Origin of the sequence: Micromonospora profundi (assembly GCF_011927785.1) — a bacterium.
Classification (GTDB): domain Bacteria; phylum Actinomycetota; class Actinomycetes; order Mycobacteriales; family Micromonosporaceae; genus Micromonospora; species Micromonospora profundi.
The window spans coordinates 513,935-629,277 of record NZ_JAATJK010000001.1 but is presented as its reverse complement, the minus strand read 5'-3'; the positions used below and the strand labels follow the sequence as shown (position 1 = coordinate 629,277).

General features: G+C 70.4%; 104 protein-coding genes, 2 tRNA genes, 1 pseudogene and 1 riboswitch (2 of these 108 running past the window's edge). Of the genes and pseudogenes, 22 read left to right on the top strand and 85 right to left on the bottom strand.

Features of this window, described 5'->3' with window-relative positions:
* The 15 genes from F4558_RS02950 to F4558_RS02880 all read right to left on the bottom strand — a co-directional run.
* Positions 1-1,068, bottom strand: the 5' portion of a protein-coding gene (locus F4558_RS02950) for a dipeptide ABC transporter ATP-binding protein (protein WP_167943096.1). Its footprint begins 942 nt before the window's first position; 1,068 of the gene's 2,010 nt are visible here — the first part of the coding sequence; it begins with the start codon at positions 1,066-1,068; its stop codon lies off the left edge, out of view.
* On the bottom strand, positions 1,065-2,033 hold the full coding sequence (locus F4558_RS02945; RefSeq protein WP_167943094.1) for an ABC transporter permease: 969 nt from the start codon (positions 2,031-2,033) through the stop codon (positions 1,065-1,067). Before F4558_RS02945 ends, F4558_RS02950 begins: the two co-directional genes overlap by 4 nt.
* A gap of 2 nt (positions 2,034-2,035) precedes the next feature.
* Positions 2,036-3,070, bottom strand: a complete 1,035-nt coding sequence (locus F4558_RS02940) for an ABC transporter permease (protein WP_053653304.1) — start codon at positions 3,068-3,070, stop codon at positions 2,036-2,038.
* A gap of 19 nt (positions 3,071-3,089) precedes the next feature.
* The gene (locus F4558_RS02935; protein ID WP_167943092.1) at positions 3,090-3,833 is read right to left on the bottom strand and encodes an alpha/beta fold hydrolase; all 744 of its coding nucleotides are present in this window, start codon (positions 3,831-3,833) and stop codon (positions 3,090-3,092) included.
* 70 nt (positions 3,834-3,903) lie between these two features.
* A complete protein-coding gene (locus F4558_RS02930) occupies positions 3,904-4,614 on the bottom strand; it encodes an alpha/beta fold hydrolase (protein WP_167943091.1) in 711 nt (236 codons plus the stop codon).
* Between the two features lie 8 nt (positions 4,615-4,622).
* On the bottom strand, positions 4,623-5,117 hold the full coding sequence (locus F4558_RS02925) for a carboxymuconolactone decarboxylase family protein (protein ID WP_157552331.1): 495 nt from the start codon (positions 5,115-5,117) through the stop codon (positions 4,623-4,625).
* A gap of 71 nt (positions 5,118-5,188) precedes the next feature.
* Positions 5,189-6,865: an ABC transporter substrate-binding protein gene (locus F4558_RS02920; protein ID WP_157552333.1), complete on the bottom strand. Its 1,677-nt coding sequence runs from the start codon at positions 6,863-6,865 to the stop codon at positions 5,189-5,191.
* A 270-nt stretch (positions 6,866-7,135) separates the two neighbouring features.
* Positions 7,136-7,816, bottom strand: coding sequence for an aspartate/glutamate racemase family protein (locus F4558_RS02915; RefSeq protein ID WP_157552335.1), 681 nt, complete (start codon positions 7,814-7,816; stop codon positions 7,136-7,138).
* On the bottom strand, positions 7,816-9,378 hold the full coding sequence (locus F4558_RS02910) for a class I adenylate-forming enzyme family protein (RefSeq protein ID WP_053653310.1): 1,563 nt from the start codon (positions 9,376-9,378) through the stop codon (positions 7,816-7,818). The genes F4558_RS02915 and F4558_RS02910 overlap by 1 nt, the downstream gene beginning before the upstream one ends.
* 67 nt (positions 9,379-9,445) lie before the next feature.
* Complete coding sequence (locus F4558_RS02905; RefSeq protein ID WP_053653311.1) at positions 9,446-10,867, bottom strand: amidohydrolase family protein; 1,422 nt, start codon at positions 10,865-10,867, stop codon at positions 9,446-9,448.
* A gap of 93 nt (positions 10,868-10,960) precedes the next feature.
* Positions 10,961-11,332: a VOC family protein gene (locus F4558_RS02900; RefSeq protein ID WP_053653312.1), complete on the bottom strand. Its 372-nt coding sequence runs from the start codon at positions 11,330-11,332 to the stop codon at positions 10,961-10,963.
* Complete coding sequence (locus F4558_RS02895; RefSeq protein WP_369814768.1) at positions 11,329-12,315, bottom strand: NAD(P)-dependent oxidoreductase; 987 nt, start codon at positions 12,313-12,315, stop codon at positions 11,329-11,331. Before F4558_RS02895 ends, F4558_RS02900 begins: the two co-directional genes overlap by 4 nt.
* On the bottom strand, positions 12,276-13,070 hold the full coding sequence (locus tag F4558_RS02890) for an alpha/beta fold hydrolase (RefSeq protein WP_053653314.1): 795 nt from the start codon (positions 13,068-13,070) through the stop codon (positions 12,276-12,278). The genes F4558_RS02895 and F4558_RS02890 overlap by 40 nt, the downstream gene beginning before the upstream one ends.
* Complete coding sequence (locus F4558_RS02885) at positions 13,067-13,606, bottom strand: carboxymuconolactone decarboxylase family protein (protein WP_167943090.1); 540 nt, start codon at positions 13,604-13,606, stop codon at positions 13,067-13,069. The genes F4558_RS02890 and F4558_RS02885 overlap by 4 nt, the downstream gene beginning before the upstream one ends.
* 13 nt (positions 13,607-13,619) lie before the next feature.
* Positions 13,620-14,720, bottom strand: a complete 1,101-nt coding sequence (locus F4558_RS02880; RefSeq protein ID WP_053653316.1) for an LLM class flavin-dependent oxidoreductase — start codon at positions 14,718-14,720, stop codon at positions 13,620-13,622.
* Between the two features lie 118 nt (positions 14,721-14,838).
* On the opposite strand from F4558_RS02880, the gene F4558_RS02875 reads away from it, so the two are divergent.
* Positions 14,839-15,975 (top strand): flavin reductase, encoded by a 1,137-nt coding sequence (locus F4558_RS02875; protein ID WP_053653317.1) that lies wholly within the window; start codon positions 14,839-14,841, stop codon positions 15,973-15,975.
* Here the strand turns inward: F4558_RS02875 and F4558_RS32045 are convergent.
* The 11 genes from F4558_RS32045 to F4558_RS02820 form a co-directional block, all read right to left on the bottom strand.
* Positions 15,950-17,212 carry a PucR family transcriptional regulator gene (locus tag F4558_RS32045; RefSeq protein ID WP_053653318.1) on the bottom strand — a complete coding sequence of 421 codons (1,263 nt, stop codon included), beginning with the start codon at positions 17,210-17,212 and terminating at the stop codon, positions 15,950-15,952. The genes F4558_RS02875 and F4558_RS32045 overlap by 26 nt on opposite strands.
* A gap of 5 nt (positions 17,213-17,217) precedes the next feature.
* Complete coding sequence (locus F4558_RS02865) at positions 17,218-18,993, bottom strand: CocE/NonD family hydrolase (protein ID WP_209273161.1); 1,776 nt, start codon at positions 18,991-18,993, stop codon at positions 17,218-17,220.
* Positions 18,990-20,351 (bottom strand): RidA family protein, encoded by a 1,362-nt coding sequence (locus tag F4558_RS02860; RefSeq protein ID WP_053653319.1) that lies wholly within the window; start codon positions 20,349-20,351, stop codon positions 18,990-18,992. The genes F4558_RS02865 and F4558_RS02860 overlap by 4 nt, the downstream gene beginning before the upstream one ends.
* A 47-nt stretch (positions 20,352-20,398) precedes the next feature.
* Positions 20,399-21,178, bottom strand: a complete 780-nt coding sequence (locus tag F4558_RS02855; RefSeq protein ID WP_053653320.1) for an SDR family NAD(P)-dependent oxidoreductase — start codon at positions 21,176-21,178, stop codon at positions 20,399-20,401.
* A 1-nt stretch (position 21,179) separates the two neighbouring features.
* Complete coding sequence (locus F4558_RS02850; RefSeq protein ID WP_053653321.1) at positions 21,180-21,431, bottom strand: hypothetical protein; 252 nt, start codon at positions 21,429-21,431, stop codon at positions 21,180-21,182.
* 122 nt (positions 21,432-21,553) lie between these two features.
* The gene (locus tag F4558_RS32040; protein ID WP_053653322.1) at positions 21,554-22,618 is read right to left on the bottom strand and encodes a class I SAM-dependent methyltransferase; all 1,065 of its coding nucleotides are present in this window, start codon (positions 22,616-22,618) and stop codon (positions 21,554-21,556) included.
* A gap of 139 nt (positions 22,619-22,757) precedes the next feature.
* A complete protein-coding gene (locus tag F4558_RS02840) occupies positions 22,758-24,128 on the bottom strand; it encodes an FAD-dependent oxidoreductase (RefSeq protein ID WP_053653323.1) in 1,371 nt (456 codons plus the stop codon).
* A gap of 34 nt (positions 24,129-24,162) precedes the next feature.
* Positions 24,163-25,203 (bottom strand): glycoside hydrolase family protein, encoded by a 1,041-nt coding sequence (locus F4558_RS02835; RefSeq protein WP_157552337.1) that lies wholly within the window; start codon positions 25,201-25,203, stop codon positions 24,163-24,165.
* A gap of 39 nt (positions 25,204-25,242) precedes the next feature.
* Positions 25,243-26,709 carry a dihydroorotase gene (locus F4558_RS02830; RefSeq protein WP_053653325.1) on the bottom strand — a complete coding sequence of 489 codons (1,467 nt, stop codon included), beginning with the start codon at positions 26,707-26,709 and terminating at the stop codon, positions 25,243-25,245.
* Positions 26,706-28,160 carry an MmgE/PrpD family protein gene (locus F4558_RS32035; protein ID WP_053653326.1) on the bottom strand — a complete coding sequence of 485 codons (1,455 nt, stop codon included), beginning with the start codon at positions 28,158-28,160 and terminating at the stop codon, positions 26,706-26,708. The genes F4558_RS02830 and F4558_RS32035 overlap by 4 nt, the downstream gene beginning before the upstream one ends.
* Positions 28,153-28,902, bottom strand: coding sequence for a cyclase family protein (locus tag F4558_RS02820; RefSeq protein ID WP_082377325.1), 750 nt, complete (start codon positions 28,900-28,902; stop codon positions 28,153-28,155). The genes F4558_RS32035 and F4558_RS02820 overlap by 8 nt, the downstream gene beginning before the upstream one ends.
* Before the next feature lie 574 nt (positions 28,903-29,476).
* Between F4558_RS02820 and F4558_RS02815 the strand changes: the two genes are divergently transcribed.
* A complete protein-coding gene (locus tag F4558_RS02815) occupies positions 29,477-30,286 on the top strand; it encodes an aminopeptidase (protein ID WP_312877264.1) in 810 nt (269 codons plus the stop codon).
* A gap of 112 nt (positions 30,287-30,398) precedes the next feature.
* On the opposite strand, the gene F4558_RS02810 is transcribed toward F4558_RS02815, so the two are convergent.
* From F4558_RS02810 to F4558_RS02785, 6 genes are all read right to left on the bottom strand, one after another.
* Positions 30,399-30,785 (bottom strand): hypothetical protein, encoded by a 387-nt coding sequence (locus F4558_RS02810; RefSeq protein WP_167943088.1) that lies wholly within the window; start codon positions 30,783-30,785, stop codon positions 30,399-30,401.
* 75 nt (positions 30,786-30,860) lie between these two features.
* Complete coding sequence (locus tag F4558_RS02805) at positions 30,861-31,445, bottom strand: DinB family protein (protein ID WP_053653330.1); 585 nt, start codon at positions 31,443-31,445, stop codon at positions 30,861-30,863.
* 394 nt (positions 31,446-31,839) lie between these two features.
* Positions 31,840-32,931 carry a scyllo-inosamine-4-phosphate amidinotransferase gene (locus tag F4558_RS02800; protein WP_053653331.1) on the bottom strand — a complete coding sequence of 364 codons (1,092 nt, stop codon included), beginning with the start codon at positions 32,929-32,931 and terminating at the stop codon, positions 31,840-31,842.
* Complete coding sequence (locus F4558_RS02795; protein ID WP_167943087.1) at positions 32,928-34,259, bottom strand: preATP grasp domain-containing protein; 1,332 nt, start codon at positions 34,257-34,259, stop codon at positions 32,928-32,930. Before F4558_RS02795 ends, F4558_RS02800 begins: the two co-directional genes overlap by 4 nt.
* The gene (locus tag F4558_RS02790) at positions 34,256-35,536 is read right to left on the bottom strand and encodes an MFS transporter (protein WP_053653333.1); all 1,281 of its coding nucleotides are present in this window, start codon (positions 35,534-35,536) and stop codon (positions 34,256-34,258) included. The genes F4558_RS02795 and F4558_RS02790 overlap by 4 nt, the downstream gene beginning before the upstream one ends.
* A 627-nt stretch (positions 35,537-36,163) precedes the next feature.
* The gene (locus F4558_RS02785) at positions 36,164-36,646 is read right to left on the bottom strand and encodes a YxiG-like protein (RefSeq protein WP_167943086.1); all 483 of its coding nucleotides are present in this window, start codon (positions 36,644-36,646) and stop codon (positions 36,164-36,166) included.
* Positions 36,647-36,834: 188 nt separating this feature from the next.
* Here F4558_RS02785 and F4558_RS02780 point away from each other — a divergent pair, with 188 nt between their 5' ends.
* A complete protein-coding gene (locus tag F4558_RS02780; protein ID WP_167943085.1) occupies positions 36,835-37,164 on the top strand; it encodes an ATP-grasp domain-containing protein in 330 nt (109 codons plus the stop codon).
* A gap of 35 nt (positions 37,165-37,199) precedes the next feature.
* On the opposite strand, the gene F4558_RS02775 is transcribed toward F4558_RS02780, so the two are convergent.
* Positions 37,200-37,421 carry a hypothetical protein gene (locus F4558_RS02775; protein WP_053653335.1) on the bottom strand — a complete coding sequence of 74 codons (222 nt, stop codon included), beginning with the start codon at positions 37,419-37,421 and terminating at the stop codon, positions 37,200-37,202.
* Between the two features lie 354 nt (positions 37,422-37,775).
* On the opposite strand from F4558_RS02775, the gene F4558_RS31365 reads away from it, so the two are divergent.
* Positions 37,776-38,072 carry a tyrosine-type recombinase/integrase gene (locus tag F4558_RS31365; protein WP_053653336.1) on the top strand — a complete coding sequence of 99 codons (297 nt, stop codon included), beginning with the start codon at positions 37,776-37,778 and terminating at the stop codon, positions 38,070-38,072.
* A gap of 14 nt (positions 38,073-38,086) precedes the next feature.
* Here the strand turns inward: F4558_RS31365 and F4558_RS02765 are convergent.
* From F4558_RS02765 to F4558_RS02740, 6 genes are all read right to left on the bottom strand, one after another.
* Positions 38,087-38,163 (bottom strand) — tRNA-Ile (locus F4558_RS02765).
* A 66-nt stretch (positions 38,164-38,229) separates the two neighbouring features.
* The gene (locus F4558_RS02760) at positions 38,230-39,912 is read right to left on the bottom strand and encodes a M16 family metallopeptidase (protein ID WP_167943084.1); all 1,683 of its coding nucleotides are present in this window, start codon (positions 39,910-39,912) and stop codon (positions 38,230-38,232) included.
* Positions 39,909-40,856 carry a tetratricopeptide repeat protein gene (locus F4558_RS02755; protein WP_167943083.1) on the bottom strand — a complete coding sequence of 316 codons (948 nt, stop codon included), beginning with the start codon at positions 40,854-40,856 and terminating at the stop codon, positions 39,909-39,911. The genes F4558_RS02760 and F4558_RS02755 overlap by 4 nt, the downstream gene beginning before the upstream one ends.
* A gap of 66 nt (positions 40,857-40,922) precedes the next feature.
* Positions 40,923-42,161, bottom strand: a complete 1,239-nt coding sequence (locus F4558_RS02750; RefSeq protein WP_167943082.1) for an FAD-dependent oxidoreductase — start codon at positions 42,159-42,161, stop codon at positions 40,923-40,925.
* On the bottom strand, positions 42,151-44,274 hold the full coding sequence (locus tag F4558_RS02745; protein WP_167943081.1) for an MMPL family transporter: 2,124 nt from the start codon (positions 44,272-44,274) through the stop codon (positions 42,151-42,153). The genes F4558_RS02750 and F4558_RS02745 overlap by 11 nt, the downstream gene beginning before the upstream one ends.
* Before the next feature lie 202 nt (positions 44,275-44,476).
* A tRNA-Asn gene (locus F4558_RS02740) sits at positions 44,477-44,549 on the bottom strand.
* A gap of 290 nt (positions 44,550-44,839) precedes the next feature.
* Between F4558_RS02740 and F4558_RS02735 the strand changes: the two genes are divergently transcribed.
* On the top strand, positions 44,840-45,253 hold the full coding sequence (locus F4558_RS02735) for a hypothetical protein (protein ID WP_053653340.1): 414 nt from the start codon (positions 44,840-44,842) through the stop codon (positions 45,251-45,253).
* 100 nt (positions 45,254-45,353) lie between these two features.
* Here the strand turns inward: F4558_RS02735 and F4558_RS02730 are convergent, their stop codons facing one another.
* The 21 genes from F4558_RS02730 to F4558_RS02630 form a co-directional block, all read right to left on the bottom strand.
* The gene (locus tag F4558_RS02730; protein WP_053653341.1) at positions 45,354-46,361 is read right to left on the bottom strand and encodes a sugar phosphate isomerase/epimerase family protein; all 1,008 of its coding nucleotides are present in this window, start codon (positions 46,359-46,361) and stop codon (positions 45,354-45,356) included.
* Between the two features lie 218 nt (positions 46,362-46,579).
* The gene (locus F4558_RS02725; protein WP_167943080.1) at positions 46,580-47,074 is read right to left on the bottom strand and encodes a sensor histidine kinase; all 495 of its coding nucleotides are present in this window, start codon (positions 47,072-47,074) and stop codon (positions 46,580-46,582) included.
* A 158-nt stretch (positions 47,075-47,232) separates the two neighbouring features.
* Positions 47,233-49,350 carry a ThuA domain-containing protein gene (locus F4558_RS02720; RefSeq protein WP_167943079.1) on the bottom strand — a complete coding sequence of 706 codons (2,118 nt, stop codon included), beginning with the start codon at positions 49,348-49,350 and terminating at the stop codon, positions 47,233-47,235.
* A gap of 74 nt (positions 49,351-49,424) precedes the next feature.
* Positions 49,425-52,298, bottom strand: coding sequence for a PQQ-dependent sugar dehydrogenase (locus F4558_RS02715; RefSeq protein WP_167943078.1), 2,874 nt, complete (start codon positions 52,296-52,298; stop codon positions 49,425-49,427).
* A 218-nt stretch (positions 52,299-52,516) separates the two neighbouring features.
* Positions 52,517-53,584, bottom strand: a complete 1,068-nt coding sequence (locus F4558_RS02710) for a polyprenyl synthetase family protein (RefSeq protein ID WP_053653345.1) — start codon at positions 53,582-53,584, stop codon at positions 52,517-52,519.
* The gene (locus F4558_RS02705; protein WP_167943077.1) at positions 53,581-55,002 is read right to left on the bottom strand and encodes an alkaline phosphatase family protein; all 1,422 of its coding nucleotides are present in this window, start codon (positions 55,000-55,002) and stop codon (positions 53,581-53,583) included. Before F4558_RS02705 ends, F4558_RS02710 begins: the two co-directional genes overlap by 4 nt.
* Positions 54,999-56,198, bottom strand: a complete 1,200-nt coding sequence (gene eboE, locus F4558_RS02700) for a metabolite traffic protein EboE (protein WP_053653347.1) — start codon at positions 56,196-56,198, stop codon at positions 54,999-55,001. The genes F4558_RS02705 and eboE overlap by 4 nt, the downstream gene beginning before the upstream one ends.
* Positions 56,198-57,055 (bottom strand): TatD family hydrolase, encoded by an 858-nt coding sequence (locus F4558_RS02695; RefSeq protein WP_053653348.1) that lies wholly within the window; start codon positions 57,053-57,055, stop codon positions 56,198-56,200. Before F4558_RS02695 ends, eboE begins: the two co-directional genes overlap by 1 nt.
* Positions 57,056-57,664 carry an EboA domain-containing protein gene (locus tag F4558_RS02690; protein ID WP_053653349.1) on the bottom strand — a complete coding sequence of 203 codons (609 nt, stop codon included), beginning with the start codon at positions 57,662-57,664 and terminating at the stop codon, positions 57,056-57,058.
* 59 nt (positions 57,665-57,723) lie between these two features.
* The gene (locus tag F4558_RS02685; RefSeq protein ID WP_167943076.1) at positions 57,724-58,803 is read right to left on the bottom strand and encodes a sugar phosphate isomerase/epimerase family protein; all 1,080 of its coding nucleotides are present in this window, start codon (positions 58,801-58,803) and stop codon (positions 57,724-57,726) included.
* On the bottom strand, positions 58,800-59,723 hold the full coding sequence (locus tag F4558_RS02680; protein WP_167943075.1) for an SCO3242 family prenyltransferase: 924 nt from the start codon (positions 59,721-59,723) through the stop codon (positions 58,800-58,802). Before F4558_RS02680 ends, F4558_RS02685 begins: the two co-directional genes overlap by 4 nt.
* On the bottom strand, positions 59,707-60,873 hold the full coding sequence (locus tag F4558_RS02675) for an inositol-3-phosphate synthase (protein ID WP_167943074.1): 1,167 nt from the start codon (positions 60,871-60,873) through the stop codon (positions 59,707-59,709). The genes F4558_RS02680 and F4558_RS02675 overlap by 17 nt, the downstream gene beginning before the upstream one ends.
* 628 nt (positions 60,874-61,501) lie before the next feature.
* A complete protein-coding gene (locus F4558_RS02670; protein ID WP_369814769.1) occupies positions 61,502-62,689 on the bottom strand; it encodes a Gfo/Idh/MocA family protein in 1,188 nt (395 codons plus the stop codon).
* A gap of 53 nt (positions 62,690-62,742) precedes the next feature.
* On the bottom strand, positions 62,743-63,795 hold the full coding sequence (locus F4558_RS02665; RefSeq protein WP_053653352.1) for a substrate-binding domain-containing protein: 1,053 nt from the start codon (positions 63,793-63,795) through the stop codon (positions 62,743-62,745).
* Positions 63,796-63,891: 96 nt separating this feature from the next.
* Positions 63,892-65,019 (bottom strand): ABC transporter permease, encoded by a 1,128-nt coding sequence (locus F4558_RS02660; RefSeq protein ID WP_167943073.1) that lies wholly within the window; start codon positions 65,017-65,019, stop codon positions 63,892-63,894.
* Positions 65,016-66,524, bottom strand: a complete 1,509-nt coding sequence (locus F4558_RS02655) for a sugar ABC transporter ATP-binding protein (protein WP_312877426.1) — start codon at positions 66,522-66,524, stop codon at positions 65,016-65,018. The genes F4558_RS02660 and F4558_RS02655 overlap by 4 nt, the downstream gene beginning before the upstream one ends.
* Positions 66,525-66,708: 184 nt before the next feature.
* A complete protein-coding gene (locus F4558_RS02650) occupies positions 66,709-67,887 on the bottom strand; it encodes an ROK family protein (protein ID WP_053653354.1) in 1,179 nt (392 codons plus the stop codon).
* A gap of 259 nt (positions 67,888-68,146) precedes the next feature.
* Entirely contained in the window at positions 68,147-69,292 is a 1,146-nt protein-coding gene (locus F4558_RS02645) for a YihY/virulence factor BrkB family protein (RefSeq protein ID WP_167943072.1), read from the bottom strand.
* A 63-nt stretch (positions 69,293-69,355) separates the two neighbouring features.
* A complete protein-coding gene (locus tag F4558_RS02640; RefSeq protein ID WP_167943071.1) occupies positions 69,356-70,165 on the bottom strand; it encodes an ABC transporter permease in 810 nt (269 codons plus the stop codon).
* A 13-nt stretch (positions 70,166-70,178) separates the two neighbouring features.
* Positions 70,179-70,976, bottom strand: coding sequence for an ABC transporter permease (locus F4558_RS02635; RefSeq protein ID WP_167943070.1), 798 nt, complete (start codon positions 70,974-70,976; stop codon positions 70,179-70,181).
* A gap of 104 nt (positions 70,977-71,080) precedes the next feature.
* Positions 71,081-72,013, bottom strand: coding sequence for an ABC transporter ATP-binding protein (locus F4558_RS02630; protein WP_053653356.1), 933 nt, complete (start codon positions 72,011-72,013; stop codon positions 71,081-71,083).
* 167 nt (positions 72,014-72,180) lie between these two features.
* Here F4558_RS02630 and F4558_RS02625 point away from each other — a divergent pair, with 167 nt between their 5' ends.
* Positions 72,181-74,490, top strand: coding sequence for a TRAP transporter permease (locus F4558_RS02625; protein ID WP_312877263.1), 2,310 nt, complete (start codon positions 72,181-72,183; stop codon positions 74,488-74,490).
* Positions 74,487-75,506, top strand: coding sequence for a TAXI family TRAP transporter solute-binding subunit (locus tag F4558_RS02620; protein WP_053653357.1), 1,020 nt, complete (start codon positions 74,487-74,489; stop codon positions 75,504-75,506). Before F4558_RS02625 ends, F4558_RS02620 begins: the two co-directional genes overlap by 4 nt.
* Positions 75,507-75,515: 9 nt before the next feature.
* Here the strand turns inward: F4558_RS02620 and F4558_RS02615 are convergent, their stop codons facing one another.
* From F4558_RS02615 to ppdK, 6 genes and pseudogenes are all read right to left on the bottom strand, one after another.
* Positions 75,516-76,052: a hypothetical protein gene (locus F4558_RS02615; protein WP_053653358.1), complete on the bottom strand. Its 537-nt coding sequence runs from the start codon at positions 76,050-76,052 to the stop codon at positions 75,516-75,518.
* Positions 76,052-77,954: pseudogene (gene dnaG, locus F4558_RS02610) on the bottom strand (DNA primase). Before dnaG ends, F4558_RS02615 begins: the two are co-directional and overlap by 1 nt.
* A gap of 76 nt (positions 77,955-78,030) precedes the next feature.
* Positions 78,031-78,861, bottom strand: coding sequence for a siderophore-interacting protein (locus tag F4558_RS02605; RefSeq protein WP_167943069.1), 831 nt, complete (start codon positions 78,859-78,861; stop codon positions 78,031-78,033).
* 15 nt (positions 78,862-78,876) lie between these two features.
* Positions 78,877-80,130 carry a deoxyguanosinetriphosphate triphosphohydrolase gene (locus F4558_RS02600; protein ID WP_167943068.1) on the bottom strand — a complete coding sequence of 418 codons (1,254 nt, stop codon included), beginning with the start codon at positions 80,128-80,130 and terminating at the stop codon, positions 78,877-78,879.
* A gap of 6 nt (positions 80,131-80,136) precedes the next feature.
* The gene (locus F4558_RS02595; RefSeq protein WP_053653362.1) at positions 80,137-80,490 is read right to left on the bottom strand and encodes a VOC family protein; all 354 of its coding nucleotides are present in this window, start codon (positions 80,488-80,490) and stop codon (positions 80,137-80,139) included.
* A gap of 148 nt (positions 80,491-80,638) precedes the next feature.
* Positions 80,639-83,347, bottom strand: coding sequence for a pyruvate, phosphate dikinase (ppdK, locus tag F4558_RS02590; protein ID WP_053653363.1), 2,709 nt, complete (start codon positions 83,345-83,347; stop codon positions 80,639-80,641).
* 241 nt (positions 83,348-83,588) lie between these two features.
* Between ppdK and F4558_RS02585 the strand changes: the two genes are divergently transcribed.
* Both F4558_RS02585 and F4558_RS02580 read left to right on the top strand, forming a co-directional pair.
* On the top strand, positions 83,589-85,352 hold the full coding sequence (locus tag F4558_RS02585; protein ID WP_167943067.1) for a beta-N-acetylhexosaminidase: 1,764 nt from the start codon (positions 83,589-83,591) through the stop codon (positions 85,350-85,352).
* A 670-nt stretch (positions 85,353-86,022) separates the two neighbouring features.
* Positions 86,023-86,667 (top strand): C39 family peptidase, encoded by a 645-nt coding sequence (locus tag F4558_RS02580; RefSeq protein WP_167943066.1) that lies wholly within the window; start codon positions 86,023-86,025, stop codon positions 86,665-86,667.
* Positions 86,668-87,082: 415 nt separating this feature from the next.
* Here the strand turns inward: F4558_RS02580 and dusB are convergent, their stop codons facing one another.
* Positions 87,083-88,246, bottom strand: a complete 1,164-nt coding sequence (gene dusB / locus F4558_RS02575; RefSeq protein WP_053658685.1) for a tRNA dihydrouridine synthase DusB — start codon at positions 88,244-88,246, stop codon at positions 87,083-87,085.
* Between the two features lie 186 nt (positions 88,247-88,432).
* Between dusB and F4558_RS02570 the strand changes: the two genes are divergently transcribed.
* On the top strand, positions 88,433-89,407 hold the full coding sequence (locus F4558_RS02570; RefSeq protein ID WP_167943065.1) for a type IV toxin-antitoxin system AbiEi family antitoxin domain-containing protein: 975 nt from the start codon (positions 88,433-88,435) through the stop codon (positions 89,405-89,407).
* 95 nt (positions 89,408-89,502) lie between these two features.
* On the opposite strand, the gene F4558_RS02565 is transcribed toward F4558_RS02570, so the two are convergent.
* From F4558_RS02565 to F4558_RS02555, 3 genes are all read right to left on the bottom strand, one after another.
* Positions 89,503-90,882, bottom strand: a complete 1,380-nt coding sequence (locus F4558_RS02565; protein ID WP_053658681.1) for a glycine--tRNA ligase — start codon at positions 90,880-90,882, stop codon at positions 89,503-89,505.
* A 115-nt stretch (positions 90,883-90,997) separates the two neighbouring features.
* Positions 90,998-91,477 (bottom strand): hypothetical protein, encoded by a 480-nt coding sequence (locus F4558_RS02560; protein WP_167943064.1) that lies wholly within the window; start codon positions 91,475-91,477, stop codon positions 90,998-91,000.
* A gap of 24 nt (positions 91,478-91,501) precedes the next feature.
* Positions 91,502-91,843: an antibiotic biosynthesis monooxygenase family protein gene (locus F4558_RS02555; RefSeq protein WP_053658677.1), complete on the bottom strand. Its 342-nt coding sequence runs from the start codon at positions 91,841-91,843 to the stop codon at positions 91,502-91,504.
* A gap of 27 nt (positions 91,844-91,870) precedes the next feature.
* On the opposite strand from F4558_RS02555, the gene F4558_RS02550 reads away from it, so the two are divergent.
* From F4558_RS02550 to F4558_RS02520, 7 genes are all read left to right on the top strand, one after another.
* Positions 91,871-92,128, top strand: a complete 258-nt coding sequence (locus F4558_RS02550) for a hypothetical protein (protein ID WP_053658675.1) — start codon at positions 91,871-91,873, stop codon at positions 92,126-92,128.
* 54 nt (positions 92,129-92,182) lie between these two features.
* On the top strand, positions 92,183-93,136 hold the full coding sequence (locus F4558_RS02545; RefSeq protein ID WP_167943063.1) for a metal ABC transporter substrate-binding protein: 954 nt from the start codon (positions 92,183-92,185) through the stop codon (positions 93,134-93,136).
* Positions 93,133-93,894, top strand: a complete 762-nt coding sequence (locus F4558_RS02540) for a metal ABC transporter ATP-binding protein (protein ID WP_167943062.1) — start codon at positions 93,133-93,135, stop codon at positions 93,892-93,894. The genes F4558_RS02545 and F4558_RS02540 overlap by 4 nt, the downstream gene beginning before the upstream one ends.
* Positions 93,895-93,896: 2 nt before the next feature.
* On the top strand, positions 93,897-94,763 hold the full coding sequence (locus F4558_RS02535) for a metal ABC transporter permease (RefSeq protein ID WP_053658687.1): 867 nt from the start codon (positions 93,897-93,899) through the stop codon (positions 94,761-94,763).
* Between the two features lie 18 nt (positions 94,764-94,781).
* Entirely contained in the window at positions 94,782-95,081 is a 300-nt protein-coding gene (locus F4558_RS02530; RefSeq protein ID WP_053658669.1) for an ArsR/SmtB family transcription factor, read from the top strand.
* Positions 95,078-95,476 carry a Fur family transcriptional regulator gene (locus tag F4558_RS02525; RefSeq protein ID WP_053658667.1) on the top strand — a complete coding sequence of 133 codons (399 nt, stop codon included), beginning with the start codon at positions 95,078-95,080 and terminating at the stop codon, positions 95,474-95,476. Before F4558_RS02530 ends, F4558_RS02525 begins: the two co-directional genes overlap by 4 nt.
* Positions 95,477-95,551: 75 nt before the next feature.
* A complete protein-coding gene (locus F4558_RS02520; RefSeq protein ID WP_053658665.1) occupies positions 95,552-96,160 on the top strand; it encodes a hypothetical protein in 609 nt (202 codons plus the stop codon).
* 15 nt (positions 96,161-96,175) lie between these two features.
* On the opposite strand, the gene F4558_RS02515 is transcribed toward F4558_RS02520, so the two are convergent.
* The 5 genes from F4558_RS02515 to F4558_RS02495 all read right to left on the bottom strand — a co-directional run bounded on the left by F4558_RS02515 (position 96,176) and on the right by F4558_RS02495 (position 101,382).
* Positions 96,176-98,197: an acyl-CoA dehydrogenase family protein gene (locus tag F4558_RS02515; RefSeq protein WP_167943061.1), complete on the bottom strand. Its 2,022-nt coding sequence runs from the start codon at positions 98,195-98,197 to the stop codon at positions 96,176-96,178.
* Between the two features lie 108 nt (positions 98,198-98,305).
* Positions 98,306-98,809: a DUF6328 family protein gene (locus F4558_RS02510; RefSeq protein WP_053658661.1), complete on the bottom strand. Its 504-nt coding sequence runs from the start codon at positions 98,807-98,809 to the stop codon at positions 98,306-98,308.
* Between the two features lie 166 nt (positions 98,810-98,975).
* On the bottom strand, positions 98,976-99,725 hold the full coding sequence (locus F4558_RS02505; RefSeq protein ID WP_053658659.1) for a sugar isomerase domain-containing protein: 750 nt from the start codon (positions 99,723-99,725) through the stop codon (positions 98,976-98,978).
* Positions 99,722-100,528, bottom strand: a complete 807-nt coding sequence (locus F4558_RS02500; protein WP_167943060.1) for an AAC(3) family N-acetyltransferase — start codon at positions 100,526-100,528, stop codon at positions 99,722-99,724. Before F4558_RS02500 ends, F4558_RS02505 begins: the two co-directional genes overlap by 4 nt.
* Positions 100,529-100,551: 23 nt before the next feature.
* A complete protein-coding gene (locus tag F4558_RS02495; RefSeq protein WP_053658654.1) occupies positions 100,552-101,382 on the bottom strand; it encodes an alpha/beta fold hydrolase in 831 nt (276 codons plus the stop codon).
* A 98-nt stretch (positions 101,383-101,480) separates the two neighbouring features.
* Positions 101,481-101,585: riboswitch (TPP riboswitch) on the top strand.
* A 75-nt stretch (positions 101,586-101,660) separates the two neighbouring features.
* Here F4558_RS02495 and F4558_RS02490 point away from each other — a divergent pair.
* From F4558_RS02490 to F4558_RS02480, 3 genes are all read left to right on the top strand, one after another.
* The gene (locus F4558_RS02490; RefSeq protein WP_053658652.1) at positions 101,661-102,248 is read left to right on the top strand and encodes an ECF transporter S component; all 588 of its coding nucleotides are present in this window, start codon (positions 101,661-101,663) and stop codon (positions 102,246-102,248) included.
* A 205-nt stretch (positions 102,249-102,453) separates the two neighbouring features.
* Positions 102,454-103,869, top strand: a complete 1,416-nt coding sequence (locus tag F4558_RS02485; RefSeq protein ID WP_167943059.1) for an ABC transporter ATP-binding protein — start codon at positions 102,454-102,456, stop codon at positions 103,867-103,869.
* Between the two features lie 145 nt (positions 103,870-104,014).
* A complete protein-coding gene (locus F4558_RS02480) occupies positions 104,015-104,815 on the top strand; it encodes an energy-coupling factor transporter transmembrane component T family protein (RefSeq protein ID WP_167943058.1) in 801 nt (266 codons plus the stop codon).
* A 244-nt stretch (positions 104,816-105,059) separates the two neighbouring features.
* Here F4558_RS02480 and F4558_RS02475 read toward each other — a convergent pair whose 3' ends face one another.
* Positions 105,060-105,470, bottom strand: a complete 411-nt coding sequence (locus tag F4558_RS02475; RefSeq protein ID WP_167943057.1) for a hypothetical protein — start codon at positions 105,468-105,470, stop codon at positions 105,060-105,062.
* A gap of 515 nt (positions 105,471-105,985) precedes the next feature.
* Between F4558_RS02475 and gnd the strand changes: the two genes are divergently transcribed.
* Complete coding sequence (gene gnd / locus F4558_RS02470) at positions 105,986-107,428, top strand: NADP-dependent phosphogluconate dehydrogenase (protein WP_053656131.1); 1,443 nt, start codon at positions 105,986-105,988, stop codon at positions 107,426-107,428.
* Positions 107,429-107,572: 144 nt separating this feature from the next.
* Here the strand turns inward: gnd and F4558_RS02465 are convergent, their stop codons facing one another.
* The 5 genes from F4558_RS02465 to recO all read right to left on the bottom strand — a co-directional run bounded on the left by F4558_RS02465 (position 107,573) and on the right by recO (position 111,092).
* The gene (locus tag F4558_RS02465) at positions 107,573-108,334 is read right to left on the bottom strand and encodes a pirin family protein (RefSeq protein WP_053656130.1); all 762 of its coding nucleotides are present in this window, start codon (positions 108,332-108,334) and stop codon (positions 107,573-107,575) included.
* Positions 108,331-108,558 (bottom strand): hypothetical protein, encoded by a 228-nt coding sequence (locus F4558_RS02460; RefSeq protein WP_053656157.1) that lies wholly within the window; start codon positions 108,556-108,558, stop codon positions 108,331-108,333. Before F4558_RS02460 ends, F4558_RS02465 begins: the two co-directional genes overlap by 4 nt.
* A gap of 594 nt (positions 108,559-109,152) precedes the next feature.
* Positions 109,153-109,338: a hypothetical protein gene (locus F4558_RS02455; protein ID WP_053656128.1), complete on the bottom strand. Its 186-nt coding sequence runs from the start codon at positions 109,336-109,338 to the stop codon at positions 109,153-109,155.
* A gap of 66 nt (positions 109,339-109,404) precedes the next feature.
* On the bottom strand, positions 109,405-110,217 hold the full coding sequence (locus F4558_RS02450; RefSeq protein WP_053656126.1) for an isoprenyl transferase: 813 nt from the start codon (positions 110,215-110,217) through the stop codon (positions 109,405-109,407).
* Positions 110,214-111,092 carry a DNA repair protein RecO gene (gene recO / locus F4558_RS02445; protein ID WP_053656124.1) on the bottom strand — a complete coding sequence of 293 codons (879 nt, stop codon included), beginning with the start codon at positions 111,090-111,092 and terminating at the stop codon, positions 110,214-110,216. Before recO ends, F4558_RS02450 begins: the two co-directional genes overlap by 4 nt.
* 102 nt (positions 111,093-111,194) lie before the next feature.
* On the opposite strand from recO, the gene F4558_RS02440 reads away from it, so the two are divergent.
* On the top strand, positions 111,195-112,001 hold the full coding sequence (locus tag F4558_RS02440) for a DUF4097 family beta strand repeat-containing protein (protein ID WP_053656122.1): 807 nt from the start codon (positions 111,195-111,197) through the stop codon (positions 111,999-112,001).
* Here the strand turns inward: F4558_RS02440 and F4558_RS02435 are convergent.
* The 4 genes from F4558_RS02435 to F4558_RS02420 form a co-directional block, all read right to left on the bottom strand.
* Positions 111,988-113,157 (bottom strand): acyltransferase family protein, encoded by a 1,170-nt coding sequence (locus tag F4558_RS02435; RefSeq protein WP_167943056.1) that lies wholly within the window; start codon positions 113,155-113,157, stop codon positions 111,988-111,990. The two genes, F4558_RS02440 and F4558_RS02435, sit on opposite strands and share 14 nt — an antisense overlap.
* A gap of 185 nt (positions 113,158-113,342) precedes the next feature.
* Positions 113,343-114,239 carry a GTPase Era gene (gene era, locus F4558_RS02430; RefSeq protein ID WP_167947200.1) on the bottom strand — a complete coding sequence of 299 codons (897 nt, stop codon included), beginning with the start codon at positions 114,237-114,239 and terminating at the stop codon, positions 113,343-113,345.
* A gap of 5 nt (positions 114,240-114,244) precedes the next feature.
* Positions 114,245-114,631: a cytidine deaminase-like protein gene (locus F4558_RS02425; protein ID WP_053656116.1), complete on the bottom strand. Its 387-nt coding sequence runs from the start codon at positions 114,629-114,631 to the stop codon at positions 114,245-114,247.
* Positions 114,624-115,343, bottom strand: partial view of a hemolysin family protein gene (locus tag F4558_RS02420; RefSeq protein WP_053656114.1) — the 3' portion only. 702 nt of this gene lie beyond the right edge of the window; 720 of the gene's 1,422 nt are visible here — the last part of the coding sequence; the start codon falls outside the window, past its right edge; its stop codon occupies positions 114,624-114,626. Before F4558_RS02420 ends, F4558_RS02425 begins: the two co-directional genes overlap by 8 nt.

Genomic DNA, 115,343 nt, shown 5'->3' with positions numbered 1-115,343 from the left:
GGTGACGCCGGGTTCGGCGCGGACCGAGGGCGGTGCGATCGACACGCCTGGCGACCGGACCGGCTCGCTCGGAGCGGGCGACCCGTAGGGATGGATGCAGCGGACGAGCCGCCCCTCGGAGGCGTCCGGCGCGGGCAGGAGCGGGGGGTTCGCCGTGCCGCAGTCGGCGGTCGCCGTCGCACAGCGCGGCTGGAACCGGCAGCCGACGGGGAACTTGAACAGCTCCGGCGGCCCGCCGGAGATCGCGTTGAGTTTCGTGCCGGGTCTGCCGTTCTCCGGCCGCGCGTCGAGCAGCGCCCGCGTGTAGGGGTGGGCAGGCGCGGCCAGAACCTCCTCCGTGGGCCCGCTCTCGACGACGTTTCCGGCGTACATGACGACGACGCGGTCGCTGTAGCCGGCCACGACACCCAGGTCGTGGGTGATGAGCAGTACGCCCATTCCCCACGACACGGCGGCCTCGCGGACGAGGCGCAGGATCTGTGCCTGGACTGTCACGTCGAGGCCGGTCGTCGGCTCGTCCGCGATGAGCAGCTTGGGCTCGTTGGCCAGTGCCATCGCGATCATGACGCGCTGCTGGGTGCCGCCGGACAGCTCGTGGGGGTACTGGTCGATCCGCTGCTTGGGGTTGACGATGCCGACGTCGCCGAGCAGACGCAGGATCCTCTCGCGTACCGCGGCCTTCGGCAGTTTGCGGTGCAGCGTGATGGCCTCGCCGATCTGCTGCCCGACCGTGTGGAACGGGCTCAGCGCGGTCATCGGGTCCTGGAAGATCATCCCGATGTCGCCGCCACGCACTCGGCGCAGGTCGGCGGGTTCGAGCGTGGTGAGGTCCTTGCCCTCCAGCAGCACGCTGCCGCGGGTGAGCTGCACGGGGTGACGGATCAGCTGGAGCACGGAGAGGGCCGACAGGGACTTGCCCGACCCCGTCTCGCCGACGATGGCGACGATCTCCCCGGCGGCCAGGTCGAAGTCGATGCCCGTCACGGCCTCGGTCTCGCGCTTGCCCTTGGTGATGGACACGGTGACGTCGCGCACCGCGAGCAGGGGCGGGTTCGGAATGGTAGTCATCGGGTCCTCGGGTTCAGAGTCTTGCGGAGCGTCCGGCCCAGCACCGTCGCGCAGAGCACCGTGACGGTGATGGCGACGGCGGGCATGAACGCGTACCACGGGTTCTGGATGAGGAAGGCACGCCCGGAGGCGAACAGCTGGCCCCAGTCGGAGGCCGGGGGCTGCACGCCGAGGCCGAGGAAGCTGAGGCCACTGACGAGCAGGAGCACCGTCGCGACCGCGAACGTCCAGAGGACGAGCACTGACGACATCACGTTGGGCAGGATGTGCTGGAAGGTGATGCTGAGGGTCGACCCGCCACTGCCGCGCGCCGCGAGGACGAAATCGGCCTGCCGGAGGGTGAGCACCTCACTGCGCACGACACGGGCGAAGTGCACCCACCCGAAGATCGACAGTACGAACAGCAGCGAGCCGATGCTGTTGCCCTGCGACGTGATGACGACAAGGGCGAGGACGATGTTGGGGAAGGCGAGCTGCACGTCGCAGAGCCAGTCGACGACAGGCCCGATCCACCGACGGTTCATGCCGCCGACGAGGCCGAGCACGGTGCCGACGATGGCACTGATCGTGGCGGCGCCGAAGGCGAGGGCCAGGGCGGTCCGGGCGCCGAAGATGAGCCGGGAGAGCAGGTCGCGGCCGAGTTCGTCGGTGCCGAGCAGGTGGTCGCCGCTGCCGCCGGCCCACACGGGCTTGAGCAGCGCCTTGGCGGGGCTGGGCTCCTCCGGGTCGTAGGGCGCGACCTGGTCGGCCAGCAGCGTCACGACGATGATGGCCAGCAGCACGACGAGACTGATCACCCCGCCCTTGGACCGCAGGAACGAGCGCGCCAGGGTCCGCGACGGGTCGCGCTGGCCGGGTACGGGTGGACCGCCCGGCTTCGCCGCAGCCGCACGGACGTCGGCAGCCACCGTGTCGGCGTGGCCTGCCGGGCCCGGCGCGCTGGCCGGTGGCGATGTCTGAGCCATGGTCAGCGCCCCTTTCGAATCCGCGGGTCGAGCCTGCGGTAGGCGATGTCGATGATGAGGTTGACGAGCACCACGAGGACGGCCGCGACGAACGTCGCCGCCCCCACCAGGGGGTAGTCGCGGTTGGAGACGCCGGAGATGAGCACGTGGCCGAGGCCGGGCCAGACGAAGATGAACTCGACGACGACGCCACCGGAGAGCATTCCGGCGAAGTCGACGCCGATGACGGTGATGAGGCTGTTGAGCACCGGACGGATCGCGTGGCGCGTCACGAGCCGGGCGGGCGGCACGCCCTTCGACAGCGCGGTGCGGACGAAGTCCTCCTGCATGCTGTCGGCCAGGCCCGCCCGGGTCACTTCGAGGACGCGGGCGATGGGATGGATGGCGAGCACGAGGATCGGCAGGATGATCGCCCGGGGGTCCGAGGCGAAGCCCTCCGTCGCCATGGACGGCACCCAGCGCAGGTCGACGGCGAACAGGTAGACGAGCAGGACCGCGACGGCGAAGACCGGAATGGCCTGGCCGCCCACGACGATGACGTCCATCAGCTTGTTGTAGATCCGGCTGCGGGTGAGCGCGGCGATCATGCCCAGCGGTACGCCGATGAGCGGCGCGAGCAGGAGCGCGGCCAGGATGAGCCCGAGGGTGGCTGGCATGCGGTGCAGCACTTCGGCCATGGCGTCGGTCCCGAGCCGGTACGAGTCGCCGAAGTCGAACAGGAACGCCCGGGAGACGAACTCCAGGTACTGCGTCATGATCGGCCGGTTGAGCCCGAGATCCTCGCGGATGCGCTCCAGGTCGGCGGGCTCGGCGTCCTGCCCTGCGAGGGCCTCGGCCGGGTCACCGGCGACGCGGAGCAGGACGAACAGGAGCGTGAGTACGCCGATGATGACCAGGACGAGGCGCACGATGCTCCGCAACGCGAAGCTGACGACGCCGTGCGAGAGGAACCGGGACCAGATGGGGGCCCGGGGGCCTCCGTCACCGTCGCCGGTCGTCGCGGGGGCGGTGCCCGGGGGCGCGACGTTGAGAGTCATGCGTTCAGCCTTTCCGTCGCTACGGGCACGAGCGTCGGGAGTCGTCGTTGGGGTTGGCGCAGAGACCGACGAGCAACGTCGCGAGCCAGTCGGGTCGCGCGATCATCACGTCGTGCGGACTGTCGATCTGGTGGGTGGACCACCCGTCGCTGGCCCGGACCCGGGAGAGGTACGGCCGGTCCGGAAATGCCTCCGGCGGGCCGCACAGGACGTAGTCCTTGGGCAGGTCCCGTGGCCATCCGCCGGGCAGGCGGACCGGGTCGGTGACGCACCGCAGGGGTTGGGGGGTGACGCTGGCGGCGACCCAGGCGTTGTCCGCCGGGGAGAGCCGGTCGTCGGGCCGGCCGGAGATGGGAATGATGTCGGTGTCGGCGAGCCGCCGCGCTCGGGCCCGCATCGCGTCACCGGCCGGGTGGACGTCCGCTCCGCTCTCGCCGTCTTCGACGACGGGGCCGTCGATCAAGACGACCCGCGCGACGTTCTCGGGCCTGGTCCCGAGGACGCCGGCCACCACTACCGCGCCGTAGCTGTGGCCGACGAGGCACACAGGGGCCGGAGCGTGCCGGGCGACGACGGCGTTCACGTCGTCGATGTGGGTCTGCATGCCGACCTCGGGGGTGAGCAGGTGCGCGCGCTCTCCGAGCCCGGTCAGCGTCGGCGCCTCCCACTGCACCCCGACCGCGTCGAGCAGTGGGGTGAGGCGCCGCCAACACCAGGCACCACGGCCGGCGCCGTGGACAAGCACAACTTTCAGAAAGCTCACGGCACCTCCCGATTTTGGAACGGCGTTCCGCACAACGTAATTGAGTACTACCGGGCGGTCAATGCTCTTCTCACGCGGTCTCGGCAGCCGCCACCAGCTGGGCGACCTCGGCCGGACGTTCCACGTGCGGCCAGTGCCCGCACCCCGGCAACTGGACGACCCGAACGCCCTCCGCTGCGGTCCCCTGCGTCCCGGCCGCCTGCACCCCAGCCCAGCCGGGGTCACCGAAGACGCCCAGTCGATGCAGGGGCGAGCCTCGGTCGGGGTCCCGGGACCACGCGAGCACCGAGGACAGCGACTCCGCCATAGCAGCGGGGTCGAGCTGGCCGGCAACTGTGGCGAGGCCAAGCGCTTCCCGCTTGTTGTTCACACTGGTGATCCGCCGTTCCACTTCTGCGGGGTCGACGAGCCCGCCGGGTGCCGCCACCCAGGCCCACGACGTCTCCACCGTGACGACCCGGGTGACGAGTTCCGGGTCGAGCCGCGCCGCGGCGAGCGCGATGGCGCCACCGAGGCTGTGGCCGACGAGGAGAGCCGGCCCACGATCCACCGCCGCAACGAGGTCGAGAACGCACCGGGCCATCGCCTCGACCCCGTACGCCCTACCGAGCGTCGCCCCCGTGCCGGGATGGCCCGGCAGGCCGGGCACGAGCACGTCGTACCGGCCAGCGAGTTCAAGGGCCAGCGGACGCAGGTCCTCCCCGGCACAGGCCCACCCGTGCAACAGCACCGCGAGTGGCCCCGGACCGGGGTACCTGTCGTATTCGAGTACAGCAGCCATGGCGCCGATCAGTCCCCGGACGGTTGTGTCGGTGGCAGGTCGACGTAGACCTGCATCGAGGCGGTGACACGGCAGACCATGCAGTAGAACGACGTGACGATGATGAGCTCGGCGGTCTCCCTGACCCCGAAGCGCGACTGGCAGCGCCGCACGAGCGATTCCGGAGCCCCACCGCCGACGATCGCCGTGGCAAGCTCGCAGACCAGCCGCTCGTCGGCGTCGAGCCCGTCGGTCTCACCGGCGACAGCCGCGCGGAGCAGCCGTGTGTCCACCCCGGCTGCGGCCGCCAGCCGCTCGTGCGACGCGGCGATCCGTCCGTTGCCGTGCAACCGCGCCACCGTGATGATCGCCGGCTCCGTGAGCCGCGGTTCGACCGCCAGCTCACGGCGCAGGCGACGGAGCAGATCGACCCACCCCGACAGGGCCGTCGGCGCGTTCGCGAGGACGGAGAACAGCTCGGAGACGTGCCCGAACAACGCGTGGGCCTTCTCGTATGCCTCCATCGTCTCCGGATCCCGAGTGGACTCGGGAACCGGAGCGAACAACGCCGACGACCCGTCAGACGGAATCACCGTCATGCCGTCAGGTAGAGCCGGTCGTAGTACTGCTCGGTCTGGACGTCGCACTGGACCAGACCCTTGAGGTTCTTGGCCCCCGCGTCGATCCAGACGTCACCGCAGGCGAACAGGAAGCAGGACTCCTCGTGGAACAGCTCGGTCATCTTGGCGAGGATCGCCTGCCGCTTGGCCGGGTCCTGCTCACCGAGCTGCTGCTTGTACATCTCGTCGAACTCGGGGTTGGCCATGTGGTACGAGCCGCTCGTGGAGATGAACCGGCTGTAGGCCCGCGCGGCGTCCATGTACGGGCGCGTGAACAGACCGAAGTGGTAGATGTCGGGGCGCTGCTTGGTGTTGTAGAAGTACTCGAGCTGCAGCGCGGTGTCGGTGAGCGCCGTGAACTCGACCTTGATGCCGAGCTTGCTGATCGACGACTGCATCCACTCACCGATGAGACGGCGCACGGAGCCCGTACCCGCGAAGGCGGAGGCCATCGTGATGGTGAAGCGGGTGCCGTCGGCCTTGACGGGGTAGCCCGCCTCGTCGAGCAGGGACTTGGCCTTCTCGACGTCGTACGGGTAGTCCTTCACGGTGTCCGTGTAGCCCGGCAGGCCCTTGCCGATGAGCTGGCCGTCGTCGGCGACGGTGCGGCCCTGCAGGACGTCCTTGACGAGCTCCTGCTTGTTGAGCGCGTACTGGAGCGCCTGGCGGACCCGCTTGTCACCCATCGGCCCGGTCTTCGGCTTGCCCTTGTTGTCGACCGAGTCCATGAAGGCGCCGAGGTCGTTGCCCTTGGTCAGCTCGATGAGGGTCGCGCCGGCGTTCGTGAGGGTCGGCAGGTTGTTGAGCGGCTGGATGTTGATGTAGTGCACGTCCCCGGCGAGGAACGAGTTGAGCTGCGTGCCGGCGTCGGTGACGAGCAGGAAGGTGATCTCTTCCAGGGTGGGCTTACGCCACGTCGTGTCGCCGGCCTTCTTCACCACTGCCTTGTCCGAGGCGTACGACACGAACTTGTAGGGGCCGGTGCCGATCGGCGCCTTGGCGAAGGCGGCGTCGCGCGTCTTCTGGTCCGAGCCGAGGCCCTCGTAGTACTTCTTCGGCAGGATGGCGACCTGGGCCAGACGCTTGAGGATCAGCACGTCCGGGGTCTTGGTGACCAGCTCGATGGTCTTCTCGTCGACGATGCGCGAGCTCTCCATCGTCGAGAAGTGCGTCGCGATGCCGTAGCCCGGGGTCGACGCCCGCTGGAAGCTGAAGACGACGTCCTCGGCGGTCATCGGGGTGCCGTCGTGGAACTTGACGCCCTCGCGCAGCGTGAACTGCCAGGTGCGGTCGTCGACCTGCTTCCACTGCGTGGCGAGGAACGGCCGGGGCTCGCCGGTGCTCGGGTGGGTGTCGACGAGCGACTCGTACATGTCGAAGCGCCGAGCGCCGCCGCTGACGACGACCATCGGGTCGACCGACGAGGACAGGTTCGACACGGCGATGGTGGCCACCTGGGTGGCGGCCAGCTGCACGCCGGCGGGCGGCCCGTCGCCCGGCCCACCGTCACGGGACAGCGCGTCGATGTTGTCGCCGGTGCCGGTCGAGGTGTCGGCGCCGCGACACGAGGTCAAGGCGAGGGCCGCCGCGCTGGACAGCCCGAGGAATAGCGCACGCCTTCGGCTGAACGGGGTCGAGGAAATTTCTTTCACGATGTCCTCCGATGAGGAGAGGGCCCGGTCCAGCAAGCCGGGCAGGAGTGATCCAAGAGGGATTGCGAGAGCCGGCCGCACTGTGGTGCGGTCCCGAAGCCGTCGAAGGGATTAGCCGTTCGTGTTTCGTTCTGTGGAACGGGCTTTCTATATGCGAGGTTATGGAGCCGCCACAGTGATGTCAACGGCCAGATCGGCTGCGGTTTGGCAACATCGGCCGCACCTGCCGGGCGGTGGCGTCAACACCGCCCGGCGCGGCTCTCGCAGGCCCTAGCCGACCGGCTGCAAACCGTTCCGCAAACGAGCCCTGATCAGGTCAAAAGCGTATGTCGTTGGGTCAACTATCCAGCTGTCCGACCAGGAGGACGGGCCGGTCGCGACGGCGCTGCACCCGTTGAGAACGATGGCGACACCAGCCCTGGAACGCTCGCGCACGATCCGATCCAGAGCGCTCGTCCATTCCTCCTCGTGGACCACCTTTTCGATTCCAAGGTTGAGGATGTCGGTCCCCCGGAAACCGTCGGCAAGGCCGTAGCCGCGCAGTCGTGCCGCGAGTTCGTCAGCGATCGTCTCGTTTCGGGTGACAGCCGAGAATGGACCGCCGATCCCGTACAGGCCGCCGGCGATGAGGCGGAGCAGACCGAGGACCGGGATCTCCCCCTCACCGAGCGCCTCGACGCCGGGGTCGAGGACACAGTCCGGCATGACGACGTCGTAGCGCGCCGGATCCAGGCCCGCCGCCACGGCGGCGATGTGCGTCGCCGCCGCCTCGACGTCCTCCGGCCGGTCGAGGCCCGGCGGCGCCTCGGGCGGCAGGCGGACGAGGTCGACGTCGAGGTCCGATCCGCCGAGCGTGCGCAGACGCGCCGCCCGGGCAGCGGTGATCGACTCGGAGAGGTGGATCGGCGAAATCATGCAGATACGCAGTGGCTTCACGTCGACCCCTCCCATCACAGCTCCAACACCGACGGGACGCCGGCCACGACGAGGGCTGCGACCTCGGCGCGGTTGATCTTCGCGCTGGAGTTGCGGGGCATCTCGTCGACGAGCAACAGCCGCCTCAGGTCGGCCGGGAAATCGGCGACAGCCGCCCCGATCGCGGCCCGCTGCTCGGCCACGTCGCCCTCGAAGTGGACGACGACGGCCACGTAGTCCGCCGAGACCTCGCCGCCGACGGCCTGACCGTCGGCACGCAGGCCCAGCACCACGGAGTCCCGCACGCCGGGGATCTCACCGAGAATCCCCTCGATCTCGTACGGGTAGACGTACGTGCCGTTGAGGACGAAGGCGTCCTTCCACCGGCCGAGGATCTGCAGGTTGCCCCGCTCGTCCCAACGGCCGACGTCACCTGTGTAGAACCACTCGTCGGTCGACGTGCCCACGTTGGACGGGGTCGTCGAGTGCAGCTCGGACGCCAGGATGTAACCGGGCGAGATGCCCGGCCCGGTCGCCCGGACCTCGCCGGCACCGCGCGGGTCACCGTACGTGTCCTTGCGCGGGGCGATGTCGACGGTGCTCAGCGGCGCGGGCCGCCCGACCGAGGACGAGTCGCCGTACTCCGGCATCGACGACGTGAGGATCGTGAGGGTGCTCGTCTCGGTGAGGCCGTAGCTGTTGACGACCTCCCCCCGGTCGGTCATGAGCTCGCCGAGGCGGCGCAGCGTCGCCCGCGGCGTCCGCTGACCCGTCGCGACGCAGACCCGCAGGCCCCTGTCGAGCAGACGCTGGGCCGCGCCCGAGTCGAGAAGCTCACGCCAGGCGGGCGCCTGAAGCGGCAGGACTGTGACGCCGTCCTCGCTGTTGCGCTCGATCGAGGCGACGGAGACGTCGTCCAGGGCGATGGTCGTGCCGCCCAGGAGAGTCATGCACCGCAGGGCGCCGACGGAGACGTTGATGTTCGTCGGGCTCGCGGCGAGCCAACGCTCCGAGTGGCGCAACCGCATGCACAGCGAACGGTTCACCGCGTCCCAGAAGTCCGCCCCGACGGAGCGGACCATCCCCTTGGGTACGCCGGTCGTACCTGTCGAGTACTGGATCCCGGACACGGTGTCGGCGGCCCGGAGGCCGACCCACTCGATGTCGCCGTCGGGCCGGGCGACCTCGTCGTAGCTGTCGGCGCCGGGCTCGGTGAACCAGACGGGTGCCGACCCCATGGCGCGCCGCGCCTCCGTGAGCAACTCCGGTCCGGTGAACAGCTCCGCGAGGTCGAGAGCCCGTGCGGCGGCGTCGAGGTGCTTGTTGAGGGTGATGCCGAGCAGCACCGGTTGCAGACCCGCCGCCTGCGCGGCGAGATAGAGCTCGAGACCGAAGGTGCCCTGGTAGTGGGCGATGCCGATGCGGTCGCCGGGCTTGCGGCCCCGCTCCCGGAACCCTCCGACCAGACCGTCGATGCGGGTGCCGAGTTCGCCCCACGTCAGAGTACGGCGCGACACGGTCGTCACGTCGCCGACGATGGCGGGGCGGTCCGCCAGTAGCGTGGTGTTCTGCCTAGCCTTGAGGAGCAGATCGGTCATGACCGCCTCCTAGATGCCCTGGGTGTGATCGGTTGGGGTTCCGGGCGCGGGGCCCGGGCCGGCGGAGCTAGGCGAGCGCCTGCGACCGGTTGATGCTCGGGAGGACCTCGTTGACGACCCCCGCGTCGATGGCCGACTCCCAGATCGAGGTGAGGGCCGCCTCCGCGCGGGCGCGAACGCCGTTGATGTCGACGCCGACGAAGGTGCCGTCCTCCATGACGACAGCGCCGTCGACCATCTCGAACTGCACGTCGCGGCCGTTGCCGTAGTAGACGAGCGACTGGACGACGTCCAGGGCCGGTGCGATCGACGGGTCGGTGATGGCGACGCCGATGAGATCGGCCCGCGCGCCCTCCTTGATGACGCCGAGGTCCGGGCGGCGCAGGACCGAGGCGGCGTGGCTCGTCGCGAGGTCGACGACCTGGGCGGCGGTCGGCCGGTGCGACTGGGCGACGCCGATCTTGCCGAGCATCGCCGTGAACTTCAGTTCCTCGACCATGTCGCAGTTGAAGCCGTCGGTGCCGAGCGCGACGGAGATGCCCGAGTCCATGAAGGAGACCGAGGGCGAGATGACAGCTTCCTTCGCCTTGCGCGAGGCGCAGTGGACGATGGTGATGCCGGTGTCGGCGGCGAGCTGGCGGTCCTCGTCCGGCAGGTAGGTGCCGTGCGCGGCGATCAGCCGCTCGTTGGCCAGCTCGGCGCGCTGAAGGACCCGCAGCGGGGTCGTGCCGAACCGCTCCTGGGTGGTGGCGAGTTCGCTCGGCGCCTGACAAAGGTGCGTCGTGACGAGGCAGTCGAGTCGCTGCGCCGCCGCGCCCACCCCGGCGAGCACGCTGAACTCGTCGGTGTGCACAGCGGCCGGTCCGAGGATCATCGTGATCCGCCCGTCCGCGGCACCGTCCCACTCCCCGAAGAGCCGCTCCAGCTCTTCGAGCTCGGCCAACTGGGCCTGCTCCGAGGTGGTCTGCTTGCGGTCCTCCAGGCCACCGGAGAGCTGTCCGAGACGGTGGGTGACGTCGAGCGGGATCGTCGGGCCGGCGAAGGTGCGTACCCCGACGCGCTCGGCGATGTGCAGGTAGCCCTCGATGTCTGTCGACGCGTGGTTGAGGATCGTCGTCGTTCCGGTCCGCATCATGCCGAGGACGTCCCACTCGATGACAGCGCGGAACTGCTCCCGCAGCTCCTCGCGGTACGCGTGCCGCCACAGCCGCGACAGCGGCACGTAGAACGGCATGCCCGTCGGCAGCTCGTAGTCCTCGGAGATGGCCCTGCCGACCGGGCCGGCCCCCGCGTGCGTGTGCATGTTGATCAGCCCCGGCAGCAGGACCTTGTCGGCCAGCTCGATGCGCCGGCCGTCGATTCCCTCGGCCTGCTCGGCCGGCAGGATCTGAACGATCCGATCACCCTCGACGACCACCGCCGCGCCCGTGCGTACCTCACCGGCGCCGAGGTACACCCAGCGAGGAAGAATCACCGTGCGTTCCACCATCGTCAACCACCTTCCAGCCCCGTCGTGTGATGTCGTCCCCGCTGATGCCCGCGCCCGCCGGAGAACCGGCGGGCGCGGGACCTTAAACGCCGCTCAGCCCTTTTCCTGCCGTACGACGAACACGTTGCCGTCGGGGTCCTTGAACGACGCCCACCAGCCGAAGTTGGCCAGGACCGGCTCGGAGACGAACTCGACGCCCTTGGCGGTCAGCTCCTCGTAGGTCGCGTGGATGTCATCGCAGGTGAAGGTGATGCCCGAGTAGAACTCCACCTCGTCGAAGACCGGCCAGTGCAGGACCATCAGCGCGTTGCGCGACGAGGCGGCGGTCTCGAGCCAGCGACGCGGAGCGAAGTCGGGCATGACGACGTCGCTGACGACCTCCAGGCCGACCTGCTCGGTCCAGAAGCTCGCCGACCTGTCCTGGTCACGGACCTTGATGTTCACACCGCGGATTCCGGTGATCATGGCTGTTCCTTTCTGTCGGTGATCGACGTGGATTCCCGTCGCCCGCTGGGCGCCGGTTCGTTTGGGCGTGGCTGCCGTCGGAGGACCTCGAACACGACGGCGGTGTCACTGGCCACGAGGCCGTCGGACAGACCGTCGCGGTAGACGGCCCGGGCGGCGTCGAACAGTGGTGTCGCGGTGCCCGCCTCGGCCGCGGCCGTGCCGATGATCTCGAGATCCTTGGCGAAGACGTCCATCCGGATGCTCGCCGGCTCGTAGCGCCCCTGCACCATGTCGGGACCACGAACGCCGAACATCCGGGAGGCTCCCGCCCCGTCCCCGACTGCGGCCAGCACCTGCCGCAGGTCGAGGCCGAGGTCCTGGGCGAACCCGAGCGCCTCGGCCGCGGCGACGTTGTGCACCGCGACAAGGTGGTTCGCCACGAGCTTCATGAGAGTGCCCTTGCCGACATCGCCGAGCTCGAAGTGGGCGCGGGTGAACGCCTCGACGAGGCTCCTGGCCCGCTCGATCGCCTCCGGCGCTCCGCTGACGTAGGCGATGAGGTCGCCGGTCCGGGCCTGCGCGCCGGTGCCGCTCACCGGAGCGTCGAGCATCTCGATGCCCGCCCCTGCGAGGCGGGCCGCCCCGTCGAGCTTGGTACGCAGGTCCAGGGTGCTCGTCTCGACGACGACGGTCCCGGGGCGTGCGTGCGCGGCGAGTCCGTCGAGGACGGCGGCGAAGGCCGCAGCGCTCGGCAGCGAGGTGAGCACGATGTCGCTGGCGGCGGCGAGCGCGGCGAGGTCGTCGTACGCCACTGCGCCGGCCTCGGCGAACGCCCGGCGCCGGTCCGCGTCGATGTCGAAGCCGCCGACCTCGAAGGCGCCGGTGGCCAGGACGTTGCCCGCCATCGCCGAGCCCATCACACCGAGCCCCACGAAGCCGACGCGCGGTCGAGCCGTCGCGGTCATGACCTGCTCCCTTCGACGTGGCCGACGCGCGCCCAGTCCCCGACGAGCCGCGCGAAGGGCTCGGCGAACTCCAGGGCACTGGCGTGCCGCGCCCCGGCGACGACCGCGCGGCGGGAGCCGGTGATCGCCTCGGCGAGGCGGGCTGCGCCGTCGTGGAACAGCGGCGCGTCGAGCTGGCCGTCGATGAGCAGGGTCGGCGCCGTTATCTCGCCGAGTCGCGGCGTGACGTCGGCTGTCGCGAGCGCCAGGCACGCGAGGGCGTAGCCGCGCGGGTCGGTGCCGGCCAGAGCGCGGCGTACGTAGCTGACCTCGGGCCCGTCGGCGGCGAGCGCCTCGGGGGTGAGCCACAGCTGCAGTGTGGGCTCGACGAACGGGGCCATGCCCGAACCGACGACCTCGGCGGCGCGAGCGCGCCACTTCTCGCGCCAGTCCTGCGGGTACGTCGGGACGGCTGCCGCCACCACGAGGCTGGCGACGAGTCCGGGATCGTGCACGGCGAGCTCAAGGGCGATCAGGCCACCGAGGGACAGCCCCACCACGTGGACGTTCTCGTGACCGAGACCGCGCAGGTGCGTCGCGAGCGCGGTCGCCACGTCCGCAGTGTCGTAGGGGTCCTCGGGGACCGGGCAGCCACCGTGCCCCGGGAGGTCGACGGCGTACACGCCGAAGCCGTCGAGTTCGGCGGCGGCCGCGGTCCAGAAGTCGGCGCCCGCGCCGAGCGGGTGCAGCAGCACGACTGTCGGGCCGGAACCCTCCCGCAGGGTGCGCCCGCTGACCACCACGGCGCTCATGACGTACTCATCTCGACGGGCGGGTCGAGTGCGTCGGCGTCGGTCCCCGTCGTGTTCATGACCATGGCGAGGGTCGTGTAGTAGCCCGCGCACACGACGAGGTCGATGAGACCCTCCTCGCCGAGCAGGTCGATCGCCCTGTCGTAGAGCTCGTCGGGGATCGCGTCGTCGGCGAGCACGTGGGCGACGATCGCGTAGCCCGTGGCCAGCGGCTCCTGCATCGAACGCGGTTCCCGGCCGGCCGCGACGTCCGCCACGACGTCCCGGGGCACGCCCGCGTCGAGGGCGAGCGGGCAGTGGTAGCCCCACTCGAACGCCTGGTTCCGGGCGCGGGCCACCTGGAGGATGGCCAGTTCGAGAACCGCCTTGGGCAGGCCGGACCCGAACCGGAGGTACGCGCCGACCTCCTGGAGCCGGACCATCGCACCGGGGCTGCGCAGCAGGGGGACGAAGGGCCCGAAGAGAGCACCCCGTGGCCCGGCGCTGATCGCCGCGACCGCCTCCTGCTGCTCCGGCGTCAGGACCGCCGTCGGCAACTGGGGCATCCTGTCACGCACCGCTGCCGTGCCTCTCGACGAGCGGCATGACCTCGGTCGCCATGAGTTCCATCGACCGGCGCGCGAGCTTCTCGTCGACCCAGTCGAGGCCGGCGTAGACGAGTTCCCCGAACGGGCCGGTCTCCTCCTGGAAGGCGACGAGCTGCTCGGCCACCTGCTCGGCCGTACCGCAGATGACGAGGTCGTCGAGGACCCGCTCGATGGTGATGGCCTCGTCCGGCTCGTTGCGGTCGCGCTTGAACAGACCCAGCCGCCCGAGCTTGGTCATCTTGCGCAGCATCTGCTCGTAGTAGAAGCGGTAGGGGCTGTTCGCGTCGTCGCGCCCGTAGGCACGGGCCTCCTGCTCGGTGTCGGCGACGAAGACCGTCCGCGCGATCCGCCAGTCAGCCGGGTCCGCCTCGACCCCGGCGGCCTGCTTGCCCTCGACGTACTTGCCCCAGTGCGTGGCCACCCACTGCGGGAGCAGGAAGTTCGCCGACAGGGGGTGGAAGTCCTTGCGGCCCATCTCCACGACGCCCTTGGAGAACGGCGCGACGACGGTGCCGACGATCTCCGGACGCGGGCTCTGCAGGGGCTTGGGCAGGTAGCCCACGCCGAGCGGCAGGTCCATCGACCGTCGCGTCGAGACGTTGAAGCGCCCGCTGGCAGAGACGATGTCGTACGGCGGCTCGCCCTCCCAGATCTTGAGGATGACCTCGATGGCCTCGGCGAACATCGCGTTGCGGTCCTCGTCGAGGATGCCGAGCACCTCGGCGTCCGACGGCAGCGCCCCCGGGCTGATGCCGAAGATGAACCGGCCACCGGTCAGGTGGTCGAACATCGCCGCGTTCGCCGCTACGAGCGCCGGGTGCTGGTGGGACAGGTTCGTCGTCCCGGTTGCCAGCTTGATCCGTGGCGCGTCGTTGACGAGCGTCGCCAGGAACAGCATCGAGTTGGTGATGTTCTCAAGGTTGTCCGTCAGGTGCTCACCGATGAAGGCGTCGTGGAAACCGAGCCGATCGGCGAGGATGACCGCCTCACGGTCCTCATGGAGGGTCTCCGTCCACAGACGTCCGGGACGGTGCAGCGGCATGGCGAAGTATCCGAGTCTCACGAGATCAGTCAATCCGCTGGTCAATCCCCGAACAATTACGGCTTCCCACAACCTGACCAGGGCAGGTTGTGGGAAGGCGTGATTGTCTTGCCCTCCGCTCGGATGTTGACTCGGGTCCATGACCGTCGTTCGGACGCCACACGTTGACCGTGACCATTTCCGCAACGTCGTCGGCTGCTTCGCCACCGGCGTCGCCATCCTCACCTCGCGGGGCGTCCAGGCACGCGCGGGCATGACGGTGAGCGCGCTCACCTCGCTGTCGCTCGACCCGCCGATGGTGCTGGTGTGCGTGAACCGGTCGGTACCGACCGAGCGCAGCATCGCTGAGGCTGGCACCTTCTGCCTCAACATCCTCGGCGAGGGTCAGGAGCAGCTGGCGCTACAGTTCGCCCGCCCCAGCGACGACAAGTTCACGGGCGTACGCACCCACGATGGTGTCCTCGGCAATCCCGTCCTCACCGACGCGCTCGCCTCGATCGAGTGCGAGGTGTCCGACACTGTGCAGGCGGGCAGCCACAGCATCTTCATCGGTAGGGCGCTTGACGCGCAGGCGCGCGAGGGCCTGCCCCTGACGTACTTCCGCGGCGGGTTCGGTGGCCTCACCCTCGACCGCTTCAACCAGGTGTACCAGCGGCTGCGGGACATGATCCTCGCGCGGGAGATCGACGGCAACGACGACATCGACGTCCCGCAGCTGGCCCGACGCCTCGACGTCGAGCCGGCAGCCGTCCTCGCCGGACTGTCGACACTGCGCCGGGAAGGGCTCGTCACGTCGACGGATTACGGCCACCGGGTCGCACCCTTCACCGTCGACGACGCCGCGGAGGCGTTCGAGGCGCGCGCGATCATCGAGACGGGGATCGCCGACCTGACGGTCGGCTCGGTCACCGGGGAGAACCTGGCCGTCCTCGACCAACTGTGCAGCGAACTGTGCGGGTTCATCCTCAACGACGAGTTCACCGATTTCGACGCCTACCTCGCGGCCAACGACAGGTTCCACCGCTTCCTCGTCGGCCTGTCGGGCAACCGCCGCGCCATCGCCCAGTACGAGGCGCTGGCCATGCCGACCATCATGGCGCAGAGCTTCGGTAAGACCCGGAAGAGCTCCTCGCAGTTCGTCGACGTCCACAAGCGGATCGTCGGCGGCTACCAGCAGCGTGACCTGGACGCCGTCAAGACGGCGATGCGGCAGTACGCGGTCCTGGCCACCGAGCGGGCCCGGGAACTGCTCACCTCACACGGCGGATCGGTGTGACGGTCTCGTCCAGGCCGGCGAGCAGGTCGTGCAGGCGCAGCGCGAGCATGAGTTCGGCCTGGCGGGACTGGAGGTCGTGGCCGAGCATCTCCTCGATCCGGTGGATGCGGTTGCGCACCGTGTTCTCGTGCAGGTGCAGGGCGCGCGCTGTCGCCGCGTAGTTGCGCTCGCGCAGCCAGACACACAGAGTCTCGCGCAGCACGTCGAGCCCGCTGCCAGTGCCGCTGAGGGCCGCGAGTTCCTCCTCGACGAGCTGCGCCGCCATGGGCAGGTCGTCGAGGAAGATCGCCTCCAGGCGGACGTCGGCGTATTCGAGGACGCCGTCGCCGGCGAGCTGATGGCGTCGGTGTTTCCCGGCGAACGCCTCCCGGATCCGACGAACCCGCCCGATCTGGCCGTAGCTGTGGCGCAGCCCCTCAAGACCGCGGGCGGGTGCGCTGACCTCGGCGGCGATACCGCCCTCGACAAGCAGCCGGCGTAGTCCCGTCCGCGCGTCGGCGGTCCACGCGCGGCGGGCGAGGAAGCGCACCTGGGTGCCGTCCTGCTCGGGGTGGTGCAGGACGTCCGTCACCGCGCAGGTGCTCTGGGCGCGTCGTACCCAGTCGGTGCCGCCGGCATCGCCGCGAGTGGCCACCGCGATGTGGTCGGCGTCGATGTCGTAGCCGAGCCCGAGCAGTTCGAACTTGTCCGGTACGTGATCGTCGCTGAGCAGGTCCTTGACGAGGCGGAAGCGGAGGTGGTCCCGCGACCGCTGGAGGCTCTCCTCGGAGAGCATGTGCTCCCGGGCGACCTGGGCCAGTGCCGCGTTCTGGTAGGCCATGACGAGTTCGGTGAGCAGGCGGGCGCCCTCGCCCCGGCGGGCCGGGTCCGTCTCGACGGCGTCGAGGCGGGCCACCCAGTCCCGCCAGACGGTGAGGAACCCGACCCGGTACGACAGTTGCAGTGATGCCTGCACGACGCGCCGCCGGGCCTGGACCACGGCGAGGCGCCGGGGCTGCACGAGGTCGAGTTCCTCGATGCGGACCTCGCCCATCGCCACCCGGTGCAGGGTGCGCACGTTCTCCGTGACGCTCGCTGTCAACTGCGCGACGAACTCCTCGTCGTCGCGCAGATGGTCGAAGGCCGCGTCGAGGTCGACTGCCACGACCCGCTCGACCAGTTCCGCCGAGACGGCAGACCGTAGGGCCTCCCGCAGCCACGGGGGAAGCTGCGGGAGACCCACGGAGTCCGCGGACACGACGATCAGCGCTCCTGGAAGGGCAGCAGGATGCTCGATCGGTGGTCGCCTCCACAGTGCACGCGCACCCGGGTGGCGTACCGCTGCGCCGGGCGGTCGATCGGGTCGTCGTGCAGGAACGGCCCGCAGCCCTTCATCGCGTTCTTGAAGTTGGACATCGTCACCGCGTCCTTGAGCTCCGGGTTCTCGTAGTCCCGGCCGCCGATTGTCACCGCGAGCGTGTGACCGGCGGGAACGACGATGCAGGTCGGCCACACCTCGACGTCGACCTCGTACACGGTGCCCGCCTCGACGGGCAGGGTGCGCGAGTGCGTGTGGATCGGCCGCCACTCGGAGGAGGCGGCCTCGTCGAGCTCGCGGTGGCTCAGGCGCAGCCACCCCATGCTGATCGGCGCGTTGGGGTCGACGGCACCGGCGAAGGTGACCTCCTTGCCCTCGCTGTCGAACAGCCGCACGGTGAGGAAGATGTCGGCGTCGTCCGAGTCGGTCGACACGAACAGTTTCGCCGAGACCGGGCCGCTGACCTCGCGGTCGGCGTCCGACACCGGGAGCCGGAACGTGACGTCCTGCTCGCCGGAGAACTCGACGGATCCCGCCTCGGCCCCGCCCTTCTCGACGAGGTCGAGCCGGACCGGGTCGAGTTCGAGGCGCTGCCACGCCGTCTCGGGCAGCGGCCACGCGGACGCGGCCCGCTCCTCGTAGACCTCGCCGGGCGAGCGGACGAGCAGACTCACGGGCGGGCGCTGGTCCCAGCCGTTGTCGACGCCCTTGAGGAAGTGGTCGAAGAACGCGAGCTGGATCTGTCGCCCGTAGTCCGTGTAGTACGTCGTCCAGTGCTCCAGGCCATGCATCTCCAGCCACTTCTGCGCGCTGCCGGCGCGCAGGAAGCCCTCGACGTTGCCGCGCAGGTGCAGCCCGGAGCCGCCCCAGTTGCCGGCGCTGAGCAACGGCACCTCGATGTTCTCCAGCACGCCGGAGCGCTCGCGGTACCAGTCGTCGAGCAGCGGGTGGGAGCGGATGATCGCGCCGAAGTCGCTCCGGTTCGCGGCGAGTTGGTCGTCGCTGAGGGTCTCGTCGCCGCACACGTTCAGACCGGTGATCGGGTTGACCGGGCCACGGTCACCGAGGCCGTACTGGACGACCTTGATCTGCTTGTCGTACCAGTGCTCCCAGAACGTCGACAGGATGCCGCCGTGGTGGGACGCGTCGCGGTAGAAGTCGCTCGCGCCCTCCCAGATACAGACCGCGGCGAGACCGCGTGGCCGCTCCGACGCGACCTGCCACTGGTTCATCCCGAAGTACGACACCCCCGAGGTGCCGACCTTGCCTGTCGACCAGGGCTGGTCCGCCGCCCACTCGATGCACGCGACGTAGTCAGCCGTCTCGCGTGCGGAGAAGTGCTCGATGTAGCCGGGCGAACGGCCGCAGCCCCGGGAGTCGACCCGCACGACGGCGTACCCGTGCGGCACCCACTTTTCCGGGTCGACGACCTCCCAGTTCTGGTACGCGCAGGAACTGCCCTCGGCGACGTCGGGGTGGCTGCTCGACAGCGCCTCCCACGCCGTGGGGTAGCCCTCCTGGAAGGGCAGACCCTTGGCGTACGGGCCGTAGCTGATCAGCACCGGATACTGTCCGGGCTGTTCCGGCAGGAACACGTCGGCGGCGAGCGGCAGGCCGTCGTCCATCGTGATGGTGACGTCCCACAGGATCCGCATGCCGTCGCGGACCTCGTCGATGCGGGCGTTGGTCTCGGTCACGGTCCGGTACGCCTCGCTGCTCACGGGATGTGGACGATGAGGTCGACGCTGAGGTCGCAGCCGGGGACCTCCTGGAAGCCCTTGGGGATCTCGTAGAACCCGGCGGCGGGCAGCCCGTTGGTGAAGGGCTCCGGCCAGGCCTGGAAGACGGCGGGTACGTCCTCGAGGTCGGACAGGAACAGGTCGGCGCGGACCGCGTTCTCGATCGACGTGCCGGCGGCCGTGCAGATCGCCGCGACGTCGTCGTGGATGCGCCGTACCTGGTCGACGATGTGCCGGCGGGTGTGCGGCAGGCTCCGGGCGAGGGCGCTGTCGGGCGCACCCGAGGCGGTACGTCCGAGCTGGGTGGAGAGGAACAGCAGGGAGCCGCTGCGGACGGCCTGGACCTGGTGCCCGATGGGCGCGAGCGCGTTGTCGGTGTGCACGATGTGGCGGTCGCCGCCGTGCTCGGGGCGCGCCACGATGACGTAGATCTCGACGTTGCCGCCCTTGACCCCGCCGATGCCGGAGACGGGGACGATGGTGCGCGCCGGCGGCTCGGTCGGCCAGTGCTTGGCCCAGACCTCGTCGATGGCGGGCAACTGCCGGACGCCCTCGGGCGTCAGGTAGATGACGACCTTGATGACGTCGCTCCACTGTCCGCCGGCCGCCTCCATCGTGATGCGGATCTGGCGCAGCGTCTCGTCGGTCTCCGCGGCGACCTGGTTGCCGTACCAGATGTGCTGCGGCACCCGGGCGTTCGGGTGCAGACCCGATTCGAAGTCGGTGGGGATGAAACCGGCGCTGAACAGGTACGGGCCGGACTCGACACCGACCGAGTAGCCGCCGAGCGGGTTGTGGACGTCATGCGCGTACGCCCGCTTCTCGATGCCGGAATCGTTGAGCAGCGAGATGAGCTGAATCTCGATGTGGGTGTCGGTGGCGAGGAGACGCTCGACGGGCAGCAGGCAGCTCGCCGGGCGGTCGGACAGGAGGAACTCGTCGCGGCCCTGGATGTAGGAGTGCGCGCCGAAGCGCCAGTCCTCCCAGTGGGTCTGGTAGCGCGGCGTCCACTCCGGGTCCAGGCGACCGTCGGTGTGGAAGGTCGGCTGCCACTGGTTGATGCACACGCCCTGGTCGAGGCTCGACCCGGCGACGGTGAGTGCGGAGTCGAGGCGGCGGTACACCTCGCGAACCTGCTTCTTCACGGGGTGGCCGCTGTGCAGCGGCAGGCCGGGCTCGACCTGGGCTGCCTCGGCGAGCCCGCCGTTGTCGAAGTCGGTGGCGCTCATCGAGGCGGTGAACGCGAACGGGCCGGCGGTGACGACCGGGCTGCTCGGGTACCAGTCAGGGAAAGACGCGTCGGGTACGTCGTGGACGACGCGGGGGCTGTTGTGGGTCATAGCGAGGTCTCCAGGGTTGTGGTGCTCGAAGCCGTCTCGAAGCCGTTTCAGAGGGTCTGGCCGCCGTCGACCATGAGCGTCTGGCCCAGGACCATCTCGTTGAGCGGGCTGAGCAGGAAAGCGGTGGGCAGGATGAGCTCACGGGCGTCGAGGATGCGGCCGGCCGGGATGCCCGCGACGACCGACGCGGTGAAGCCCGGGTCGGCGAAGAGCGCCTCGTTGACAGGCGTCAGCGTCGCGGTCGGGCCGATCGCGTTGACGCGGACGCCGCGCGACGCCCACTCGACGGCGAGGGTCTCGGCGAGCATCGACACGGCGGCCTTGCTCGCGTTGTAGCTCGACCAGTCGGGGAAGCCGCGGCGGGCGAAGCTCGAACTGGTCAGGACGATCGAGCCGCCCTCGGTCATCCGCCGGGCCCCGCTGCGGGCCGTGATGAACACGCCGTTGATGTTCGTGTCCACGACGGAGCGGAAGTCGTCGGCGCTGACGTCGAGAGCGGGCTGGACGACGGCGATACCGGCGTTGGCGACGACACCGTGCAGACCACCGAAGGTCTCGACGGCGCGGTCCATTGCCGCCTCGACGGCAGCCTCGTCGGTGACGTCGGCGATGGCGTACGCGAACGAGGGGCCGGCCTGCTCGGCGACGGCGGCCAGTCCTTCCGCACGCCTGGCGACACCGAGCACGTTGGCGCCGAGTTCGACGAGGCCGAGGGCCAGAGCCTGCCCGATGCCGGAGTTGGCGCCGGTGACGACGATGGTGCGTCCGGTGAGGCCGAGAGCCTGCCCGAGCGTGGAGCGCAGCGCGGGGTCGATGAGAGTCGTCATGTCAGTGGTCCATTTCCGGCGCGCCGAAAACGCGCTTGATGAGGCGGGTCCGTTCACGCTGGAGCACTTTCTGCAACTGCTCGGAGGGCAGGTGCTCGTCGACTGTCGAGTCCGACAGCAGGTCCTTGCCCGCGAGGATCTCCTCAAGGACGAGAAGCCGGTCCTTGGTCACCCACAACTCCTCGGCGAGGCCCGCGATCATCCGAACAAGATCGTCGGTCGTTGCGTTCTCCAGGTACTTGGGAACTTCCATGACTTCCTCTCAGGGGTGGCGCGGTGCCCGACCGACGACGCCCGGACGCAGGCGTTCACAGCGAGCGGCGGTAGGGGATGTCGACCCCGCGCTGGCTTTCTCGAGATCGAGGGCGTGGTGCCTCAGGCTGCGGGCTTGACGCCCTTGGTGATCCACGGGTAGTTGGCCGTGCCCACGCTGTATTCCTGGACGTCGACGAACCCGGCGGATTCGAGCAGTGCCCTGCGGTCGGTGAGGAGCGCGCCACGCCAGAACGGCTCGTTGCGGTTCTCCGTCTCCCAGTCGAGCACGACGGAGCGGAAGAGGTTCTCGTGCTCGCTGTAGGGCGCCACGTCCGCGACCAGGAACTCCCCGCCCGGCTTGGTCACCCGGAAGGCTTCCTGGACAACGGCCTTGGCGGCCGGCGCCGGGATCTCGTGGAAGAGGATGAAGGCCGAGGTGAGGTCGAAGGTGTCCGCGTCGTAGCCGGTGGCCTCGGCCTGGGCCTGGCGCAGGTTCCACTCGAAGCCACTGCGGGCGGCGATGAGCTTGGCGTGCAGCAGCTCGCTCGCGCCGAGGTCGACGCCGTGGATCTTCGCGTTCGGGTAGGCGCGCTGAAGCGCCAGGGCGTAACGGCCGGTCCCGACGCCGAGTTCGAGGATGTTGTCGTAGTGGTCGCGGTTGCCCTCGACGGCGGCCACGTAGCGCAGGTCGGAGAAGTGGTCGCCGGGCTTGATGGCGCCGATCCCGCCGGTCGCGAAGATCAGGTCGTAGACGTAGTCGTGGATCATAAAGCCCATGTGCTCGTGGCCGTCCCAGCCACCGGGCGTGAGGTGGAACTCCGTCGTCCAGTAATCAGGGATCTCGACGTCCGGGTTGAGTTCGAGCACCCCACCCTTGTCGGCGTTCGCCTCGTACTCGGCCCGGATCTCCGCCTCTCCGTCCTGGTACGCCTCCAGCGCCGCGACGTACTGACGCTCGGCGATGACCCGGGTGTAGAAGCGGTCCCAGGCAAACGACCTGGAGTTGCCGAGCAGTTCGTAGCCGAGGCGCAGCCGCTCGCGGGCGCCCTCGGGGAGGGTCCTGCTCTCCAACTGCTTGTCCAGCGTCCGCTCGGCCGACGCCTGCAGCTCCCGGCCGCTCCACGCGGCCAGATCCGCCAGCAGGTTGAAGTTGGCCCGGCCACGCTGCTTGAGACCCGTCTTCACGTTCGTACCTCCAAGTGCGAGCGCCGCAGATTCCTTTATATGTAACGTCTTTCCGCTGGGTGCAGCGTAGCGATGTGATCGTCGGCTGGACAAGAGGCCGACGCAACTCGAACAGCCGCTTTCACCCTGGTCAAACGGCCTATTGGCCAGCCGTCCGCTCCCCCAGCCGCCGGCCCGCGTCCTCGGCCGCGATGAAGGCGAGTCCGAGTGCCGCGAGCAGCCCATTTCCGGCCAGATAGCCGTCCGCTCCCCTACCGCTGATGCCCACGGCGGCGCCACCGGCCGCGTAGAGCCCGGCAATGGGAGCACCGGCGCCATTGAGGACGCGCGCCGTCGCGTCAACGGAAAGCCCTCCCTGAGTGTGGAAGAGCGCGGGGCGCACCTCGACCCCGTAGAACGGAGCGACCAGGTCCACGTCGCCCCAACGGGAGCGCCCGTACCTGTCGGTCTCGCCGAGACGTCCGGCCGCTGCCTGCGTGAAGGACGCCTCAAGCCGGTCGGCGGGCAGGCCCAGCCGCTCGGCCAACTCGGCCACCGAGTTGCCCTGCCGCAGCACCCCGGACTCCTTGGTCTGGCGGAAGTCCTCGAAGGCGAGGCAGGCGTCGTGGATCCGCTGGTCGAAGATGATGAACGCGCGGTTGTCCGGCTGGGTGAGTTCGAGGGCGGCGAACTCGGAGTAACCCTGCGTCTCGTCGGCGAAGCGGTCCCCGCCCGTGTTGACGATGAACCCGCCGTGCATCACCGTCGCCCAACCGACGAGCGTGCCGCTGAGCGAGAGCGCACCATGGCCCTGGTACGCGTCGATGCAGTCGACTGCCGCGTCGAACGTCCGCCCGATGCGCAGGGCGTCGCCGCGCGAGGCTTCGCTGCCGTGGTAGACGGCGCCGGCGATCTCCGGGGTGTGCTCGGCGATGAGCGCCGGGTCGGCCCCGAAACCGTTCGTCGCGAGGACGAGGGCGTCGCAGGAGATCTCCTCCCGCGTCCCGTCCGGCTGCTCGGTCACGGCGATGACGACGTCACCCTCGTGCCGGGCCGTCACCAGGCGCGCGGGGACGATGACGTCGATCCCCCGCTCCCGGGCGACACGGTGGAGCATGCCGAGCAGGATCGTGCCGTGCCGCCCCGGCACGGTGTGGCACCGGTGCCGCGTGTGCCCGGGGTACTCGAAGTCCGTGACGAGTTCGAGCGGGAGTTCGAGCGAGTCGGCGAGCCACTCGACGAGGGGGGCCGAGATCTGACTCAACGCCTCGGTGACGACCGGGTTGGCACGCCCCTTCGTCTTGCGCCGGACGTCCTCGGCGAAGGTCTCCGGCGAGTCATCGACTCCCGCCTCGCGCTGGAACCGCGATCCGGCACCCGGAATCATGGCTGTCGACATCGACGTGTTGTTGGCCCGCAGAAAGTGCTCGTTCGCGTCGATCACCGCGACCGAGAGACCGAGCTCCTGGGCCCGCAACGCCGCGACGATGCCGCCGCCCGCGCCAGCCACGAGCAGGTTGACGTCCGCCATCTCATTTCCTCCTTCGGGTGCCCGAGAGGCCACCTCAGTGCTGTTCGTCGGGCACCCTGACGCGTCGGAACGATGCCCCTGGCCGACGGTCGGCGATCGCGAGACCGATCCCGCGTGGCGAGTCGTCGTCGGCGAGCGAGCTGAAGCCGTAGTAGTACAGGTGCAGCCGGCCGTCGACCGGGACCAGCCGGGTCGCCGCCGCTCCGAGGCTGTCCCACGCGCCGGGCTCCCCGGCGGTCAGGACCGGACCGTCGGACTGGTGGTGCCAGTGCCGGCCGTCGTCGGAATCGGCAGTCGCGACCGAACGGCCGTGGTGCTCGTCGAGGCCGGTGTAGAGCATCAGCCAGCGACGCCCCCCGTCGAACGGGTTGGGGAGCACCTGCCTCGTCACGATGCCCCCCTCGTCCCAATGCCGTACGCCGTCGGCCCAGACGAGCGGGCCCACCTCGGTCAGCACGACCCCATCGGTGGACGTGAACGTGTCCGTACGGAACGAGCCGAGGTCGAGGGTCGGTGAGGTCGTCTGGACGTAGAGCGTCCCGTCGTGGTCACCGAAGACGTTCGGCCACGCGCAGTAGAGCCGGTCCGGCGGGTAGTCGAGCAGGGCGCCGCCGGTGGCCGGGCCGGGGACGCGGGTCCACGTCACCCCGTCCGGGCTGGTGGCGTGCCCCGGGCGCATCCCGAGACCCGTCACCGCACCGAGCGCCGTCCTGCTCGCCCGTTCGGTCAGGTCGCCCCCGAAGTACCACAGATGCCAGAGCTGCCCGTCGAAGGTGACGTCGGTGAGCCCGACATGGGAGGCGTCGAAGCTTGTCGGGTCACCGCTCGGGGCGAACACCGAGCCGAGTTCGTCCGGGCCGTCGTACCGCTTCCACCGGATGCCGTCGCGCGAGGTCGCCAGTGCGACCCGCCCGGACCCCAGCGTTCCCGGCGCCGGCCGGTCGTAGGCGCGGTCGCGGCAGTAGTACCACATGAGCCAGCCGTCGTCGGTACGGTGCACGACGGCACCGCCGACCCGGTAGTCGTCGCAGCGACCGGCGGGGCCGGCCCCCAGGACGAACCCGTCCATACGCATCGTGCGGTCTCCCATCCCCACGCAGTCCTGCCGGGTCTCTTACTCGCTGGTGAGCGGGCGCCGCTGGTACTCACCGCGGGGCTCGCCCTGGATGGCACCGTCGACGAAGACGTGGTGGCCGCGCACGAACGTGTCGGTGACCGATGCGGACAGCTCGAAGCCCTCGAACGGCGTGTACTCCTGCGTCGACAGGGAGTCCTCGGCGCGTACGGTCCACGACCGGGAGTCGTCGACGAGGCAGAAGTCCGCGTCGTACCCCACCTTGATGACGCCCTTGCGACCGGACAGCCCGTACCGCTCGGCGGGGTTCCAGGCGGTGAGGGCCGCGATCCGGTCCCAGCCGAGGCCACGCTTGCGGCCCTCGCTGATCAGCGCCGGCAGCAGGTACTCCGCGCCGCCGAAGCCGGACTTGGCGACGAAGACGTTGTCGCGCTCGGACCCGAACTTCATCTCGTCACGGCAGCAGGCGTGGTCGCTGACCACCCAGTCGATCTCGCCGGCGAGGACGTGTTCCCACAGCCCTTCGACGTCGTCACGCGAGCGCAGCGGCGGGTTCACCTTGCCGCCGATGCCGGACGCGCTGTGGTAGTCGGCGACGAGGTGACCGATAGTGACCTCGCGGCGGAAGTTGATGTGCGGGAACGTACGCGCCATGAGCAGGGCAGCCTCGACGGCCTTGCGTCCACTCAGGTGCAGCAGGTTGATGTTGGCCAGCTGCGTCTCGTGCGCGAGGTAGGAGGCGATGGAGATCGCCAGTCCCTCGGAGTGCGCCGGCCGGGAGGCGGAGTACGCCTCGAGCCCGGTCAGCTGACCCTCCTGCTCGACCATCGCGGTGTACGCCGACATGATCTCGGCGGTCTCGCAGTGCAGGCTGAGGGAGATGGAGTCGGCGATCTGCGGCGCGGCGTTGCGGGCCGCCTGGATGCCGCGCATGACGAACTCGAAGTGCGCGAGGTCGTAGCGCTCCCCCTCCGGCGTCATGAGGAACGAACTCTGGTCGGCCGACCGGCCGTGCAGGCCGTAGCCGCCGTAGAACATGAAGATCTTGAACGACGAGACGCCGTGCTCCTCGATGAGCTCGGGGATCTCGCTGATGTGTTCCTTGGACATCGGCGCAAGGTGGAAGGCGTAGTCGATGTACGCCCGGCCCTGGGTGCGCTCGAGGACCTCGGGGAAGAAGTCCCGGTACGCGCCGGACTTGTTGAGGTAGTACTGCCCGGTGCGGATGTAGTTGAGGCCCGTCGTCACGCCGCCCTGGGCCGCCGCCTTCGACTCCGTCTCGGCGTCGATCTCCAGCGGGTTGTAGATGCCCCAGTGCTGGTGGGCGTCGACGACACCGGGCAGCGCGAGCTTGCCACCACCGTCGACGGTCGTCGTCGCTGTGGCATCGCCGAGGTGACCGACGGCGGCCACCCGCCCGTCGGTCACGGCGATGTCGGTGAGCACGGTCTGCGGCGACTCGTGGGTGACGAGACGAACGTTGCGGACGATGAGGTCGTAGTTCATAGCTGGCCCTCCTGCGCGGCACTGGTGTTCGCGGAATCCGCCGCGTCGTCGAGCGACGAGAGGACGATTCCGACGTCGCTCAATTCGTCGAGAGCCAGCGAGTGCGCGGCGATCCGCGCCACCACCGTCTCGGGAAGGTGCCGACCGGCGTTGTCACGGAACTTGAGGGCGACCTCGTCGTCGGAGAGCGGGTTCTCTGGACCGCCCCTGTTGACGAGGACCCGCTCGGTGACCTCCGAGCCGTCGACGAGTTCGGCGGTGAGGACCGCTGGGAACTGGCTGGGGAAGATCTTGGTGCACTCGTCGTCGGCGACGACGCTCACCTTGTCCATGATCTCCCGACGTGTCGGGTCGACAGCGAGTGCGTCGGTGTAGTCGTCGAGGGCGACCCCGAGGCCACCGCCTCCGCCGAGCAGGCCGACGGCCACCGCGTACGGGCCCGAGAACTGGGCCTGATAGCCCGTGGTCGGGCGACGCTTGCCCTCGATCGGCTCGCCGATCGTCCGGATCACCGGCGCGGGAGCACCGAGGGTGAGGCGACGTACCTCGCGGTGGTCCACTCCGCGGCGCCGCAGCCCTGTGGCGGCGTCGATGGCGGCGTGGGTGAAGTGGTTCGCGGGGTACGGCTTGAAGAAGATCCTGGGCACCTCCCACTCGGTTCCCAGGCCCTCGACGATGGCGGCGGGGTCGAACTCGCCGCGCAGGAACGCCTGGAAGAACCCGAACCGTCCTTCGAGGACTGTCGGCGGCCCCGTGATGCCCCGGCTGACCAGGTCGGCGGCGGTCACTGCGGAGTGAGCGGCCCAGCCGCAGTGCAGTCGCTTGACGTTGCCACCGGTGCGGTTGGCCTCGATGATGCCTGCGGCCATGGACGCCGCGACGCCGAGGGAACTCGTGAGCTGTTCCTCGTTCTGACCGAGGATGACACCCACTGCCACTGCCCCACCGAGGGCACCGCAGATCGAGGTCGCGTGCTGCCCGTGCTCGAAGAACACGGAGTTGCCGGCCTCCCGGTCGTAGCCGGCCATGCCGATGCGGACGCAGACCTCCAGGCCCACGGCGATGGCAGTGACAGCCGTACGCCCATCGGCGCCGGCACGCTCGGCGGCGGCAAGCACGCTCGGCACGATGCTCGCGCTCGGGTGGAGTACGGACGGCAGGTGCGTGTCGTCGTAGTCGAGGGAGTGCGCGAGCACCCCGTTGCCGAAGGCGGCGAGCGCGGCGGGAACCCGGTGCGGCACGCCGATCGCGCGAGCCTGAGGAGCACCGCCCTGCTCGGCGACGTAGTCGATGACCGCCCGGCTGCTGTCGAGGCTCTGCGCCGCGATGCAGATGCCGAGGGTGTCCAGGACCCGCTGCCGCACACTGGCAACCACCTCGTGGGGCAGATCCTCGTAGCGGGTCTGGGCGGCGAAGCGCGCGATCGTCTGCGCGAGGGTCACCTCATTCACCGGTCGTCACCGCCAACGGGCGGATGGGCGAGCCGGTCGCACCGTAGAACTTGAGCGGCGAGGCGACGAAGACGAACTCGTGCACGCGCTGGGCGGCGAGATCCTCAAGGTCGAGCGTCTCCATGATGTAGATGCCGGACTCGACAAGCAGCACCCGGTGCGCGGGCAGGACACTGTGCCCCGCGCCGGGCCGGAGGCACTCGAAGGCGATGGTGTCCGCGCCCGCGGCGAGGACGCCCCGCTCCGCGAGCCAGCGCGCGCCGGCCTCGCTGATGCCCGGTACGCCGGAGTCGCCGCCGATGAACACGGAACGGTCCGGGTTGTCGAAGTGTCGACCCCAGCCACTACGGATCAGGACGACGTCGCCGGCCTCGACGGACCCGCCCTGCCGTTCGAGGGTGGCCTCCAGGTCATCGGGCGTGATCTCGTAGCCGGGAGCACACCCTTCCGGGGTGCCGAGGGCCGTCGGTACGTCGAGCAGGACGCCACGGCACACCATTGGGGGAATGGTGTGCGCGCCGAGCTTGGCGAACCGACCGCCGACGGAGGCGTCATAGGCGTCCGAGCCGTCGACGAGGCGACCGTCCTGAGACACGTGGGCGAAGGCATCGATGTGCGTGCCGACGTGGGTGCCCATCGTGATGATGTCGTTCGAGGCGGAGCCACCGTCGGCCCGCACCATGTCCCCGTGCCGGCGCGGCAGCGCGTGCCAGTAGTGCGGGTGGTTTGGCGACTGGGGCATTCCCACGAAGAGAAGCCGACCTAGGTCGAAGACGCGCACCCCCTTCCGCACGGCTTCGATCAAGACGTTGTTCGGCACGTGACCCCTGCCCCTCCGCTCTCGGTAGGGCACTGTTGGCCCTCTTTGCCGTCCGGCCCCCGCCGTCGTGGTGAGGGAAGACTAGCGGAGAAAAACGCAGAGCGGAACATAGTTGCGCCACATGGAACAATGGCTTGGTCGACGGGCTTCAAGCGCCGATTTGACCGCTCCTGCCGGGTTGCCCGTTAAGCCGCACATCTGGCAGCTCTGCCAGTCGTATACGCGCAGGTAAGTCAATAGGTCTGAGGGTTGGCTCGCCAAGCCGAACGGTTGATTCCGAGCTGGCTGGGCCCCGGTTATCCGAACCAATGTTCCACCTACAGGAATGCTCAGGTCTAGCGTGCATGAGGGTTCGATGCCGACGAGAACGCACAAACGTGGGCTGCACGGCGATGGCCTGAGCCGGTGCGCTCCCCTTTCGGGACCACACGCACGGCCGCTTCCTGCCACGATCTTGGCCATGCGCCTCTCGTCCGGCCTGCTCGTCGGATCCGCCGTGGCTGGTCTGCTCTCGATCGCGGCGGCGCTGCTCGCCATGCCTGCCGCGTCGTTGCAGTTCACCCTCGTCATGTTGCTCGCCCTACTCGGGTACGTGCTGCTGGAGCGAGGTGCACGTCGAGTGAGGTGGCCGGTCGCCGTTGGTATCGGGCTACTCGCCGCGGTAGCGACGACGAGGCTGCTCTGGTGGCGGGAGCAGGCCGACGAAGCGGGCTGGCTGACGTACGGCCAAGGGGTGGCGACGATGGCCATGTCGGAGCCGGCACGGGAGATGATCGACCGCGAAAGGCTCGCCGCCCTCGGCCTGCTGCTCGGTGTTGTCTGTCTGGCGGCCGGCGCGCTGGCGTTGCCGGCGCGCGGCAGGCGGCGAGGTGCGGTGACGAGCGTCCTCGCGCTGACGCTGCTTACGTGGCTCGGGCTGAGCCTCGGGCGCGGCAGCGACCGTCAACCGCTGCTCGACCTAGCTGCGACGGTGTGGCCGGCGCTGCTCGCAGCCGTTGTGGCCATAGGAGCATTCGCGCTGTCAGGGTGGCGGGCCGACAGACATTGGCTGCTCCCGCTGGGGTTGTTCCTGCTGTCAGTCGCAGCGGCTCACGCCTGCTCGGAGCTGGCAACGGCATGGTCAGACTGGGTGATCGCGACCGGACCTCCAAGCGACGCGTTCCTGGAGCCAGGGATGAGGGTGAACACGTCGGCGGACAACTTCCCTCAGGTGTCGTGGGCCGTTAGCGCCGCAATCACGCTCGCCGGTGTGGGGATGGTGGCGGTTGGCGCATCGCGCAGCTCCCGCGAGGCTGACGCCGCATAGGTCCACAGGCAGTCGTACACCTCCGGCCCTGACGGCCGTCCGGGTGCCGGCCTGTCCCCCATCACCCGGACAGCGGCCGCCCCCAAGGCAACCGGCTACCACAAAACCCGAATCAACTGTCGAGCTTGATGATGAACCCCTCATCCGCGCACGCCGTCTGCAACCCCGAAACGTGCGTGCCCATCGGCCCGATGAACGCCAACGCTCCACCGTCGTCCTCGGGCATCTGCTGCACCCGCCACAGCAAATCCATCAACGCCGTCCCATGCTCACGGATCTTGTCGTGTCGGGAGTCCTCGAAAATCTTCCGCGCCTCCCGATACTCGGCCTCCGACAGATCGTCGTCGCCAGCGTCGGAGCCCTTCGGGCTGCCGTCGATCTGCTTGTCCTCCGACATCGCCTTACACGCGGCAATGCCCGAGTCCTCTTTGATGAACCGGTCGTAGACGGCGTACCCGCCAACAGCGAACACCAACACTGCGGAGATGCCTGTCGGCATCTCTCAGCGTCGGTGGTCGCGGTCCGGCATCTTGAGGACCAGATGAGGACTGCTGCCGGCCGCGCGCGACAGGCCCTAAGCCTTGATTGGTGCGGCCGACCTGGCGGCCTGCTCGATCTTCGCGCAGTAGGCTGCACGGGCTTCCTCGTCGATCTGCTTCTCGTGTTCGGCGCGCAACCCGGTCCGGCCGTCGAGGCCCTCGCGCAGGATATCGGCGTGCCCGGCATGCCGGATGGACTCGCCGAGGACATGGACCATGACGGCGAACAGGTTCGTGTCGGCATGAGGCTCCGGCCACCACGGCACGTGGCCGGGGGCGTCGAGGGGAAGCTCGTTGATCGTCGCGTCCGAGTGTTCCCACGTGCGCCGGTAGAACCCGATGATCTGATCGCCGGTCTCGTCCTCGGTCGCCCACAGATCGCTGCCGTTGGAGTCCTGCCACCGGGGCAGCGGTTCCGGGGAAGGGCGGTCGAAGACCTCGCCGAAGTACCTGGCCTCGACGGTGGCCACGTGTTTGACCAGGCCGAGGAGGTTGGTCCCGGTCGCTGTCAAAGGTCGGCGGGCGTCGTATTCGGACAAGCCGTCGAGTTTCCAGAGCAGCGCCTTGCGGTCCCGCCGCAGTCTCCCGTGCAGGTTGGCTTTCGCGAATTCATCGTTCATGCGGCACGAGCCTGCCATGGGCTACTCGTGGTCTCAAGACCTCGACGCGGTTCGCCTGGGTCGTCGGCAGCATGGCTGACCAGGGAAAACGGCTGGTGGGCCGGAGGTACCACAATGCGGACATCGGACACGCCCCGGCGATCGGGCGCACCCGGACGTCAACGCCAACGCGGTGGGCGGACATCGCACCTCGGTGTGACCGAACGACATGTCCGCAGGCTCTTGACGTCCGCACGAACGGAGACCAGGTAGGCCGGAACGACGGGCCAACGAAATGGCCGGGTAGGCGGCGGGAGTCTCACCCGCCGCCCATGTTGCGAGTACGAAATTGCGCCAGCGACACCGGCCAGCCCGACCACCGTCGCCCCGGCGACCGGGCCGCTGGATGGCCCGGTCACAGGTACGCCTCACGCCCTCCCTCGCGGACCAGGTCGAGCGTGACGCAGTGGAACCCGCCGCCCAGGACGCGGGAATGCCGCAGCCGGTGCGGCACCACCGTGATGCCGTGCCGCTCCAGCAGGTCGATGAGCGGTCGCTGCGCCGTGTCCACGATCGCGCATTCCGGGTTGACCATCAGCAGGTTCATGCCGACCCACGGTGTGCTCAACGTGTACGGCAGGGCCGTCGGCCCGGTGACCATCGGCGGGCACCACAGCAGGTCCCAGCCACGCAGGGCTTCCGGCACGGTCTCGGGCCGGACGCGATCCGGGTTGAGCAGCACCAGCCCCGGCCGCAGGAAGCAGATCGTGCTGTCGATGTGCGTCCCCTGGTACAGGCCCCGGATCGGGTGCACCCGCACGCCCAGCAGGCGCAGCGTGGACTCCAGCCAGCGCAGCCCCAGCTCGTTGCCGCTGCGAGACACCTGGTAGAACACGTCCCGGCCGAGGCGCAGCACGTTCGCCGCCTCGAAGGCGGGCTCCTCCTCGCCCAGCGTCGGCAGGTCGTCGGCGCCCACGCCGAACAGGCTGTCACGCAGCTGCGGCCGGGGCGCCGCCAGCCAGGTCGCGCCGTCCAGCAGGGCCTGCCGGAACAGCGGGCGCAGCCCGAACAGCTCGAAGTACCGCGCCCGCATCGGGCTGGGGCTCTCGATGATGGTCGAGCCGACCACCAGCGCGAGATCCCGCGGGCAGTAGGAGCTGCGCCCCTGGCTGCGCCAGCCCGGGCCGCCGTACTCCAGCGCGTGGTCGAACGCGGCCGGCTGGTGCACGGTCACCCCCAGCGAGCGCAGGAGGCGCACCAGCTCGGCCAGGTCCTCGTTGCTCTCCTCGACGACCCGCCGCGGGAAGTCGCCGACCTGGACCAGCGCCAGCTCGGCGGGGGAGAGGTCGGGGTAACAGTTGAGCCACGCCGACGGATCGGTCTGCGGTGGCACCCGGGAGTGGGTCGCGTCGCCGACCACGACCTCCCGCAACGCGGTGAATTCGTCCCAGGAGTGCACCGCCCGGCTGACCAGCGGCTGTTCCGTGGCGTCCCAGAGGGCGGTCATGCGGCCAGGTCCGACAGTGCCTGCACGTGCCGCTCGGTGGCTCGGACCGACTCCAGGTCCTTGTCGACGACGCAGTAGGTGGCCCTGCCGCTGACCGGCACGTAGTTGGCGGTCAGGATCACGCCGGTGCCGGTCGCCGGGTCGAACGCCAGCCCGGCCGCCGCCAGCCGGTCCAGCGCGCCAGCATACGAGCCGACCGCCAGCTTGCCGCCGCGTTCCAGGAACACCCGCTCGTCGCGGCGCTGCGGGCCGACCACCCGGGCGACGATGTTGTGGTGTAGGTGCGTGCTGGCGGTAAGGCGGCCGTTGGTCTCGGTGAACAGCACCTCGCCGTCGGGCGCCACGATGGCGTCGGCGCAGATGTTGCCGCGGTAGCCCAGGTGCCGGAACCGTTCGCAGACCCGGTGCCCGTCGCGCACCAGCCGGTCCAGGACGTCCGGCCGCACCGACTGCGGCGGGATGATCTCCCCGACGGCCACCGGCTCCATGAGGATCTCGCCGGTGCCGCGCAGCCGGCAGCCCTCGTCGGTGGCCGAGAACTCCGCGTACGCCGTGACGGCGTCCGGCACGTACCGCTCGATGACGAACCGCTCGTCCCGTCCGCCGGTCAGCCAGGTCCAGCGCTCCTGCACGTACCGCTCGATCTCGGGGATGCCGGTCAGGACGACCACGTTGCGCGCACCGGCGGCCCGGACGCCCGGCACCGGGCTGAGGATTTCGTTGCCGTGCCCACCGGCCGCGAAGTCCAGCTTGACCATGGCGTGCTTTCCCGAGCTGAGCAGGCCATCGATGGCCCTGACCGCCTCGGCCGGCCGCCGCGCGATGATCCCGGGCGCGATCGGCACTCCGGCGCCGGCCGCCACCGCCCGGAACACGGCCTTGCTGTTGGCCAGCGCCACCCCGTTCTCGGCGCAGAATGCGTGCCCGGCGAGGGCCCGCTCGCAGCCGGCCTCGCGCACCAACCGGGCGATGGAGGTGTCCGCGTAGATGCTGATCACGTCGGTGATGTCCCGGCCGGCGGCCACCTCGGCCAGGGCCGCGACGATCTCGGGGGTGCCGAGCCGGTCCGGGGTGAGGATGTCCGGGCCGAAGTCACCCGGCGGCGGGGTCAGGATCTGAAGCGCCGCGGGGTCGGTGCGGGTCAGGCCGGTGACGTAGCGCAGGAACGTCTCGTCGGGCTGCTTGGGCAGGATCACCACGTCGCCGTCCCTGGCGTACCACAGCATCCGCTGCGCGCCCCAGCCGAAGGACGCGCGCTTCTCCGGCGGCACGGCGGCCAGCGGGCCGACGATCTCCTCGGTGCAGTTGCTGATGATCAGCGTGCTCATCGTTTCCCCTCCATGACAAGCTCTTCCTGATCGGTTTCGGCCGGTCGCGCCCGGGACAGCAGGACGCAGGCCGCCGCGACGACCCCCAGCGCGATGAGCGCCAGCGACGAGGTCAGCAGCGTGCCGCGCGCCCCAAGCACCGCCACCATCGGCGCGCCGAGGGTCGCGCCCAACGGCACGGCCAGGCCGGTCAGGGCGGTGCGGGCGGCCAGCACCTGCGGCAGGATGTCCGCAGGCGTCGAGCGCTGGAACAAGGTGGTGGTCGTGGTGGGGAACGGTCCCCAGATCGCCCCGCACAGCCCGAAGGCGGTCCACGCGACGACGGTCGGCACGCCGATGCCAAGCGGCAGCAGCGCCAGCCCGAAGCACAGCACCACGCCGATGGTGGTGCCTAGCAACGGCCACCGCTGCAGATGGCCGGAGACGAACGCGCCGACGACCGCGCCGATGCCGAAGGCGGTGTAGAAGCCAGCGAGAGTGGCGGCAGAGGCGTGCAGCTCGTTCACCACGTAGAGCGGGATCGCCACCGTAGCCGGCCCGTACATCGCGAAAAAGCCGAACGTGAGCAGCAGCAACCCGATCAGGGCCCGGTCGCCGGCGATGGCGCGCAGCCCGGCCGATCGGGAGGCGCCGCCCCGCACGACCGCCCGGCGCGCCTCCGGCGGCACCGCAAAGCCGTACGTGGCCGCGAGAAGCCCGTAGGTGCCGGCGACGGCGACGAAGACCCAGGCCGGACCGGACCTGGCGATGATGAGCGCGGCCAGCAGCGGACCGAAGATGGTGGACAGTTCGAGCATCACGTTGACCAGCGAGTTGCCGGCCAGATGCTGCTCCTTCGGCAACAGCTCCGACAGCATCGTGTAGCGCCCGGCCTTGCCCCACGCCTGCAGCACCGCGGAGATCGCGATCAGTGCGACGTAGAGGCCGATGTTCAGCGTGCCGGTGATGCCGAGCACCGCGATCACCAGGAACACGACGGCCCGCAGCAGCGCATCCCAGCCGGCCAACTGCGGACCGCTTCGGCCGTTGAGCCACCGCCCGAGTGCGATCGCGCCCACCGCGCCGGGCAGCAGATTCGCCGCGACCGCGAGCGCAACCCAGGTTCCTCGCGACGAGTGCGGCGCAATGGTCAGGGCGAGCCAGCCGATGGCGACGGGACTCATGCCGCCCCCGAGCGACGAGACGCCGATCCCGGGCAGCACGCGGCGAAGCAGCGGATGCCGCAGCACCGGCCAGTACGGTGAGCGGCGGACGAATCCGGGCGCGCGAACGCGCATCTGGCTGGCCTCCTGCCAGGTTCAGGGGAAGCGGCGGGCCGGAACGGCTGCGCGACCCGGCCCGCCGCCGGTCAGGTGGCTAACCTCAGAACGGCATCTTGCGGAACGGCATCTTGCGCATGGTGCACCCCCTCTCAAGACCAGGTCCACCGGCGCCGGGAAAGGCGGCCGGCGCGGCCACCGCACACGGCGTCGAGCGGCCGCCGTCGATGGCGGGCCGACGGGGGTTCAATGTGGCGGGGAAGAAAGCGGTGCCGCGCGACGGCGCACCGATGCAGGCCAAGACGAGGTGGCCATGTCCGTATCAACTCCGCCACATGAATGACCCGTGAACATCGAGCACGATAACAAATTAAGAATGTCGATTCCACCCCATTGTGCGGGTCGGCTCAGGATGCGCCCCAGGAGAGGGGGGCGGGCGGGACTCGAACCCGCGACCGAGGGATTATGAGATAAAACTGCCCGTCCCGCCGACCTGGCCATACTGCGGTCTAGCAGCGGAAACACCTCTCGACATCTCACACCACTCCCCCACTGTCCGTTGACCTCTTGCGGACCAGATGCGGACCGACCACGGCTGAGGGGTCAAGCGCCAGTCGCCCGGCCGACAGCCCGCCCCCGATCCGGCTACCTCCCCTCCGTCACCCGGTAGGGCGCGTAACCCATGGGAAGCTGCGTTACTTCTAGGTCACTGAAGATCAAGGTGAGGTTGTGTCCGTTCATCTCAATGCGGACCTCGTGGAAGTCGATCCCGACCCGCTCGGCCCACTCCTGGGCGCGCCGCGAGTCGGCAATCCGCTGCGCTCCGGGGTAGAGGGCCTGCCATCTCACCGCCCACACGTAGCCATTGAGATCCAGCCCGCTCTCCGGGTCCGTCAGCCCTTCGTCCAAGGAACCGCGCCAGGTATCCGGGCTCAGGGCCGTGGTCGCCTCGGCCACGACGCAGCACTTGAAGAGGTAACGGAGGTGCGCCGGCCGGATGCCCGTCCTCGGGTCGGCGGTCGCGTAGACGACGACCTCGTAGTCGCACATGTAGTCGGTGTAGGCGTGGTACACCACCGCCTGGTCGAAGACTTCGTCCAAGGCCCGGTCCAACTGGCTGATCTCCACGCCGCCCGTTCTACCAGGCACCGCCCGGGCCTGCGGATTAGAAGAAGATCAGGGATGGCTGGTCGCGGTAACCTGCCCCTGCTCAAGACGTCTGCCGCTGTCGGATCGCGTCGGCCTTGGTCGACAGTGTTGGCTGTACGAATGGCTTTACGGCCGCGAAGTGCTGCTGCGGCATGGTGGGAGGCTCGGTGGCGCTCAACAAGCGAGGCAGTAGGCCGGTCGTTGTCGATGGCAAGGGCTATCGCTGGATCGTCCGCCGGAAGCCGACGTACAGCCAGGGCTTGACCTGGTCGCCGCTGAGCTTTGCTGTTGAGCGGACGGATCCGCCTGGCCGCGCCACTCTCGTCGTCCAGCTGGCGTCGCCTCATCCGGTCAACTGGATGAACGCTCCGTCGTCTCCGGTGCTGCCTTCGGCGGTCGCCAGCGCCATACGACAGGCGCTTGACCTTGGGTGGCAACCGGATCACCCCGGATCGTCTTTCATGCTGAACCTCGGTGATGAGGACCAACTTCCGTAGCCATCGCAGGCCACCCGTCATTCCGGGTCATCGACTCAATCCATGCTGGGGTCCTCTTCGTCGGGTGACGTTGCGATCACCTGGTCCCATGCGTTGACAATGGCTGCGGCCTGCCGCTCGCTACAGGCCAATCCACTGAGCAGGACGTTGTTCTGGTAGTCGATGATCTCGAAGCGCCATCGATCGAGTTCAGGCCGGTGTTCCAGCGTTGTCCAGAAGTGGCCGGAAAGATCACTCGGGAATACCTCGTCTGCCACGTACCGCTCCTCTGCCTCAAGCCCATCTCCGCCGCGGCCCCATCTCTGTCGAAGATCCCCGCCGGAGGCATCGGTTCCGGTCCTTAGAGCACCTGCAATCGGCCGGCGCGCCGGCCGGTGCCGGCGCTTGCGCCGCCAGCAGGCCGAGCGCGTCCGGCGCGGCCCGCTTGCGGGCCGCCTTGATCCTCTAAGAGGCTAATTCGGCAGTGGGCTCGCTGTGTCCGTTGTCCCTCGATGACCGATCAACGGTGGTCGGGCGCTTGGTGCTCAATGTCGATGACCATCACCGTGACGTTGTCGTGCCCACCCTGATCCAGGGCTGCGGCAACGAGCGTGTCAGCGACGTGCGCCGGAGTGTCAGCCGAATTCACCGCACCGTGGATAAGGCTGACCCCGCACGAGCTGCGGCACACGGCGGCCAGTCTGGCGGTGGCTGAGGGCGCCAACGTGAAGGCGGTGCAGCGGATGCTCGGGCACGCCTCGGCGGCCATGACGCTGGACGTGTACGCGGACCTGTTCGAGGACGACCTGGACCAAGTGGCGGACCGCCTCGACCGTGCGGCGGGTCGTGCGGCTGCGGACTCAGTGCGGACTGAGGGCATCGGTCCGGACCTCGACGCGGTTCGCCCGGGTCGTCGGCAGCATGGCTGACCAGGGAAAACGGCTGGTGGGGCGGGCGGGACTCGAACCCGCGACCGAGGGATTATGAGTCCCCTGCTCTAACCGGCTGAGCTACCGCCCCTGACACCGCGCCGGATCTTATCCCGCCCGGTGGATCACAGGCCAGCAGCGATCCGGCCTCACCTCATCACCGCCGCCGTCGGTTGAGCAGCACGATGGGCAACGCGAGGATAACAGTGAGCAGCCAACCGACTGCGATGACGCCCCAGAACCACTTGTCGTCCGGCTCGCTGTCGGCGGCGAACATGCCGATGGTCAGCAGCAGGCAGAAGCCGCCCATCAGCAGGGTTCCCAGACCGCTGAGCACCATCACCGGGATCTCCCACCAGGAACGCCCTGCGGGCTCGTCCTGGTGAGCGATCGGCTTCGGTTGGGGGATCTGGTCCGGCGTGCGGGCCGGCATGGTGACGTGCCGGTCGGACGGCACCCCGGCGTCGATGGCCTGGATCGTTCCCGGGGGCAACTCGAGCATTGTCGGCTCGATGTGCAGCACTATGGCGTCCGCGCCGATCATCTGTCGCGCGCCGTCCGGCCAGGCGAGCATGGCCGAGCAACTGTCGTAGCGAACGGTGAGCGGCCCGCTCGGGTTCAGGTAGGTCACCCCGTCCGTGCCGACGCGGAGGCCACCGGCGCCCTGCTTCGCCCGGTACGTGGTGCCGTCGACGGTGTCGGCGGAGTGGGTGGGTGCGGCGACGAAGCCGGCCCAGTCGGCGCGGTGCCCGCCGGGCACCATCAGCAGCGCCGACGCCATCATCTCCTCGGCCACCTCGTGCAGGTCGGTGAGGCTGACGGTCTTGAGTTCGGCCCGGTGCTCGTCGATTGTGGAGTTCGGCTGCCCGGTCAGCACGTTGAGGGCGTACGACGGCAGCCGTGCGGCGTCCACCTCCGCGATGCCGAGAAAGTCCTCCCGCTTGGCGACTGTGGCGTCCAGGTCCGCCTGCTCGATCCGCCCGACCCGCATCTTCGCGAGGACGTCGATGAAGCCGCCGAGCACGGCGTCCTGCTTCTCCGACAGCGCGTCGGCGAGGGCCCGCAGCGACGCGTACCCGTCGCCGCGCGGCTCGTACCCCGTGGTGGTGGTGTAGGACAGGCCGGCGTCCTGGCGGAGCGAGCGGTACAGCTCGCGCTCCAGCACCCCGGAGAAGATGTTGGCGGCGGTGCTGCGGCGCACCACGGAGTCGAGCACCACGGCCCGCGAGCCGCTGACGAAGTACGCCGGGGTCTGTGGCAGTGCCGACGAGGCCACCGGTACGGGCTGACGGACCCCGGCGGGCAGCCCGAGGCGAAGCCCGGCGGGCACCCGGTCGCCGGCGATCCAGAGCACTGCGTTCTCCCGGGTGAACCACCGGGCGGCCCACTCGCGCAGGTCGTCGGCGGTGAGCGCGCCGAGGCCCCATTCGGGGTAGCTGGTCAGTCCGAAGTCCCGGGCGCCGTGTCGCCACAGCGGGATGTCGTCCATCGCGGCGGTGCCCCGGCTGCTCCACTCGGTACGCAGGATCTCCTTCTCGACTTCCAGCCTCGCCAGCGGCAGGTCCTGAAGGTGTGCGCAGACCGCGGTGAGGAACGCCGCGATGTCGGCCTCGGAGCCCTGGGTGTGGAACATGGTGTACGCGGGGGCCGTCATGCCGTTGATGTGGTAGTCGGCCAGGCCGAGCGGCGCGAGCGCGAGGTGCTCGATGAGGTGGGTGATGCCGGACCGGGCGAGCGTCTCGTCGGCGGTGCCGACCCGGAAGGTCAACCCGGCGTGCATCGGCCCGCCGGTGGGGGCGAGCAGCGTGGGCACCCCGTCCACGTCCAAGTGCTGGATCATGACTGGCCACCCTTCGCGTACGCCTTGGCGCGGTACTTCGTGAACCCTTCGGCCCCGTCGACGTAGATCCAGGGGAACTCGCTGCCCAGATTGCCGAGGGCGGTGAACTGGCTCGCGGCGGCGGACCACTGCTCGGTCAGGCTGAACATCAGCGCGAACATCGAGCGGGCCCAGACCCAGTCCGACCGATCGGCGAAGTCCGGGTGCAGCACGGATCTCTGGGCGGCCTGCATGATCTCGTCCACCACCGGCGTGCTGCGCAGGTATGCCGTCTGCTCCCGCGCGCTGTCGAAGTCGAGCCAGCGTTCCAGGTGCGCGTCGGCGATCAGCGCGGCGTTGGGCGCCCCGTCAGGTGCGGCCTGGGCGCACTCGCGGGCGAACGCGAACATCCGGTCCCAGTCGCCGCTCCACTTCGGGCAGAGCTGCTGGAGCAGGCTCGCCTGTGCGGGCATGTGGTGCGGGTGGTGGTGGGCGAGCCGGTCGTAGCGGCGGCGCGCCTCGTTCTGGCCGAGTTCGAGGCCCCGGGCGAGGGTGATGCGTTGGGTCCACGCGGCCGCGTCGTCCGGGTGTCGGGCGGTGACGTCGATGAGCACCTGCTCGGCGCGGCGCAGGTGGTCATGGAACTGGTCGAACTGCGACCGGCTGACGTCCTGGGCTCGGGCGCCGCTGCGGATCCGCCATCCCGCACGGATGAGGTGGGTGCCGAGCAGGGTGCCGGCGAGGGCGTCGGTGGGGTCCTCGTCGTACACCCGGCGCAGGAACGTGTCGGTCTCGGTGTGGCTGCCGGCTTCCCCGACGAGCAGCGTGCGGCTGTCCTGGTCGCGGTCGGCGAACAGCGCCCGCACGGCGGGCCAGTCGGCGGCGTCGAGCGCTTTGCGCAGGTCGTTGACCTCGGGGTACGCGGCACCGGCATCGAAGGTGGGAGCCGGAAGAGGTGCGGGCATGGCGGGGATCATAGGTGATCAACTACGGCTGCGATGTCCCGCTTTTTCTGGTCTTCGAACGCCGGGCTACGTGGCGCGCAGCTCCTCCAGAACCGCACCGGCGGCGCGCCAGCCGCTGGCGAGGGCACCCTGGACGGACGGGCTGTCCCGGTGGTCACCGGCCACGAACAGCCCCTGTCCCAGCGCCACGGGTTTACGCAGTCGCCCCTGCGGTGGCGGCGCGGCGGGCAGCGCGTCCGGGACGACAACTGTGGTGAGGTGGGTCCAGTCGTCGGTGGATCGACCGTACAGCCGGGTCAGTTCGGTCCGAATGGTCGGCTCGGGCGGGGCTGTCGGTCCCACCACCGACGTGGCGACGAGGTGCCGACCGTCCGGCGCGTACGTCGGGGCGGCGTTGCTGAGCACCACCGTGTTGGTGACGATCTCCCGCCGGTCGCCGTCGACGAGCAGGATCGGTTCGCCAAGCGGCGGTTCGGGCGCGCTGTGGTAGTACGTGGTGTAGCTGTGCATGCGTACCCTCGCCAGGGCCGGAAGCAGCGCGGACGCGGCGGGCGGGTCGACGGCGACCACGACGGCCCGGCAGTGGATCTCGCCGGCGCGGGTGCGGACCAGGCGGGGCGCGACCTGCGTGACAGGGGTGTCCAGGTCGAGCAGGTTGGCAGGCAACGGGTCGGCGATGGCGCGGGGCAGCGCGGCCATCCCGTCGGCGGGCAGGCCGATCCGGCCGCGGGCGAAGGAGCGCAGCACCATCGCGAGCACGTGGCTGGAGGTCACCAGCTCGCGGTCGATGAACACTCCGGACAGGAACGGGCGCAGCAAGTCCTCGATGATCGCGTCGGAGAGGCCGGCGCGGCGCAGCGCCGTCTCGGTGGTGGTCTCGGGCGCGGCGAGCAGCCGGGACACGGGCAGGGTGGCGCAGCCGGTGGCGAGCGCGGCGAAGCGCACCCGGTCGAGCAGCGAGCCGACGCCGGCGAGCGCGGTGCGTGGCCCGCCGGTCGGCTCCCGCAGCGGGTTGACCAGCCGCAGCAGGTGATCGCTCTTGCGCACCAGCACTCCGGAGGTGAAGTAGCCGAGGTTCAGCCGCCCGGTGTCGATAAGCGTGCCGAGCCTCGGGTAGGCGGTGTTGAGCACCTGGAAACCGCGATCGATCCGGTAGCCGTCGACGACGTCGGTGGCGACCCGGCCACCGAGCCGGTCGCTGGCCTCCACCAGCCGCCACGGCACGCCCGCGCGGTGCAGCCGGCGTGCGGCGGCGAGGCCGGCCAGGCCGCCGCCGACGATGACCACGTCCGTCTCAGCCGGCATCGCGCGCCTCCCGCTCACCGTTCGCCCGGGACAACCGGCCCGGCCACCAGACCTTCGGCCCGATGTCGTACGCGAGCGCCGGCACCAGCAGCGACCGGACGACGATCGTGTCGATGAGTACGCCGACCGCGACAGCGGTGCCCAGCTCGACGAGCACCACAAGCGGCAGGACGGCGAGGGCGGAGAACGTCGCGGCGAGCACGATGCCGGCGGAGGTGATCACGCCGCCGGTGACGGCGAGACCGGCGAGCACACCGGCGCGGGTGCCGCGCTTCACCGACTCCTCGCGGACCCGGCTCATCAGGAAGATGTTGTAGTCGATGCCGAGGGCGACCAGGAAGACGAACGCGAACAGCGGAAACGACGTGTCCACGCCGGGGAAGTCGAAGACGTGGCGGAACAGCAGCGCGCAGAGGCCGAGGGTGGCGCCGAAGCTGAGCAGGACGGTGGCGATAAGCAGCAGCGGGGCGAGAAGCGCACGTAGCAGCAGGGCCAGGATGACAGCGATGACCGCCAGCACCACGGGGATGATGACGTTCTGGTCGCGCCGGGCCGCGTCGGATGTGTCCACGTTGATCGCGGTGAAGCCGCCGACCACAGCGTCCGCGCCGGGCACCTGGTGGACGGCTACGCGCAGGTTGCGGATGGTCTGCTCGGCGCCGTCGCTGTCCGGCTCGTCGGCGAGCGTCGCCTCCAACTCCACCCGCCCGTCGACGACCTTCGGCGGGGCGTTCGGGTCGGGTGGGCCGGTCTGCGGGCCGGCGGTGAGCGGACGGACCGCCGCGATACCGGGCACCCCCTGCGCCACCTGTGCGACCTGGCGGGCGGTCTGCTCGGTGGTGAAGATGGTGGCCGGGCTGCCGGTGCCGGCCGGGTAGTGCCTGGCGATGACGTCCTGGCCGTCCACCGAGTCGGTGCGCTGGGTGAACAGGTCGGACTGGCCGAGGGTGGTGGCGCCGAGCTGCGTGAGACCGAGCGTGAGAACGGCCAGCACGACAGCTGTGCTCAGCCAGATCGGGCGGGCGTGCCGGGCCACGAACCCGGCGATACGACTCCAGATGCCGTGCTCGGCCTGCGGGTCGGCCTGGTCCCGGTGCGGTCTACGCGGCCAGAACGCCCAACGGCCGCCGAGCACCAGCAGCGCGGGCAGGAAGGTCAGCATCACCAGCAGCGTTGCGGCGATGCCGATGGCGGCGACCGGGCCGAGTGCCCGGTTGGAGTTGAGGCTGGACAGCAGCAGGCAGAGCAGGCTGACGATGACTGTGCTGCCGGAGGCGATGATGGCGGGCGCTGCGCCCTTCCACGCCGTACGCATGGCGTCCCACGGGCGGTCGTGCCTGTGCAACTCCTCGCGGTAGCGGGCGATCAGCAGCAGCGCGTAGTCGGTGCCGGCGCCGAAGACCAGCACTGTGAGGATGCCCTGTGCCTGCCCGTTGAGCTTGATGATGTCGGCGTCGGCGAGCAGGTAGACGAAGACCGACGCGAGGGCGTACGACATGCCTGCGGCAAGCAGCGGAAAGACCCAGAGCACCGGGCTGCGGTAGACGACCAGCAGGATGATCAGCACCACCACGAGGGTGACAAGCAGCAGTGGCCCGTCGATGGCGGCGAAGACCTCGATCAGGTCCGCGAGCAGGCCGGCCGGCCCGGCGACGTCCACGCTGAGCCCGTCCCGTTCGCCGCCGGCGATGTCGCGTAACTGCTCGACGACGGAGCCGATCTCCTCGCCCTCGGCGTCGTCCACCGGCACGACGACCTGGAGTGCCTGGCCGTCCTCGCTGGGGATCGGCGGCGGCAGTGGGCCGACCACGCCGGGCACCTGGGCGAACCTGGCCGCGTCGGCGCCCACCCGCTGGCGGTCCGCGTCGGTGATCCCCGAGGTCCGCTCGTAGACGACAAGCGCCGGGACGGTCTCGCGGTCGACGAACCCGGCCGCCAGATCCTGGGCGCGGGTCGCCTCGGCGTCGGTGGGCAGGAAGGCGGCGTTGTCGTTGGTGGAGACCTCACTCAACCGCCCGGCGTACGGCCCGGCCACGCCACCGACCACGAGCCAGGCCAGCACGACGGCCACAGCGATCAGCGTGGCCCGGCCGAAGCCTCCTCGTCCGGACATCCGCACCATCCCAAATCGACGCATCAATCGACGCAGCCGGAGTCTAAGTCGACATCGACCATCCTGCCGGTCGAGGACGCCCAAAGAGGGCAAACCGCCTACGGGCACCCTTGAACGGGTACCGATCGGGGTGCCAGGGGTAGATCGGGGACGCGAAAACGCCCGCCGGCTGTCAGCCGACGGGCGTTGATGTGGAGCGAAGCTCCCCCGATTGGACTCGAACCAATAACCTGCCGGTTAACAGCCGGCTGCTCTGCCAATTGAGCTACAGGGGATCGTGCACCGCCCGGCCCCGTGATCTCGCCGGTGCCGTGCGACGGGACAAGAGTACAGGACATCCCCCGGTGATGGTCCAGTGGGTTGCGCCCCTCAGTCATCATGATCGGGTCGGGCAGGTCAGCGACACGGCGCATTCGCAATAAGGGCAAATCGCCATCCCCACACAAGCAGGCTTGAGCGGGGAGCAGGATGGGTAGTTAGCTGCGGACAGAGGACGCAGGCGCGAATTGGCTCCGACGGGGCAACCCCGAGGAGCGACGGCGCGTCAGGTACGGAAGGAGCCGCCATGCGCGGAAAGATCATGTTTCTTGGCGGGCTGGCTGCGGGATTCGTCCTGGGCGCCCGTGCCGGCCGGGAGAAGTACGAAGAGCTCGTGGTTCGGGGCCGCAAGGTGCTCGACCACCCGACCGTCCAGGAGGCGGCCGGGGTGGCGCAGGCCCAGGCCAACAAGCTCTACAGCGAGGGCAAGGACAAGCTCGGCCACACCAAGCTGGGCGAGAAGCTGGGCACCGGCAACGGCAGCCAGGAACTGACCGCCGCCGACGACGCGTTCGCCGGCACGCCCGCCACGGTGGGCGCGAAGGCGGGCTCCGGTTCGTCGGGCAACAGCAGCACGGTCGGCACGACCTCCGGGTCGCCGTCGGCTACGACCCCCCGCTCCAAGCCGTCCGGCTCGGGCACCAACGGCAGCACGCTCTGACCAACCGCACGTCGACGGGCCGGTCGCCGCAAGGCGACCGGCCCGTGGTCTGTCCGGAGTACGGCTGACCGTGCGCCGACGCGCCCAGTCCCGCTGCCGGTCAGTCCTTGCTGCTGAACGCGGCGTCGAAGGCCGCGCTCGGTGCGTCGAACGCGAGCCGGCGGACGAACTGGAGCGCCTCCGGAGCGCCGACGAGACGGTCCATCCCGGCGTCCTCCCACTCCACGGAGATCGGGCCGGTGTAGCCGATCGCGTTCAACGCCCGGAAGCAGTCCTCCCAGGGCACGTCGCCGTGCCCGGTGGAGACGAAGTCCCAGCCGCGACGCAGATCCGCCCACGGCAGGTGCGAGGCGAGCCGACCGCGCCGGCCATCCCCGGTACGCACCTTCGCGTCCTTGCAGTCGACGTGGTAGATCCGGTCGGCGAAGTCGAAGATGAAGTTCACCGGGTCCAGCTCCTGCCAGACGAAGTGCGACGGGTCCCAGTTCAGCCCGAAGGCGGGCCGGTGACCGATCGCCTCCAACGTCCGCTTCGTCGTCCAGTAGTCGTACGCGATCTCGCTGGGGTGCACCTCGTGCGCGAACCGCACCCCGACCTCGTCGAACACGTCGAGGATCGGGTTCCACCGGTCGGCGAAGTCCTGGTAACCGCGCTCGATCATCGACGGCGGCACCGGCGGGAACATCGCCAGCGTGTGCCAGATCGACGACCCGGTGAAGCCGACGACAGTCTTCACGCCGAGCTTCGCCGCAGCCCGCGCGGTGTCCTTGATCTCCTCCGCGGCCCGCTGGCGGACCCCCTCCGGCTCGCCGTCGCCCCAGATCCGGCCGGGCAGGATGTCCTGGTGCCGCTCGTCGATCGGGTGGTCGCAGACCGCCTGACCGACCAGGTGGTTGGAGATCGTGAAGACCTGAAGGTTGTGCTTCGCGAGCGTCTCCCGCTTGCGATCGACGTACGAGTCGTCGGCGAGCGCCTTGTCGACCTCGAAGTGGTCGCCCCAGCAGGCGATCTCCAGACCGTCGTAGCCCCACTCGGAGGCGAGCCGGCAGACCTCCTCGAACGGAAGGTCGGCCCACTGGCCGGTGAAGAGCGTGATGGGTCGCGCCATTGTCCTTCTCCCCTGGTGTGATGGGGATTCCGTTGTGCGGACCGAGGCGAGGGTGACCGGTCAGACCGGTACGCGAGACCGAGGCGGAACACCGGTGGGTGCCGAGCGCACCTGGGCCCGGCGGGTTGCGCCTCCCACCGGGTCACCGGCCACCGTCACGGTCGCCGCCCCCAGCCTATTTCCGCCGCACCCGTCGCGAAAGCCCCGCGACGGGATCATCATCTGACCATTTCCTCCGGCGCGGGGAGGACAGCCCGAACCGTGAAGCCGCCTTCGGCGCGCGGGCCGGCGGAGAACGTACCGCCGAGCCGCTCGGCACGACGGCGGACGCCGAGCAGACCCCACCCGGCACCTCGGCTCTCCCCCGCCACCGCCGTGGCGTCGCCGCCGTCGTCGCGTACCTCGATGGTGATGCCTTCGGGGTCGTAGCGGAGGCGGACCACGACCGGCGCGCCCGGGGCGTGCCGGCGCGCGTTGCTGAGCGATTCCTCGATGATCCGGTACGCCGCGACGTCGACCGGGCCGGGCAACGGCCGGGGCTGGCCGGCCAGTGTCCAGCGCACCGGCTGACCAGCGGCGTAGCCCTCCACGAGGGCGTCGAGTCGGTTCAGGCTGGGTGCCGGCCCGTCCAGCGGATCAGGCTCCTCGGCACGGTGCAGCAGCCGGTACCCGTGCGCCCGCACCACCCGGCGCCACTGCGCGAACCGCCCCATGCAGGCCAAGGTACGGCAGCAGGCTGTGAACCCCTACGCGCCCACCCGCTCCCCTCCCCGCTGATCTTGCACTTTGGGTCGCCGGCATGCCCGGTATCGCGGCAATGGTCCCGGCATAAAGTGCAAGATCAGCGGGGTGAGGGTGGCGGGGTTGGGGGTTAGGGCAGGGTCCACTTCTGGTTGGCGGCGCCGTTGCAGGTCCACAGGTGCACGACGGTGCTGTCCGCGGAGTTGTTGCCGCTGACATCCAGGCACTTGCCGGACGTCGGGTTGCGGAGGCTGCCGTTGGACTGGGCGGCCCAGTTCTGTGCGCCCGTGCCGTTGCAGGTCCACAGCTGGATCTTGGTGCCGTCAGCCGACGCGCCGCCGGAGACGTCGAGGCACTTGCCCAACGCCTTGATCGTCGAGTTCGGCGTCACCGTCCACGTCTGCGCCGCACTGCCGTTACAGGTGTAGATCTGGATCTGCGTACCGTCGGCGGTGGCCGCGTTGCGCACATCCAGGCACTTGCCGGCCAGGCCCTTGATCGGGCCGACACCGGGAGTGCCGGTGCCGCCGCCCTTGACGAGGGTGAAGTCGTCCACGTCGAAGAGCCCCGTGCCGCTACCGCCGAACGTGAGGTAGAGGTTCTGGGTGCCGGACGGTACGCCGGACAGGGTCGTGGTGACGTTGGCGAACGTCGTCCAACTGCCGGTGTTCGGCACCGCCACCGAGCCGAGCACCGGGCCGGTGGCCGAGCCGGTACGCACCTGGATGGTGCCGCCCGCGCCGCCGGAGACGACCCGGGACGTGAACGAGGTGACGCCGGTCAGGTCCACGCCGTTGTACGCCGCCCAGTCGCCCGGGTCGATGTAACCGATGGTCTGACCGCCGTTGGCACCGGCCTTGGCGAACGCGGAGACGCCGTTCGCCGAGCTGAACGCCTCGGCCTGGACCGTGGTGTTACCCGTCGGCGGCGGCGTGGTGCCCAACTCCTTGATCCGGATGTTGCGGAACGAGGCGTCGTCGCCGGTGCCGTGGTTCTGGATGCCGATGTGGCCGGCCAGCGACCGTACCGGATTGGTGTTGGTGAAGTCGTTGATCTTCACCCCGTTGAGGAAGATCTGTAGCCGCTCGCCCTCGACCAGCAGCTCGTAGGTGTTCCACTCCCCCGGCGCGTTGAGCGCCGCGTCGCGAGCCGCGATGTCCGCGGACTTGAAGGTGTAGACCGACCCGGTGGTGCGGTCGGCCGCGTCGGTGGCGTCGATCTGGATCTCGTAGCCGTTGTCCACCGCCGACCACGGGTCACTGGACGGCGGGAACCCGATGAACACACCCGAGTTGTCGTCGCCGGCCAACTTCCAGTCCAGCTTCAGCGAGTAGTTCGTGAACTGCTTGGCGTTGTACCAGTACAGGCCCATGCCGCCCACCGACGTGAGGGTGGCGTCGGAGTTGGTGAAGCTGCCCGGCCCGGCCTGGGACCAACCCGCCGTCGAGCCGTTGAACAGCGGGGTGTAGCCGGTCTCGGGCCGGCAGTCGGCCTTGCTGCGACCGGCCGCGTACCGGATGCCGCCGAGCAGGTGGTTGCGGAACGCGGGCTCGGCGTACGACGCCTGGGTGTGGCCGCCGCCGGTGTAGAACGACCGGCCACCGCTGTAGCTCTTGCACCAGGAATGCGGGTGGTCGGCGCCCATCCCGCCACCGGAGTACGACGACTCGTCGAGGGTCGCCAGCACGTGGGCGGTGGACCGGGCGTTGGTCCGGTAGTTGTACCACTCGTCGGTGCGGGTCCAGGTCTGCGGCAGGTGCCCCGTCGCCGCGTGCCCACGGTCCTCCACCTTGACGTTCGCCTGCTGGATGGCCGGGTGCGAGGCGAACCACGCGCCCACCAGGTTGCCGTAGAACGGCCAGTCGTACTCGGTGTCGGCGGCGGCGTGCACACCCACGTACCCACGACCGGAGCCGATGTACGACTCGAAGGCCGTCTGCTGGCTGGCGTTGAGCACGTCGCCTGTGGTGTTGAGGAAGACGACCGCCTCGTACTGGGCGAGGTTGCCGGTGGTGAACGCTGCGGCGTCCTCGGTGGCGGTGACCGTGAAGCTGTTCGCCGCACCCAGGTCACGGATGGTCTGGATGCCGACCGGGATCGCGTCGTGCCGGAAGCCGGCGGTCTTGGAGAACACCAGCACGTCGTACGGGGCGTCGGCGGCGCTGGCGGGGGTGGCCGGGGTGGTGCAGGCGATGACGGCGAGGGCGGCGGTGGCCGCGCCGAGGACGGGTCGCAGGAGTCTGCGCATATCGCTCTCCTAAAACTGTTAGGAGGGGCCCCTTGTACAACACTAGGCGTTAACAAGGGGCCCTTCCTTTCACATCAGGGCAGGGTCCACTTCTGGTTGGCGGCGGCGTTGCAGGTCCACAGGTGCACGGGGGTGCTGTCCGCGGAATTGTTGGCGCTGACGTCCAGGCACTTGCCGGACGCCGGGTTGCGGAGCGTGCCGTCGGCCTGGGCGGACCAGTTCTGCGCGCCCGTGCCGTTACAGGTCCAGAGCTGGATCTTGGTGCCGTCGGCGGTGGCGGCACCGGAGACGTCGAGGCACTTGCCCAACGACTTGATCGTCGAGTTCGGCGTCACCGCCCACGTCTGCGCCGCACTGCCGTTGCACGTGTAGATCTGGATCTGCGTACCGTCGGCGGTGGCCGCGCTACGCACGTCCAGGCACTTGCCGGCCAGCCCCTTGATCGGGCCGGTACCGCCAGTGGGGGGTGTACCGGTGACGAGGGTGAAGGCGTCGATGTCGTAGAGCGCCCCGGTGCCCGTCCCCGCGAACGTCAGGTAGAGCGTGGTGGTGGCGGTCGGCGGGTTGGTGATCGTCCCGCTGACCGTTGTGAAGGTTTCCCAGCCACCGGTCACCGGAACGGTGGCCGAGCCGAGGACAGTGCCCGTCGCCGAGCCGGCACGGACCTGGAGGGTACCGCCGGCGCCCGCCGAGGAGACCCGGGCGTTGAACGCTGTCACGTTGCCCAACCGGTACGGCTGGAACGCGATCCAGTCGCCGTTGTTGATGTCGCCGACGGTCTTGCCGCCCTCGGCCGGGGTCTTGCTGAACACGTTGACCCCTGACGAGGAGCCGAAGAACTCGGCCTGCCGGTGACGCGGCGGCAGCGTGTGCTGGGTGTGCGTGGTCAGACCGCCGGCGTCGGTGTACTCCGCGTCGAAGATCGCGAAGATGTTCGCCGCGTCGTCGTGCTCACCGTCGACCGGGATGGTGATCGTGCCGGAGCAACCGTTCTTCGAGGTGATCTGGTGGCCGTGCTGGTCGTGCCCGAGCACATAGGTCATCTTGACCTTCGTGCAGTCGACAGTGCCGTCCTCCGGGTCGGTGACAGTGATGCTGTACGAAACCGTGTCACCGAAGCTGAACAGTTGCCCGTTGCCGGGACTGTTGATTGTCACAGTGGGCGCGGTGTTGCCGACGTTGATCTGCACGCTGCTGCTGCCGGTGGCACCCTGCGGGTCGCGCACTGTGAGCGTCGCTGTGTAGGTGCCGTTGGTGTTGTAGGTCTTCGTCGGGTTCGCCGCCGTGGAGGTGGTGCCGTCGCCGAAGTTCCACGAGTAGGTGAGCGCCCCGCCCTCGGGGTCGGACGAGCCGGCCGAGGAGAACACGACTGTCAGCGGTGCCGCACCGGAGGTCTTGTTGGCGCTCGCCGAGGCGCTGGGCGCCCGGTTGCCGCCACCCACATAGTCGAAGCGGTAGAGCGCCGAGTTGGCGTCCCCGTTGAAGTAGCCGGTGCCGTAGTCGAGCACGTAGTACGCGCCGTCCGGGCCGAACGCGGAGTCCATCACCTGCTTGCCGACCCATCCGAAGGTGTCGATGGTGCCCCGGGAGCCGTCGGCGTTGACGTGGATCGGCTTGATCCAGCCGCGACCGAACTCGGTGGCGAAGAACTGCCCGTCGAACGACTGCGGGAACTTGGTGGTGGAGGTCGACGAGGCGTTGTAGCGGTAGACCGGGCCGCCCATCGGCGACTCGGAGCCGCCGCCGAACTCGGTCGGGGTGCCGGCGTCGCCTGCGTACCGGATCCAGGCGGGCTGGGCGGGCGGCAGGGTGGCGAGGCCGGTGTTGCGGAAGGAGTTGTTCGTCGGCCCGCCTGTGCAGTTGTACTTCGCCCCGGTGGCGTTTGTGGCGAAGTCCCACTCGTTGTACGTCTCGGTGGTGGTGTTGGTGCCGGTGCAGTACGGCCAGCCGTAGTTGCCCGGTGCGGCGACCCTGTTGAACTCCACCTGCCCGGACGGGCCGCGCGTGGAGCTTGTGGAGCCGGCGTCCGGCCCGTAGTCGCCGACGTAGACGACGCCTGTGGCCTTGTCGACGCTGATCCGGAACGGGTTGCGGAAGCCCATGGCGTAGATCTCCGGCCGGGTCCTGGCCGTGCCGGGCGCGAACAGGTTGCCCGACGGGATGGAGTACGTCCCGTTGGCGTTCACCTTGATCCGCAGGATCTTGCCGCGCAGGTCGTTGGTGTTGCCGGCGCTGCGCTGGGCGTCGTACCCCGGGTTGCGGTTGGTCCGCTCGTCAAGCGGCGAGTAGCCGGCGGACTCGAAGGGGTTGGTGTCGTCGCCTGTGGACAGGTAGAGGTTGCCGCTGGCATCGAAGTCGATGTCCCCGCCGACGTGGCAGCACAGGCCACGATCCGCCGGCACGTCGAGCACGTCGACCTTGCTGGCCTGGTTGAGCGTGAAGTCGGCGTTGAGGGTGAACCGGGAGAGGCGGTTCACTCCCTGCCAGGCCGACCAGGTGGTGCCCGTGGCGGGCGCGTCGCCGGTCGGGGTGGACAGCGGCGGGGCGTAGTAGAGGAAGATGTGCCGGTTGCTGGCGAAGTTCGGGTCGACCCCGACGCCCTGCAACCCCTCCTCGTCGTGGGTGTAGACCGGCAGAGTGCCGACCACTGTTGTGGTGCCGCCCGCGTCGGTGCGGCGCAGGGTGCCGTTACGGGCGGTGTGCAGGACCGAGCGGTCCGGAAGCACTGCCAGCGACATCGGTTCACCCATGTCGGCGACACCGCGTGCCAGCTCGACCTGCTGGAAGTCGGTGGCGTTGATGGTGTGCGCCTGGGCCGGTGTGGGGCCGCCGAGAGCTGCGGGGCCGGCGCCGAGGGCCACAGTGCCGGCAGCAGCCACCAGGAGCAGCGCCGAGCCGGCGGAAAACCATGATCGGGATCGATGTGCGGGAGCGTCCTTGGTGGGCATGGGGCTGTCCCTTCCTGACGAAATGACTGCCAGGCCGGGCGCGCGCCGTCGCGCCGGATGCCGTAGCGGTGGTGATGGATCGATGGATTACCGCGCCGCCGGTTCACATCGACGAAACACTGTCGTGTTGGGCACGACACTAAGTTGTGGACGTCGATGTGTCCATAGCTTCCGATGACTTACCATCAACTTTCGTCTATTCGATCGAAAGTTGATGGTCAGGCGCGGCGATCGATCGTCTGTCCCGCCAGCGCCACGAGCGCGGCCCGTGACTCCTCGGTCAGCACGGCGTTACGCAACGCGGTCAACGCCGCGTCCGTCCGGACCCGGATCATCTGCTCGATCCGCTCCCGTGCACCCGTCACCTCGATGATCTCGCGCAGCTCCGCCGCGCCGTCCGCGTCAAGGGAGGGATTGCCGAACAGCTCCCGCAGCCGAGCGGTCTGCGACCGGTCGGCCGCGCTGCGGACCAGCGCCATCATCACCGTCGGCTTGCCCTCGCGCAGGTCGTCAAGCACCGACTTTCCAGTGACAGCCGGGTCACCGAAGACACCCAGCACGTCGTCCCGTAGTTGGAACGCATCACCAAGCGGGTCACCGAACTCGCCCAACGCGGCGAGCAGCTCCGGCCCCGCACCGGCCAGGGCCGCGCCGATCTGCAACGGTCGGGTCACCGTGTACCGGGCGGCCTTCATCCGGATCACGGTGAGCGCGCTTGCCACCGAGCCGTCACCCACACCAGACACCAGGTCCAGGTACTCCCCAGCGATCACCTCGGTCCGCATCAACGCGAACACGCCGTAGCCCCTGTGCACCTGCTCCGTGCTCAGGCCGCACTCGTGGAACATCTGATCCGACCACGCCGCGCACAGGTCCCCGCAGAGCAGCGCCGTGTTGCGCCCGTACGCCTCGGGGTCGCCGCGCCAGGACGAGCGGGCGTGCAGGTCCGCGAATAGACGGTGCACCGACGGCTCGCCCCGGCGACGGTCACTGCCGTCCAGGATGTCGTCGTGGATCAGCGCGAACGCGTGGAACAGCTCCAACGCGGCTGCCGCCACCACGATCGGTGTGCCGTCGGCAGCCCCGGCCCCACGCCAACCCCAGTAGCAGAAGAGCGGGCGCAACCGTTTGCCGCCGGCCAGCACGAACCGTTGCAGCGCGGTGAACACCCCGCGCGGCGCCCCGTCCGGCCAGTCCGGGCCCTGCCGGTCGAGGAAAGCGGCCAGCTCCGCGTCGAAGCGCGCCCGCAGTCCACTCGTGTCGGTCGGTGTGACCGTGACCGTCACGACCCCTCCCCCGGCCGCTCCACTGACCCGTCACCGGCGCTCAGCCCGGCGAGTTCCAGCAGCAGCGCCTTGACCTCGGTGGCCTCGATCCGCTCCCGGGCAGCGGTCGGATCCGAGCAGAGCAGCACAGGGGCGTCCGCCGGATCGGTGGGCAGCCGCCCGTGCGAGCCGCGTACCGCCCGTGCGCCGGCGTCCAGCCCGACGGCGTTCATGAGGTAGCGCATACCGATCTTCTTCCGCGCCAACGCCACCCCGGCGCGGCGCTTTGCCGCCAGCGGCGCGGCCGGGTCGAAGAACAGCTCCGCCGGGTCGTACCCGGGCTTGCGGTGGATCTCGACGAGGCGGGCGAAGTCCGGCGCGCGGGCGTCGTCGAGCCAGTAGTAGTACGTGAACCAGGAGTCCGGCTCGGCCACCAGCACCAGCTCACCGGCGCGCGGATGGTCCAGCCCGTACGCGGCTTTGCCGTCGGCGTCGAGCACTTCGGCCACACCGGGCAACCCGGCGCAGAGCTTCGCCACCGCAGGCACGTCGGCCGGGTCCTTGACGTAGACGTGCGCGACCTGGTGGTCGGCGACAGCGAACGCCTTCGACGTCCACGGGTCGAGGTACTCCATGCCGGCCTGCGTGTGCACCCGCAGCAGCCCTTCGGCGCGCAGCAACCGGTTGACGTCCACCGGCCGGGACACGTCGGTGATGCCGTACTCCGACAGCACCACCACTGTCGCGTCCCGGGCACGGGCGGCGTCCAGCAGCGGGCCGAGCACCGCGTCCAGCTCGGCAGCCGCCGCGGCGGCCTGGGCGGACGACGGGCCGTACCGTTGCAGGTCGTAATCCAGGTGCGGGACGTAGACAAGCGTGAGGTCAGGTGACACGTCGGCGAGGATCTGCTCGGCCGCCTGGCAGATCCACCGCGACGACGGCAGCCCGGCCGTCGGCCCCCAGTAGGTGAACAGCGGGAAGGTGCCCAGCCGCCCGGTCAGCGCGTCGTGCAGCTCCGGCGGGTCGGTGTAGCAGTCCGGTTCCTTGCGCCCGTCGGCGTAGTAGACCGGGCGCGGGGTGACAGTCCAGTTGACGTCCGCGCCCATCGCGTACCACCAGCAGACGTTTGCCACCGTGTAGCCCGGCTCGGCGCGACGGGCGGCCTGCCAGAGCTTGTCCCCGCCGACAAGAGCGTTGTGCTGGCGCCACAGGAACACCTCGCCCAGCTCCCGGAAATACCACCCGTTGCCGACGATGCCGTGCCCGCTGGGCTGCTCGCCGGTGAGGAATGTGGACTGCACCGAGCAGGTCACCGCGGGCAGCACCGTACCCAGCTCGGCCCGGAAGCCGCCGTCGGCGACCCCGCGCAGTCGTGGCATGTGGGCCAGCAGTCGTGGGGTCAGCCCCACCACGTCGAGCACCACCAGTCGTCGGCTCATCGCGTCTCTCCCGTGGTCACGGCCCGCTCGGTGTGCAGGCCAAGGCCAATCAGCTCGTCCCGGGCGAATGCCAGCTCGGCGGCGATACCCGCGGCCAGCTCCGCATCGGTGCCGGGCCGTCGTGCGGCCGGCAGCACCCCCCAGGTGTACGTCTCGACGTCCAGGTGGTCACAGCCGGCGATCGGACCCTCGAACAGCGCGGCGAGGGCGGCGCGCAGCACCGGCAGCGTGGAGCCGAGCGGCTCCTCGGGCGGGGCGTGCAGGGGCACGTGGTAGTGCACCCGCCACGGACCGGGCAGCTCCGCGTCCAGCGCCGCGTCCAGGTCGTCGGCCGCGTACGCCGGGTCGGCCGGGTCTGCCACGCCCGCACAGCCGGCACCTCGGGTCTGGTGCAGGAAGCGCGGCTCCACCCAGCGGCGCAGCGCGTCGGCGCCGCCAGCCGGGTCGGCCGCCTCGACGGCGGCGGAGACCTGCACCTTGACCACTGGCAGGTCGGCCGAGCGCAGCCGGGCAAGCGCAGCCGTCGGCTCCTCCCACGCACAGGCCAGGTGGGCGAGGTCCAGGCAGATGCCCAGCCGGTCCGTGTCCATACTGGACAGTAGCGCGGCTGCCTGGCCGGTGCTCTCCACCACGCAGCCGGGTTCCGGCTCGAAACCGACACGCACCTCCCGGCCGGTGTCGCGTTGCACGGCGGCCAGGCCGGCGGCGAGCTGGTCCAGCCGGTGCCGCGCGGCGTCGGCCCGTTCGGCGTCCCACGGGTGCCGCCAGGCCAGCGGCAATGTGGAGATCGAGCCCCGGGCGGCGTCGTCGGGCAGCAGGTCCGCGAGCACCCGGGCCAGGTTCAGGGTGTACGTCAGTCGCTGCTCGGTGGTCCAGTCCGGGTGGTACACATCGTGTTTGACCACGGGCGCCTGGAAGGCCGCGTACGGGAAGCCGTTGAGGGTGACCACCTCCAGCCCGCGCGCGTCCAGTTCGCCGCGCAGCCGGCGGCGCAGCGCCGGGTCGGCGGCCAGCTCGGCGGCGACCGGGGCGGCGAGCCACAGGCCGAGCCCGAGCAGGTCACTGCCGAGCGCCGCGCGGACCGGCACGGCGTAGGTGTCCAGTTGACCGAGGATGCCGGCGAGGTCCTCGGCGGGGTGCACGTTCGTGCAGTAGCCGAGGTGGATGGTGTCGCCGCCGGCATGTCGCAGCCGCATCAGCTGCCGCCGCGCAGGATCGAGTTGCCGGTCTGCGGGTCCACTGCGGCGGGGTCCTCCAGGTCGGTCAGGTCGAGCCGACCGGACTGCCCGTAGAACTCCACAGGGTTGCGCCACAGCACGCGGTCGACGTCGTCGTCGCCGAACCCGGCCTTCAGCATCGCCTCGCCGGTGGCCCGGGTCAGCAGCGGATCCGAGCGCCCCCAGTCGGCGGCGGAGTTGACGAGCATCCGGTCGGTGCCGTACTCGCGCAGCAGCTCGACCATCCGCAGCGCTGTCATCTTGGTGTCCGGGTAGATCGAGAAGCCGAGCCAGCAGCCGGTATCCCTGACGAGTTTGACCGTCACCTCGTTGAGGTGGTCGACGACGACACGGCCCGGGTCGATGCCGGATTCGGCGACCACTGCGAGGGTGCGCTCGACACCCCGCGCCTTGTCCCGGTGCGGGGTGTGCACCAGTGCCGGAAGGTCGTGCGCCACGGCGAGGGCCAACTGCGCGGCGAACGCCTCGTCCTCCTCGGGCGTCATCGAGTCGTACCCGATCTCGCCGACCGCCACCACCGCGTCCTTGTCCAGGTAGCGGGGCAGCAGGTCGAGCACCGGGCGGCAGCGCGGGTCGTTCGCCTCCTTGGGGTTGAGCGCGATCGTGGCGTGGTGGCGCACCCCGAACTGCCCGGCCCGGAACGGCTCCCACCCGATCAGCGAGTCGAAGTAGTCGACGAACGACGCCGCGCTGGTGCGCGGTTGGCCCAGCCAGAACGCCGGCTCCACGACGGCGCGGACACCGGCGGCGGCCATCCGTTCGTAGTCGTCGGTGGTGCGTGAGGTCATGTGGATGTGGGGGTCGAAGATGCGCATTCACGCCTCCCGGGGCAGTGCGGCGGTGAGCCGGTCGAGCAGGTCGGTGGCGTCGGCGGGCAACTCCCGGCCGGCGGCGTGCCGTTCGGCGGCGAGCGCGGCCAGCATCGCGGCCAACTCCCCGTCAGCGCGGCTCTCCAGGTCGGCGACGGCGGCAAGCGGCACGCCGCTGAACACGCACTTGAGCACCGCCTGCCGCCAGGCGGCCGGGTCGAGGTGGCGGGCGTACGGGCCGAGGGCCGCGGCGACAAGCCGGGTGTCGTTGGTGCGGATCGCGTCGTGCAGCAGCGGCACCGCCTCGGCGCCGATCGGCAGCAGCGGCAGGGCCCGCAGCACGGCACGCCGTTCGGCAGCGTCGCCATGCTGGTAGAGGGTGTCGGCGTAGGCGGCGTGCTCGCCGGGCAGTGCGGTGAGCAGCAGCACCCGGGCCGCGTCGTCGGCGGTCCAGCCGGGCGCGTCGGGCAGGGCGCCCCGGCCGCAGCGCCTGCCGACCACCGGAAAGAGCCGGTTGATCGCGGTGGGCTCGGCCGCGACCCGGTGCAGCGCCGCGTCCAGCCATTCGGGATCGGGTACGCCTCGAAGCGCGGCCCGCAATGAATCCGGTGTCATCCCGTCTCCTCCCCTTGTGCTGCTCCGCAGGGCACCCCAGGCACGCCCTTTGCTCTGCTTCAACCCACGCGACGGCCAGTGTCCGGAGAGCGGACGGTCGCTGGTGCGTCCGTTGAAGCAGAGCAAAGGAGGCCTGCGGGTACCTCGGCCTCGGTGTCGCCCCCGACCGCCGCGCGGGCGCCGCCGCCGACCGCCGCGCGGGCGCCGCCGCTCACGGCCGGCTCGACCGGCGAGGCAGCGGCAGCGGCAGCAGCGCGCAGGAACTCGATGGACCGGGCGGCCACGGCGGGCGCGGCGTGCGAGTCCCGGGGCAGCTCGACGGCTACCAGCCCGCCGTAGCCGGCCTCGGCCAGCGCGGCCAGCACCGGCGGGAAGTCGATCTCGCCGGTACCGAACTCCAGGTGCTCGTGCACACCTCGGCGCATGTCGTCGATCTGAACGTTGACCAGGTGCTCGGCAATCTCGGCGACGCACTGCGGCACCGGCCACGGCTCCAGGCAGCGGCAGTGTCCGATGTCGAGGGTGATGCCGAAGGGGGCCGGGTCGCCGAGTGCAGCGCGCAGCCGGCGCCAGCCGGCGATGTCCTCGACGAGCATCCCCGGTTCCGGTTCGAAGCCGAGGGTGACGCCGGCGGCGTCCGCGGCGTCGACGACTGTGGCGCAGCCGGCTACGAGCCGGTCCCAGGCGACCTGCGGTGCGACCTCGTCGGGGCGTACGCCGGCCCAGAAGGAGACCGCCTCCGCGCCGAGATCGGCACCGATCCGCACGGCCCGGCGCAGGAACTCGATCCGCCGGGTCGGGTCGTCGTGCAGCAACGTCGGAGCGTGCTTGTGCCACGGGTCGAGCAGGTAGCGGGCGCCGGTCTCGATCACCAGCCCGAGGCCCAGCGCGCTCAGCCTCCGACCGAGCACGGCGATCCGGCGGGTGAGCCCCGGCGCGAACGGGTCGAGGTGGTCGTGGTCCAGGGTGAGAGCCACGCCGTCGTAGCCGAGGTCGGCGATGACGGCGAGCGCGTCGTCGAGTCGGTGGTTGGCGAAACCGTTCGTGCCGTACCCGAGGCGCAGGGTCGTGGCGTCGGCGCCCGGCGGGCTCGCATCGGGCGCACCGCCTGGCGACTGTCGGGGATGAGGAACCGTCATGTCGGTGAGACCTTCCGGGCCAGCCGGCGACCCAGTGGCGCGGCCGCCGCGACGGCCAGCCCGAGCAGGCTGGCTCCACCGCGCGCGGTGAGTGCTCCCTGTAGGGCGGGCAGCCCGGTGATCCCGGCGCCGACGGCGGCGCGGACCTTTCCGGCCGAGGGGTCCTGGACCACCCGGACCTGCGCCGCGCCGTACCGGGCGGCGTACCACCCGGCCAGCACGGCGGGCAGCGCAGGCGCGATCCCGGCCCACCGGGTCCGGCTCGCGCGCACACCGGCAGGGTCGGCGGTTCGGGTCGCCGCACGTCGGACGCCCGGACCGGCGACCACTGCGCTGGCGGCGACCACTGCGGTGCCGGCCAGCGTACGCAGCGGCAGTGCGGTGTCGGCGCCGCTTACCTCCCGGCGGGACAACTCGGTGACCGTCCAGGTGTGCGCGGCGACGGTGATCGCCGAGGGCAGTGCCCGCGCCAGCCGGCCACCGGACGCGCCGAGCAGCACGTCAAGCCCCCGGCAGGCGGCCATCACTGCGGGACCGGCCGCTGTGTTCTTGGCCAGCAGGTCGTACCCCCAGATGGTGGCGGCCAGCGGCACCGCGAGCGCGGCCGCGCGGCGACCGCCCACGGCGGCGGCCAGGCCCACACCGGCGGCGGTGAGGCCTGCGGCGAGACCGACCGCGGCGGCCGGTGTGACACGGCCGCTGGGGATCGGCCGCTCGGGCCGTTCGACGGCGTCCAACCGCCGGTCAGCCCAGTCGTTGGCGGCCATGCCGGCCCAGTAGAGAAGCACCGAGGCTCCCGCCAGGGCGGGGGTACGCGGGCTCAGCGTGCCGGCCGCCGCAGCGCCGGCGACGACGTCACCCGGAACCGAGAGCGCGGCCGGCGCCCGGACCAGCTCGGCGAGGTCAGCCAGCGTGGTCATCGGAACCATCCGGGCCGGCGTGCAGCCGCTTGGCGAAGTCGGTGAGCCGGGCCCACTGCTCGGCCAGCGAGTGGGTCGACGCGCCGAGCGGGTCCTTGAAGAAGAAACCCAGCTCGACAAGTGGCCCGACGCGCCCGGCGGCGTGCGCGGCGGCGGTGAGCCGGGCCAGGTCGAGCACCAGCGGCGCGGCAAGCGCGGAGTCGCAGCCGTGCCAGGTGAACTCCATCCGCATTCCGGTGCCGAGGAACCCGGCGAACGTGATCAGATCCCAGGCGGTCTTGAAGTCGCCCAGCTCCTCGACGTACTCGATGCGGGTGCCGCCCTGCGGCACATAGCCCAGCGTCTCGCCGAGCACCCGCTGCTTGCTCTGCACCTTTGCCGCGTTGGCGGCCGGGTCGGCGAGGGTGGCGCCGTCGCCACCGCCCAGCAGATTGGTGCCCGACCAGGAGCGCACCGCCAGGTTGCGCATCGCGAACATCGGCGCGAGGACCGATTTCACTAGCGTCTCGCCGGTCTTGCCGTCATGTCCGGCGTACGGCAGCCGGGCCTCTTCGGCCAGCGCCGTCAGCGCCGGAAGCCGCAGCCCGGTGGACGGGGTGAAGTCGACGTACGGGCAGCCGGCCAGCAGCGCCGCGTAGCCGTACAGGGAGCTGGGTGGCAGCACCTCGTCGGGGCCGGCGACGGCGTCGCGCAGCGCGGCCGGGTCGGCGTGCCCGGGGTGCGGTCGGGGGGCCGCCTCGGTGGCGGAGACGTTCACCATCACCACCCGGTCCAGCTCGTGCCGCGTACGGAAATCGGTGAGGTCACGGACCACGGCGGCGACCCGGTCGGCCTGGGTGTCGCCGGTCGGTGCGGGGCGCAGCTCCTGCTCGACGGCTGCCATCTCGTCGCGGAGCGCGGCGACCAGCCGGCCGGGTATGACGCCGCTGGCAGCCAGCGCCTCGGCGCGCTTGCACAGCGGCGTGGTGGCCAGGTCGTGCCCGCCGAAGACCAGGTCGGCGAAGGACGGCAGCGCGGGACCGCGCAGCTCCGGCAGTTCGGTGACGCAGCCGGTGGGCCCGGCCAGGCCGGCTCGCAGCGCGAGTCCTCCGACGATGCTGGTGGTCGCGACCGAACCGCGCGCTCCCACCAACCAGACACCTGTTCGCATGGTGCTCCTTCCCCGTTCAGGAGGAACCGTCGGTGCACTTCAATCAAATATAGGAATATCAGAATATTCTTCGTAAAGATACGGCAGTGGTGGATGGGCCCCGCCCACCCGACCCGCACCGGAAAAGACGCCGGATTCCGGCATCGGCGTCGGCGGCGACGACGACGGACCGGCTCCCGATTCGGGTACGGGCAGACGGGGCTGGCAGGCAGGGTCGGTCGGCGTCTCGACCCTGCCTCCCCCGCATCCGGCCGGTCAGGGCGTTGGCGTGCCCCGACCGGACGTCTCAGGTCGCCGCGCCCACCGGATCCTCAACCGGGACACGGCCCGCCGGACATCGGCGGACGACAACGGTACGGGTGGGGGCAGCGGCGAACGGTGCCATCGGGTCCTCCCGATCTCCGGGGTGGTGGCGGTCCTCCGGTGTGGCCGGGGAATCCCGGTCCGGCCACACCGGACAACCGTCCTGCTTGTGCGCCACCGGGCCGTCAGGCCCGGCCGCACACCTTCCGGTGCCGACCTCGTCCCGACCGCGGGGCGCAAACCGCTGTCGGTCCCTCGCCGGTCGGCTCCGGAAAGCTGGTCGGGCGACGGCGGCGCGAGCACCGCCGTCGCGGAGTGGTCAGGGTCAGACGGCCACCGCGGTCAGCGCCGGCTCCACCTCGGTCCAGGTGGATCCGACCTCCGCCGAACGGGTCACCGCGTCCAGCACAAGCTGGACCTGCAACGCGTCGGCGAAGGACGGCGCCGGGTCGGTGCCCGTGGCGATCGCCTCGATGAAATCGCGCATCTGGTGGGTGAAGGAGTGCTCGTAGCCGATGATGTGGCCGGGCGGCCACCACGCCGACATGTACGGGTGCTCGCCCTCGGTCACCAGAATCCGGCTGAATCCCTGCTCCAGGGTCGGCCGGGTGGCGTCGTAGAACTCCAGCTCGTTGAGGCGCTCCAGGTCGAAGACCACGCTGCCCAGCGAGCCGTTGATCTCGACACGCAGAGCGTTCTTCCGACCCGTGGCGAACCTGCTCGCCTCGTACGTGGCAAGGGCGCCACCGTCGAGCCGGGCCACGAAGATCGCGGCGTCGTCGACGGTGACCGGCCCGGTGGCCGGGCCGCTGCCGTCGGCCGAGCCGTCCATGGTGGCCGCCAACCCGCTCGACCCGGCCGGCAACGGCCGCTCCTTGACGAACGTCTCGGTGACCGCGCTGACGCCGGTGATCCGCTGACCGACGACGAACTGCGTCAGGTCGATGATGTGCGCACCGATGTCACCGAGCGCGCCGGAGCCCGCCCGTTCCTTCTGCAACCGCCAGACCAGCGGGAACTGCGGGTCCACGATCCAGTCCTGCAGGTACGTCGCTCGGACGTGCCGAATCACCCCGAGTCGTCCGTCGGCGACCATCTGGCGCATCATCGTGACCGCCGGCACCCGACGGTAGTTGAACCCGCACATCGACCGCGCCCCGGCGGCCCGTGCGGTGTCCGCCGCAGCGGTCATCGCCCGTGCCTCGGCAACCGTGTTGGCCAACGGCTTTTCGCACAGGACGTGCTTGCCGGCTGCCAACGCGGCGAGGGCGATCTCGGCGTGACTGTCACCCGGGGTGCAGATATCGACCACGTCGATGTCGTCCCGGTTGATCAGGTCACGCCAGTCTGTCGTGTACGCGTCCCAGCCGAGCCGGTCGGCGGCCTGCGCCACCTGCCCGGAGTCCCGGCCGCAGATCAGCGCCATGCTGGCCCGCGCCGGCAGGTCGTACACGCGGTTCACTGTGCGCCACGCCTGCGAGTGCGCGGCGCCCATGAACGCGTAACCGACCATGCCGATCCGCAGTTCTCTGTCTGTCGTGGACAAGGTGGGTCTCCCCCCAGATGTCAGAACCCGAGCTTCTCGTAGCTGCTCGCGTTCTCCTTGGTGATCGTCTCGGAGGCGAGCGTCACTTCCTTCGGCACCTGCAACTCCGTCAGGTCGCCCAGGCCGCGACCCTGCGCGATGAGCCGCGCCAGGGAGATCGCCGACGAGGCCATCGACGGGTTGTAGGTGACCGTCGCCTTGAGGACTGTGTTGTCGGCCTTGATGGCGTCGATGGCGAGCTTCGACCCCGCGCCGCCGACCATGAAGAACTCCGACCGGTTGGCCTGCTTGATGGCGGCCAACACACCGATGCCCTGGTCGTCGTCGTGGTTCCAGATCGCGTCGATCTTCGGCAGGGCCTGGAGCAGCTGGGCGGCCTCACGCTGACCGCTGTCCGAGGTGAACTCGGCCGAACGGCGGTTGGCGACCTTGAACCCGTACGTGGCCAGGGCGGCCTTGAAGCCCTCGCTGCGCTCGACGGTCAGCGGGATCTCCAGACCGGCGATCTCACCGATGATCGGGTTGGCGACGCCCTTGTCCTTGAGCTGCTTGCCGATGAAGTGCCCGGCCGAGACGCCCATGCCGTAGTTGTCACCCTTGATGACCAACCGGGAGGCCAGCGCGTCGGGGAAGATCCGGTCGAGGTTGACGATCGGGATGCCTGCCTGCATCGCCTGGAGGGCAACAGCGTTGACCTCCTTGCCGTCGTGCGGCAGCACGACGATGATGTCCGGCTTCTGGGCGATGAGCGTGCCGAGCGTGGACCGCTGGGCCTCGGACGTCGTACCGCCGTCGACCTCCTTGAACTCCACATCGGAGTACGCGGCGGCCTGCGCCTTGGCGTTGGCGTGGATCGCGCCCATCCAGCCGTGGTCGGCGGCCGGCGCCGAGAAGCCGATGACGACCTTCTTGCCCGGTGCGTTGTTGCCGGCACCATCACCGGCGGCCTTGGTCTGGGTGCTGGCCGCCGGGGTCTCGTTGCTGGTGCAGGCGGTGAGCAGGGTGGCGGCGCCGACAGCGGCCCCGCCGAAGAGCAGCCGGCGGCGCGACAGGTCGCGGCTGTGCTGGGTCATGACGACCTCCTGGGAGCGGATGGAGTGGTGAAGGGTGTGCGAGGCCCGGCCACCGTCGAAAAGGTCGACGTCGCCAGGTGCAAACGGTGCGGTGCGTCAGGTTGCGGTGGTGACCCTGTTCCGCGCGAGGAACCGTGTGAAGGACTTGAACTGGAACTGCTGGACCAGGACGGCTGCGACGATGATGCCGCCCTTGACCATGTTCTGCGCCTCGATGGAGAGGCCGTTGATGGCGAAGAGATTCGTGATCGTGGCGAAGATGATGACGCCGAGCAGCGAGCCGACGATCGTGCCCCGGCCGCCGCTGAGCAGCGTGCCGCCGATGATCGCGGCGGCGATCGCGTCCAGCTCGTAGAGGTTCGCCATCGCCGCCTGGGCCGAGGTCGCCTGGGAGGTGAGCATGATGGCGGCGATACCGCAGCAGAGGCCGGACAGCGCGTACAGCAGCATCGTGTGCCGGCGGACGTTGATGCCGGCCAGCCGCGCCGCCTCCGGGTTGCCGCCGACCGCGATGGTCCGCCGGCCGAAGGTCGTCCGGTTGAGCAGGATCCAGCCGGCCAGCACCACAGCGCCGAGGATGTAGACGAGGATCGGAATGCCGAGGACCTTGCGGGCGGCGATGTCGTTGATGAAGGTGCTGCTCGACACCTGGGTCTGCTTGTTGGAGATCGATGCCGCGAGGCCGCGGGCGGCCACGAGCATTGCGAGCGTCGCGATGAACGGCACCAGCCGCCCGTACGAGATGAGCACGCCGTTGACAAGGCCGACGCAGATGCCCACCACGATGGCCGTGAAGATCATGCCGCCCGCGCCGTAGCTCTGGGTCGCCACGGTGGTGCACCAGACCCCGGCCAGCGCCACGATCGCGCCCACCGACAGGTCGATCCCACCACCGATGATCACGAAGGTCATGCCGACCGTCACCACACCCACCACCGAGGCGAGCTGGAGGATGGCAAGCACGTTGTTCCAGACCCAGTTCGGATCGCCGTACAGGTCCGGTTTGGTGACCATGCCGACCACGATGAGCGCGGCGAGCACACCGATCAGACCCAGGTTGCGCTTGGCACCGTCGCCGCCGTCGCCCTGCCACCAGGAGAGCCGGCCCGTCGATGCCGCCTTGTCGCCGGCCACCGCCGTCTCCGCCGGATCCACCGGCGGCGACTGGGCCGGAAGCTGCGGGCGCTCCGGTGTCGCTGTGGGGCTGGGAGTCGCGTCGCTCATGCCGGTGCGCCTTCCATCAGGGACCCCGCCATCACGAGGTCGAGCACAGTGTTCTCGTCGAGTTCGCCGGCCGGGGCCTCGCGGACGACCCGCCCCTCCCGCATCACCAGCACCCGGTCGGCCAGGCCGAGCACCTCGGGCACCTCGCTGGAGACCAGCAGGACACCGACGCCCTGCGCCGCCAACCCCCGGATGACCTGGTAGAGCTCCGCCCGGGCACCCACGTCCACGCCCCGGGTGGGCTCGTCGAGCAGCAGCAGCTTGGTGCCGCCGAGCAGCCAGCGCCCGACCACCACCTTCTGCTGGTTACCGCCGGACAGGGTGCGCACCGGCCGGTTGACATCCAGGGGCCGCAACTCCAGGCTCTCGGCGATCCGGTTCGCCTCGGCGCGTTCCCTGCCGGCGTCGGTGAAGCCGAGCCGCGCGTACCTGCCGAACGTGGCAAGCGTGACGTTGCGGAAGATCGGCTCACCCAGCAGCAGCGCCTGACTCTTGCGCTCCTCGGGAGCCATCCCCATGCCGGCACGGACCGCCGCGCCGACACCGGGACGCAGCGCACGCCCTTCCATCCGCACCGTGCCGGCCTCGGGAAGGCGGGCGCCGTAGATGGTCTCCAGCAGCTCCGAGCGGCCGGAACCCACGAGGCCGGCGATGCCGACGATCTCCCCGGCGCGCACGGTGAGCGAGACGTCGGCGAACTCGCCCGGACGGGTCAGCCCCTCCACCTGGAGCAGGTCGGCGCCTGTGGTGTCGTCGGCGGGCCGGTCGGGGAAGACGTACTCGATGGTGCGGCCGGTCATCCGGCTCACCAGGTCGCGGGTCGGGGTGTCGCGCGCCGGCAGGTTCGCCGCGGTGGTCCGGCCGTCCTTGAGTACGGTGACCCGGTCGCCGATCTCGCGGATCTCCTCCAGGCGGTGGGAGATGTAGATGACGGCGATGCCCTGTGCCGTCAGCTCGCGAATGATCCGGAACAGGTTGCCGACCTCGTCGTGGGCCAGCACGGCGCTCGGCTCGTCCATGATGATCAGTCGGGCCTCGTGCGAGAGCGCCCGCGCCATGCTGACGATCTGCTTACCGGCGGCCGGCAACGACCGGACCATCCGTCCCGGCGGGATCTCGCCGTGGCCGAGCCGACCGAGGATCTGCCGGGTGTGCCGGGCCATCCGGCCACGCCGCACGAACCCGAAGCGGCGGTGCTCGTGACCGAGGAAGGCGTTCTCCGCCACCGACAGATCCTCGACGAGGTCGAGCTCCTGGTAGATGGTGGCGATACCGGCGCGCATCGCTGCCTGCGGGTTGGCGAACGTCACCGGCTCACCGCGCCACTCGACAAGACCCGAATCCGGTCGGTGCACGCCGGAGAGCACCTTGATGAGCGTGGACTTGCCGGCACCGTTCTGACCGAGCAGGCAGTGCACCTCGCCGGCCCGCACTTCCAACTGCACGCCGTCGAGGGCGCGTACACCAGGGAAGGTCTTGACGACGTCGGTGAGGCGCAGGACCACCTCGCCCGCGACGGTGTCAGCGGGGGCCTCGACCAGCGGCGCCCCGGCGTCGGCGTCCGCGGACCCGGTGGGGGCGTTCTCCTCGGGCTGGGCCACAGTCTCCTCCTCGCTCACGACTGTTGCTCGGTTGACGACCGCGGCGTCGCGGGCGGCGGGATGACGGGCGGCATCTCGGGCCGCGGGCTCATGACGCTTCCCCGAATGCGACATCGCTGGCGAGCACCGCCGCGCCGGCGACGCCGGCCCGGTTGCCCAGCTCGGACAGCACGACTGGCAGGTTGCCGGTGGCCAGTGGCAGCGACCGGCGGTAGACCACGCTGCGGATCTCGGCGAGCAGGATGTGCCCGAGCTGGGCCAGCCCGCCGCCGATGACGATCATCGACGGGTTCGTGAAGCTGACCAGGCCGGCGAGCACCCCACCGACCCGCCGGCCGCCGTCGCGGATCAGCTGGATACAGGTCATGTCACCCTCGATGGCGCCCTCGGCGACGTCCAGGGCGGTCACCGCGCCGCGCAGGCTCAACCGCTCGGCAAGTGCCGGCGACACCCCGCTACGGGCGGCGGCGGTGGCGTCCTTTGCCAGCGCGGCGCCGCTGAACAGCGCCTCCAGGCAGCCGACATTGCCGCAGGAGCACATCGGTCCGTGCGAGTCGACCTGGATGTGGCCGATGTCGCCGGCGCAGCCGTCGGTGCCCCGGTAGACATCGCCGGTGAGGTAGATGCCGCAGCCGATGCCGGTGCCGATCTTGATGAAGAGGAAGTCGTCGACCGAGTGGGCCACGCCGCCGTGACGCTCGCCGATCGCCATGATGTTGACGTCGTTGTCGACCACCGCCGGGCAGCCGTGCTCCCGGCTGAGCAGCTCGCGCACCGGGAAGCGGTCCCAGCCGGGCATGATCGGCGGTGAGACGGGGACGCCGTCACGGAAGCTGACCGGCCCCGGCACGCCGACGCCCACCGCGTCCAGCCGCTCGTACGCGCCGTCGACCCGGGCCTTGTGCAGCAACTCGTTCACCCGTTGCAGGGTCACCTTGGGCCCGTTGCGGATGTCGGCAGGCTCGGCGTAGTGGGCGACCGGTTCGAGCCGGCCGTTCACCACCTCGATGTCCATCGAACTGGCGCCCAGGTCGACGGCCGCGAAGCGCAGCTTCGGGTTCAGCTCGACGAGTGTGGAGCGACGTCCACCCCGGGACGCGGCGAGGCCCGCCTCGGCGACGTAACCCAGGGACACCAGGCGCTCCAGCTCGGCAAGCAGCCGGGGGCGGGGCATCTGGAGCCGGTCACCCAACTCGGCACGGGACACGGCCCCCTCGTCGCGGAGCAACCGCAACAGTCGGACATGCAGGGGCTCGACGGTCCGCACCGGGACTCACCTCTTCATCGAACTCGTTCACATCGACGCAATGTCGAGGTGTTGTGTCCGACACAGTAGGAGCGTTCCGCGCCGCCTGTCCAGAGCTTCGGCCGTTCTGTTCTCAACTTTTGTCCTAAGGAACAAAAGCTACTAGTCGATCAAGGAAAGGGTGACCGAGTGCCCTCGCCTGCTCGCGGCGCGTACCGATCAGCGGGCAAAAAGCCGCCCCACCACCCGTTTTGCGGGCGGCGGGGCGGCAGAGGACAGGTCAGTGACTGCCTGCGGCGTTCCGCTTCTTGCGGAGCTTCCGATCGTCGCGCAGCTCGACGTACGGCTCGTCGTCGGCCGGGTGGCCGGCCGAGATGGCCCGGCCGCGCTCCAACTCGGCGTCGAACTCGGCACCCAGCAGGATCGCGATGTTGCTGAGCCACAGCCAGATCAAAAAGATGATCACGCCGGCCAGTGCCCCGTACGTCTTGTTGTAGGAGCCGAAGTTGCTCACGTAGAAGGCGAACAGACCGGAGATCACCAGCCAGATCACCACTGCCAGCACGCCACCCGGGCTGACCCAGCGGAACCCGCCGTGCCGCGCGTTCGGCGAGGCCCAGTAGAGGATGGCGAACATCAGGCTGACGAGGATCAGCAGCACCGGCCACTTGGCGACGTTCCACACCGCTACCGCCGTCGAGCCGAGGCCGATAGCGTTTCCGACCAGCTCGGCGAAGCGGCCGGTGAAGACCACGATCACCGCGCAGGTCAGCAACAGCACGCCGATCACGGCAGTGACGCCGACCCGGATCGGCAGCGTCTTCCAGATCGGCCGGCCCTCCGGCACGTCGTAGATCGTGTTCGACGCACGCATGAACGCCGCGATGTAACCGGACGCGGACCAGAACGCGGCAAGCAGACCGATGATCGCCGCGATGCTGGCCAGCCCGCCGCTGCCCTGCGCCTGGGTGATCGCGTCCTCGATGATCTTCTGGATGTTGCCCTCCGGCACCGCCTGGTTGACGGTGTCCTTGACGCCCTCGGTGGCACTCGTGCCGAGCAGGCCGAGGATGGAGATCAGCACCAGCAGCCCGGGGAAGATGGACAGCACGCTGTAGTAGGTGAGCGCCGCCGCCCAGTCGGTCAGGCTGTCGTCCTGGAACTCGCGGACCGTCCGGCGCAGCGCCGCCTTCCAGTCGCTGCCGGGCAGATCGGTGGGGCTGTCCGGCCCGGCGTCGGGACCGACCGGCCGGCTGGCGTCCGCACGCCCACTTCCGCTGGCGTCCTCGCGCCCGGTCCCGCCGGCACTCTGGCGCCCGGTCCCGCCGGCACTCTGGCGCCCGGTCCCGCCGGCACTCTCGCGCTCGGTCCCGTCGGCGTCCGTGCGCCCGGTCCCGCTGCGGGCGGATGACTCGTCGGAGGCCATCGCCCCTCCTCATCGTCGGTGGTGTCACCTCCGACATGCCCCGTGGGCGGCGGCCGGTAACCCCTACCTGTAGAGCAACCTGCCCATCCGGCGCGACGCCACCAGCAGGCCGACCGCCAGCATCACCAGCAGGTAGAGCACGTCGAGCAGCCAGGACCACCCGACGCCGCCGAGCGTGACACCGCGGATCAGGTGCACCGCCCGGTACAACGGCGTGACCTCGATCAGCCAGTGCAACAGCGTCGGGTACGCCTGCGCCGGCACGAACGTGCCCGAGAAGAGGAAGAGCGTGAACTGGGCGGAGCCCATCAGGTCGAAGTCCTGCCAGCTACGCATGAACGTGGACAGCGCCATGCCGAGCCCACCGAACGCGAACCCGACAAGCACCGCCGCCGGAAAGGCAGTCACCGCGTGGGCGACGTTTGTCAGGCCCAGCGCGACCATCACCGCGAGGAACGCCGCCGAGTACGCGCTGCCCCGCAGCATCGCCCAGCTCAACTCACCGACGGCGATCTCGAAAGGCCGTACCGGGGTGGCGATCATCCCGTCGTACAGCTTCATGTATTTCATCTTGCCGAAGAAGTTGAATGTGGTCTCCGCGAGCGCCCCGGTCATCGCCGACGAGGCGAGCATCGCCGGAGCGACGAACGCGGCGTACGACACGAGGCGCCCGTCGGGCAGCGGCAGGTCACCGACCAGCGATCCGACGCCCACCCCGATGGACAGCAGGTAGAGCAGCGGCTCCACGAAGCCAGAGATCAGCAGCAGCCAGTAGACGGACTTCAGCGCCGCGACGTTGCGCTCGACCACCGAGCCCGACCGCCGGGACGCGGCCGAGACATCGACCATCCGGGGCAGCATCAGCGTGACCACGAAACCTCCTCCCCTAGACGACGAGCTTGCGGCGGAAGGCACGAAGCGCCAGCAGCCAACCGGCGACCGCCCACGCCCCCAGGTAGAGCAGGTGCCCGACGACCGACCACTGTGGGGCGACACCGAGAGTGGCCGCCCGGCACAGGTCGACGGCGTGCCACAGCGGCGTCGCGTACGCCAGCCAGCGCAGCGCGTCGGGCAGCGACTCGACGGGGAAGAAGACCCCGGCGAACAGCGTCATCGGGATGACAGCGAACCGGAACAGCATCGCCAGCCAACTGTCGGTGGACACCGACGCGGAGAACGCGAAGGTCGGCCCGGCCACCCCCAGCGCGAGCAGCGCCACCACCGGCAGGGTGGCCACCGCCCACGGTGACCGCAACGCCCCGAACAACCCGGTGACCAGCAGGAACGCCACGATCGTCGTGAGCACCCGGAACAGCACGAAGGCCAGGTGCCCGGCCAGTATGTCGCCCACCCGCAGCGGCGACGCGCTCTGCGCGAAGTAGGTCTTGACCCACTGGAAGTTGCTGAACACCGGCCAGGTCGAGTCACCGACAGTCACCTGGAGCGCGGTCGAGGCGATCAGCCCAGGGACCAGCCAGTCGAGGTACCGCACACCGCCGACGCCCTGGTCGATGTACGCGCCGACGCCGAGCCCGAAGCCGAGCACCGTCAACACCGGCAGCAGGAACGAGGAGAACACCCCCGCCCGCCAGGTGCGTCGCAGACCGACCAGATAGTGCTCGAACACTGCGTACGCCGGCACCCAGGGAGCCCGCGCCCGCCCCGCCACACTCACAATGACCACCCCCGTGTCCCGACCTTTCCTACCCCGGGGGTACGACAGGCCGCGGTCACCCTACGGCGACGCCTTCGACGTGTCGCCCGGGTTTCGCTCCCTTGATCGGCCCGTCAGTCGACAAGGGTGCGGCCGGTCAGGTGCAGGAAGACATCTTCGAGGCCACTGCGCCGCACCAGCACGTTTGCCGGGGTGAGCCCCGACGCGGAAACCTCGACGACCGCCGCGTCGCCGTCGGGCACGTAGAGCAGGACCCGGTCGGGCAACACCTCGACCCGCTCCCCCAGCCCGGCGAGCTTGCCGGCGAACGGCTCCTGCGACTCGGCGGCGAAGCGCAGCTCGACCACCTCGCGGGTGGAGTGCTGCTCGATCAGCTCCCGAGGTGAGCCTTCGGCGACGATCCGCCCGCCGTCCATCACCACCAGCCGGTCGCAGAGCTGCTCGGCCTCGTCCATGTAGTGCGTGGTGAGCACCAGCGTGACGCCCTGCTGTTTGAGCCGGAACAGCCGCTCCCACACCAGGTGCCGGGCCTGCGGGTCCAGGCCGGTGGTCGGCTCGTCGAGCAGCACGATCTCCGGGTCGTTCACAAGCGCGCGGGCGATTGTCAGCCGGCGCTTCATCCCGCCGGAGAGTGGCTCGACCTTGCTGTCGGCCCGCTCGGTGAGCTGGACGAAGTCGAGCAGCTCGGCGGCCCGCTCCTTTGCCACCCGGCGCGGGATGCCGAAGTAGCGCGCGTAGACGGTGAGGTTTTCCCGAACGGTCAGCTCCGGGTCGAGGTTGTCCATCTGCGGGCACACGCCGAGCCGAGCCCGGATGGCAGGCCCGTCAGCCACCGGGTCCATGTCGAGGATGCGCAGCTCACCGCCGCTCGGCGGGGAGATGCAGCCGATCATCCGCATGGTGGAGGACTTGCCGGCGCCGTTGGGACCGAGGAAGCCGAACGCCTCACCCGAGCGCACCTCGACGTCGATGCCGTCCACGGCGGTGAAATCACCGAACCGTTTCACAAGCCCACGAGCCTGAATCAGTGATCGCCCCGAAGTCACCGCCCGACCCTAACCGCCGGGTCCGACACCCCTCCACGCAAATACGCGCACCGGGCAGGCTGCGCCGGGCGCCAGGGGTGAGACTCCGGCCCCACCGCCCGAGCCGGTGACAGCGAAACGCCGATCGATGCCCCACGGCCCGCACGATCGACGTGTATCGTCCCCTCGTGCCGCCGCCCATCAGCTTGCCCGACGGTTCGTTCCCACCCGCCCGAACAGCCAATTCTCCCGCCGAGGAGCCCGCGTCGGGCACGGGCGGCCTGCCGCCCCGACCTCGGCCGACAGCCGAGCCCACCCCCAGCGCCGACACGACCGCGCAAAGCACCACAACGGCACACAGCACCGACACGAGCGACGCGAGCACCGACACGACAGCGCGTAACGCCGACGACGACAGCTCCGTTGCCGAGCGGGCGACCCGGGACCTGGCCGCCCAGTTCGAGGACGAGAAGCCGGGCCGGGTTTTGTCCGGGCCAGCGGGTTGGCTCCTCACCGCCGCGACGTTGGCGATCGGCGGGCTCGCCCTCTGGCAGGTGTTCCGCCCTCTGTCGCAGGGCAGCAAGTATTACCTGATCATCTTCCTGGCCGGCGTACTCCCGCTGGTTTTCCTGGCCTACCCAGCCGACCTGCGGCTGCCGGCCCGCCTGCGCTCGCGACGAGGCGACGGGGACCGCACCGTCGCGCTGCCGGCTTCGTCGGGACCCACCGTGCCGGACTGGGTCCTGGTCGTCCTGGCGGTGGCCGCCTGCCTCTACCCCGTCCTGCCGGTCACCATCGGGTCGGGCGGCGGTGGCTACAACGCGTTCCTCGACCGGCAGGGACTGCTGGCACCAATGGATCTGGTGCTTGGCACCGTGCTGCTCCTGCTGCTGCTGGAGGCGTGCCGACGTACCACCGGGTGGATCCTGCCGGCGGTCTGCCTGCTGTTCCTCGGCTACGGCTACTACGGAGGGCTGCTACCGCAGTCCTGGCCGGTCGCCCACGGCGGGCTCGACTTCAGTCAACTGATCGACGCGTTCTACAACTCCGACAGCGGCTTCTACGGCACCCCACTGGACGTGGCCGCCTCGTACATCGTGCTGTTCACCATCTACGGCGCGGTCCTGGAGCTGTCCGGGGCCGGGCGGTTCTTCGTCGAGTTGTCGGCCGCCGCGTTCCGCCGCTCGCGTACCGCAGCCGGTCGGACGGCGGTGGCCTCCGGGTTCCTGCTCGGCACCGTCTCCGGTTCCGGTGCGGCGACGACGGTGAGCATCGGCGCTGTCACCTGGCCGCTGCTACGCCGCGCCGGCTATCCCCCGGAGAGGGCCGGCGGCATGCTGGCCGCAGCCGGTGTGGGTGCGATCCTCTCCCCGCCCACCCTGGGTGCGGCGGCGTTCATCATCGCCGAATACCTGGGCGTCTCGTACCTACAGGTGCTGGGCTGGGCCACGGTGCCGACGGTGCTCTACTACCTCGGCATCCTGCTCTCCGTGGAGATCGACGCTCGCCGTTCCGGCGTCCGTCCGGTGGTGATCGACGTCGGTTCGCCCTGGCGTCTGCTGACCCGCTTCGGCTACCACTTCGCCTCGCTGATCGCCATCATCGTGTTCCTCGCTGTCGGCGTGTCCGCGACGAGGGCTGTCGTCTTCGCCACCGTCCTCGCCGCCGCGCTGTCCTTCCTGGACCGTGCGCACCGGCTCACTCCGGCGCGGCTCGTGACCGCGCTCGTCACCGGTGTACGCGGCGTGCTCGCGGTGACGGCGGTCTGCGCCGCCGCCGGCATCATCACGGCGACCACCACGAAGACCGGTCTCGGGCCGCAGGCGGCGGCGCTGCTGATCGGCGGCGCCAAGGCGGCCACCTCGGATCCGACGTTGGTGCTGGTGCTCACCGCGCTGCTCGCCGCCGTAGCGCTCAGCCTGTTGGGTCTGGCCGTGCCGGTCACCGCCTCGTTCGTGATCGGTTGGGTGATCGTCGGTCCGGCCCTGCTCGACCTGGGCGTGACCGCGCCCGCCGCGGCGATGTTCGTCTTCTACTTCGCGGTCCTGTCCGAGGTGTCCCCGCCGACCGCGCTCGCCGCGGTGGCCGCCGCCGCGGTCACCGGCGGCCGGCTGGTGCCGACCATGTGGCAGACCCTGCGGTACGCGCTGCCTGCCTACCTGACCCCGATCGCGTTCGTCATCACGCCGGCCGGGCTGGGTCTGCTGGGTATCGGTGGCGTCCAGCGGATCGCCTTCGCCGCCGTGGTCACCGCGCTCAGCGTGGCGGTGCTCGCCGTCGCCGCCGGTGGCTGGTTGCCCGGTGTGGGCCCTGCCGGCGCACCGGAGCGCGTGCTCGGTGCCCTCGCTGGCGTCACGTTGCTCTGGCTCGAACCCGTGCCTGTCACGGTCGGCGTCGCACTGGCCGCCGTCGCGGCGGCGGGTGTGTTCGTCCGACGCGGATCCACCGGTCGCCCAACGTCCGGATCACCAGCCAGCCCTGTGGAGGAAAAACTGTGAGACGAATCGACGTACGGCTCGCGGCGGGCCTGAGCCTGCTCGCCATCGTCACGGTCGGCGCCACGGGTTGCGGCGGTCAGCAAGGCGGCGCGGACAAGGACGACGCGGCCAGCGAGGTCACCTGCGAGGTGACCCGGGAGACTCGCGTCGGCATTGCCACCGGCAACGCGACAGGCGTCTACTACGTGGTCGGCAATGCCCTGGCCGGGCAGTTGTCCGAGGCGACCGGCGGCAAGCTCACCGGCACCGCCGCCGAGACCGGTGCGTCGGTGCAAAACGTCGAGCAGCTGGTCAATGGGCAGTACGACGTGGCGTTCTCGCTGTTCGACACGGCGGTCAACGCGGTCGAGGGCAAGGGCAGCTTCAGCGCGCCGCAGCCGGTCGAGGCGCTCGCGCGCATCTACGACAACTACACCCAGGTGGTGGTCCGCAAAGACTCTGGGATCACGTCGGTGGCTGACATGCGCGGCAAGAGGATCTCCACCGGCTCCCCGAAGTCCGGAACGGAGGTGATCGCCAACCGGCTGCTGCAGGCCGCCGGCCTCGACCCTGCCAAGGACATCCGGGCACAGCGGCTGGACCTGACCAAGACGGTCGAGGGGATCAAGGACGGCAGCGTCGACGGTCTCTTCTGGTCCGGCGGTCTGCCCACCGGGGGCCTGACCGACCTGTTCACCACCGCCGGCGACTCGGTGAAGTTCGTCGACATCGCGCCGTTGCTGCCGAAGATGACCGCGTCGAGCCCCGGCTACCAGGAAGGCACTATCGGGCGGGACGCGTACGGGACGGCAGCCGACACCCGGACAATCGTCGTGCCGAATGTGCTGTTGGTCCGCAAGGACCTGGACGCCAATGTCGCCTGCGCGATCACCCGGACGGTGTTCGAAAAGCGCGACGCCCTGGCCCAGGCCAACCCGGCGGCCAAGGGGATCTCGCTGGAAAAGGCCCGCAGGACCCTGCCGGTGCCGCTGCACCGCGGCGCGGAGAAGGCGCTGACGGATCTCGGCGCCAACTGACCCAACCGGTCAGAGATCGGCCGGCGCGGTGGCGGCACGGGCCGCACCGACCAGACGGTCGGTCTCGACGAGCAGGGCCTCGTCGTCCGCGGGGGTGCCGGGGTCGAGTCGGACCGTCCAGGTCAGACCGTCGGCCCCGGCCACGCGGCGGGCCGCGACCCGCGCCGCGCCGCCGGGCAGTCGGTGGTGCTCGGTGTACGCGACCGAGCGGGTCACCCGCGCCCGCACCTGGTGCGGCAGCTCGCCCGGGTCGAGCAGGAGGTACGTCTCGGCCGTGCCGTCGACGACCACCGTGTAGTCGTCGCGGTCGACGACGGTCTCGGCGAGCGTGACTGTCAACTCCCGACCTGACCACACCGCCTTGAGGATGTCGTGCCAGCCGATACGGTCACCCCGGCCGGGCAGCCACAGCCCGAGGTTGCTGGCCACCACCACGCCGTCGCCCTCGCCGTTGCCCACCGCCGCCCAGGCGAGCACCCGCTCGTCGCGGACCAGCGGCGGCCGGTCCGCCGGAGGCAGTTTCGGCTTACGACTGAACAGTCCCATCACAGCCCTCCCGCGGCCTGCTCGCGCAGCGCCCGGGCGTGCTGCTCCAGCGACAGCAGCTCGCCGAAGGCGGCGAAGTATTCGTCCTTGTTGTTGACCGGGTTGATCCGCTGGATCCGCGACTTGAGATCCCGGATCCGGGCGGTCACCGACCCGAACTGCACCCGCGCCATGGTGATCGACACGTAGCGGGGGTCCGGCTCGCCATCGATCCGCAGCGGCTCCACCGCCAACTCGCCGACAAGCGCCGCCGACGCCAGGTCGTCGCAGGCGTCGCGGACCGACTCGATCCAGACCGCGCCGCCGGTCGCCGACACGACACCACCGGCGGCTGCGATTGCCGTACGCACCGCCACGTGTACCGGGTGCCGGTATTCGGTCGCCTCGACAGCGTCGAACATCGGCCCGGCCAGCACCGGCTGTTGGAGGGCGAGCTTCAGCGCCTCCCGCTCGACCATCGACTGCGGGCTGTCCACAGCAGATTCGGGGCGGGCCTGTGCGGGGCGGGCCGCAGGCGCGGAGTCACGGGCACCGGGTGGCGGGGCGTTGGCGGCGGCAAGCACCGCCCGCTGCACCGGTTCGATCTCCATACCGAGATCCATGGCGAGCTTGCGGACGTACTCGGGACGCTTTTCCCGGTCCTTGAGTTGCGCGACAAGCGGCGCGGCCCGGCGCATGGCCTCGACCCGGCCGTCGACGGTGTCCAGGTCGTAGCGGCTGATCACGTGCCGCAGGGCGAAGTCGACGAGCGGCTCACGGCGGGCGACCAGGTCCCGCACGGCCAGGTCGCCCTTGGCCAGCCGCAGCTCACACGGGTCCATGTTGTCGGGGCTGACGGCGATGAACGTCCGGCCGACGAAGCGCTGGTCGTCGGAGAAGGCGCGCAGCGCGGCCTTCTGCCCGGCGGCGTCCCCATCGAAGGTAAAGATGATCTCGCCGGCCACCGAGTCGGTGTCCAGCAGGAGCCGGCGCAGCACACCGATGTGGTCCGCGCCGAAGGCGGTGCCGCAGGTCGCGACGGCTGTGGTCACGCCGGCCAGGTGGCAGGCCATCACGTCGGTGTAGCCCTCGACGATCACCGCCCGGCCCTGCTTGGCGATCTCCCGCTTGGCCTGGTCGATGCCGTAGAGCACGTGCGACTTCTTGTAGATCGGCGTCTCGGGGGTGTTCAGGTATTTCGGGCCGTCGTCGTCGTCGAAGAGCTTGCGCGCGCCGAAACCGATGACGTCGCCGGTGAGGTCGCGGATCGGCCAGAGCAGCCGGCGGCGGAACCGGTCGATGAGCGTGCCGGAGCGGGACTCGCGGGACAGCCCGGCGGTCACCAACTCCTGGTGCGTGAAGCCCTGCTGGCGCAGGTGCTTGGTGAGCAGGTCCCACGCTTCGGGCGCGAAGCCGCAGCCGTAGCGCTCGGCGGCGGCCCGGTCGAAGCCCCGCTGGGCCAGGAACTCCCGGGCCGGCCGGGCACCTGCCGTGCTGAGCTGGGCCCGATAGAACTCGACGGCTGCGGCGTGCGCGGCGACCAGGCGCTGCCGCTGGCCCTGCTGGGGGCGCGGGCGCGGGGTGTTGCCGTCGTCCTGGACGTAGCGCAGTTGGATGCCGGCGCGCCCGGCAAGCCGCTCCACGGACTCGACGAAGCTGAGGTGCTCGGCGTCCATCAGGAACTTGATCGCGTCGCCGCCCGCCCCGCAGCCGAAGCAGTACCAGACGTTGCGGGCCGGCGAGACGTTGAACGACGGGCTCTTCTCGTCGTGGAACGGGCACAGGCCCTTGAGGTTGCCGCCGCCGGCCGACTTCAGGGTGACCGTCTCGGAGATCACGTCCGAGATCGAGGTGCGTTCCCGGACCAGTGCGATGTCCTCGTCCCGGATCCGCCCAGCCATGCGCCACCCCCTCCGCGTACATCCTGCCCTGCGGGACTGACGACGCACCGAGCGGGGGACGGTCGGGCAGACCGGTCCGGCTCGTCTCGCCGGCTGCCTCAGGCGGCGGTCGGCTCCTCGGCGGCCACCTGGCGGTTCCAGTCCGACTTCGTGGAGCGCCAGCCCTCGTCGTCCATGCCGCGCCGCCAGTAGCCGGAGATGGACAGCTGGCTGGCCGGTACGCCGCGTTCGGCGCGCAGCAGTCGGCGCAACTCCCTGACGAATGTCGCCTCGCCGTGCACGAAGGCGTGCACCTGGCCCGGCGGGAACTCCAGCGCCCGGACCGCCGCCACCAGCGCCTCGCCCACCGGGCGGTCGCCCCGGTGCAGCCAGGTCAGCTCGACCGCGCCCGGGCTGAGCAGCTTCTGCTCGTCGGCCGGGTCGGCGATCTCCACGAAGACGTGGGCCGGCGCGCCGAACGGCAGCCGCTCCAGGGCGGCGGCGATGGCCGGCAGTGCGCTCTCGTCGCCGACCAGGAGGTGCCAGTCCGCGTCCGGGCTCGGCGCGTACGCCCCACCCGGCCCGACGAAGTGCACCGGGTCGCCCGGCCGCAGCGCGGCGGCCCACGGCCCTCCCAGCCCTTCGTCGCCGTGGTGCACGACGTCCACGGTGAGTTCCCCGGCCACGGGATCCCAGCGCCGCACGGTGTACGCGCGCAGCCGGGGCCAGTGTTGCGCGGGCAGGTCCCGGCGGATCGCGGCAAGGTCCAGCGGCCGGGGGTATTCCACCCCGGGCACCGGAAACACGATCTTGATGTAGTGATCGGTGTGCTCGCCGACCGGCAGACCCGCCAACTCATCTCCGCCGAGGACGAGCCGGATCAGGTGCGGGGTGGGCCGCTCGATGCGCAGCACCCGAACCGAGGTGACGTTCCTGGGGCGATCTGACATGTTGCTTAGGCTAGCCTAAGTAGCTGCGTTGTCCACCGCTGGCGTTCTCCCCGCGACGAGCCGGGTGTGCCAGGCCACCGCCGCCGGGTCGGTGAGCGACGCGACCTGGTCGATCACCACGCGCAGCCGGGCGGCGTCGTCGGGCGCGGCCCGCCACAGCGGGGCGAAGACCGGGTCGAGCCCGTCCGGCGCCCGCCGCACCAGTGCGGCCACCAGCTCCGCGAGCATCGTGCGCTGCCCCTCGTAGCGACCCCGGAAGCCGGTACGGCGCATCACGTAGCGCAGGGCGATGCCCTTGAGCAGCGCGCACTGTGCCCGTACCCGCCTCGGCACCACCAGGTCGGCGGCGTAACGGCGGTGCGGGCCGGGGCCGAACCGCTCCTCGGTGGCGGTCACCGCCGCCGACACGAACCGGCCGGTCAGGCCGCTCGTGGTGGTCTTCAACGCCACCTGGGCGCGGTGGCTGCCGTCGTACCCGGCGAGCGGGGCGAGCAGCGGGTCGGCCAGCAGCTCGACAAGCACCTCGGCAAGGTCGTCCGCGGGCTCCGAGGAATAGGCGGTGGCCACGTCGGCGCAGAGCGCGGCACGCTCGTCGGCGTCGGTGAGCAGCGGGCGCAGCGTGACGTACCCGCCGTGGATGCCGTCCTCCACGTCGTGCACCGAGTACGCGACGTCGTCGGCCCAGTCCATCACCTGCGCCTCCAGGCAGCGCCGGTCGCCGGGCGCGCCAGCTCGGATCCAGTCGAAGACCGCCGTGTCGTCGGCGTACACCCCGAATTTGCGCTGCCCGGGGCGGCGCGGCCAGGGATATTTTCCGATCGCGTCGAGCGACGCGCGGGTCAGGTTGAGCCCGGCGGACGAGCCGTCCGGGGCGAGCACCTTCGCCTCAAGCCGGGTCAGGACGCGCAGGGTCTGCGCGTTGCCCTCAAAGCCGCCGCAGGGCGTGGCGAGCAGGTCCAGCGCGGCCTCGCCGTTGTGCCCGAACGGAGGGTGCCCGAGGTCGTGGGCCAGCCCGGCGACGTCCACCACGTCCGGGTCGCAGCCCAGCCGCGCGCCCATCTCCCTGGCGATCTGGGCCACCTCAAGGGAGTGCGTCAGGCGGGTACGCAGGAAGTCGTCACTGCCGGCGGTGTGCACCTGGGTCTTGGTGGCGAGTCGACGGAACGCTGCCGAGTGCAGCACCCTGGCCCGGTCACGCTCGTACGGTGAACGGCGATGCCCGGTGTCCTTGGGTGGCTCCTCGACCAGTCGGGACTGCGGGTCTCCCAACCCGGCTCACTCCTTGCGCTGACGGAGGACGCAGAACTCGTTGCCCTCCGGGTCGGCCAGCACCGTCCACTCGACGTCGCCCTGGCCGATGTCGACGTGCCGGGCGCCCATGTCGACAAGCCGCTCGACCTCGGCCTCCTGGTCGGCGGGGCGCAGGTCGAGGTGCAGCCGGTTCTTGTGCTCCTTGCCGCCGACCGCCGGCACGAAGACCAGGCCGGGGAGACGGTCGGCGCTCTGCCGGATCTCCACCTCGTCCGGCTTGTCGGTGACGACCTGATAGCCGAGCGCCTCGGCCCACCAGCGGGCCAGCCGGCCCGGATCGCGGGCGTCGATGGTCAGGCTCTCCCAGACGCTGGTCATTCAGTCACCTTTCCCAGTCGACGGCGAACGCAATCAGCCGCATGTGAGGGAGCTAGATTACGCCCGCCGATGCGCCTCGGCGTGACCGCGATGGGGAGACGTCCGGGGTGCAGGCGGCGGCCCGCCCCGAGCCGCCGCCTGCTCCTCGTCAACGGCTGTCTGAGCCGTCGGTCTCCACAGCCGCCCGGCCGGCTTCCAGGCGCGCCACCGGCACCCGGAACGGTGAGCAGGACACGTAGTCCAGGCCGACGGAGTGGAAGAAGTGCACCGAGTCGGGGTCGCCGCCGTGTTCACCGCAGACGCCGAGCTTCAAGCCGGGTCGGGCGGCCCGGCCCTCTTCGGCGGCGATCCGTATCAGCCGGCCGACGCCGTCGCGGTCGATCGACTCGAACGGTGAGATGCCGAAGATGCCCAGCTCCAGGTAGCGCCAGAAAAACGCGCCTTCGACGTCGTCGCGGGAGAAGCCCCAGGCCATCTGGGTGAGGTCGTTGGTGCCGAACGAGAAGAACTCGGCGGCCTCGGCGATCTGGCCGGCGGTCAGCGCCGCCCGGGGCACCTCGATCATGGTGCCGATCAGCACCTCGACGCCGCTGTCCCCGACCACGTCGGCAATGATCTTCTCGGCTTCGGCGCGGACCGTCTCCAGCTCCTGCACGGCACCGACCAGCGGCACCATGATCTCCGGCTTGGCGACCCCACCGCCCCGGGCGCAGCTGACGGCCGCCTCGGCGATGGCCCGCACCTGCATCGCGAACAGACCGGGGATGACCAGACCGAGGCGTACGCCTCGCAGCCCGAGCATCGGGTTCTCCTCGTGCATCCGCCGGACGGCGGCGAGCAGCGCCTCCTCCTTGGCGACGTCCTCACCGCGTTCCTGCGCGACCGCGACGTTCACTGCGAGTTGCTCCAGCGGAGGCAGGAACTCGTGCAGCGGCGGGTCGATCAGCCGGACGGTCACCGGCAGGCCGTCCATCTCGCGGAAGATCTCCTCGAAGTCGGCCCGCTGCAACGGCAGCAGCGCGGCGAGCGCCGCCTCCCGCTCGCCCTCGGCGCGGGCCAGGATCAGCCGCTCGACCAGCTCCCGCCGGTCGCCGAGGAACATGTGCTCGGTGCGGCACAGCCCGATGCCCTCCGCGCCGAAACGCCGGGCACGGGCGGCGTCCGCGCCGGTGTCGGCGTTCGTCCGGACCGCGAGCCGCCGCTTGCCGTCGGCGTGCGTCATGATCCGGTGTACGGCCCGGACCAGCGCGTTGTCGATGTGCTCGGGGTCGAGGCTGCCCTCGAAGTACTGCACCACCTCCGACGGCATGACCGGGACCTCACCCAGGTACACCTTGCCGGTGGTGCCGTCGATGGACACGACGTCGCCCTCGCTGACGGTCTGCCCGGCCACTGTGAACCGCTTCGCCGGCACGTTGACGTCGATATCGTCGGCACCGGAGACACAGGTCTTGCCCATTCCCCGGGCCACCACCGCGGCGTGGCTGGTCTTGCCGCCGCGCGAGGTGAGGATGCCCTTGGCGGCGATCATGCCGTTCAGGTCGTCCGGGTTGGTCTCGCGGCGGACCAGGATCACCGACTCACCTTCGGCGGCCATCTCGACGGCACGGGCGGAGGTGAAGACGACCTTGCCGGACGCCGCACCCGGCGACGCGCCGATGCCCTTCGCGACCGCCTCGAACTCGTGGTCGAGCTGGAAGCGGGGGAACATGAGTTGCGCGAGCTGCGCGCCGTTGACGCGGTGCAGCGCCTCGTCCAGGTCGATCAGACCCTCGTCCACGAGCTGCCCGGCGATGACGAACGCGGCGGCGGCCGTGCGCTTGCCGACCCGGGTCTGCAACATCCACAGCTTGCCGCGCTCGATTGTGAACTCGATGTCGCAGAGGTCCTTGTAGTGCTCCTCCAGCCGCGCCATGATCCCGAGCAGCTCGTCGTAGGACGCCTTGTCGAGCTGCTCCAGATCCTGAAGCGGCACTGTGTTGCGGATGCCGGCGACGACGTCCTCGCCCTGGGCGTTCGCCAGGTAGTCGCCGTAGATGCCCTGCGCCCCGCTGCCCGGGTCGCGGGTGAACGCCACGCCGGTGCCGGAGTCGGGGCCGAGGTTGCCGAAGACCATCGTCACCACGTTCACAGCGGTGCCGAGGTCGGCCGGGATGCGCTCCTGGCGGCGGTAGAGCACCGCGCGCTCGGCGTTCCACGACTCGAAGACCGCCCGGATGGCGAGGTCGAGCTGTTCGCGCGGCTGCTGCGGGAACTCCCGTCCGGTGTGCTTCAGGAAGATCTTCTTGTACGCGTCGACAAGTCCCCGGAGGTCGTCGGCGTCCAGGTCCAGGTCGTCGTGGGTGCCCTTGACGGCCTTGGCGTCGTCAAGCGCCTGCTCGAACTCCTCGCCCGGCACCTCGCAGACGGTCTTGCCGAACATCTGGATGAGTCGTCGGTAGGAGTCCCAGGCGAACCGGTCGTTGCCTCCCGCCTGGGCGGACAGACCGACGACGCTCTCGTCGTTGAGGCCGACGTTCAGGACGGTCTCCATCATGCCGGGCATGGAGAACTTGGCGCCCGATCGGACCGACACCAGCAGCGGGTCCTGCGGGTCGCCGAGGCGCTTGCCCATCGCGCGCTCCAGCGACTCCAGGTGCCGCTCGATCTGACCGGCGAGGCCGTCCGGCTCCCGGCCGGTGGCGAGGTACGCCTGGCATGCCTCGGTCGTGATGGTGAAGCCGGGCGGGACGGGCAACCCGAGGTTCGTCATCTCGGCGAGGTTCGCGCCCTTACCACCGAGCAGGTCCTTGAGCTCCTTGTTGCCCTCGGAGAAGTCGTAGACGTATTTGTGATCGACGGTCTCTTGCGCTGCCACCAGAGCCTCCCACGCGCGCCGGAATGGACACTTAACGAAGGTTCAGTTTGCTGGTACCCCGGGACGGACCTCCGGTAATCCGGCGTCGACGTCGATCGGTGGGCGAAGGTTAAGCGAACATCGAGCGACCTGGGCCCGTTCGGTGACAATCGGCACAGCTATCACGACTATCCGCGTTCGTACGGGTTGTTGGGAACGCTTCCATGCGCACGATCACGCATTCCGACCTGTCGCCGTACCCTTGACGACAACGCCAGCCGGTGAACCTCACTTTTGCCATAACCGACGCGAATACACCCCCGGAGCCGCCGCCGTGTCGACCAACCCCTCCCCCGGCCCCGCCACCACCCCCGAGGTGGCCGGAGCCGCCGGTCCGATCCCGCTGCCGACTCAGGAACCGACCGCCGCCGCGCTGGCCCGGGCTGCCGAGCGGGCCGCCACCGACCTGCTCGCCGCGCCCGCCCCCATCCAGCTCGCCGACGTCGTACCCGCTCCGCGGGACGTGCGGCCGAACCCGGCCGGAAACTGGCGGCTCTCCCCCGACGCGGTCATCGTGGCAAGCACCGAACCCGCCGCGCTGGCCGCCGCCGTCCACCTCGCCGAGCTGCTGCGGCCCGCCACCGGATACCCGCTGCCGGTCACCGACGCCGCCACGCCGCAGGCCGACGACGGCATCGCGCTCGTGCTGGACCAGGCCGTCGGCCTCGGCACGGAGGGCTACCGACTCGACGTCACCACCTCCGGGGTACGCCTCAGCGCCGTCACCGCCACAGGCCTCTTCCACGGCGTGCAGACCTTGCGCCAACTGCTCCCGCCGGCGATCGAGAGCACAGTCCCGGTCACCGAAGCGTGGATCCTGCCCGGCGGGACCATCACCGACACGCCACGCTTCCCGTACCGGGGTGCGATGCTCGACGTGGCACGGCACTTCTTCGCCGTCGAGGACGTGCTGCGGGTCATCGGCCACCTGGCCCGCTACAAGCTCAACCACCTGCACCTGCACCTCACCGACGACCAGGGCTGGCGGATCGCCGTCGACTCCCGCCCGAAGTTGACCACCGTGGGCGGCGCGACCGAGGTCGGTGACGGCCCGGGCGGTTTCTACACGAAGGCCGACTACGCGCGGATCGTCTCCTATGCCGCCGACCGTCACATCACTGTCGTCCCGGAGATCGACCTGCCGGGGCACACCAACTCGGCGCTCGTCGCGTACCCGGAACTGGCACCGGACAAGATCGCACCTCCGCCGTACACAGGCACCGATGTCGGCTTCAGCTACGTCGACCCGACCGACGAGCGGACGTACGACTTCGTCGCCGACGTGTTCGGCGAACTGGCCGCCATCACACCCGGGCGGTTGCTGCACATCGGCGGCGACGAGGCGTTCAAGGTCAAGGGCGAGCTCTACACCGGTTTCGTCGAGCGGGTCCAGCGCATCGTGGCCGAGCTCGGAAAGACAGTGGTCGGCTGGCACCAGGTCGCACCTGCCGCCCACGTCGACGGGCGGGTCCTCCAGTGGTGGGGCACCAACGGCGAGGACCCCACGACCGCCGACGCGGTCCGCCGAGGCGCCCGGCTGGTCATCTCCCCTGGCAACCACGCATACCTCGACATGAAGTACGCGCCGGACACCCCGATCGGACACGACTGGGCCGGCCTGATCGACGTACGCAAGGCTTACGACTGGGATCCGGGCACGCACGTCGCCGACGTACCCGAGGAGGCGGTGCTCGGCGTGGAGGCACCGCTCTGGACCGAATCGGTCACCTCCCTCGCGGAGATCGAACTGCTGCTCCTACCCCGACTCCCGGCGATCGCCGAGCTGGGCTGGTCACCCCGCGCGACGCACGACTGGGCCGGGTTCCGTTCGCGGTTGGCTGGGCACGGGCCACGCTGGGCAACCGCCGGCATCACCTTCCACGCCGCACCGGAGATCCCCTGGCCGGCGGTACCCGCCATCCCCCAACAACACGGCGTGCCCCACCCCGACCCGATAATCCCCTGACGGGCGGGGCGTCCGGTTTCACCGCGTCCGCCGCACCCTCAGACGGGGCGTCCGGTTTCGGCGTGGCCGTCGCACGCTCGGGCGGGGCGTCCGGTTTCGGCGTGGCCGTCGCACGCTCGTCGGGCGCACGGTAGACGCCCAGAATAGGCATTTCAGGCAGTCGCGGGTTGATCGACTCGGGTTCCTTTGATATCGAGGTGTCCGGGTCGCGCGGATACCCCGGTTTCCATGAAGCCGAGTCGATCACACCCGTCTGGGCCGACTGTCGGGGCAATGCTGGGTGTTATGTCTGGTATCGGCTCGGCTGCGGCGTGGTCGGGGGCACTCTGGCGGCGGAATGATGGGCCGGGCCGGGTGGTTGTACAGGGGGTAACCGACGACAGGTCGCGGCCCCGCTGGCTCGACGGTCCCCCGGTATCCGGGAACACCCGCCCGGCCGCCACGGTTACATCCCCCCGGACGACCCGAGCGGCCTCCCGTGGCTGTCGGGCAGGTCCCCCGGAGCGCGGTGGAATGAGTCGCCGGCCCGGCTGGTTACATCCCTGGACCACCCCGAGCAGGCAGAGCCGCCGGGTGAGATCCCTGGAACTTCTTCCCCCTGCTCGCGCGCACCGTCCCCCTATTGGTGCGTTACGCGGGCCGCCCCCGAATTGCAGAGGAGCACGCCATCATGCGTACCGATCTGATTCGTAAGACCGCTCTGACCGCTGCCGGCCTCGCCGTCACCGGCGGCGCCATCGCCGGCCCCATCACCACCGCCTACGCCGCCGACGCCAAGCCCACCGGCCAGACCCAGAACAAGGGCGAGCGGCACCTCGACGTCCGCTACGAAGCCCAGCCCAACTTCTACTACTGCGGCCCCGCCGCCGCCCGCAACGCCCTGTCCGTACAGGGCAAGAACATCAGCGTCGACGCCATGGCCAAGGAAATGGGCACCACCGAAGCCGGCACCAACAGCATCAACGACATCACCCCCGTCCTGAACAAGGAAACCGGCAAGAACAACGCCTACCGCTCGGTCGAAATCAGCACCCCCGCCGCCGACGACAAGCAGACCGACAAACTCCGCACCGATGTGGTCAAGACCGTCGACGACGGCCGCGCCGTAGTCGCCAACATCGCCGGCACCACCACCGACACCGACGGCAACACCCACTCCTTCGAAGGCGGCCACTACATCAGCGTCGTCGGCTACACCGACAACGGCAACACCGTCACCATCGCCGACTCCGCCAACCCCAACACCGCCTCCTACGACATCACCGTCGAGCACCTCGCCGACTGGATCGCCACCCGCGGCTACGCCACCAGCTGACCCCACCCAACACGCACCACGCACCACCGAAGGGCCGGACCCCCACCAGGGGCCCGGCCCTTCGCCATGCCACCGGCGGCGGCCAGAAGCCCGGGCAGGCATCACGCGGTTCGCCGACACTTCGGAACTGACGCCCTCAGCAATTCAGCACACCGGCCGAGGCGCCGACCCGGGCGCCGACCCGCCGACACCAGCCACCACCAGCGCGCCGAGCCGGTGACCGATCGAGGCCGCCCACCCACCAGCGCCGAGGCGGTAACCAGTCGACGCCACCCGCCCAACAGCGCCGGGCCGGTGACCAGTCGACGCCACCCACCCAACAGCCCCGGGCCAGTGACCAGTCGACGCCACCCACCCGTCGGCGCCGAGGCGGTGACGTCGACGCCGGCTACCCATCAGCGCCGGCCGGTGCGGGTCAGCCGCCGGAGTCGTCCATCTCGGCGCCCTCGGGCACGGTGTCGTCGTCCCGGCTGGCCAGCCAGCCGTCCGGCAGGAAGACCTTGCCCGGGGAGTTCGTCCGGCCACGCGGCTGACCGAGGGCGGTAAGCGGGAACGGCTCGGCCGGGTCGAGCTTGCCGAGTAGGTCGTCGAGCTGGGCCAGGCTTTCGATCATCGCCAGGGACCGGCGCAGTTCGCCGCCGACGGGGAAGCCCTTGAGGTACCAGGCGACGTGCTTGCGGAAGTCGGTGCAGCCGTCCCGCTCACCCCGGGCGGGGTTGCGCGCGCCCGCCACGAACTGGTCGACGAGCAACTCGGCGTGCCGGCGCATGGTCACCGCCACCTCGCCGAGGCTGGGCAGCCGCCGTTCGGGGCGACCGTTGAAGGCGGCCTCCAGGTCGGCGAAGAGCCACGGCCGGCCGAGGCAGCCGCGCCCGATGACAACCCCGTCGACGCCGGTGTGCGCGACCATCCGCAGCGCGTCGTCGGCCTCCCAGATGTCGCCGTTGCCGAGCACCGGCACGTCGAGGGCCTGCTTCAACGTGGCGATCGCGTCCCAGTCGGCGGTGCCCGAGTAGCGCTGCGAGGCCGTCCGCCCGTGCAGGGCCACCGCCGCCACGCCGGCGTCCTGGGCTGCGAGCCCTGCTTCGACGTACGTCAGATGGTCGTCGTCGATGCCCTTGCGCATCTTGACGGTGACCGGCACGCCGGCGGGTGACGCGGCAGCCACCGCGGCCTTGACCAGCCGGGCGAAGAGCCGGCGCCGCCACGGCAGCGCCGCACCGCCGCCACGCCGCGTGACCTTGGGGACCGGGCAGCCGAAGTTCAGGTCGATGTGATCGGCCAGGTTGCGCTCGACGACGATCCGTACGGCGGCTGCGGTGATCTCGGGGTCGGTGCCGTAGAGCTGGAGGCTGCGCGGCTTCTCGTCGTCACCGAACGTGATCATGCGCAGGGTCTTCGGGTTGCGCTCGACAAGCGCCCGAGTGGTGATCATCTCGCAGACGTAGATGCCGCCGCCCTGCTCCCGGCAGAGCCGGCGGAACCCGACGTTCGTGATGCCGGCCATCGGCGCGAGCACCACAGGCGGCCACACCTGGTACGGCCCCAGAGTCAAAGGGCTCAAAACAGGCGCGGTCAAGGCAGTCACCGCCCAAGTGTAAGGAAGGGCCCCTGCTTAACGCCTAGTGCATAGGAAGGGGCCCTTCCTAACACGACGCATATCACACCGCGCGATGATCGACGGTGTTGTCCACAGCCGGCAGGATTTCCACAGGCCGCGCGGCCGGGCGGGACACGGCCTGGTTCCGACGGTCAGGCTGCGGTCATGCGTGAACATCCACCTGAGCTGACGGCAACGGTCGAGCGGCAACAGCAGATCGCCACCCGGGCTCAGTTGCTCGCCGCTGGCTACGACGACATGTACCTGTACCGCCAGGCCCGGCGCGGCCAGTGGCAACGCGTCCTGCCAGCGACGTACGCCCTGTTCACGGGCGTACTGACCGATGAACAACGGCGGATCTCCGCAGCGCTCTACGCCGGGCCGCAGGCGCAGCTCACCAGCTTGGCCGCGCTCGCCTGGTACGGGTTCCGGCAGATTCCGCGCAACACCGACGTACACCTGGTGGTGCCGCACCACGCGCGGCGCCGGTCGGCGGGCTACGCCCTTGTTCGGCGAGCCCTGACCCTGGACGCCCGGGCGCGGTCGAGCGCGCCGTACCCCGTCTGCTCGCCGGCGCGGGCGGTGGTGGACGCGGCCCGCGACCTTGGGCAGCTTCGCCCGGTGCGGGCCATCCTCGCCGAGTCTGTCCAGCGCGGTTTCACCGACCTCGCCAGGCTGGACGAGGAGATCCGTCGGGCGCGGCGCAGTCGCACCGCGCTGATCAGGATGGCGTACGCGGAGGTCGTGGCCGGCACCCGGTCGGCTCCGGAGGCGGAGCTGCGCGAATGCCTGGCGGGCAGCCCGATCCTGCCGCAGATCCGGTGGAATCCCCGTCTTCGTACGCTTGACGGGGCGGTGCTGCCGACGCCGGACGGGTACCTGACCGACTCGGCGGTGGCGCTGGAGGTCGATTCGCAGGAGTACCACTTCAGCCCGGGCGACTGGGCTCGGACGTTGGAGCGGCACAACGAGCTGAGTCGGCACGGTGTCCTGGTTCTGCACGTCACGCCTGCACAGCTCCGGCGCCATCCGGACGGCATCCGACGAACTGTCGAGGATGCGTACGAGTCCCGGCAGGGCGTCGGTGCCACGCTCCGGGTCCGGGTCGATCCAGCCGGCCCGGAGCATGCGAGGGCCTGATCGAGTACGGCGCTCCGCTCAGCTTGCGGAACAACGGAGTTAGGAAGGGGCCCCTTCTATACCTGAGGCGTTAGAAAGGGGCCCTTCCTTACACCTCAGCAGCCGGGGAGGCGCTCGATCAGGTAGCGCTCCACCTGGTCCAGGGAGACGCGCTCCTGGGTCATGGTGTCCCGGTTGCGGACCGTCACGGCGTTGTCGTCGAGCGTGTCGAAGTCGACGGTGACGCAGAACGGGGTGCCGATCTCGTCCTGCCGGCGGTAGCGGCGGCCGATCGCCTGCGAGTCGTCGAACTCCACCACCCAACGCTTGCGCAGCAGCGCGGCGAGGTCCTTGGCCTTCGGCGACAGCGCCTCGTTGCGCGACAGCGGCAGCACCGCCACCTTGACCGGGGCCAGCCGCGGGTCGAACCGCATCACGGTCCGCTTGTCCACGCCGCCCTTGGTGTTGGGCGCCTCGTCCTCGTCGTACGCCTCCAGCAGGAAGGCGAGCACGGCCCGGGTCAGACCGGCGGCGGGCTCGATGACGTACGGCATCCAGCGCTCACTCTTGGTCTGGTCGAAGTACGACAGGTCGACGCCGGAGTGCTTGCTGTGCGTGGAGAGGTCGAAGTCGGTGCGGTTGGCGACACCTTCCAGCTCGGCGAACTCGGTGCCGCCGAACTGGAAGCGGTACTCGATGTCGACGGTCCGCTTCGAGTAGTGGGAGAGCTTCTCCTTGGGGTGCTCGTAGAGACGCAGGTTGTCCGCCGAGAGGCCCAGGTCGAGGTACCAGTTCCAGCGCTCCTGGAGCCAGTACTCGTGCCACTGCTCGTCGGTGCCCGGCTCGACGAAGAACTCCATCTCCATCTGCTCGAACTCACGCGTACGGAAGATGAAGTTGCCCGGGGTGATCTCGTTGCGGAACGACTTGCCGGTCTGGGCGATACCGAACGGCGGCTTCTTGCGGGCGACCGTCTCGACGTTCTTGTAGTTGACGAAGATGCCCTGCGCGGTCTCGGGGCGCAGGTAGTGCATGCCCTCGTCGCTCTCCACCGGGCCCAGGTACGTCTTCATCAGGCCGTTGAACATCTTCGGCTCGGTGAAGGTGCCCTTGTTGCCGCAGTTGGGGCAGTTGACCTCGGCGAGTGAGGTCGGCGCGTGGCCGTGCTTGGCCTCGTACGCCTCCTCGATGTGGTCCGCCCGGAACCGCTTGTGGCAGAACTGGCACTCGGTGAGCGGGTCGACGAACTCGGCGATGTGGCCGGACGCCTCCCACACCTTGCGGGCCAGGATCACTGCGGAGTCGAGGCCGACCACGTCGTCGCGCTGCTGGACCATCGTCTTCCACCACTGCCGGCGGACGTTCTCCTTGAGCTCCACGCCGAGCGGACCGTAGTCCCACGCCGATCGGGTGCCTCCGTAGATCTCGCTGGAGGGGAAGACGAAGCCTCGGCGCTTGGCGAGGCTGACGACGGCGTCGATACGGTCTGCTGGCATGTTTCCTCCTACGCCGGCTGGCGGTCGGCGGGGGCGAGATATGGATGGATCGGGCGGTTCGGGACAACGGTACGTCCACCGTCACCCCGAGCGACAGCAGAATACCGGGGGCGGGTCAGCTCACCCCGCAGACCTCCATGCTGCCGGTCTGACCGTCCTGACCCAGTGTGACCTGCTGTCGTTCCCGGCCGCCGCCGGAGAGCGTCACGTCGACGGGCACTGTCAGGTTTGTCGTGTCGACCTCACCGACCCGGAACGTGGTTACCTGCGGCTCGGCGGCGGCCCTGCGCTCGAACTCGGGGCGTGACTCGCGCCGCTGCGCGTCGTCGCAGAGCTGGTCGTACGCCCGCCCGTAGTTCCGATCGACGAGGGCCTGGTAGTAGTCGCCGGTGACCGTGCGCCCCTGCTCCCGGATCGCCTGCACGCCGCTGACGGCCAGGCCGACGACGGCCGCGCCTCCCCCGCCGCAGCAGAGCAGGATGGCGAGAGCGCCGACGCCGAGGCCGATCCAGAGCCGGGTCCGGCGGCCCTCGGTGGGCGGCGCGGCGAACGGCGGAGCCACACCGGGACCGGGCGGCGGGGCGGGTGCGGTCATAGGAGCAGGGTAGTGCCCGACGGCTCAGCGGTAAGGACCAGCAGCCCGATCACTCTCGGCGACCACCACTGCCCCGCCGGGCGCGGCGTTGGCAAGCGCCTCGTACGCGGAGGGTTCGTCGACCGATTCGGCGAGCAGCGGCACGGCGCTGACCTTGACCTCGAAGGCGCCCAGGGCACGCCGGTAGGTGCCTACCGACTCCCACTCGGTGAGCAGTGTCCAGTGCCGGGGGTCGTCAAGCGCCCGCAGGAGTTGACCTCGCAGGTAGCCGGGGCGGGCGGCCAGCGCGGTGAGGGCCGCGTGGGCCCGTTCGGTGAAGTCGTCGGCGACATCGACGTCGACCACGAACCGGTTGGTCACCAGCACCGGGCGCCTCCTCGTAGAGTCTGTGGGATGCAGCGTACGCAGCGCCCTCTGCTGGCCCGGTTGGCCGGGGCCAACCCGACATCGGTGTTTCTGCTCACCCTGGTGGTGGTGCTGATCGCGTTCTTCACGCCAGGCGTGATCGGCGGGCTCTTGACGCTGGCGCTCGCCGCTGCCCTGATCGCCCTGTTGGCGACCACCTGGGCGGTTCAGGCGCCGCAGACCCGGCTCATCCGACTGTTGATGTTGACCCTGCTGGTGACTGTGGGCCTCGCGAAGCTGCTCTGACATGCAGCTATGCGTTTTTGACAATCATTGTCGTTGCCACGGACAGTTGGGGGCATGAGCAACCGCACCACGTCCCGTGTCCTGGCCGCCGCGACCGCCCTGCTCGTCCTGGGCGCGGGGGCCGGCTGCTCCAACGGCGGTCCGGCCGGCGCCGATCCGCAACGGGTCGACGTGGTGGCCGCGTTCTATCCCCTCCAGTTCCTCGCCGAGAGGATCGGCGGTGACGCGGTCCGGGTGACCAACCTGGCCCGGCCCGGCGCCGAGCCCCACGACCTGGAGCTGAGCCCGAAGCAGGTCGGCCAGGTAAGCGACGCGGAGTTGATCGTCTACCTGAAGGGTTTCCAGCCCGCGGTCGACGAGGCGATCGCGCAGAGCGGCGGCGACCGGGTGTTCGACGTGGCTAGCGTGCAGCCGCTGCTGGACGTGAGCGCCGGCGGCCACGACCACGACCACGGGGACGACGAGCAGGGCGAGGAGGAGCACGGCGGCGGCAAGGATCCGCATGTCTGGCTCGACCCGACCCGGCTGGCCGGCATCGGCGATCAACTCGCCAAGCGGCTCGGCGAGGCCGACCCGGCCCACGCCGCCGACTACACCACCCGCGCCGCCGCGCTGCGCGCCGACCTGACGCGGCTGGACGGCGAGTTCACCGAGGGCCTGCGGACCTGCCAGCGGCGGGAGATCGTGACCAGCCACACCGCGTTCGGCTACCTGGCCGACCGCTACCAGCTCGAACAGATCGGCATCACCGGGCTGAGCCCGGACGTCGAGCCCTCGCCGCAGCGGCTCGCGCAGGTCATCGAGGAGGCCAAGGAGCACCAGGCGACCACGATCTTCTTCGAGACCCTTGTCAGCCCCAAGGTGGCCGAGACCATCGCCGGTCAGGTCGGCGCCAAGACCGCGGTGCTCGACCCGCTCGAAGGACTCGCCGCCGGCAGCGACGCCGACTACCTTTCGGTGATGCGTACCAACCTGGAGACCCTGCGGACGGCGTTGAGCTGCTCGTGAGCGCGCCCGTGATCAGCGTCGAGCACGCGGTGGTCGGCTACGACGGCCGCCCGGTGCTGCGGGATGTCTCGCTCAACGTGACCGCCGGTGAGGTGGTCGCGGTGCTCGGCGCCAACGGCTCCGGCAAGTCCACGTTGATCCGCGCCGTGCTCGGGCTGGTGCCGCTGAGCACCGGCTCGATCAGCCTCTTCGACCAGCCATTGCGCCGGTTCCGGCAGTGGCAGCGCATCGGGTACGTCCCGCAGCGCCTCGGCGCGGGCGGCGGCGTACCGGCGACGGTCCGCGAGGTCGTGGGCTCCGGCCGGCTGGCCCGTCGAGGGTTGCTGCGCCCTCCGGGCGCTGCCGATCGGGCCGCCGTCGACGCCGCGCTGCGCGCGGTCGGGCTCGCCGACCGGGCCGCCGACCCGGTTGCCACACTCTCCGGCGGCCAGCAGCAGCGCACACTGATTGCCCGTGCGCTCGCGGGCCGACCCGAGCTGCTGATCCTCGACGAGCCCACCGCCGGCGTGGACGCGGCAAGCCAGGAGGCGTTCGCCGGCGCGCTGCGCGACTTCGTCGGCGACGGCGGGACGGTGCTGCTGGTGGCCCACGAGTTGGGCCCCCTGCGGCCGGTGATCAGCCGGGCTGTCGTCGTACACGAGGGTGGTATCTGTCACGACGGCCCGGTGCCGGACCCGGCCGGCCACCACGCGGAGCCCGACCACGACCACGTGCACCCGCACGGTCCCGACGAGCCCGCCGGGCTGTGGAGCAGCTGAGCATGGAACTCTTCCAGTACCCCTACATGCAGCGCGCCCTGATCGCCGCGCTGGTGATCGGCTTGGCCGCGCCAGCGCTCGGCATCTACCTGGTGCAGCGCAGGCTGACACTGATCGGCGACGGCATCGGGCACGTGGCGTTGACAGGCGTCGGCGCGGGCCTGTTGCTCAACCGCTCGCCGGTGCTGGTGGCGGTGATCGTTGCCACCGCCGGTGCGGTCGCCATCGAGCTGGTGCGCGCCCGCGGGCGTACGTCCGGCGACCTTGCCCTGGCTCTGTTGTTCTACGGCGGCATCGCCGGCGGTGTGCTGCTGGTCGGGCTCTCCGACGCGACGAGCGCGAATCTCAACGCCTACCTGTTCGGGTCGCTGACCACCATCTCGGCCACCGACCTGACCACCATCGTGATCCTCGGCGGGGCGATCCTCGTCGCCATGATCGCGCTGCGGCCGGCGCTCTTCGCGGTGAGCCACGACGAGGAGTACGCCAGGGTCTCCGGCCTGCCGGTGCGTACCCTCAATCTGCTGATCGCGGTGACCACGGCGATCACCGTGACCATCGCGATGCGGGCCGTCGGAGTGCTGCTGATCAGTGCGCTGATGGTGGTCCCGGTGGCCACCGCGCAGCAGGTCACCCGTGGCTTCCGCAGCACGATGACCGCCGCGATGGCGCTCGGCCTCTTCGCCGCCGGCACCGGTGTCTGGGTGGCGGCGACCGCGGACACCGCGCCGGGCGCCTCGGTGGTGCTTGTGGCGATCGCCTCCTTCCTGGTGGTGGCAGTGGGCGCGGGAATCTGGCGGACGCTGCGTCGCCGGGCCGCACCGGCCTCCGTGGCGCCCGCCGAGCCGCACGAGGTGGTGCTCGGCTGAATTGGTTACCGTTGCAGAATGACCACCGCTACGGGTTACGAGGGCTTCGACGGGGCGAGCGAACTGCTCCGCGCCCTCTCCGCACCCATCCGGCTGGCCATCGTCAGCGAGCTCGCCGGCGGCGAGCGGTGTGTGCATGAGCTGGTGGAGAAGCTCGGTGCCGCGCAACCGCTGGTCTCCCAGCACCTGCGGGTGCTGCGCGGCGCGGGCGTGGTGCGGGGGTCCCGCCGGGGCAGGGAGATCGCCTACAGCCTGGTCGACGAGCACGTGGCGCACATTGTGGCGGACGCGGTGAGCCACGCCGGGGAGGGATCATGAACGAGAGCGGCGCCGCGGTGCGCAACACCCGGCAGCGCTCGGCGGTGAGCGCCCTGCTGGGCGAGATGGAGGGCTTCCACAGCGCGCAGGACCTGCACGCGATGCTCCGGCAACGCGGTGAGCGGGTCGGCCTGACAACCGTCTACCGGACGTTGCAGGGGCTGGCCGACGCGGGCGAGATCGACGTGATGCGCCCGCCGGGCGGCGAGCACCTCTACCGCCGGTGCAGCCAGGGCCATCACCACCACCTGGTGTGCCGGGTGTGCGGGCGTACCGTCGAGGTGGCCGGGCCTGCGGTGGAGAGCTGGGCCGACCGGGTTGCCGCAGAGCACGGCTACGCAGAAGTCAGCCACACACTGGAAATCTTCGGCACCTGCCCGACCTGCGTGCGTTGAAAGCCGCGTCCCGGCCCTCGTAGATCGTGCCTCCACATCTGCATTAGTCGGGCCGTTCGTGGCACGCTGTCCGGCGTGAAGATCTACGCTGATCGCTTTCCGACCGCCGCCCGCCAGTTGCTCACCGACCTCCTCGTCGTCGCCTGGGTGTACGTCGCGATCCGCGGCGCGCTCTGGCTGCACGACCTTGTGCAGAAACTCGCCGTACCTGGGCAGAAACTGGAGGGCGCCGGCGGTGGCCTCGCCGACAACCTCGCCGACGCCGGCGGCAAGGTTCGGCGGGTCCCGCTTGTCGGCGATGAGCTGACCGCGCCCTTCCAGCGGGCCGCCGACGCGGCCCGGGGGCTCGCCGACGCCGGCCGTGACCAGCAGCACCTGGTCGACCAGCTCGCCTTGGCGCTCGCCGTCGCGGTGCTCATCTTTCCGCTCGGCATCGTGCTGTTCGGTTGGCTGCCGCTGCGGCTGCGGTGGATGCGCCGCGCCGGATCGGCCGCGAAACTGGCCGACGGGCCGGCCGGTCGGGACCTGCTCGCCCTGCGCGCGCTGGCCACCCAGCCGCTGGGCCGTCTGACCCGGATCGCGCCGGACGTCGCCGAGGCCTGGCGGCGCGGTGACGACGACACAGTGGATGCCCTGGCCGCGCTGGAGTTGCGCCAGCTCGGCCTGCGCGGCCGAGCCCGCTGAGCCCGGCCGACGGGGTCAGGGCTTCGGCGGGATGCGGCGGCGGACGTCCTCGGCCGTGGACGGGCCGGGCGTCCAACGGGCCACCCAGGGCAGCTCGTCGGACGGGGTGATGACGCCCTCCTCCAAGCTGGCGTAGCGGCCGGCGAGGATCCGTTTCGCGGCGGTGGTGTCGACCGAGTCGGTGTTGTCCCACAGGGCGGCGAACAGCGCGTCCACCCGGACCCGTGCCTGCCGGCAGAACAGGTCGGCCAGCTCCACGTTCTCCGGTCGGCTGCCGCGCTCGGCCGTCGCCCGGACGCAGACCGCCGACATCGCGAACAGCTCCGCGCCGATGTCCACGATGCGGCCGAGGAACGCCTGCTTGCGTTCCATCTTTCCCTGCCAGCGGGACATCGCGTAGAACGTCGACCGGGCCAGCTTGCGCGACGAGCGCTCCACCTGGCGCAGGTGTGCGGCCAGCGGCCCGAACTCGGCGTACGCCGAAGGGCTCTGCCCCCGACCGACCGCGAGCGTGGGGAGCCACTTCGCGTAGAAGGCGCTCGCTCGGGCGCCCGCTCGGGCCTTGCGGCCGAGCCCCGCATCCGGGTCGATGATGTCGCCTGCCACCGACAGGTGGGCGTCGACCGCCTCCCGGGCGATCAACAGGTGCATGATCTCCGTCGAGCCCTCGAAGATCCGATTGATCCGCAGGTCACGCATCATCTGCTCGACGGCTGCGGCGCGCTCGCCACGGGCTGCCAGCGAGTCGGCCGTCTCGTAGCCGCGCCCGCCCCGGATCTGGATCAGCTCGTCGGCGATCTTCCAGGCCATCTCGCTGGCGTACAGCTTGACGAGCGCCGCCTCGATCCGGATGTCGTTGCGGTCGTCGTCGGCGAGCAGGCAGCACAGGTCGAGCATGGTCTCCATGCCGTACGTGGTGGCCGCGATGAAGGAGAGCTTCTGGGCGACGGCCTCGTGCTCCCCCACCGGCCGGCCCCACTGGACCCGGTCGGCGGCCCACCCCCGGGCCACGTTCAACGCCCACTTGCCAGCGCCCACGCACATGGCAGGCAGCGAGAGCCGACCCGTGTTCAACGTGGTCAGGGCGATCTTGAGGCCCTTACCCTCGCCGCCGATGACGTTCTCGGCCGGTACGAACACGTCGTGGAACCGGGTCAGGCTGTTCTCCAGGCCGCGCAGACCGACGAACTCGTTGCGCCGCTCCACTGTGATGCCCGCGCTGTCACCGTCCACGACGAACGCGGTGATCCCACCGCGCCGACCCTCGCCGGCCGGCACCCGGGCCATCACCACGAGCAGGGTGGCCACGATGCCGTTGGTGGCCCACAGCTTCACCCCGTTGAGCCGGTAGCCGGTGCCGTCCTCGGTCGGCTCGGCGGTGGTCGCGAGCCGGGCCGGGTCGGAGCCGACGTCCGGCTCGGTGAGCAGGAACGCGGAGACCTCACCGGCGGCGAGCCGAGGCAGGAAGCGTTGCTTCTGCTCGGCGGTGCCGAACATCTTCAGCGGTTGCGGCACGCCGATCGACTGGTGCGCGGAGAGCAGCGCGCCGATCGCCGGGCTTACCGAGCCGGCGAGCATCAGCGCCCGGCAGTAGTGCAGGTTGCTCAGGCCCAGGCCGCCGTACTTCCGGTCGATCTTCATGCCGAACGCGCCGAGGTCGGCAAGGCCGTGGAACACCGAGTCCGAAATGGAGGCGTCCCGCTCGATGGCCTGTCCGTCCACTTCGGAGGCGAGGAAGTCGCGGAACCGGCCGAGGAAGTCCTCGGCGCGGGCCTCGTCGTCCGGATCGGAGCGCGGCCACGGGTCGATGAGGTCGAGCCGGAACCGCCCCAGGAAAAGCTCCTTGCCGAAGCTGGGCCGGTCCCAGGTGGACTCCCGGGCCGCCTCGGCGACCTGCCGGGCTTCCTTCTCGGAGACCTGCCCGGCCTCCTCGGGCAGCGGCGCGGCCGCACCGGCGGTGCCCGCCTGGGCCGCGTCGACTGCGGGGTTGGAGTCAGGACCGTCCGGTGCCGGTCGGCCGTTCTGCGTCGTGGTCACGGCTGCCCCCTCGAACCTCGGTGCGGCTGCGTCGACGTGCGCGACTACCGCCACGCTACCTCCGCTTGTTACCAAGGGGTAGCGCAGCGTACGTCCGGATCGCCGTCCTCAGCGACCGCTGAGCATCTCCGGGTCGTCATCGTCGTCGTCGATGTCGTCCTCGCCCCAGCTACGCCGGGAGAACGGCAGGATCGCCCAGAACGTGAGGAACCAGAGCCCGGTCAGGCCGCTGAGGATGAAGGCGATCGGCCGGTCCAGCACGAAGTCGGTGATCAGCAGAACCGCGCTGACCATCGAGATCAGCATGAAGGCGAGCCCGCCGCTGGCCATCCGGTGCGCGAAGCGGACCAGCTCCGGCTTGCGCCCCTGCCGGAACAGCGCCCTGTGGAACGCCACCGGCGAAATGATCATCGCGGTGGCGGCGGCCGCGGCGATCAGGGCGACGATGTAGACATCCCGCTGGAACTCGCTGGTCCGGGTGAATCCGTTGCTGAACGGCAGGGTCAGCAGGAAGGCGAACAGGATCTGCACGCCCGTCTGGGCGACCCGCAGCTCCTGTAGCAGATCGGCGAAGTTGCGCTGCCAACGCTGCTTCTCGGTCTCCGTCGACACGCGCTACCTCCGGTGAGACGCTACTGCCGACGGAGCGGTCCGCCGGCAGCAACGCCAATGCCCCACACGACTGAGCGCGAAACAGGTTCACGACATCTGCCGGTCACCGCCAGGACACTCCGCTGGTCACGCCACCGCCCTCGCCGAGCGCCGCCCACGCGGGCGTTCAGGAGCCGCGGCGGATGCGGCCCGCGTAGCGGGCTTCGAGCTCGGTGTTGTGCGCGTCGCCGTCCGGGATGTTCGCCGACAGGTAGACCGGGGGCCGCTCCCCCGCCGCCAGCAACCGAGCAACCACCTCCACGGTGACCTGTTGGGCCAGCAGTGCCGCCGTGATCGAGGAGACCGCGCCGACAGCGCCACCGCCGGGCAGCGGCAGCGTCGCATCGCCGTACGGTGCGCCGTTGTCGAGCACCACGTCGGCCAGGTCGGCCAGCTTGCGACCGGACGGGTGGCGGGAGGTCATCCGGCCGGAGTGCTGCACGGAGGTGATCGCCACGAGCCCATGCCCCCGCTGCTTGACGAGCGTGGCGAACTCGACCATGGCGCCGTTGACCCCGGAGTTCGAGGCGAGCACGAAGACGTCGGTGGGGCGTACCGGGGCCAGCTCGTAGAGCCGGTGCGCCACGGCCGGGTCCCGTTCCAGCAGCGGGCCGAGCCGCTCGGCCGGCTCGCCACCGATCAGCACCAGGTCGCGCAACGCGATCCGGTTGGTCGGCACCAGGCCACCCGCCCGGCCGGCGATCTCCATGGCGAGGGCCTCCGAGTGGCCCGTCCCGAAGGCGTGCACCACCCCGTCGGCGCGTACGGCGTCGGCGATCAGGTCGGCGGCCCGCCCCACCGCCTCCCGCTGACTGGCGGCCACCCGGCCGATCGTCTCGGTCACCACTGCCAGAAAGTCGTCGGCGCTCACGCTCATGTGTCCTCCGTCGTCCGGTTGCGGGCCATCCACTGCACCGCGAAGTCGACAGCCGCCCGCTGGCGTACCAACCTCGCGGTTCCGGCGCCCACCGAGCCGACGCGGACCACGCCGGTGGCCTCCAGGGCCTGGCCCAGCGTGCCGAAGTCGCTCTCGTCGAGCCTGATGTCCTGCCACCACACCCACTCGCGGCCACCGTCGGGTATCCGCACCGCCGCGCCCAGCCGCTCACGGACCGGCGCGGGACGACGGTACTCGGCCAGGTGCAGCGACGTGTTCACGCTGTGGTCCACCCCGAGCAGCAGCACGTCGGCGTCCAGGTCGTAGAGCCGGTCCAGCGGAGACTGTGCGCCGAGCATGTCGGCCAGGCCGTGCCCTGCGACGACCTGCTCGGCGGCCGGGCCGAGCGCCGCGAACGACACCTGGGGATGCGCGCTGCGCAACGCGCCGGGCCAGCCGCGAACCGTCTCGGCGAGCACGCCCATGTAGCGGCTGGGGGTGACCGCCGGGTCGAACCCCGGCATCTCGGCCCGGATCAGCGGCCACCAGTCCACCGGAACCGGCGGGTTGCGCCACTGCGCGGGGTCGCTGTTGTCGGGCGTGTGGGTCGGCACCACGATCGTGCCGTCCGGGCCGAGCGCGTCACGCAGGGCGAGCACCACCGCGTGCGGTCCACCGCAGACGAAACCCAGCGGGCGCAGGGCCGCGTGCACAAGCACTGTCGAGCCGGGACGTACGCCCAGCAGGCGCAGCTGCGCGGCGACCGAGCGCCGGGTGCCCGGCCCGCCGGGGTACGTCGTCACGGCGCTCCTTCGATCGGCACGGCTCAGGCCGTCCCGGCGACCCGGGCCAGGATCGCCTCGGCGAGCGGGCCAGGGGCGGCGTCCGGGATCCAGTGGGTCACCCCGGGCAGCGGTACGAAGCGGTAGTCACCCGTGACGTTGGCGGCGCACGCCTCGGCGGCGGTCCGGCCGATGGCGATGTCCCGGTCACTCCACACATAGGTGGTGGGCACCGCGACCGGGCCGACGGCGGCCAGGTCGGCCCGGGACATGGCCCGGTACCAGTTCAGCGCGGCGGTCAGGGCACCCGGCTCGCGCATCGGATCGGCGTAGCGGTCCACCCGGGGCGCGTCGCCCACCCCGCCGAGCATCTTGCGCAGCGCCGTCGCGTTGAACGCCAGCAGCACCTTCTCGGCCTTGCCGGGCTGGCGGAACAGCGCGATGTACGACGAGCGGGCCTTCTGCTCCGTGTCGGTGCCGAGGGCGTGGGCCATGGCCGCCGGATGCGGCACTGACACGGCGGTGAGCGTACGGACCCGTTCGGGGTGCTCGGCCGCCAGCGCCCAGGCAACGATCGCGCCCCAGTCGTGTCCGACCAGGTGGACGGCGTCCAACCCGAGCGCGTCGAGCACTGCCACCGCGTCGGCGGCCAGTTCGGGGATCCGGTAGTCGGCCACCGCCTCCGGCCGCGCGCCCGGCGAGTAGCCACGCTGGTCCAGCGCGTACGTGCGCAGCCCGGCGGTGTGCAGCGCCGGGACGACCTCGTCCCACTCGCCGCTGTGCTGCGGGAAGCCGTGCAGCAGCAGGACGGGCGCGCCGTCTGCCGGACCACCGGTGCGTACCTCGAAGGTGAGACCTCGCGCGTCGACCTGCATGATCGTGAGCCTACCGAGCCGACGCCGGGCCGGCCGGCTGCCGGGACTCCCTGCTGGGCTGTCACCCCAGGTCGGTGCTAGCGTCAGCGAGACAACTTCACATCCGACAGGGGAGCGCACAGCGCTGAGAGTGCGGGCACGCCCGCAGACCCTCGAACCTGATCTGGGTAATGCCAGCGCAGGGAGTTCGGTCGACCTCCAGCCGCGCCGTCGTCCGGTGCCACCGGGCGCGCGGCGTGCGTCTTCTCCTGGTTCGTTCACTGAACTGGGAGCAAAGCATGGACAACACCACCAACCGATGGCGGACCATCGACATCGTGGTCGCCTCGGTGATCGCTGTCGCCTTCGGCGTCATCTTCTGGGCCTGGGGCCTGGTCTGGAGTGCCACCGAGGGCGCGTTCGCCTTCTTCCCGCCGGCGCAGACGCTGATCTACGGCGTCTGGCTGATGCCGGCCGTCGTCGGCGGCCTGGTCATCCGCAAGCCCGGCGCGGCGCTCTACTGCGAGACGGTGGCGGCGGTCGTCTCCGCGCTGCTGGGCAGCCAGTGGGCCGGCACTGTGATTCCGCAGGGGATCGTTCAGGGCATCGGCGCCGAGTTGGCCTTCGCCGCCTTCCGCTACCGGTCGTTCCGGCTGCCGACGGCGGCGCTGGCCGGCGCGTTGACAGGTCTCAGCGCCGCGCTGTTCGACTTCTTCGTCTGGAATGTCGAAACCGAACTGGTCAACTACCGCATCCCGTACGCGCTGCTCACCATCGTCAGCGCCACTGTGATCGCCGGCATCGGCGGCTGGCTGCTCACCCGGGCCCTTGCCAACACCGGCGTCCTGGACCGCTTCCCAGCAGGCCGGAACCGAGCCCTCGTCTAATCCCTCACCTTCCCCGCCCCTCCCGTCCCACCCACTCACTCACTCACTCACTCACTCACGTCGATCATGAGGTTGACGGGCGGATGGATCGCCCAAGCCCCCGTCAACCTCATGATCACCGGGCAGGGTGGAAGGGGTGCAGGAGGCGGGCGGGGGCAGGGGGCGGGGAGGGCTGGGCAGGGTCGGGGCGGGTAGGGGGTGGGTGGTGAGCGCGGTTCTGCTGCGCGGGTTCGGGTGGCGGCACGCTGGGCGGCGCGCCTGGGCCGTGCGCGGGGTTGACCTGCGGGTGGAGGCCGGGGAACGGGTGCTGCTGCTCGGACCATCGGGGGCCGGCAAGAGCACGCTGCTCAGCGCCCTGGCCGGGCTGCTGCCCGAGGACTCCGGCGAGCAGGAGGGCACCGTCGAGATCGACGGGCTCGACCCGCGCAAGGGCCGGGAACGCGTCGGCATCGTCTTCCAGGACCCGCAGACCCAGTTGGTGATGGCCCGCTGCGGCGACGACGTCGCGTTCGGTCTGGAGAACCGGGGCGTACCGACTGCCGAGATCTGGCCCCGGGTCGACGAGGCGCTGCGTCGCGTCGGCTTCCCGTACTCCCGGGACCGCAACACCGCCGCACTCTCCGGCGGCGAGCAGCAACGCCTCGCCCTGGCCGGCGCCCTGGCCCTGCGCCCCGGCCTGCTGCTGCTCGACGAACCGACCGCCAACCTCGACCCGGCCGGCGCCGACCTGATCCGACAGGCGGTGGCCGGCGCCCTCGACGCGGACACCACGCTGATCCTGGTCGAGCACCGGGTCGCCGAAGCGCTGCCACTAGTCGACCGGGTAGTCGTCCTGGAACCCGGCGGCGGAGTCCGCGCGGACGGCCCACCCGAGGAGATCTTCGCCGCGCACGGCGCCACCCTCGCCGACGAGGGCGTCTGGGTGCCGGGTCACCCTGTCGTGCCCCGGCCAGCGACCGCCACCCCGGGGGATCTCTTGCTCACCGCCGACCGGCTCGGCCTGCCACCCCGGCTGGGCCCCACCAATCTGGGGGTACGCGCCGGCGAAGCACTCGCCGTACGCGGACCGAACGGCGCCGGCAAGTCGACCCTGGCGCTGCTGCTCGGCGGTCTGCTCAAGCCGGGCACCGGCCGGGTAACCGCGTCCGCCGAGCTGGCCGGGTCGGACCACCGCACTCCCCCGCACCGCTGGCGGGCACCCGCGCTCGCCAAGCGGATCGGGTCGGTCTTCCAGGACCCGGAGCACCAGTTCGTCACGAGCACCGTCTTCGACGAGCTGGCGCTGGGTCCGCGCCGGACCGGTCAACAGGAGGCGGCCGTCAAGGACACCGTGGCAGAACTGCTGGAACGGCTGCGGCTGACCCGGCTCGCCGCTGCCAACCCGTACACCCTCTCGGGTGGGGAGGCGCGGCGGCTGAGCGTCGCGACGGCCCTGGCCACCGCGCCACGCCTGGTGATCTGCGACGAACCCACCTTCGGTCAGGACCGGCGGACCTGGCGGGAACTGGTCGACCTCTTCGCCGACCTGCGCGACGCCGGGCACGGCATCGTCACGGTCACCCACGACGCGGACTTCGTCGCCGCGCTCGCCGACCGCACCGTCACCCTGGAGCGACAGTGACCACGTGGGGTGGGAACCTCGGCGGCGGCCCTGCCCGGCCGCACCGCCACCCGGTAGCGACCGCGACCACCCAGGACGCCGATCTCGACGGCGCTGCCCGACCGCGCGACCCAGGAGCGACCGCGCCGACCCGAGGTGACATCCGATGATCAGCATCGAGCCGGTCGCCGCTCCCGGCGCGCCGCTGGCCCGGCGGAACCCGGTGGCGAAGGTCGCCGCCGCGCTGGTCTTCTCGTTCACCCTGCTGGCCACCCTGGACCCGGTGGCCCCGGCCATCGCCATCGCCGTGGAACTCGCCGTGCTGCCGCTGTTCGGCGTCCGCTACCGGGTGCTGGCCCGGCGGGCCCTGCCACTGCTGCTCAGCGGCGCCGGCATCCTCGTCACCCTTGTGCTGTTCGCCGCCGACAGGTCCGGCCGGGTCCTGCTGGACGTCGGACCGGTGATGGTGACCACCGGCGTCCTGCTCACCGCGCTCGGCCTTATCCTGCGGGTGTTCGCGGTGGCCCTGCCCGGCGTGATCGTCTTCGCCACCACCGACCCCACCGACCTCGCCGACTCGTTGATCCAGAACGCGAAGGCGCCGCCCCGGTTCGCCATCGGGGCGCTGGCCGCATTCCGGCTGGTGCCGCTGCTCGGCCAGGAGTGGCAGATGATCAGCATGGCCCGGAGGGCACGCGGCGTCGACGCCGGGCGCAATCCCGTGGCGAAGCTGCGACTGTTCGCCTCCACCGCGTTCGCGCTGCTGGTCGGGGCGATCCGCCGAGGCACCCGGCTGGCCGTCGCGATGGACGCGCGCGGGTTCGACGCCGACACACCACGTACCGTCGCCCGCCGCCAGCGCTTCGGCCCCGCCGACGGACTGCTCATCGCCGTGGCTGTCGTCCTGGCCGGCGGCGCCCTGACCGTCAGCGTCCTGCTCGGCACCTTCCGCCCGTTGATCAGCTGAGCGCGCCGCTGCATCGCGCTCCAAGATCCGCACAACATCAGGGATGTAGTGCCCTCGCTGCCAGACGAGGCCACTACATCCCTGATGTTGTCGTCACCGTCCGCCGGGCGGCGTCCGCGTCCGCTGCGCGCGGGCGAAGCGCGGCGGGCGGCGTCCCCGACGCGCGGCACGCGACGCACGGCACGCGACGCACGGCCCGCAGTGGGCGGCCCACGCCGGACAGCGCGCGGCGGGGCGGGATCGGTCAGCTGCGGCGGAAGGCGTAGCGGCGCGGTTGGCCGGCCTGCTGACTCTTGCCACCGGAGCGGCCTCCGCCGCCGTGCGGCGGTCCGGCCGTCGGTGCCGCAGGTCGTCCGGCCGCCTTCGGCAGGTCGGCCACCGTCGGCGCGTCGACCGCGGCCGGCACGTCGACCGGCGGCACAAGCTCACCCAGCGCCACCGCCGGCACCGCCGGCTCGACCAGCACCGCCGGGTCGTTCGACACCGCCGGCTCGACCAGCAGTGCCGGCACCGCCGGGTCGACAAGCGCCGGCTCGACCGCGAGGCCGAGGTCGGAGCGGGTCGGCTGGAGCGGGCCGCGCTTGGCCGCCGGGTCGGTGCCGAGCGGCGTTGCTCTGGGGGTACGGGACTTCTTCGGGTTGCGCCTGGCAGGCATCCGGGCCTCCTTCGGTGCCGACCGTCACGGCCGGTCCCGCGCTCCGGCGGTCGGTCGGATCGGCTGGTGACCGTCGCAGCTCGACGGTCGAGATGGGGAAGAGACAGCTCACCGGGACCGCCAACCACCGAATGCGATGGCGAGTACGCGGACGCCCGGGAGCGCACGGACCGCGACGCGGGGCGGCGGGCCGGCTCGGAAACGGGGCGTCAGTAGCGCATGACCGCACACTATCCGGTGCTGGAGGTCGGCACGACCGGTTTTCCTGGCGCGACCGGTGACAGGCGCCCTGCACGATCGGTAGTGGCTGTCTGGCGCGATCAGTCACGGTTCCTGACGCGACCGATGGCGGCGCGACGCCGGGAGTGCGTGTCGTGCGGTTGAGCGCCGGGTTAGGCAACGGCGGAAGCTGAGCGGTATCAATCAGTGACCGCCTGTCGACCAGCGTTCCCGCACTGCGCGCAGCGCGATACCGTCGCAGCAGGACTGCACGACGGCGAGAGGTGGCAGCACGGATGGCTCAGCAGGCGACAGCGCAGATCGGCGTGACCGGGTTGGCGGTGATGGGTCGCAACCTGGCCCGCAACCTGGCCCGCAACGGTTTCACCGTGGCGGTGCACAACCGTTCACCCGAGCGCACCCGCAGCCTCGTCGCCGAGCACGGTGACGAGGGCACCTTCGTTCCCGGCGAGTCGATGGCCGACTTCGTGGCGTCGCTGGAACGGCCCCGCGCGGTGATCGTGATGGTCAAGGCGGGTGCGCCCACCGACGCGGTGATCGACGAGTTGGTGCCGCTGCTGGACGAGGGCGACATCATCGTCGACTGCGGCAACGCCCACTTCGCCGACACCCGCCGCCGGGAGGAGGCGCTGCGCGCGAAGGGGCTGCACTTCAGCGGCACCGGCGTTTCCGGCGGCGAGGAGGGCGCGCTGCTCGGGCCGAGCATCATGCCGGGCGGCTCCGACGAGTCGTACGCCAAGCTCGGTCCGATGTTCGAAAAGATCGCCGCCCAGGTGGAGGGCGTGCCGTGCTGTGTGCACGTCGGGCCGGACGGCGCCGGGCACTTCGTCAAGATGGTGCACAACGGCATCGAGTACGCCGACATGCAGCTCATCGCCGAGGCGTACGACCTGCTCCGGGCCGGTCTGGGCGCGAAGCCGGCGGAGATCGCGCAGATCTTCCGCGACTGGAACGAGGGCGAGTTGGGCTCGTTCCTCATCGAGATCACCGCCGATGTGCTCGCGCACACCGACGCGGCCACCGGCCGCCCCTTCGTAGACGTCGTGCAGGACCGCGCGGAGCAGAAGGGCACCGGACGGTGGACCGTGCAGAGCGCCCTGGACCTGGGCATCCCGATCACGGGGATCGCCGAGGCGACGTTCGCCCGCTCGCTGTCCGGGCACGTCGACCAGCGCGAGGCGGCACGTCGGGCGTTCCCCGACACCGGTGACCAGTGGCAGGTGACCGACCGGGACGCCTTCGTCGAGGACGTCCGCCGGGCGCTGCTCGCTTCCAAGATCGTCGCGTACGCGCAGGGCTTCGACCACATCCGCGCCGGCAGCCAGGAGTACGACTGGAACATCGACCTCGGCGGCACGGCGACGATCTGGCGGGGCGGCTGCATCATCCGCGCCCGTTTCCTCGACCGGATCCGTGAGGCGTACGACGAGCAGCCCGACCTGCCGACGCTGCTGGTGGCGCCGTACTTCGCCGAGGCGGTCGGTGCCGGCGTGCCGAGCTGGCGCCGGGTGGTGGCCGACGCGACCCGGGCCGGGGTGCCGACGCCGGCGTTCTCGTCGTCGCTTGCGTACTTCGACGCGCTGCGCGCCGAGCGGCTGCCCGCCGCGCTGATCCAGGGCCTGCGGGACAATTTCGGGGCGCACACCTACCAGCGCGTCGACCGCGAAGGCTCGTTCCACACCCTCTGGGCAGGCGACCACACCGAGTCCCCGGCGTAACCACCGCTCCCTGCTCCCTGCTCCCTGCTCCCCGCTCCCTGCTCCCCGCTCCCCGCTCCCCGCGATCTTGCACTTTCGGACCTCGGAACGCGGCCTATGCGCCGTTATGACCGGGCAGAAAGTGCAAGATCGCGGGGACGGGCCTCAGGCAAGAGTTGCGTGCATTTCCCAGACCAGGATTTCGGCTGGCTCGTCGGCGGTTACCCTCCGGCCGCCGGTCCTTGTGAGTCGGGCCGCGTCGCCGGTGCCTAGCGGACCGCTGCCCTCCAGGGTCACCGTGCCGTTGGGCACGTACAGGTGCACGAAGGGCGCGTCCGGGAGGGTGACCTCGTCGCCGGGGGTGAGCCGGGCGGCGTGCAGGGTGGCGTACCGGTTGCGGATCCTGATGGCGGACGCGCCGTCGTAGCGGTCCATCCCGGAGGCGACCGGCACGAGACCGCCCCGCAGCAACTCGTCCTCGATCTCCAGCTGCTCGTAGCCAGGCTCGATGCCCTGTTCGTCGGGGAGCACCCACATCTGCACGAAGTGCACGGGGTCGTTGTGCGGCTCCTGGTGGTTGAGCCGCCAGGCGTCGTTCTTCTCCGAGTGCAGGATGCCCGTGCCCGCGCTCATCCGCTGCGCCAGACCCGGGTAGATCACTCCCGAGTGGCCTGTGGAGTCCTGGTGCACCAGGGAGCCGCGCAGCACCCAGGTGATGATCTCCATGTCCTGGTGTGGGTGCGTCTCGAAGCCGGCGCCGGGGTGGACGACGTCGTCGTTGTTGACAAGCAGCAGACCGTGGTGGGTGTTGGCCGGGTCGTAGTGCCGGGAGAACGAGAACGAATGCTTGGAGTCCAGCCAGGAGATCCGGGTGGCGAAGCGGTCTTCGGCGCGGCGCAGGTCGACCGCAGGTGCGGGCGCGGTCACCAGGCCCGCTGACCGGCGTCCGGGGTCGACGGCGCCCAGGTCAGCGCCGGGTCGCCGGTGGCCAGCTCGGCAATCTCACCGGTACGCACTTGGGGCGTGTGGCCGAACTCCGCGCAGTGCTGCTCGGCGATCTCGGCGCAGATCTCGGCCACCTGCTCGCAGAGCGGATCACCCAGGTCAGCCGCGTTCAACGCCATGATCATCTTGTACCGGAGATCCCGCATCTCCACCCCCGCACGACGGCGTACGTCTCCGCCCGACCCTACCTCCGCCCCACCGCCCCCCACCTCGAAACAACCGACCACCCCGAACGCCAAAGAAGCAAACCCGCCCTCGCCCTCGACCCCGACCCGCGCCCCAGGCCCGCGCCAAGCCCTCACGGCGTCGATCATGGAGTTGTGGTGCCTGATTCAAGGCTATAAAGGGCTTTTGTGAGGCACCACAACTCCATGATCGACCGTGCGTGGTGGGGCGGGGCGGGGCGGGGCGGGGCGGACGAGTGGACGCGAGCGAGGACGGGAGCGCGACCGAGAGCGGGCGCGAGTGCAAGCGGAGCGGGCGCGGGGCACGAGCAGGCGCGGGGCACGAGCAGGCGCGGGGCACGAGCAGGCGCGGGGCACGAGCAGGCGCGGGGCACGAGCAGGCGCGGGCGAGTGAGGCACAGGGGCGGGGCCGCGCGGTGAGGAAGGTCGGCATCGTTCGAGTCGCGGACACGCGAGGTGGACACGCGAGGTGGACGCACGAGGTGGACACGCGGCTTGGGGGATATGGTGCGGCGCCGCCTCCGTGGTGCGGGGGCGGCGCCGGGGGTAGAGGGGTCACCAGAGGCGGCGGCGCTTCGCCTTCTGCGGGCGGATCATGTCGGCGCCCTTGGTGAGCATCCGGGTCAGGCCGGAGGAACCGCGCCGGGCCTCCAGGGTGTGGCTGAGGCGGCGGGCACCGGCCGCGGCCACTGGCACCGCGATCGCCATCACCGCCCACTGTGCAATGCGCTTCTGGATCATGTGGGTTCACCTCCGTCAGTGGCTCCTAACGTTCCTGGTACCCACTGTGACGTGCCGGTAAGCCTCTCAGCCCACCGGGGCGACAGGGTTGGGCAGCGCGCCTCCGAAGCGGCGGTCCCGCTGGGCGTACAGCTCGCAGGCGTACCAGAGGTGTCGGCGGTCGAAGTCCGGCCAGAGCGTGTCCAGGAAGACCAGTTCGGCGTACGCGGTCTGCCAGAGCAGGAAGTTGGAGATCCGTTCCTCCCCGGAGGGGCGCAGGAACAGGTCCACTTCCGGGATCTCCGGGTGGTACAGGTATTTCGCCACGGTCTTCTCGGAGACCTTCGCCGGATCGAGCCGGCCGGCGGCCACGTCCCGGGCGATCGCGGCGGCGGCATCGCCGATCTCGGCCTGCCCGCCGTAGTTGACGCAGAACTGGAGGGTCAGCGTCGAGTTGCCCCGGGACATCTCCTCGGCGGTCTGCAACTCGGAGATGACGCTCTTCCACAACCGGCCGGGCCGGCCCGACCAGACCACCCGGACACCGAGGTCGACCAGCTGGTCACGGCGGCGGCGGATGACATCGCGGTTGAAGCCCATCAGGAACCGGACCTCGTCCGGTGAGCGCCGCCAGTTCTCGGTGGAGAACGCGTACGCCGACAGGTAGGGGATGCCCATCTCGATGGCGCCTTCGATGGTGTCGAAGAGGCTGTGCTCCCCCGCCTCGTGGCCCTTGGTGCGGGGCAGCCCGCGTTCCTTGGCCCACCGGCCGTTGCCGTCCATCACCACTGCCACGTGCTTCGGCACCGCCTCGGTGGGCAGCGCCGGCGGCCGGGCACCCGACGGGTGCGGTGTCGGTGGCGTCGGCTCACGCCGGCCGGCCCTCGTCGATCGAATCACTCGGCTCTCTCCCTGTTCGCACCGTCCACCCCGGCCGCACCGTCACGGCGTGGCCGAGGCGCCACGGCCCCGGCGTCGTCGTCCGGCAGCGGGGCCGAGCCGGCCGCCGAGGGACCCCGATCGACCAGCGGCAGCGAGCGTAGCGCGCGTTCCAGGTGCCACTGCAGGTGCGCTGCGACAAGGCCGCTGCACTCCCGGCGTACACCGGTCTCGGTGGCGTCGGCGACCACCCAGTCGCCGGTGGCCAACGCGGACATCAGGTCGATGGTGGCCGGCGCGGGGTGGGCCGCGCCGGGTGGCCGGCAGTCCGGGCAGACGGCGCCGCCGGCCGGCACGGAGAACGCGCGGTGCCGCCCGGGGGTGCCGCAGACCGCGCAGGCGACAAGCGCGGGCGCCCAGCCCGCAAGGGCCATACCCCGCAGCAGGTACGCGTCGAGCACCAGGGTGGTGGCGTGCTCGCCCCGGGACAGCGCCTTCAGGGCGCCCACTGTGAGCTGGAACAGTCGCAGCGAGGGCTCCCGCTCGACAGGCGTCAGCCGCTCGGCGGTCTCGGCGATCGCGCTTGCCGCCGTGTAGCGGGAATAGTCGCCGAGGAACCGCTTGCCGTAGAGGTCGATGCCCTCGACCTGGCTGACGGTGTGCAGCGAACTGCCGTGGTTGCCCTTGGGGTCACCGGCGAGTTGGAGGTCGACGTGGCCGAACGGCTCCAGTCGGGCGCCGAACTTGCTTGTGGTGCGCCGGACGCCCCGGGCCACGGCGCGCAGTCGGCCGTGCCGGCGAGTGAGCAGTGTGATGATCCGGTCGGACTCGCCGAGTTTCTGCACACGCAGCACCACCGCGTCGTCGCGGTAGAGCTGTCGGCGATACCCGGCCATCGGGCCATTCTCCCTCGGGGTGCGAAATCAGGGTTGGTTCGGGGTGGAAGCGCGGACGAACCCCGATGCGGAGGGCGGGTCACCGGCCGTAGCGTCCTCGCCATGGCACCACAACGGATCATCGCTGCCCCTCGCCGCCGCACCACCACGGCCGTCTCATTGGGGTTAGCCACCACCCTCATCCTGCTCGCCGGGTGCGACAACCTGGCCTTCCGGCGGCTCGACTTCGACGACACCGAAGCCGCGAAGATCACCAACATCCAGGTACGGGGTGGCTCCGGCGACGTGGTGGTCCGGGGCACCGGCCCGGACACCGAGGTACGGATCAAGCGGGTGGTGCGTTACCAGGGCGGCGAGCCCAAGGCGCGGTACGAGATCAAGGACAGCGAACTGATCCTCGACAGCGACTGCGGCAACCGGTGCAGCGTCTCCTACGAGGTGACCGCTCCGCCGGGCGTGATCGTGGAGGGTGAGGGCGGCTCCGGCAACGTCGATTTGAGCCAGGTCGGCGCGGTGAAGCTGCGGTGGGGTTCGGGCGAGGTGCGGGTCGCCGGGGTCTCCGGGGCGGTCGACGTGGAGACCGGCTCCGGCAACATCGAGCTCAGCGAGGCCAGCACGTCGGTACGACTGCGTGCCGGGTCCGGCAACGTCAACGCCCGCAGGATCAGCGGTGCCACGGATGCCGAGGCCGGCTCGGGCAACGTCACCATCGAGTTGGAGACGCAGGTCTCGGCCCGGGTGCACACCTCCAGCGGAAACGCCACGCTGCTGGTGCCCTCCGGCAGCTACCGCGTCCGCACCAGCACCGGCTCCGGCGAGACGGAGGTCACAGTCGTCAACGACCCGAACTCGTCGGTGGTGCTGGACGGGTCGACAGGCAGCGGCAACGTCATGATCAGCCAGCGTTGATCTCGGCGCCGGAGCGCGGCTGCGGGACAGGCGACCGACCCGTCGGCTCGGCGGTCCCCGGGCTCGGCAGGCCTGCGGTTGGCGGGCCTGCCGAGCCTGCGCCGGCCGGGATCGACGGGCCTGCGCTGGGCCGGCTCGACGGCTCGATCGGTTGCGGCGAGCCGGCGGGGATCAACTCCGGGCGGCGGCGGGCGGCGACGTCCTCGACCCAGCCGACGGCCAGAGTGACGAGCCCGACCAGCACGAAGACCAGCAACACCCGGATGGCGAGCCCCAGCGGGTCCTGGTGGGACCAGCCGACGACGTCGACCAGCGGGGTGAGGGCAACCACGAACGGCATGTGCCAGAGGTAGATGGTGAGCGCCCGCCGGTTGACCACCGTCACCGCCCGGTCGGCCAGCCGGCTGCGCTCCAACCAGGCCATCCCGGCCGGCCCGCGACCCAGGGCGATCAGGATGAACGCCGCCGACCAGAGGGCGTTACCGAGGTGGTTGTCGTTGAGGTCGTACCCCCGGGGGCCTGGATGGGTGACCAGCCAGGCCCCGCCGGCCAGCGCGAGAACCGACGCCAGCGGGTAGAGGATGCGACCGGCGAGCCGTCGCAGCATGCCGGCCTGGTGGGCGAAGCCGAGCATCCAGGCGCCGAAGTACAACCCGAACTCGCGCAGCACCGGCGAGGGCGCCTGGTAGATGCCGGCCTCGATCGCCAGCAGCAGCAGGTACGGGGCGAGCAGTGTCGGCAGCGGGGCCTTGCGGAACAGCCAGAACGCGATAGGCGAGGCGAGCACGAACCACAGGTAGTCGCGCAGGTACCAGATGACGCTCAGCGCAAGGGCACCCCAGTTGTTTGCCGGCGGGTCCGCGATCGGGAACAGCCACAGCAGCACCCGGGGCGACAGCGACAGGCCGGTGAACAGCATGGCCGGCACGAAGACCACCGCCAGCACCCACAGCGACGGCAGCAGCCGGCGCAGCCGACGACCGACAGCGGCCGGGCCGGAGCGGGTGAGTGAGGCGGCCATCAACGAACCGGCCAGCGCGAACATCACCGACATGGCAGGGAAGACGAGGGTGAGGGACGCCCATCCGGTGACGTGGTAGACGACAACACGGACGATGGCCAGGAAACGGAGCAGATCGAGATACCGGTTGCGCATCAGCCTGCATCTGGGTCGGGGAAGCGGGGGGTTGTACTCCCCTACCCTTCGCGGTGTCGCCGCCAAACGGTACGGGCCCCGACCAAACGTGAATCATCCCATACGCCCGACCGAAAACGACTTTGTCCGGTGGCGCACCCATCGCCCGGTCAGCCCTGGCTCGGCCTGGGCTGACCGAACGGTCGTCAGAACCCCAGTTTGCGCAGCTGCTTCGGGTCGCGCTGCCAGTCCTTCGCAACGCGGACGTGCAGGTCCAGATAGACGCGCGTGCCCAGCAACTCCTCGATCTGCCGGCGGGCGGTGGTGCCAACCTCCTTGAGCCGGCTCGCCTTGTGACCGAGCACGATCGCCTTCTGGCTGGGCCGCTCCACATACAGGTCGGCGTAGATCTTCGTGAGCCGGCCCTCGGGGATCATCTCCTCCACCACCACGGCGATGGAGTGCGGCAGTTCGTCACGGACCCCCTCCAGGGCCGCCTCCCGGATCAGCTCCGCGACAAGCACCTGCTCCGGATCGTCGGTGAGCATGTCGTCGGGGTAGAGCTGCGGCGACGGCGGCAGATAGCTCGTCATCACGTCGACGAGCGTGTCCACCTGGTGCCCGGAGACGGCGCTCACCGGCACGATCTCGGCGAACTCCCCCATCTCGCTTACCGCGAGCAACTGCTCGGCCAGCCGACGCTTGTCGACCAGGTCGGTCTTGGTGACCACCGCGAGCACTGTCGCCTTCAACTCGGCAAGCTCACCGCTGATGAACCGGTCACCGCGCCCCACCGGCTCGTCGGCCGGGATACACAGACCGATCACGTCGACCTCCGTCCACGTGGACCGGACCAGGTCGTTGAGACGCTCACCCAGCAACGTCCGGGGACGGTGCAGACCCGGCGTGTCGACGAGCACCAGCTGCGACTCCGGTCGGTGCAGCACCGCCCGGATGACGTGGCGGGTGGTCTGTGGCTTGTTCGAGGTGATCGCGATCTTGGTGCCGACGATGGCGTTCGTCAGCGTGGACTTGCCCGCGTTGGGCCGGCCCACGAAACAGCCGAACCCTGCCCGGTACGGGCGCGGCTCGGGATCCCGCACGGAGCTCACTCGGTCACCGTGCCCAACACGGTGCCGTCCGGCGCGGCCACGTGGATCGGCGCATCCACAGCGAGGTCACGTACCGCGGCGTGCCCGGCACCGTCAAGCGTGGACGCCTCGGTCACCACCGCAGCCGCCTCCAGCCGGCTCGCCCCGGCCGCCACAGCCGACGCCACAGCCAACTGGAGTGCGGTGAGCGTCAGCGACGGCAACGCGACGCTGGCCGCCGCGTACGTCCGGCCGTCCTGGTCCCGGACCGCGGCACCTTCCACGGCACCGACCCGCCCACGGGCTCCCCGGGCCAGGACGACGAGCTTGCCGTCCTCGGCACTCAGCGGCGCCGGTGCGGCGGGGGTGGGCCGGGCGGCGGGCGCGGCGGGTGTGTCAGGCATCGGCGGGTTGCCTCTCCTCGTCTCGATAATGATCTGGGTCGTCCCCGGGGCCGGCCTGCTGGCCGCGCCCCGCGGTGTCCTGCTCGTCGCCCGACTCCACCTTGCTGACCAGGACGGTGTCGATCCGGTTGCGTCGGCCCGTGGTGCCCTCGGCGATCAGCCGGAGGCCGGCCACCTCGGCCTGCGCTCCGGGGATCGGCACCCGCCCCAGTGACTGGGCGAGCAGACCGCCGACCGTCTCCACCTCGTCCGTGGGCAGGTCGGTGTCGAACATCTCGCCCAGGTTCTCCACAGGCAGGCGGGCTGTGACCCGCACCGAGGATTCCCCGAGGCGTTCGACCGGCGGGCGTTCGACATCGTACTCGTCGGTGATCTCACCGACGATCTCCTCAAGGATGTCCTCGATGGTGACCAGGCCGCCGGTGCCGCCGTATTCGTCGACCACGATGACCAGGTGGTTACGGGCCGCCTGCATCTCCGAGAGAAGGTCGTCGACAGGCTTGGACTCCGGCACGAAGGTCGCCGGGCGCATCAGCTCGGCCACCGGCAGCTGCTCGGCGTCCGGGTCGCCGCCTCGGGACCGGCGGATCAGGTCCTTGAGGTAGAGCACGCCCAGCACGTCGTCGACGCTCTCCCCGATCACCGGGATGCGGGAGAACCCGGACCGCAGAAAGAGCGCCAGCGCCTGCTCGAGGGTTTTGCCCTCCTCGAT

Bases quoted from the DNA above. Each gene is read 5' to 3' on its own strand.
- F4558_RS02945 (WP_167943094.1), bottom strand. From the start codon at position 2,033: ATGGCTCAGACATCGCCACCGGCCAGCGCGCCGGGCCCGGCAGGCCAC.
- F4558_RS02940 (WP_053653304.1), bottom strand. From the start codon at position 3,070: ATGACTCTCAACGTCGCGCCCCCGGGCACCGCCCCCGCGACGACCGGC.
- F4558_RS02930 (WP_167943091.1), bottom strand. From the start codon at position 4,614: ATGGCTGCTGTACTCGAATACGACAGGTACCCCGGTCCGGGGCCACTC.
- F4558_RS02925 (WP_157552331.1), bottom strand. From the start codon at position 5,117: ATGGAGGCATACGAGAAGGCCCACGCGTTGTTCGGGCACGTCTCCGAG.
- F4558_RS02915 (WP_157552335.1), bottom strand. From the start codon at position 7,816: ATGGGAGGGGTCGACGTGAAGCCACTGCGTATCTGCATGATTTCGCCG.
- F4558_RS02910 (WP_053653310.1), bottom strand. From the start codon at position 9,378: ATGACCGATCTGCTCCTCAAGGCTAGGCAGAACACCACGCTACTGGCG.
- F4558_RS02905 (WP_053653311.1), bottom strand. From the start codon at position 10,867: ATGGTGGAACGCACGGTGATTCTTCCTCGCTGGGTGTACCTCGGCGCC.
- F4558_RS02900 (WP_053653312.1), bottom strand. From the start codon at position 11,332: ATGATCACCGGAATCCGCGGTGTGAACATCAAGGTCCGTGACCAGGAC.
- F4558_RS02890 (WP_053653314.1), bottom strand. From the start codon at position 13,070: ATGAGCGCCGTGGTGGTCAGCGGGCGCACCCTGCGGGAGGGTTCCGGC.
- F4558_RS02875 (WP_053653317.1), top strand. From the start codon at position 14,839: ATGACCGTCGTTCGGACGCCACACGTTGACCGTGACCATTTCCGCAAC.
- F4558_RS02860 (WP_053653319.1), bottom strand. From the start codon at position 20,351: ATGACCCACAACAGCCCCCGCGTCGTCCACGACGTACCCGACGCGTCT.
- F4558_RS02855 (WP_053653320.1), bottom strand. From the start codon at position 21,178: ATGACGACTCTCATCGACCCCGCGCTGCGCTCCACGCTCGGGCAGGCT.
- F4558_RS02850 (WP_053653321.1), bottom strand. From the start codon at position 21,431: ATGGAAGTTCCCAAGTACCTGGAGAACGCAACGACCGACGATCTTGTT.
- F4558_RS02840 (WP_053653323.1), bottom strand. From the start codon at position 24,128: ATGGCGGACGTCAACCTGCTCGTGGCTGGCGCGGGCGGCGGCATCGTC.
- F4558_RS02835 (WP_157552337.1), bottom strand. From the start codon at position 25,203: ATGCGTATGGACGGGTTCGTCCTGGGGGCCGGCCCCGCCGGTCGCTGC.
- F4558_RS02830 (WP_053653325.1), bottom strand. From the start codon at position 26,709: ATGAACTACGACCTCATCGTCCGCAACGTTCGTCTCGTCACCCACGAG.
- F4558_RS02820 (WP_082377325.1), bottom strand. From the start codon at position 28,902: ATGCCCCAGTCGCCAAACCACCCGCACTACTGGCACGCGCTGCCGCGC.
- F4558_RS02810 (WP_167943088.1), bottom strand. From the start codon at position 30,785: ATGCCGACAGGCATCTCCGCAGTGTTGGTGTTCGCTGTTGGCGGGTAC.
- F4558_RS02805 (WP_053653330.1), bottom strand. From the start codon at position 31,445: ATGAACGATGAATTCGCGAAAGCCAACCTGCACGGGAGACTGCGGCGG.
- F4558_RS02800 (WP_053653331.1), bottom strand. From the start codon at position 32,931: ATGACCGCCCTCTGGGACGCCACGGAACAGCCGCTGGTCAGCCGGGCG.
- F4558_RS02795 (WP_167943087.1), bottom strand. From the start codon at position 34,259: ATGAGCACGCTGATCATCAGCAACTGCACCGAGGAGATCGTCGGCCCG.
- F4558_RS02790 (WP_053653333.1), bottom strand. From the start codon at position 35,536: ATGCGCGTTCGCGCGCCCGGATTCGTCCGCCGCTCACCGTACTGGCCG.
- F4558_RS02760 (WP_167943084.1), bottom strand. From the start codon at position 39,912: ATGATCCAGCACTTGGACGTGGACGGGGTGCCCACGCTGCTCGCCCCC.
- F4558_RS02755 (WP_167943083.1), bottom strand. From the start codon at position 40,856: ATGCCCGCACCTCTTCCGGCTCCCACCTTCGATGCCGGTGCCGCGTAC.
- F4558_RS02750 (WP_167943082.1), bottom strand. From the start codon at position 42,161: ATGCCGGCTGAGACGGACGTGGTCATCGTCGGCGGCGGCCTGGCCGGC.
- F4558_RS02745 (WP_167943081.1), bottom strand. From the start codon at position 44,274: ATGTCCGGACGAGGAGGCTTCGGCCGGGCCACGCTGATCGCTGTGGCC.
- F4558_RS02735 (WP_053653340.1), top strand. From the start codon at position 44,840: ATGCGCGGAAAGATCATGTTTCTTGGCGGGCTGGCTGCGGGATTCGTC.
- F4558_RS02730 (WP_053653341.1), bottom strand. From the start codon at position 46,361: ATGGCGCGACCCATCACGCTCTTCACCGGCCAGTGGGCCGACCTTCCG.
- F4558_RS02725 (WP_167943080.1), bottom strand. From the start codon at position 47,074: ATGGGGCGGTTCGCGCAGTGGCGCCGGGTGGTGCGGGCGCACGGGTAC.
- F4558_RS02720 (WP_167943079.1), bottom strand. From the start codon at position 49,350: ATGCGCAGACTCCTGCGACCCGTCCTCGGCGCGGCCACCGCCGCCCTC.
- F4558_RS02715 (WP_167943078.1), bottom strand. From the start codon at position 52,298: ATGCCCACCAAGGACGCTCCCGCACATCGATCCCGATCATGGTTTTCC.
- F4558_RS02705 (WP_167943077.1), bottom strand. From the start codon at position 55,002: ATGAGCCGACGACTGGTGGTGCTCGACGTGGTGGGGCTGACCCCACGA.
- eboE (WP_053653347.1), bottom strand. From the start codon at position 56,198: ATGCGGCTGCGACATGCCGGCGGCGACACCATCCACCTCGGCTACTGC.
- F4558_RS02695 (WP_053653348.1), bottom strand. From the start codon at position 57,055: ATGCGCATCTTCGACCCCCACATCCACATGACCTCACGCACCACCGAC.
- F4558_RS02690 (WP_053653349.1), bottom strand. From the start codon at position 57,664: ATGACACCGGATTCATTGCGGGCCGCGCTTCGAGGCGTACCCGATCCC.
- F4558_RS02685 (WP_167943076.1), bottom strand. From the start codon at position 58,803: ATGACGGTTCCTCATCCCCGACAGTCGCCAGGCGGTGCGCCCGATGCG.
- F4558_RS02680 (WP_167943075.1), bottom strand. From the start codon at position 59,723: ATGACCACGCTGGCTGACCTCGCCGAGCTGGTCCGGGCGCCGGCCGCG.
- F4558_RS02675 (WP_167943074.1), bottom strand. From the start codon at position 60,873: ATGCGAACAGGTGTCTGGTTGGTGGGAGCGCGCGGTTCGGTCGCGACC.
- F4558_RS02670 (WP_369814769.1), bottom strand. From the start codon at position 62,689: ATGGTCGGTTACGCGTTCATGGGCGCCGCGCACTCGCAGGCGTGGCGC.
- F4558_RS02665 (WP_053653352.1), bottom strand. From the start codon at position 63,795: ATGACCCAGCACAGCCGCGACCTGTCGCGCCGCCGGCTGCTCTTCGGC.
- F4558_RS02660 (WP_167943073.1), bottom strand. From the start codon at position 65,019: ATGAGCGACGCGACTCCCAGCCCCACAGCGACACCGGAGCGCCCGCAG.
- F4558_RS02645 (WP_167943072.1), bottom strand. From the start codon at position 69,292: ATGGCCTCCGACGAGTCATCCGCCCGCAGCGGGACCGGGCGCACGGAC.
- F4558_RS02615 (WP_053653358.1), bottom strand. From the start codon at position 76,052: ATGGGACTGTTCAGTCGTAAGCCGAAACTGCCTCCGGCGGACCGGCCG.
- F4558_RS02605 (WP_167943069.1), bottom strand. From the start codon at position 78,861: ATGTCAGATCGCCCCAGGAACGTCACCTCGGTTCGGGTGCTGCGCATC.
- F4558_RS02595 (WP_053653362.1), bottom strand. From the start codon at position 80,490: ATGACCAGCGTCTGGGAGAGCCTGACCATCGACGCCCGCGATCCGGGC.
- F4558_RS02580 (WP_167943066.1), top strand. From the start codon at position 86,023: ATGCGTACCGATCTGATTCGTAAGACCGCTCTGACCGCTGCCGGCCTC.
- F4558_RS02570 (WP_167943065.1), top strand. From the start codon at position 88,433: ATGCGTGAACATCCACCTGAGCTGACGGCAACGGTCGAGCGGCAACAG.
- F4558_RS02565 (WP_053658681.1), bottom strand. From the start codon at position 90,882: ATGCCAGCAGACCGTATCGACGCCGTCGTCAGCCTCGCCAAGCGCCGA.
- F4558_RS02560 (WP_167943064.1), bottom strand. From the start codon at position 91,477: ATGACCGCACCCGCCCCGCCGCCCGGTCCCGGTGTGGCTCCGCCGTTC.
- F4558_RS02550 (WP_053658675.1), top strand. From the start codon at position 91,871: ATGCAGCGTACGCAGCGCCCTCTGCTGGCCCGGTTGGCCGGGGCCAAC.
- F4558_RS02545 (WP_167943063.1), top strand. From the start codon at position 92,183: ATGAGCAACCGCACCACGTCCCGTGTCCTGGCCGCCGCGACCGCCCTG.
- F4558_RS02535 (WP_053658687.1), top strand. From the start codon at position 93,897: ATGGAACTCTTCCAGTACCCCTACATGCAGCGCGCCCTGATCGCCGCG.
- F4558_RS02530 (WP_053658669.1), top strand. From the start codon at position 94,782: ATGACCACCGCTACGGGTTACGAGGGCTTCGACGGGGCGAGCGAACTG.
- F4558_RS02525 (WP_053658667.1), top strand. From the start codon at position 95,078: ATGAACGAGAGCGGCGCCGCGGTGCGCAACACCCGGCAGCGCTCGGCG.
- F4558_RS02505 (WP_053658659.1), bottom strand. From the start codon at position 99,725: ATGAGCGTGAGCGCCGACGACTTTCTGGCAGTGGTGACCGAGACGATC.
- F4558_RS02495 (WP_053658654.1), bottom strand. From the start codon at position 101,382: ATGCAGGTCGACGCGCGAGGTCTCACCTTCGAGGTACGCACCGGTGGT.
- F4558_RS02490 (WP_053658652.1), top strand. From the start codon at position 101,661: ATGGACAACACCACCAACCGATGGCGGACCATCGACATCGTGGTCGCC.
- F4558_RS02480 (WP_167943058.1), top strand. From the start codon at position 104,015: ATGATCAGCATCGAGCCGGTCGCCGCTCCCGGCGCGCCGCTGGCCCGG.
- F4558_RS02475 (WP_167943057.1), bottom strand. From the start codon at position 105,470: ATGCCTGCCAGGCGCAACCCGAAGAAGTCCCGTACCCCCAGAGCAACG.
- gnd (WP_053656131.1), top strand. From the start codon at position 105,986: ATGGCTCAGCAGGCGACAGCGCAGATCGGCGTGACCGGGTTGGCGGTG.
- F4558_RS02460 (WP_053656157.1), bottom strand. From the start codon at position 108,558: ATGCGGGATCTCCGGTACAAGATGATCATGGCGTTGAACGCGGCTGAC.
- F4558_RS02455 (WP_053656128.1), bottom strand. From the start codon at position 109,338: ATGATCCAGAAGCGCATTGCACAGTGGGCGGTGATGGCGATCGCGGTG.
- recO (WP_053656124.1), bottom strand. From the start codon at position 111,092: ATGGCCGGGTATCGCCGACAGCTCTACCGCGACGACGCGGTGGTGCTG.
- F4558_RS02440 (WP_053656122.1), top strand. From the start codon at position 111,195: ATGGCACCACAACGGATCATCGCTGCCCCTCGCCGCCGCACCACCACG.
- F4558_RS02435 (WP_167943056.1), bottom strand. From the start codon at position 113,157: ATGCGCAACCGGTATCTCGATCTGCTCCGTTTCCTGGCCATCGTCCGT.
- F4558_RS02425 (WP_053656116.1), bottom strand. From the start codon at position 114,631: ATGCCTGACACACCCGCCGCGCCCGCCGCCCGGCCCACCCCCGCCGCA.